This is a genomic window from Acidovorax sp. GW821-FHT10E03, assembly GCF_059415205.1.
The window spans coordinates 232,248-344,758 of sequence record NZ_JBWKMU010000003.1 but is presented as its reverse complement, the minus strand read 5'-3'; the positions used below and the strand labels follow the sequence as shown (position 1 = coordinate 344,758).

The following is a 112,511-nucleotide window of genomic DNA, read 5'->3' as shown; positions in this document are numbered from 1 at the left end:
ATCCGCGAGGCCGCCGACCACCTGCGCAAACACCTGGCCCACCAGCCGGTGATGCGCAATGCCGAGGTGCTGCCGCTGTTCGCCCGCCTGTCGCAGGCCGAGCAGGACCGCATCTTCGACGGCCACACCGGCCGCCGCCTGGTGCTGGCGACCAATGTGGCCGAGACCTCGCTCACGGTGCCGGGCATCCGCTACGTGATCGACGCAGGCACGGCGCGCGTGAAACGCTATTCTTTCCGTAGCAAAGTGGAGCAGCTGCTGGTCGAGCCCATCAGCCAGGCGGCCGCCAACCAGCGCGCGGGCCGCTGCGGCCGGGTGGCCAACGGCATCTGCATCCGCCTGTACGACGAGGCGGACTTCAACGCCCGCCCGCGCTTCACCGACCCCGAAATCTTGCGGTCATCGCTGGCCGGCGTCATCCTGCGCATGAAGTCGCTGCACCTGGGCGACGTGGTGCAGTTCCCGTTCATCGAAGCACCCTCGGGCCGCGCCATTGCAGACGGCTACCAGCTGCTGGGCGAACTCGGCGCGGTGGACGAGGCCAACGAACTCACGCCCATGGGCGTGGAGCTGTCACGCCTGCCGCTCGACCCGCGCGTGGGCCGCATGATCATCGAGGCGCGCGACCGCAAGGCGCTCGATGAGGTGCTGGTGATCGCCAGCGCGCTGAGCGTGCAGGACGTGCGCGACCGGCCCATGGAAGCCCAGCAGCAGGCCGACCAGGCGCACGCCAAGTTCGACGACGAGAAAAGCGAGTTCAGCGGCTACCTCAAGCTGTGGAAGTGGATCAACGAGGCACGGGGCGGGGCGCCCACGCTGCCTTCTGCCCGCGCGCAGAAGGCCATGGCCCACCAGCGCGCACCGTCGCAGGCCCACCTGCCCGTGGCCCAGCGGCTGGTGGCCGCGGCGGCACCCGCGCCCGCGGTGGCCAGTGCCACCGCACCGGCGCCCACCCACAAGCTGAGCAACCGCCAGTACGAGCAGTTGCTGCGCCAGAACTTCATCAGCATCCGCCGCCTGCGCGAGTGGCGCGACATCCATACGCAGCTGCTCACCGTGGTCGCCGAGCACAAGTGGCCCATCAACACGCAGCCCGCCAGCTACGAGCAGCTGCACCTGTCCATGCTCGCCGGGCTGCTGGGCAACATCGGCGCGCGCAGCGAAGAGGAAGACTGGTACCTGGGCGCGCGCGGCATCAAGTTCTACAAGCACCCGGGCGCCCACTTGAACAAGAAGCCCGGCCGCTGGATCGTGGCGGCCGAGCTGGTGGAGACCACACGCCTGTTCGGGCGGGGCATCGCCGCCATCGAGCCGCAGTGGATCGAGCAGGTAGGTGGTCACCTGCTGCGCAAGCAGCTGCTCGACCCGCACTGGGAGAAGAAGTCGGCCGAGGTCACGGCGCTCGAACGGGCCACGCTCTACGGCCTGGTGGTCTACAACGGCCGGCGCATCAACTTCGGCAAGATCGACCCGCACGCCGCGCGCGAGATCTTCATCCGCGAGGCCCTGGTGGGGGGCAACTGGGAGAGCAAGCTGCCCTTCCTGGCCGCCAACCAGAAGCTCATCGCCAAGGTGGAGGAGCTCGAACACAAGTCGCGCCGCCAGGATGTGCTGGTGGACGACGAGCTGATCTATGCCTTCTACGACCAGCAGCTGCCACCCGACGTGTGCAGCGGCCATGGCTTCGAGGCCTGGTACCGCGAGGCCTCCCGCCAGCAGCCCGATCTGCTCAAGCTCACGCGCGAAGAGCTCATGCGCCACGAGGCGGCCGGCATCACCAGCAACGCGTTTCCCAAGACCGTGCGCCTGGGCGGCGTGGACTGCGCCGCCAGCTACCTGCACGAGCCCGGCGATGCGCGCGACGGCATCACCGTGACCATCCCGCTCTTCGTGCTCAACCAGGTGAGCGACGAGCGCTGCGAATGGCTGGTGCCCGGCATGCTCAAGGACAAGATCCAGGCGCTGCTCAAAAGCCTGCCACAGCGCCCACGCAGCCGCTTCGTGCCACTGCCCGAGTCCGCTACCCGCCTGGCCGAGCTGCTGGGCACGCCCGAACGTTTTGGCACCGGCAGCCTGACCGATGTGCTGCTCAAGCAGGTGCGCGACGAGACCTCGCTCGATGTGAAGCGGGCGGACTTCAAGCTCGATATGCTCAGTCCGCACCTGTTCATGAACTTCCGCGTGGTGGACGAGCATGGCCGCCAGCTCGGCCATGGCCGCAACCTGGGCGCGCTGAAAGCGGAGTGGGGCGCCAAGGCGCGCGGGGCATTCCAGGCGCTGGCGGGACTCAAGCTCGGCGGCGCGGCGGCAGAGGGTGCGAAATCTGATTCAAATATGCCTCCAGCGCTTGATGGTAAAGCGCAAGCAGCTATTAAATCAGGAGTAAGAGGTGCCGCGCAGCCTGCCCAGCCTGCGAAACCCGCCAGCGCCACGCCGTCGGCCCCCGCAGGCCAGCGCTACACCACCTGGACGTTCGGCGAGCTGCCCGAGCTGATGGAGATCAAGAAGGCGGGCCAGACGCTGATCGGCTTCCCAGCGCTCATCGATGGCGGTGACACCGTGACCATCGAAGTGTTTGACGAGCCCGAGGTGGCAGCGGCCAAACACCGCGCGGGCCTGCGCCGCCTGTTCGCTCTGCAGATCAAGGACGCGCTCAAGTACCTGGAAAAGAACATTCCCGACCTGCAGAAGATGGCGGTGGCCTACATGCCGCTGGGTACGCAGGAAGAGCTGCGCACCCAGATCATCGACGTGGCGTTGGACCGGGCCTTTCTGCTCGACCCGCTGCCCACCGACGAGTTCGCCTTCAAGCGCCGCGTGGAGGAAGGCCGGGGCCGCCTCACGCTGATCGCCAACGAAGTGGCGCGCCTGGCCGCCACCATCCTCACCGAATACGCGGCGGCCGCCCGCAAGATCAAGGACACCAAGAACGCCCCCGAGGCCACGCAAGACGCGCAGCAGCAGCTGCAGCGCCTGGTGCCCAAGAACTTCATTGCGGCCGCCCCGTGGACACAGCTGGCGCACTATGCCCGCTACCTCAAGGCCATCACGCTGCGCCTGGATAAATACCGCGCCGACCCTGCCCGCGACGCTGCCAAGCTGGCCGAGCTGCGCCCGCAAGAGCAGCGCTACTGGCGCCTGGTGGCCGAGCGCAAGGGGCAGGTTGATGTGCGCATGCAAGAGCTGCGCTGGCTGCTGGAGGAGCTGCGCGTGAGCTTCTTCGCCCAGGAACTGCGCACGCCGCAGCCGGTGAGCGTGAAGCGGCTGGACAAGCTGTGGGCGCAGGTCAATAGCTGACGGCCGGGGCCGGTGGAGCCGGTTCCGGCGGGCACCTGCCGCCATTTCAGGTGCGAGAGCAGGGCCTCATGCCCTGAACCAGATCTTGAGGGCCACGTACATCGTGTAGCCCAGGGCGAGCACCATCCACACCACAAAAAACAGGTTGGCCCAGTACTGGCCGGAATGCTCTGCCAAGGTGTAGATCTGGCCTGCGCAGCCTTTCCCGACGCACGGAATCTTGCCCAGCACCAGGGCGCGCAGGGCCTCGAACAACAGATAACACGCCACACCGCCGATGAGCACAAAACCGACGGGCCCGACAGGCGGCTTGGTGAACTCATCGTTCTCGTCGCGCAGGCCCTTGTCGATCAGTTTCTGTCCATACCTGTACCAGGCGTATCCGACCAGGAGCATCAGGGCGTAGTAAGTGGCGGTGAGCATGCGTCAACTCGTCGTTGCTGGAAGGGAAACAATGCGGCTTCGCAAGGATGGTATCCGAGACATCCTCATTCCCCGGCGGCCCCCGCTGCGTGTCCGCTGCCCGTGCGGCGCGGCGCCTCGGCGTCACATGCGCGACCCGGCATCAGTGGCATCCCCAATGCCACGCGGGTGCAGGGCCTCTAGGCTGCGGGTTCAAAGGAACCGAATCACCCATGCGCCCTCACTACAAGTTCTGGCCCCAGCGTCTGCCCCGCTCCATCACCCTGCCGTCCACCTCGCTGTGGGACAACCTGGCCATCAGTGCCCGCCGGTATCCGGACAAGACGGCCCTGGTGTTCTTTGGTGCTTCGCTGAGCTACCGCGCCCTGCTCGAAGGCGCCGAGCGCCTGGCGGCGAAACTGGTGGCCCTGGGGGTGCAGCGTGGCGACCGCGTGGTGCTGTGCATGCAGAACTGCCCGCAACTGGTGATGGCGCACTTCGCCATCCTGCGTGCCAATGCGGTGGTGGTGCCGGTCAACCCGATGAACCGGGCGGAAGAACTCAAGCACTACATCACCGATCCCGACACCCGGGTGGCCTTCACCACGGGCGACCTGGCTCCGGAGATGGCCAAGGCAAGCAACGCGCTGCCAGCGGGCGAACGCCTGACACACCTGGTGGTGACGCAATTCACGGATGCGTTCGATGCGCAGGTGACGGGCACGGATGCGCCGCCCGAGGCCTGGCGGGAGTGGCTGGGCACGCGCCACCCGCTGCCTGCCCTGGAGGGCGGCCAGGCCCATGCCTGGACGGACGCCCTGGCCTGCGCGGAGGCCCCCCCGGAGCTGGTGGTCGGGCCAGACGACCTGGCGCTGCTGCCCTACACCAGCGGCACCACGGGCCTGCCCAAGGGCTGCATGCACCTGCACCGCAGCATCATGCACAACGCGGCGGCTGGCGCCCTGTGGGGCACGGGTTCGGTGGACAACGTGACGCTGGCCGTGGTGCCCATGTTCCACATCACCGGCATGGTGAGCGTGATGCACACCGCCATCTACTGCGCCGCCACCCTGGTCATCATGCCCCGCTGGGAGCGCGACCTGGCCGGGCGCCTCATCTCGCGCTACCAGGTCACCAACTGGACCAACATCCCCACCATGGTCATCGACCTGCTGGGCAGCCCGAACTTCGCAAGCTACGACCTCTCCAGCCTGGTCTACATTGGCGGCGGCGGCGCGGCGATGCCGCAGGCCGTGGCGCAGCGTTTGCTCGAACAGTACGGACTGCGCTACTCGGAGGGCTACGGCCTCACCGAAACGGCCGCGCCCTCGCACTCGAACCCGCCCGACCACCCCAAGCAGCAGTGCCTGGGCATCCCGTTCATGAGCACCGATGCGCGGGTGGTCGATCCCGACACGCTGCAGGAAGTGCCCGTCGGCGAACAGGGTGAGATCATCATCCATGGCCCCGAGGTGTTCGAGGGCTACTGGAAGCGCCCGGATGCCACCGCCTCGGCCTTCATCGAGTTCGAGGGCAAGCGCTTCTTCCGCTCGGGCGACCTGGGCCGCATGGACGAGGACGGCTACTTCTTCCTGACCGACCGCTTGAAGCGCATGATCAACGCGAGCGGCTTCAAGGTCTGGCCGGCGGAGGTCGAGGCGCTGATGTTCCGCCACCCCGCCATCCAGGAGGCCTGCATCATCTCCGCCAAGGACAGCTACCGGGGCGAGACCGTGAAGGCCGTGGTGGTGCTGCGCGCATCGCACAAGGACACCACCGAACAGCAGATCATCGACTGGTGCCGCGAGAACATGGCGGTGTACAAGGTGCCGCGCATCGTGCAGTTCGTGAATGCACTGCCCAAGAGCGGCAGCGGCAAGGTGATGTGGAGGCAGCTGCAGGAGCTGGAAGCGGGCTGAAAAAAATAGCCCGCACGGGGCGGGCTAAATCATTGCATCACTCGCACAGGGAGGGGCGAAACCGCCAGGGATTTGACGGTAGGTGCATCCTAGGTCCGATTCTGGCCGCCCGCCCGCCCGTGTGCGGCCCAACCGTGAAATAAGTCCGGTTTGGATGGGGCAGCGACCCTTGCCAGGGTCAGAGCCTCGAAGGCTCGGGGGCAGCGGTGATGGAGCCGCTGGCAGGCGCGGGTGGAGCTCAGATGCCCACGATCGCGGCGGCCAGCGCCACGGCGATCAGCTGGATCCCGAAGAAAATCACGACGATTGGCATGGCCATCCCCTTTGATGAAGCAAGGATGCTAGGTGTGCGTACTCCAGGCCGGAGTGCGACAACAGCGAAGGACCGCGTAGGCGGTTTCCTACGGTAAGACCGGTATGGATGGCGCGGGATTTGTTACAAAAATCCGAATGGCAACAATATCGGCAGGGGTTTACGCGGCTGCCAGCGGGGCGCCCAGCCGCGCTGGTGCTTCATTTGGGGCCCCTGGCTGCCCGGCCCGCAAGGTTGTAGCTTCGTGTATCAATCCTTGAACCCCGGGGGCTCGCGCCGCACAATGTTCCTTCATTCACGCCGGAGGCCGCCATGCCAATGGAGTATCTAAGGGAGCTGGAGCGCGATGCGCTTCCCCTGATTGAATCGGACGTGGTCAACATCGACAAGCTGCGCGTGTTGCGTGCGGCCGGTATGGTGGAAGTGCAGCTCCCGCCCGTCGATTCGCCACAGCAGAAGGCGCAGGTGCTGTACATCACCGGCCTGGGTTGCGCGACGCTCAGAGCCTATCGATCCCGCGTGAGGGCGCCCCGCCCGGAGGCGCACACCGATCTGGAGGCTTCATACGACTGATGGGCCGTGCCACGTATCCGGCCTCATGCCCGTAAACCCCGCTCGGAGTCACTGTCCTACAAATTGATGCGCCGCACCAGAAGTGCCGCGGCCGCGCTGCGTAAATACGATGGGCCATCCGTATTTACTGGCACGGCCAGGTGAAAGGCGCATATGAGCAGTTGGTACAAATTGGCACTCGGCAATGATGATCAGGCCTTTGAGCCCACGCTGCGCATTCAGCAGATGTTCATGTCGAAGTTCCTGATGTGCCCCCCGGGGTCCGGCAGGGCGCTCTTTTCCTGCTATGACAAGGAAAAGGACAATCTCTGGCTCTATTTCTCTCCCGCCGCCCAAGACATAGCCTTGCGCGTCTATGCCGAGCCCTGCGATCCGCCGACGGCCCTGGACTGCATCGGCCTTCTAGCGGGCGAGGGCGATGCCCTGGGGATCGGGGAATCCCCGCTGCTGGCAAAGGCCGCCTGACGGCGCCCAGGGCTTTGCGATCCTGCCGGCGGGGCGGCGCCCGCATCCACGTCAGTGTTGTCCTACACCTGTCTTCACGGGGTTCCGACATGCGTGTGTTCGGGCCCATGCCTCAATCACCACGGGGCCAGTGCGGCGCCCGTGCGAGGAGTTCAGCATGTTTTCTTTCGATCCCCCATCCCATCATCTAGAAGCGTGGCCAGAAGCGCCTGCCTTGCAAATGGGGCAGCCGATGGAGCGGGTTTTCCAGCGCCAGCAAACCGACGATCTCGCGCCTTGGCGGGGAGACAGCCATGGCATGGAGCGGGAATTACAGTTTGCAGACTTGGAATACCGCGAACCCCAGGCGATGGGTTGACGACGGGACTGGGTGCGCCCCGGGTGCGTGCAGCGAGAAACCATGCGGGTGTTGACACTGCACATTCGGCCCGAGGGCGCCGCGCAATACCTGGCCCGGGTGTTTGACGGAAAGGTCCTGGTCGGCACCCCCACCCTGCATGCCGAAATTGACGAGGCCATCGAGGCCTATGGCCACGCCGACGGGTTCCCCGGCGTAACCGCCTTCAACATCTGGTATGGCGGGGGCAGCGTGGGCACGGTTCCGCTCATCCAGATGCGCACCGACGCCGTGGAGCTGTCGAACCGGCTGGTGGTGTTGTCCGCCGTCCTGCGCTGAGATTCCGCCTGTCTCGATCTGGCTGCTGCACCCCACCTGCGGGCGCGGCTTGAAGCGCTCCAAAAGGACCTGGGCCTTTGCCAGCGCCTTATCCCGCGAAACAAAATGAAATAAACCGAAACTGCGTCGAGACCACTCCCGAAGCACCTGCCGGCACCATCAGGGCCATGTTCAACACCGTCCCGAAAGGACTGATCATGAAACCCTGGATCAAGAGAACGCTGGTAGGAATCTTTGGCGCATCCATCATGGTAGGTGGTCTGACGGCCTGTTCCAGTGGAGCCCACCGCCACGGGCCCATGAGCCCGGAGAAAATGGCGGAGGTGCGCGCCAAGGTGGTCGACCGGGTCAGCGGCAAGCTGGACCTGAACGATGCGCAGAAGCAAAAGCTCAATGTGCTGGCGGACAGGATGGAGGCACAGCGCACGGCCTTCCTGGGCAAGACAGCCGATCCGCGCGCGGAAGTGCAGGCCATCGTCGCGGGCGACAAGTTCGACCGTGCACGCGCGCAGAGCCTGCTGGAGGAGAAGACCCGCGCGGTACAGGCGAACAGCCCTGAAGTGATCAATGCGCTGGCGGACTTCTACGACAGCCTGAATCCGGACCAGCAGCAGAAGGTGCGCGAGCTGATGCAGCGGCGCAGGGGCTGGATGGCGCGCGGCTGAGGCAGGAGCATTTTCCATGTCACCGATGCTGGATCCCATCCACCACTTGACGCAGGAAGTGCGCATGCACGGCCCTGTGCTGCTGGCAGGCATGCCCGAGCCCCATGACGAGTTGATGTCGCTGGTATGGGGGCCGCGCTTTGACAGGGAGCATGCGCTCGGGCTCGTGGCGCGCCAGCCCGCTGCCGCCGCGCCCGCCCTGCCTGCGCTGCTCGCGGCCGCGGACGCCTTCGATGCGCTGCACCTGCCTGCGCAGCACCGCCTGCGGGAGCTCATCCGGCGGCACCGCGCATTGCTTGCTCCGCCGGTGGCCGGCAGCGGCCTGCCAATGTAAGAATCGCGCATGCACCGCATCCTGCTCATTGACGACGACGCCCAGCTGGGTCCGCCGCTTGCCATCTATTTCCAGCGTTTCGAGCTGGAGCTGGTCCATGCGCTCAAGCCCAGCGAAGGCCTGGCCCGGCTCGGGGCGGGCGGCTTTGATGCCGCCATCCTTGATGTCATGCTGCCCGAGATGGACGGCTTTGAACTGTGCCGCACCATCCGCAAGCAGGGGGACCTGCCCATCGTGATGCTCACGGCCAGGGGTGAGGTGATGGACCGCGTGGTGGGCCTGGAGCTGGGTGCCGACGACTACCTGCCCAAGCCTTTCGAGCCGCGCGAGCTGGTGGCCCGGCTGCAGACCGTGCTGCGCCGCAGCCGCGCGCCGGGGCAGGGCGGCGATTCGGGGACGCTGGAGTTTGAAGGCCTCAGCATTGATGCCGCGCGCCGCAGCGTGCTGCGACAAGGGGGCATCGTCGAGCTGACCGGCACCGAATTCGACCTGCTGCATCTGCTGGCACGCGAACCGGGCAAGGTGTTCAGCCGCGATGACATCCTGAACCAGTTGCGCGGGCACGAGGCCGAGCTGTACACCCGCGCCGTCGATATCGTGGTGAGCCGCCTGCGCAAGAAGCTGGAACCGCTCGACTGCATCAAGACCTTGCGCAACGCGGGCTACTCGCTGGCCCTGCGGCGGGCGGCGCCATGAGGTTCTGGCGGCGTTCGCGTCCTGGCGAGGGGGCCGAAGACGGGCACGATTGCCCCTGGCACCGCCGCGCGCGGCGCGCGGTCGGGTATTCGCTGCGCATCCGGCTGGTGCTAGTGTTCATGGCGCTCGCGGTGACGGTGGCCGTCACCTTCATGGGCGGAGTGCAAAAGGCGGTGTCCGTGGGCTGGCGCGAGGCGGCCAGGCCCCTGCTGATGGACTACGTGGACCGCCTCGCGGACGAGATCGGCAGCCCGCCCAGCATCGAGCGGGCGAAGGCCATCGCGAGCCGGTTGCCGGTCACGCTGCGCATTGACGGGCCGGTGGTCCACTGGGAATCCCACCCCGATCAGCCGCGCAGCGACTGGATGAGCGACAAGTTCCAGCGCGAGGAGCACTGGAACGGCCATGGCAGCGACGACCAGGGCCGCCGGCTCCTGCAGCGCACCACGGCGGACGGACACAGCATCGAGTTCGGGCTCAATGCGCTGTCCTGGGAAAAGCGCCCGCGCATTGCGTGGGGCACGCTCACGGTGCTGTTGCTGCTCACCGCGCTGGCCTATGTGTACGTGCGGCATCTGCTGCGCCCGCTCGACGACATCCGCCGGGGCGCGCAGCGGTTTGGCGAAGGCAATTTCGCCCAGGCGATCCCCGTGCGGCATGCCCACCGGCCCGACGAGCTGGGGCAACTGGCGGCCACCATCAATACCATGGGGGATGACATCCACCAGATGCTGGAGGCCAAGCGGGCCCTGCTGCTGGCCATGAGCCATGAATTGCGCAGCCCCCTGACCCGCGCCCGCCTGAACACCGAGCTGCTGCCCGAGACCGCCGACGTGCAGGCCCAGCGGCAGGCCCTGATGCGCGACCTGAGTGAAATGGCCGGACTCATCACCGACCTGCTCGAAAGCGAGCGCCTGGCTGGACGCCACGCCGCCCTGCACCGCGAGCCCGTGGACCTGGCTGCGCTGGCGCGGGAGGTGGTGGCCGAGCTCGGTGGCCGCCATGCCGGCGCGGCGGGGATCACCCTCCATGCACAGCAGGGCATGCCGCCGCTGTCGCTTGACCGCTCCCGCATGCGCCTGCTGCTGCGCAACCTGCTGGACAACAGCCTGCGCCACAGCAGCGATCCGGCCGCGCCGCCGCCCGAGTTGCATCTGCGCCTCGCGGCGCAGACGCTCGAACTGGAGGTGCGCGACCACGGACCGGGTGTTCCCCCAGAGCACCTGCCGCACCTGGCGCAGGCGTTCTACCGGCCCGACACGGCGCGGCAGCGCACCACCGGCGGCGTGGGCCTGGGCCTGTACCTGTGCCGGCTGGTGGCACAGGCGCACGGCGGCACGCTGCAGATGCGCAACGCCGGGCCCGGCCTTTCGGTCACGGTGCGCCTGCCGATCGTCGCCTGAGCTGGGTGCCCCCGCGGCCCCCCGGCCTGCCGAGGGCGCCGCACTGCACCGCGATGGTGCGTTGGCGTGGCGCGGTGTTTTTCTTCGTACGATTTCGCGAAGCGCGAAATGGATGCCAGACCGGCGTGGGCATATACCTGCCATGGATGGTTTGCTATCAATTTCTGATTTTCCCCTGCGGTCGCCGGCGTGGGGTACTTACGTTGGCCTCATTCTTGCTCAAACTGGCTACCGGCCCCTTTTGGGGACTCTTTAGCGTTTACCCTGTATATACAGGTATGCTGCGGCTGTCATCATGGCGGCTGGAATGCGGGTGCGACCCGGCCGGGATGGGCTAAGGTACTTTCTTCAAACAGGAGCAGATGATGACTCGATCGGTTGTGAAATGGACGTCGCTGGCAGCGGCAACGGCATGCGTGATGGCCCTGGCCGCCCCGGCCCAGGCGCAGGAAACCAAGATTGTGCTGGGCATGTCCGGCTGGACGGGTTTCGCGCCGCTCACCCTGGCCGACAAGGCGGGCATCTTCAAGAAGAACGGCCTGGATGTGGAGATCAAGATGATCCCGCAGAAGGACCGCCACCTGGCCCTGGCCTCCAAGTCCATCCAGTGCGCCGCCACCACCGTCGAGACGCATGTGGCCTGGAACGCCAACGGCGTGCCCATCGTGCAGATCTTCCAGATGGACAAGTCCTACGGCGCCGACGGCATCGCGGTGCGGGGCGACATCAAGGGCTTTGCCGACTTGAAGGGCAAGACCATCGGCGTGGATGCTCCCGGCACCGCCCCGTACTTCGGCCTGGCCTGGATGCTCAGCAAGAACGGCATGAGCCTCAAGGACGTGAAGACCACCACGCTGTCGCCCCAGGCGGCCGCGCAGGCCTTCGTGGCCGGCCAGAACGATGCCGCCATGACGTACGAGCCCTATCTTTCCACCGTGCGCGACAACCCTGCCGCCGGCAAGATCCTGGCCACCACGCTCGACTACCCCATGGTGATGGACACCGTCGGCTGCGACCCCACCTGGCTCAAGGCCAACGGCAAGGCCGCGCAGGCCCTGGCCAATTCGTACTTCCAGGCGCTTGACATGATCAAGGCCGACCCCACCAAGTCCAACGAGATCATGGGCGCGGCCGTCAAGCAGACGGGCGAGCAGTTCGCCAAGTCGTCGTCCTTCCTGCGCTGGCAGGACAAGGCCGCCAACCAGAAGTTCTTCGCGGGCGAACTGACCACGTTCATGAAGGATGCCACCGGCATCCTGCTGGAGGCCGGCATCATCCGCAAGGCGCCTGAAGATCTGGCCGCCACCTTCGACGCGAGCTTCATCAAGTAACAACTGAGTTTTTCCGAGCCAAAGAAGAGCGCGCCATGTCTGCAGTGCAACCCCTGTCCGTTACCGAGTCCCACGCTCCCGTGCGCCGGCGCTCGCTGGCTCCCCTGGAGCCCGTGAGCAGCCGTGCCCGCTGGATGCTGGGGCTGGCCTTCTTCGTCGTGTTCGTGGCGGTGTGGGCGTTCTTCACGCTGGGCGGCTTCGTGTCGCCCACCTTCCTGGCCAGCCCCATCACCATGGCCAAGGAAGGCTGGCTGCTGTTCACCGAATACGGCTTCATCAAGGACATCGGCATGACCATCTGGCGCGTGGTCGGTGGCTTTGTGCTGGCCGCGGTGATCGCCGTGCCCCTGGGCATCGCCATGGGCGCCTACAAGGGCATCGAGGCGTTCTTCGAGCCCTTCGTCTCGTTCTGCCGCTACCTGCCCGCGTCGGCCTTCATTCCGCTGCTCATCCTGTGGGCCGGCATTGGCGAGACGCAGAAAATCCTGGTCATCTTCATCGGCTCGGTCTTCCAGATCACGCTGATGGTGGCCGTGACCGTGGGGGGCGCCCGGCGCGACCTCGTGGAGGCCGCCTACACGCTGGGCGCCGGCCACAAGGGCATCGTGACGCGCGTGCTCATCCCGGGCGCCGCGCCCGAGATCGCCGAGACCCTGCGCCTGGTGCTGGGCTGGGCCTGGACCTACGTGATCGTGGCCGAGCTGATCGGTTCTTCGAGCGGTATCGGCCACATGATCACCGACAGCCAGTCGCTGCTCAATACCGGCCAGATCATCTTCGGCATCATCATCATCGGCCTCATCGGGCTGGTGTCCGACTTCGCCTTCAAGGCGCTCAACCACCGTCTGTTTGCCTGGAGTTTTGTGCGATGAGCCGCGTATCCATCCAAGCCGTTTCGCGCGTCTTCGAGACCGCCAAGGGCCAGCGCACGCAGGCGCTGCAGCCGGTCGACTTCGAAGTGCAGGACAACGATTTCGTCACCATCCTGGGCCCCTCGGGCTGCGGCAAGTCCACGCTGCTGCGCATCGTCGCGGGGCTGGACCACGCCACCAGCGGCCGCGTGCTGCTCGACGGCGCACCCGTGGAAGGCCCGGGCGCCGAGCGCGGCATGGTGTTCCAGAGCTACACGCTGTTCCCCTGGCTCACCATCGAGCAGAACATCCGCTTCGGCCTGCGCGAGCGCGGCATGCCTGAAGCCCAGCAGAAGGAACGCGCCGCGTACTTCATCGCCAAGGTGGGCCTGCGCGGCTTCGAGCAGCACTTTCCCAAGCAGCTGTCGGGCGGCATGCAGCAGCGCACCGCGATTGCGCGTGCGCTGGCCAACGACCCCAAGATCCTGCTGATGGACGAGCCCTTCGGCGCGCTCGACAACCAGACCCGCGTGCTCATGCAGGAGCTGCTGCTGAGCATCTGGGAGGCCGAGCGCAAGACCGTGCTTTTCGTCACCCACGACATCGACGAGGCCATCTTCATGGCCAACCGCGTGGCCGTGTTCAGCGCGCGGCCCGGCCGCATCAAGACCGAGTTGGCGGTGGACCTGCCGCACCCGCGCCATTACACGATCAAGACCAGCCCCGAGTTCATGGACCTCAAGGCGCGCCTGACGGAAGAGATCCGCGCCGAATCCATGGCGGCCGATCTGCACTGAACGCCTTCGTCCCATGAGCGCCCGTCCTTCCCGCCGTCCCGCAGCAGCTGCCCCGCGCAGCGCGCCGCTTGCCGCTCCGGCCAGGGTGGTGGCGGCCGTGGCGGCGCCCGCACAGGCGATGGCGCTGTACGAGCAGATCAAGGACCATATCTCGCGCAAGATCCAGGAAGGCATCTGGCGCGCGGGCGACCGACTGCCGTCCGAGAATGAGCTGGTCACCCAGTTCGGCATCTCGCGCATGACGGTGAACCGCGCGCTGCGCGAACTGGTGGAGCAGGGCCGCATCGTGCGCGTGGCCGGCGTGGGCAGCTTCGTGGCGGAAGACAAGCCACAGTCCACGTTGCTGCAGATCGCCAACCTCGCGAGCGAAATCCGCCAGCGGGGGCACGACTACCGCTGCGACGTGCTGGCCGTGGAGCGCATCTCGGCCACGCTCGAAGTGGCGGCAGCGCTGGACCTGCGCACGGGGGAGTCGGTGTTCCACTCGCTGTGCGTCCACCGCGAGGACGGCCTGCCCGTGCAGCTGGAAGACCGCCACGTGAATCCGCGCCAGGTGCCCCAGTTCGCCGCGCAGGACTTCACGCTGCTGCAGCCCTCCGAATACCTGGTGCGCAACGTGCCGTTCGACCAGATCGAGCACGTGGTCGATGCCGTCATGCCCACCGCTGAGCAGGCCACGCTGCTGGAGATGTCGCCGCAGGAGCCCTGCCTGCTGCTCACCCGCCGCACCTGGTCGCGCGGGATTCCCATCACCGTGGTGCGTTGTTTGCACCCCGCGACCCGCTACCGCCTGGGCAGCCGCTTTAGAGCCGACGGCAACCCGGTCGCTGGTTGAACGCTTGCCTGAAGGGCCCGATTTTTTTACGCTTGTACCTACTTGTATATACAGGATCAATGCCATGACAAAAACCACCGCTTCCTCCCTGACCCTGCACCCCGGCCGGGTCACGCTGGCTGAATTGCGCAGCATCCACGCCGCGCCCGTGCAGCTGTCGCTGGACCCGTCCGCGCGTGCCCTCATGCAGGCGTCGCTGGCCACGGTGCAGCGCATCGTGGATGAAGACCAGGTGGTCTACGGCATCAACACCGGCTTCGGCAAGCTCGCCAGCACCAAGATCGCCCACGAGCGCCTCGCCGAGCTGCAGCGCAACCTGGTGCTGTCCCACAGCGTGGGCACGGGCGATGCGCTGCCCGATCCCGTGGTGCGCCTCATCCTGGCCACCAAGGCCATCAGCCTGGCGCGTGGGCATTCGGGCATCCGTCCCGAGATCGTGGATGCGCTGCTGGCCATGGCCAACGCCAACGTGCTGCCCGTGATTCCGGCCAAGGGTTCGGTGGGCGCGTCGGGCGACCTGGCGCCGCTGGCCCACCTGGCCTGCGTGTTGATCGGCGAAGGGCAGGCCAAGGTCGATGGCACGGTGGTGTCTGGGGCCGAGGCCATGCGCTCCATCGGCCTTGCGCCGTTCGTGCTGGGCCCCAAGGAAGGGCTGGCGCTGCTCAACGGCACGCAGGTATCCACCTCGCTCGCGCTGGCGGGGCTGTTCGGCGCGGAGAGCGTTTTCGCCGCCGCGCTGGTCGCAGGCTGCCTGTCGCTCGAGGCCATCAAGGGCTCGGTCAAGCCGTTTGACGCACGCATCCACGAGGCGCGCGGCCAGGCGGGGCAGATCGCCGTGGCGGCCGCCGTGCGCGCATTGCTGGATGGCAGCGCCATCGACCCTTCGCATCCCCACTGCGGCCGCGTGCAGGACCCGTACTCCATCCGCTGCGTGCCGCAGGTGATGGGCGCGTGCCTCGATAACCTGCACCACGCCGCGCGCGTGCTGGCCATCGAGGCGAACGCCGCGTCCGACAACCCCCTGGTATTCGACAACGGTGACGTGATCTCGGGCGGCAACTTCCACGCCGAGCCCGTGGCCTTCGTGGCGGACATCATCGCGCTGGCCGTGGCCGAGATCGGGGCCATCTCCGAGCGCCGACTGTCGCTGCTGCTCGACCCCGGCCTGTCGGGCCTGCCGGCCTTCCTGATCCGCGACAGCGGCGTGAACTCGGGCTTCATGATCGCCCAGGTCACCGCCGCCGCGCTGGCGGCCGAGAACCAGTGCCTGGCCAACCCCAGCAGCGTGACCAGCCTGCCCACGTCGGCCAACCAGGAAGACCACGTTTCCATGGCCACCTACGGCGCACGCCGCCTGGGCGACATGGTGCGCAATGCGGCGGTGATGGTGGGCATCGAGGCCATGGCCGCCGCGCAGGGCATGGAGTTCGACCGCAGCCTGAAATCTTCTGTGCTCATCGAAGACCAGTTCGCTGCCATCCGCCAGCGCGTGGCCTACCTGGAGCAAGACCGCTTCCTGGCCACCGACATCGAATCCATGCGCGAATGGGCCTCGGAGACGCCATGGCCCGCGCCGCTGCTGCAGTGCCTGCCCAGCCATTCCTGATTTTTCTTTCTTTCTTTCTTTTTCGCTTTTTCGCGCCACCCATTCACAGGAGCCCACCATGAACGCCAACGACGCCATCATTGCAGCCGCTTCCAACACCGATCCCCGCCACGACGCCAGCCGCGTGATCCGCGCGCCGCGCGGCAGCCAGCTCACCTGCAAGAGCTGGCTCACCGAAGCCGCCTACCGCATGATCCAGAACAACCTGGACGCCGAAGTCGCCGAGCGCCCGCAGGACCTGGTGGTGTACGGCGGCATCGGCCGCGCCGCGCGCAACTGGGAGTGCTATGACCAGATCCTCGCCTCGCTCAAGGACCTGAACGACGACGAGACCCTGCTCATCCAGTCCGGCAAGCCGGTGGGCGTGTTCAAGACCCATGCCAACGCACCCCGCGTGCTGCTGGCCAACTCCAACCTGGTCCCCAAGTGGGCCAACTGGGAGCACTTCAGCGAGCTGGACCAGAAGGGCCTGTTCATGTACGGCCAGATGACCGCCGGCAGCTGGATCTACATCGGCACGCAAGGCATCGTGCAGGGCACGTACGAGACCTTTGCCGAAGCCGGCCGCAAGCACTATGGCGGCTCGCTCGAGGGCAAGTGGATCCTGACCGCGGGCCTGGGCGGCATGGGCGGCGCGCAGCCGCTGGCCGCCACCTTCGCGGGCGCGGTGTCGCTCAACATCGAATGCCAGCAAAGCAGCATCGACTTTCGCCTGCGCACGCGCTATGTGGACAAGCAGGCGCGTGACATCGACCACGCGATCGAACTTATTCAGCAGCACACGGCGGCCAAGGAGGCCATTTCCATCGCGCTGCTGGGCAATGCGGCCGACGTGCTGCCTGAACTGGTGAAGCGCGCCCAGGCGGGTGGGTTGAAGCCCGACCTCGTCACCGACCAGACCTCCGCCCACGACCTCGTCAACGGCTACTTGCCCGCAGGTTGGACGGTGGCCCAGTGGCGCGCCGCGCAGCAGGATGTGACGCAGCACGAGGTGCTGAAGAAGGCCGCTGCCAAGTCCTGCGCCGTGCATGTGCAGGCCATGCTCGACTTCCAGCACATGGGCATCCCGGTGGTGGACTACGGCAACAACATTCGCCAGGTGGCGTTTGACGAAGGCGTGAAGGACGCCTTCGACTTTCCCGGCTTTGTGCCCGCCTATATCCGCCCCCTGTTCTGCGAAGGCAAGGGCCCGTTCCGCTGGGTGGCGCTGTCGGGTGACCCGGAAGACATCCGCAAGACCGACGCCAAGATCAAGGAGCTGTTCCCGGAGAACAAGCACGTGCACCGCTGGCTCGACATGGCGGGCGAGCGTATCGCCTTCCAGGGCCTGCCCGCGCGCATCTGCTGGCTGGGCCTGGGCGAGCGCCACATCGCGGGCCTGGCCTTCAACGAGATGGTCAAGAGCGGCGAGCTGAAGGCGCCCATCGTGATCGGCCGCGACCACCTCGATACCGGCAGCGTGGCCAGTCCCAACCGCGAGACCGAAGGCATGAAGGATGGCACCGACGCCGTGAGCGACTGGCCGCTGCTCAACGCCTTGCTCAATACCTCGGGCGGCGCCACCTGGGTCAGCCTGCACCACGGCGGCGGCGTGGGCATGGGCTACTCGCAGCACTCGGGCATGGTCATCGTGGCCGATGGCACCGATGCGGCGGCCGAGCGCCTGGCGCGCGTGCTGGTCAATGACTGCGGCAGCGGCGTGATGCGCCATGCCGACGCAGGCTACGAACTGGCCGTGGAAACGGCGAAGAAGCAGGGCCTGAACCTGCCCATGGTGAAGTGAAACAGCGTCAGCAAGGAGGTGTGACAGGGATGTGAAAAAAGGGAACGGCATTCCCATTCGGTGGGAATGTTGGGTTTGAATGCCGCTGCAATCCTTTGATACTGAGTCCATGCCCACCCGTGGACCGACCTCCGTTGCCGCCGCCGACCGTGTTCTGCACGTGCTGGCGGTGCTGGCGCAGCATGGCCAGCCCATGTCGGCCGCCGAGCTGATGGAGGCCACGGGCCTGGCGCGCAGCACGCTGTACCGGCAACTCGCGCGGCTCAAGCTGTGGGGCTTCGTACTGGAGAGCAGCGGGCACTACGCGCCCGGGCCGCTGAGCCTGCAACTGGCCCTGGGCTTTGACATGGCGTCGCACCTGGTGCACCACGCGCGGCCGGACATGCAGGCCCTGGCCCGGCAGTCCCACGAAAGCGTGGGGCTGGTGGTGGCCGTCAACGACAGCGTGGTATGCCTGGACATGGTGGACAGCACGCAGGCCCTGCGCTGCTCGTTCGAAAAGGGGCGCAGCGTGCCGCTGCGCGCCGGCGCCTCCGCCAAGTGCCTGCTGGCCCATGTGGCCCCGGCCACGCGCAATGCCATTCTGGACCTGCACTACGGCGCGGGCACCCCCGAGCGCCAGGCGGCGCTGGCCGAGCTGGAAGGCATTGCCAAGGCGGGCTACGCCGTCAGCTCCGGCGAGGTGGATGCCGGTGTCTGGGGCGTCAGCGTGCCCGTGTTCGGCTCTCCCCGGCAGGCCGCGGGGGCCATCACCCTGATGGCCCCGATCTTGCGAGCCCAGGGGCAGGAGGCCGCGCTCACCGGCATGGCCGTCATCGCCGCCGCGCGCATCTCCCGCCAGCTCACTTCTCCCTGATTTCCCTCACCCCTCCCCAGGAGCTTTCCCCATGAACCTTCGTCGCAACCTTCTTCTGGCCAGCCTGGCCGCCGCCGCCTTTTGCACCACGGGTGCGCAGGCCCAGGACAACGTCCTGCGTGTGGGCACCGATGCCACGTTCCCGCCCATGGAGTTCGTCGAGAATGGCAAACGCACGGGCTTTGACGTCGAGCTGGTGGAAGCGATCGCCAAGGCCATGGGCAAGCAGGTCGAATGGGTGGACATCGACTTCAAGGGCCTGATTCCCGGCTTGATCTCCAAGCGCTTCGACATGGCGGTATCGGCCATCTACATCACCGACGAGCGCAAGAAGGTGGTGGACTTCACCGACTCCTACTACGCCGGCGGCCTGGTGGTGATGGTGAAGGCCGACAACAAGACCATCCACAAGCTGGCCGACCTGGACGGCAAGAAAGTCAGCGTGCAGGTGGGCACCAAGTCGGTGGCATACCTGACCGAAAAATTCCCCAAGGTGCAGCGCGTCGAGGTCGAGAAGAACCAGGAGATGTTCAACCTGGTGGACATCGGCCGGGCCGATGCCGCCGTGACCGGCAAGCCCGCCGCGTTCCAGTACGTGCGCACCCGCCCGGGCCTGCGTGTGCTCGACGAGCAGCTCACCACCGAGGAATACGGCATGGCCCTGCGCAAGGACACGCCCGAGCTGACGAAGGCCGTCAACGGCGCCATCACCAGGCTCAAGGCCGACGGTACCTATGCGGCCATCGTCAAGAAGTGGTTCAGCAACAGCGCTGCCAAGTAAGCCACGGACCGTTGCCGGACTGAACCATGGAACTCGATTTTTCTCCTGTCTGGGCCGGGCTGCCCCAGTTGCTGGCGGGCGCGCTGGTCACCGTGGAAATCACGGCCGCCTCGCTGCTGCTGGGCTGCGTCATGGGCCTGCTGGTGGGCATTGGCCGCCTGAACCCCAGGCGCCGCGTGGTCTACGCCCTGTGCACCGCCTACGTGGCCGCGATCCGCGGCACGCCGCTGCTGGTGCAGCTGTTCATCCTGTTCTTTGGCCTGCCGCAGTTCGGCATTCTCCTGCCCGCCTTTGTGTGCGGCGTGATCGGCCTGGGCATCTACTCGGGCGCCTATGTGTCCGAGGTGGTGCGCGGCGCCATCCAGTCCATCGACAAGGGGCAGATGGAGGCCGCGCGCTCCATCGGCATGTCCTCGGGCCTGGCCATGCGCACCGTGGTGCTGCCGCAGGCGGTGGTGCGCATGATTCCTCCGCTGGGCAATGAGTTCATCGCACTCATCAAGAACTCGGCGCTGGTGTCGCTGCTCACCATCCACGACCTGATGCACGAAGGGCAGAAGATCATCAGCGTGTCGTACCGTTCGCTGGAGGTGTACCTGGCGATCGCGGTGGTGTATTTCGTTCTGACCGGGGCCACCACGCTGGTGCTGCGCCGCATGGAACTGCGCCTGCGCGCCGGAGGGATGGTGCAATGAAGACAACGTCTGCAGTGACCGGCGCGAACCCGGCTTCCGAGCCCATCGTGCGCATTCGCAGCCTGCGCAAGTCGTTTGGCAGCCATGTGGTGCTCAGTGGCATCGACTTCGACGTGTTCCCATCGCAGGTGGTGGTGGTCATCGGGCCCAGCGGCTCGGGCAAGAGCACCTTCCTGCGCTGCTGCAACGGCCTGGAGCAGCCCGAGGGCGGCACGGTCGAGATCTGCGGCCGCACGCTGGTGCAGGACGGCCGCATGCTGCCCGACCATGACCTCAACGCGCTGCGCGAGGAGGTCGGCATGGTGTTCCAGTCGTTCAACCTGTTCCCGCACCTGTCGGTGCTCGACAACGTGACGCTGGGCCCACGCAAGCTGCGCGGCCTCTCGCGCAAGGAGGCCGACGAGCGTGCCCAGGCCCTGCTGGCCAAGGTGGGGCTGGCGCACAAGGCGTCGGCCATGCCCGCCAGCCTGTCCGGCGGGCAAAAGCAGCGTGTGGCCATTGCCCGTGCACTGGCCATGGAGCCGCGCGTGATGCTGTTCGACGAACCCACCTCGGCGCTCGATCCGGAGCTGGTGGGCGAGGTGCTGCAGGTCATGAAGCTGCTGGCCAGCGAAGGCATGACCATGATGGTCGTCACCCACGAGATGGACTTCGCGCGCGAGGTGGGCGACGTGGTCGTCGTCATGGACGGCGGTGGCATCATCGAGGCCGGCGCCCCCGCCACCATCTTCACCAACCCCACGCAGGAGCGCACGCGCTCCTTCCTGCAGGCCGTGCTCACCCGCGCCTGAGGCGCTGCGCGGCGCTGTGCACGGTTGCCGTCAACCCCAGAGGAGGAAACCCCGATGTCCCCGCTTTCACCCGTGATGCAGCAGCGCCTGCAAGAGCGCCTGTCCCAGGACGACATTGCCCGCTTCGACCGCGACGGCGCGCTGTGCATTAAGCAGTTGCTCACGCCCGGGGAGGTGGCGTTGCTGCGCGAAGGCATCGACGCCAACCTGGCCGCGCCCAGCCCGCGCGCCAAGGTGGCCAGCCGCCCCGACGACCCGGGCCGTTTCTTCGAGGACTTTTGCAACTGGCAGGACATCCCGCAGTTCGGCCGCTTCGTGCGCGAGACGCCGCTGGCCCTGGCCGCGCAGCGCCTCATGCGGTCGCGCACCGTGCGGCTGTACCACGACCATGTGCTGGTGAAGGAGCCCGGCACGCGTCAGCGCACTCCGTGGCATCAGGACCAGCCGTACTACAACATCGAAGGCCTGCAGAACATCAGCATGTGGATTCCGGTCGATCCGGTGTCGCGCGCGGCCACGCTTGAATTCGTGGCCGGTTCGCACAAGGGGCCCTGGCTCATGCCGCGCACCTTCATGGACAACCAGGCCAAGTGGTTCCCTGAAGGCAGCCTGCAGGACCTGCCCGATGTCGAGGCCCGCCGCGAGGCTTTCCCCATCGTCGGCTGGGAGATCGAGCCCGGCGATGTGGTGTGCTTTCACATGCTCACCCTGCACGCCGCGGGCGGGGTGGAGGGCGTGAACCGCCGGCGCGTGTTTTCGGTGCGCTTTCTGGGCGACGACATCCGCCACGCCCCCCGGCCCTGGAAGACCTCGCCCGAGTTTGCGGGCCTGACCGACGTGCTGCCCGCCGGAGCCGAGATGGACCACGCGCTGTTTCCGCTGCTGGTGGCCGAAGCGGTGCAGGCCGGGGAGGGTGCGCGATGAGCGGGGCCCCGATGGGGATGCCAGTCTTCTTTGACCTTGCCGCCACCCCCGCCACGCCCTGGAAGAATGGCGGCGGCAGCACGCAGGAACTCGCCTGCTGGCCGCCGGGAGCGGACATGAACGCCTTCGAGTGGCGGGTCAGCCTGGCCACGGTCGACCGGCCCGGCCCGTTCTCGGTCTTTCCGGGCATCGACCGCCAGATCATGCTGCTGGGAGGCGACGGCCTGCACCTGCGCGGCCCGGGCTGGGAGCACGGGCTGGACCAGCGCTGGCAGCCGTTCGCCTTCCCGGGGGACGACGCCGTGGATGGCGCCATGCTGGGCGGCACCTCGAAGGACTTCAACCTCATGCTGCGCCGGGGCGCCTGGCACGGTGCCCTGCAGGTGGCAGGCGAGGCGCGGGCGCCCGCGGGCGTGCACGCCGGCCTGTGCATGGTGCTGCAGGGTGGCTGGCGATGGGTGCCGGGAGAGCAGGGCGGCGAGCCCCGCGTGCTGCACGCAGGGCAGGGCTTCTGGTGGGTGCAGGAGGGTGCTGCCTTGCAGGGGCGCCTGGAGCCCGCCCATGGCGGCAGTGCGGCGGATGCGCCGGCGCTGGCCTGGATCGCGCTGGAGCGTGGTTCCAGAACGGAATTTTGATAAAAATGGCCTCTGGCGCTTGCTGAATAAGCGCTGGCAGCTATTGTTTGCATAGCAATTGATACCATGAACCTTCCGGCAGACAAGCAGATGCAGCAGGCGCGGCCCGGTGGCCCGGCCGGCGAGAGCGCCGAGGGCGTGTGGGTGAATCTGAAGCCCGTGGCCGGACTCGTGGCGGCCGATGTGCCCGTGCCCGAGGGCGAACCCACCTGCGTGGTGGTGCAGGACGGCCGCATGGCCTGGATCGGGCCCGAGGCGCACCTGCCGCCGGCCTTCCATCCCCTGCACCGCTGGGATGGGCAGGGCGCGCTGGCCACGCCCGGCCTCGTGGACTGCCACACCCACCTGGTCTACGGCGGCCAGCGCGCCAACGAGTTCGCGATGCGGCTGGCGGGTGCCACGTACGAAGAAGTGGCCAGGGCGGGTGGCGGCATCGTGTCGTCGGTGAAGGCCACGCGCGGGGCGTCGGAAGACGAGCTCTTTGCCCTGGCCGCTCCGCGCCTCTCGGCCCTGCTGGACGAGGGCGTGTGCGCCATCGAGATCAAGTCCGGCTATGGGCTGGCCCTCGCGCACGAGCGCAAGCAGCTGCGCGTGGCCCGCCGCCTGGGCGAGGCATTCGGCGTGACGGTGCGCACCACCTTTCTGGGCGCGCACGCGCTGCCGCCCGAATACGCAGGGCGCAGCCAGGACTACACCGACCTCGTCTGCAACGAGATGCTGCCCGCGCTGGCGGCAGAAGGCCTGGTGGATGCGGTGGATGTGTTCTGCGAACGCATCGCCTTCACGCTGGCCGAGACCGAGCAGGTGTTCCAAGCCGCGCAAAAACTGGGCATCCCGGTCAAGCTGCATGCCGAGCAGCTCTCGGACATGGGCGGCGCGGCCCTGGCCGCGCGCTACGGCGCGCTGTCGTGCGACCACATCGAACACCTGTCGCAGGACGGCATCGCCGCCATGAAGGCCGCGGGCACCGTGGCCGTGCTGCTGCCGGGTGCCTACTACACGCTGCGCGACACGCACCTGCCGCCCATTGCGCAGCTGCGCGAGGCCGGCGTGCCCATGGCGGTGTCCACCGACCACAACCCCGGCACCTCGCCCGCGCTCAGCCTGCTGCTCATGGCCAACATGGCGTGCACGCTGTTCCGCCTGACGGTGCCCGAGGCCCTGGCCGGCATCACCACGCACGCCGCGCGCGCGCTGGGCTTGCAAGATTCCCACGGCCTGATCGCATCAGGCAGGCCGGCCAATTTTGTGCTGTGGCCGCTGGGCGAGGCGGCCGAGCTGGCCTATTGGTACGGCCACAAGCCCGCTTGCACCGTCGTGCGGCAGGGGCAGGTGGTGGCCGATGGCATGGGCATCCAAACACAGCAGGGGGCCCGCCATGGCGCTTGACGCTTTACACAGCCTTTTTGCGGCCGATGCGCTGCTGCCCACCGGCTGGGCGCGCAATGTGCTGGTGCAGTGGGATGGGGCAGGGCGCATCACCGGCGTGGCCGCCGATGCTGCGGTGCCAGCAGGCACGCCGGTGGCTGCTGGCCCGGTGATCCCCGGCATGCCCAACCTGCATTCGCACGCCTTCCAGCGCGCGTTTGCCGGGCTCACCGAGTACCGGGCAGAAAGCCAGGACAGCTTCTGGAGCTGGCGCAACCTCATGTACCGCTTTGCCGCCCGCATCACGCCCGAATCGCTGGAGGCCATCGCCACCTGGCTGTATGTGGAGATGCTGGAGGCGGGCTACACCTCGGTGTGCGAGTTCCACTACGTGCACCACGACCAGCGTGGCACACCCTATGCCGACGACGCCACGCTGTCGCTGGCCCTGCTGCGCGCCGCCCGCAACGCGGGCCTGGGCATCACGCTGCTGCCGGTGCTCTACCAGACCAGCGGCTTTGGCGCCAAGCCACCACGGGCCGACCAGGCCCGGTTCATCCGCAGCACCGGCAATATGCTCTCTTTATTGGAGCGCCTGGCGCCCGCTGCACGGGTGCAGGGGGCCGTTCTGGGCCTGGCCCCGCACTCGCTGCGTGCCGTGCCGCCCGAGAGCTTGACCGCCGCCGTGCAGGGCCTCGCCGCCCTCGATCCCCACGCGCCCATCCACATCCACATCGCCGAGCAGACGCAGGAGGTGGACGACTGCATCGCCTGGAGCGGCCAGCGCCCCGTGCGGTGGCTGCTCGACCACGCCCCGGTGGACGAACGCTGGTGCCTGGTGCACGCCACCCACATGACGCCCGATGAATACGCCGGCGCCGCGCGCAGCGGCGCCGTCGCTGGCATCTGCCCCACCACCGAAGCGAACCTGGGCGACGGCATCTTCGACATGCCGCTGTGGCTGCAGCAGGGTGGGCGCTGGGGCGTGGGCTCGGACAGCCATGCCTGTGTGAATGCGGCCGAAGAGCTGTTGATGCTGGAGTACAGCCAGCGCCTGTCACGCCGGCAGCGCAATGTGCTGGCCTCCGCCGCGCAGCCCGAGGTCGCAACCGCCATGACCTTGCAGGCCGTGGCTGGCGGGGCGCAGGCTGCGGGGCGGGCCGTTGGCGGCATCGCGGTGGGCCAGCAGGCCGACATGGTGGCGCTGGACGCGCAGCATGTGGCGCTGCGCGATCTGCCTGCGCACAGCATGCTCTCGGCCCATGTGTTTGGCAGCCACCGGACCTCGGCCATCGGCAGCCTCTGGGTGGCGGGCGTGCGCCGCGTGTCCGGAGGCCGGCATGTGCTCCACGAATCGGCGGCCCGGGCCTTTGTGGCAGCCCGGTCGGCCACCATCGCGCCGGATTGAGGCTGTCTTTGTTTTATTTCTGAACCCACCATGACCGACACCGCACCATCTCCGTTTGTCTTTCACCAAGGCACCCAGCCGCTGCTGATCTCCATGCCCCACGCGGGAACCTACGTGCCGCCCGCGCTGGCCGCGCGGTTTACCGAAGAGGCCCGCCAGGTGCCCGATACCGACTGGCACATGGACCGGCTGTACGGTTTTGCGCGCGACATGGGCGCTTCCATCCTGGTGGCCACGCACTCGCGCTACGTGGTGGACCTGAACCGTCCGCCCGACGGCGCGAGCCTCTACCCCGGCCAGAGCGTCACCGGCCTGTGCCCGGTCGATACCTTTGACGACACGCCCATCTACGCCCAGGGCGACGTGCCGGGCGAAGCCGAAGTCGCCGCGCGCCGCGATGCCGTCTGGGCGCCGTACCACGCGCAACTGCGCGCCGAGCTCGATCGCATCCACGCCCTGCATGGCGTGGCCGTGCTGTGGGACGCGCATTCGATCCGCTCGGTGCTCCCGCGCTTCTTCGAAGGCAAGCTGCCGGACCTGAACCTGGGCACGGCCAACGGCGAAAGCTGCGATCCCGCACTGGCCCGGGAGCTGCTGGCCATCGCGGAGGCCGCGGGCGGCTACACGGCGGTGCTCAACGGCCGCTTCAAGGGGGGGCACATCACGCGCCACTATGGCCAGCCGGGGCAGGGCGTGCATGCCGTGCAGCTGGAGATGACGCAGTGCAGCTACATGCAGGAATCCTTGCCGTTCGACTACCTGCCCGACGTGGCGCAGCGCGTGCAGCCGCACCTCGAACGCATGCTGCGGGCCGCGCTGGCATTCGCGCACGCGCGCCAGGCTCCGCGCTGATCCACGGGTCCGCAGGGCCCCCAACGGTGCGGCGGTGTGCCCCTCTGCTCGAATTCTTGTAGCGGCATGGGCCAGGGTGGCGGGGGTTCGGTGCTAGTATGGCTGCAGCGATGGTTCGAATCGCCCGGCGGGCGCCCCCTGTTTTCACCACCCTGTGCCCGGTCAGCCAATGCGGAAGGAGCCGCACCCCCTCATGGATCCAGCGGCCTACTACTACATGCCCCTTTTCAAGCCCGGAGCCTCCGTGCAATGGGGACAGCAGCGCGAGACGGTCAGCCACGTGGTGGTGCGCCGCAACGCGATGATGATCTACCTGGTGGGGCACGATGCGCCGGTGCACCCCGATGCCCTTCGGGTGGAGCCCACGGCCTTCCACCTCACGCGCGTTCCCGACCGGTTCTGACACGGCGCCCGGCGCGCCGCCACCGCGGGCTGACGAACCTCAGCGTGCGCTGAACTGCGCCATCGCCTCGCCCAGCTGGATGGGCCGGGCGGGCGCCCACTGCGGGTTGAACTGCAACGGGCCCTGGGGAAACAGCATCACCACGGTCGAACCCAGCAGGAAGCGCCCCATTTCCTCGCCCTGCCGCAGGCTCACCTGTCCCTGGGCATAGTCCCATTGGCGCGGCGTGCCCGGACGCGGTGGATTCACCTGCCCATGCCATACCGTGGCCATGCTGCCGACGATGGTGGCCCCCACCAGCACCAGCACGAACGGCCCCTGCGCCGATTCAAAGAAGCACACCACACGCTCGTTGCGGGCAAACAGCCCGGGCACGCCGCGCGCCGTGGTGGGGTTCACCGAAAACAGGTCGCCAGGCACATGCACCATGCGCGTGAGCTCGCCCGCGCAGGGCATGTGGATGCGGTGGTAGTCGCGCGGGCTCAGGTACAGCGTGGCGAAGTGGCCGTTGTCAAACCGCGCCGCGGCGGCGGCATCGCCGCCCACCAGCGCGGTGGTGGAGTAGGTGTGGCCCTTGGCCTGGAAGATCTGGTCCTTGGCGATGGGGCCGAACTGGCTGATGGCGCCGTCCACGGGGCAGACCAGATCGGCCTGCGCCAGCGGGCGGGCACCAGGCTTCAACGCACGCGTGAAGAAGTCGTTGAACGATGCGTAGCTGGCGATGTCAGGGTTGGCCGCCTCGGCCATGTTGACGTTGTAGCGGGCCACGAATCGGCGGATCACCGAGGTCGTGAGGCCACCCAGCCGGGCCGACGCAAATTTGCCGGCCAGGGTGGTCAGGGCCTGCTTGGGCATGAGGTATTGCGGCAGGACTGCCAGGCGATCAGACACGGGTGGGGGCCCTTCAGGAGGAAAGCGGATGATTCTATCGGCGCGGGCTGCCGCCACCGGGGCTTCATACCCCCAGGTACTGCTCCAGCAGCTGCGGCTGCGCATGCAGGGCGTCGGAGCTGCCCTCGAACACCACCTGGCCCTTGACCAGGATGACGTTGCGGTCGGTGATCTGTGTGACGTGTTTCCAGTTCTTGTCCACGATCACGCTGCTGATGCCGCTGTCCTTGATGAGGCTGCAGATGCGCCAGATCTCGCGCGCGATGAGCGGCGCCAGGCCTTCCGTGGCCTCGTCGAGAATGAGCACGTCGGGGTTGGTCATGAGCGCCCGGCCGATGGTCAGCATCTGCTGCTCGCCGCCGCTGAGCTGCTGGCCGCCGTGGCCCAGGCGCTCCTTCAGGCGCGGGAAGGTCTCCAGCACGCGTTCGTAGGTCCAGTCCCGCTGGCCCCGGGTTCCCGCGCGCGCGGCCATCTGCAGGTTCTCGACCACGCTGAGGTTGCCGAAGATGCCGCGCCCCTCGGGCACGTAGGCCACGCCCAGGCGCGACACTTCGAAGGGCGGGCGGCCGGTCATGTCGCGGCCCGCGACGGCCACCGAGCCGGAGCGGGGCTTGACCAGGCCCATCAGCGACTTGAGCAGCGTGCTCTTGCCCATGCCGTTGCGGCCCATGAGGCCGATGGTCTCGCCCTGGCCGACGGTGAAGTCCACGCCGTGCAGGATGTGGCTGGGACCATAGAAGGTGTGGATGCCGCGCGCATCAATCCAGGGAGTCGCCATGTCAGTGATCCTCCCCCAGGTATGCGGCTTGCACCGTGGCATCGGCGCGCACCTCGGGGGGCGTTCCGTGGGCGATGACTTCGCCGTTGACCATCACGGTAAGGTGGTCGGCCAGCGCGAACACGGCATCCATGTCGTGCTCCACCAGCATGATGGCGTGGGCGGGCTTGAGGCGCTGCAGCAGCTCGACCATGCGTTCGGCCTCGGCCACGCCCATGCCGGCCAGGGGCTCGTCGAGCAGCAGCACCCGCGGCTCGGTGGCCAGGGTCATCGCGATTTCGAGCTGGCGCTGCTCGCCGTGGCTCATGGCGCCTGCAATCGCCATGCGCCTGTCCTTCAAGCCAGAAAGCTCGATGGCGCTTTCCAGGCGTGCGTGGGTAGCTCTGTTTTTGATAGTGTTGGCGCGCGTGTCCTGCCACCAGCGCAGCGGATTCCAGGGCTGCTGCGCATCGCGCGACTGGGCGGCCAGGCGCACGTTTTCGTGCACCGTGAGCGGCAAGAAGATGTTGGTCTTTTGGTAGCTGCGGCCCAGGCCCTGGCGCGAGATGCGCTCGGGGGCCCACCCGGTCACCTCGGTGCCGCCAAGCTGCACCATCCCGGAGGTGGGCGCCAGGTCGCCCGAGAGCAGGTTGGTCAGCGTGGACTTGCCCGCGCCGTTGGGGCCGATCACGGCATGGATGCGGCCACGCCACAGGTCCAGCGACACTCCGTTGACGGCGGCCAGGCCGCCGAACCGCTTGGTGAGCTGGCGGGCCGAGAGCAGGGTTTCATCGGCCATGGTGCGGACCCTCCTCCTGCGCCTTGGCGGCCCGGCGCTGCCCCAGCATGCCCAGCAGCCCGCGCGGCGCGGCCACCACCACCAGCACGATGAAGCTGCCCATCAGCAGCTGCCAGTGCTTGGTGATGTCCTTGAACACGTGCAGCAGGTACTCGAACGCGAAGGCGCCCACGATGGCGCCCGCGAAGTTGCCCATGCCGCCCAGGATGATCATCATGATGGCGTGGGCGCTCATGTGAAAGCCCATCAGCTCCGGGTTCACATAGCCCGTCTGCGCGCCCCACAGGTAGCCCGCCAGCCCCGCGAGCGCACCCGCCACGGTGAAGGCGGTGAGTTTGTAGCCGCGCGTGCCAAAGCCCATGGCCCGCATCCGGTGCTCGTTGATGCGGATGCCTGACAGTGCGCGGCCCAGCGGGCTCCAGAGCAGGCGGCGCAGCAGCACATAGACGATCACCACCAGCGCAAGCGTGAAGTAGTAGAAGGTCTTGCGGCCTTCCAGGTCGAACGGCAGCCAGCCGAAGATGGAGGCGTCGGGCCGGAAGTTGATGTACAGGCCATCCGAGCCGCCCAAGACCTTGTTGTCGAAGAACAGATAGAACACCATCTGCGCGAACGCCATGGTGACCATGATGAAGTAGATGCCGTGCGTGCGCACCACGAAAAAGCCGATGAACAGCGCCACCAGCCCCGCGCCGGCCACGGCCAGCGGCAGCGACCACCACAGGCTCACCGGCATGTCGGCGGGCGTGAGGAACGCTAGCGCGTAGCCCGCCACGCCAAAGTAGGCGGCATGGCCCAGCGACACCAGGCCGGTCACGCCCTGCAGCAGGTCCAGGCTCATGGCGAAGATGGCCATGATCATCATGCGCGTGACCATCTGCACGTAGAAGTCGCTGCCGACGACCGGGAACAGCAGCAGCGCAGCCAGCCCCAGTGCCAGGGCGAATTGCACGCTGCGCGGCAGCATCTCGATGTTGGCGCGGGGCGTGCTCATGCGCTGCCCCCGGGCCGCCCCGGGGCGGGCAGCGAAATACACGAAGTGATGAACGTGGGGGGCATCATTGCTTGAAAAGACCTTCAGGTTTCCACAGCAGCACGGCCGCCATCAGCATATAGACCAGCATCCCGGCCATGGAGGGCAAGAGCACCTTGCCGAACGTATCGACAAAGCCCACCAGCAGCGCCGCGATGAGTGCGCCGCGCACGGAACCGATGCCGCCGATCACCACCACCACGAAGCACATGATGAGCACCGAGGAGCCCATGTTGGGATAGACGCTGGACACCGGCGCGGCCACCATGCCCGCGACAGCGGCCAGCCCCACGCCGAGGGCGAACACGATGGCATGGATGAGCTTGATGTTCACGCCCAGCGATTCGGCCATGTCGCGGTTGAACGCGCCGGCGCGGATCTTCATGCCCAGCCGGGTCCTGGAGATCAGCAGGTACAGGGCCAGCGCCAGCGCGATGCAGACCCCGGAAATGAAGAGCCGGTACACGGGGTAGGAAAGGGTGTCGGTGAGCGGGATGGACCATTCCAGCACCGGCGGAATCGCCACGCCATGCACGTCGTCGCCCCAGAGGATGGAGCGCAGTTCCTCGAAGATGTAGATGAGGCCGAAGGTGAGCAGCACCTGGTCCAGGTGGTCGCGGTGGTAGAAGTGGCGAAACAGCAGCCACTCCAGGGCCAGGCCAAAGACCACGGCCAGCACCGTGCCGCCAAGGATGGCGAGCGTGAGGCTGCCGAAGTAGCCCGACAGCGAATAGCCCAGGTAGGCCCCCAGCATGTAGAAGCTTCCATGCGCGAGGTTCACCACGCCCATGATCCCGAAGATCAAGGTGAGGCCCGCCGCCAGCATGAACAGCAGCAGCCCGTACTGCACGCTGTTGAGCAGCTGGATCAGGAAAGTGGCGAAGTCCATGGCGTGCTGGCGCAAGGGTCAGGCGGCGCGGCGCGTGGCCAGCAGGAGCGTGCCCATCAGCGTGAACAGGCCGCCCGAGACGCGGTTGAACCAGCGCATGCGGGTGCCTGAACGCAGCACCGGTGCCAGGCGCGCCACGCCCAGGGCGCACAGCGTGAGCACCGTGAATTCAAAGGCCACAAAGGTGCTTGCCAGCACGGCGAACTGTGGCGCCCACGCCGCTGCCGGATCCAGAAACTGGGGAAAGAACGCGGTGAAGAACAGCAACGCCTTGGGGTTGCTGCCGCCCACGATCAACCCCTGGACGTAGAGCTTGCGCGCGAAGGCCGTGGCCTTGGACTGGTCGCCCTTCGCGGGCATGTGGTCGAACACCGTGGTCTGGCTGCGGAACGTCTTGATGCCAAGCCAGATCAGGTAGGCCGCGCCCGCGGCCTTGAGCACCCAGAATGCGGTTTCGGAGGCCGCCAGCAGCGCCCCCAGCCCCAGGGCGGACAGCAGCATCGTGCCCAGAACCGCTGTCACGCTGCCTGCCGCCGCGGCCAGGGCCTTGCGCGGGCCGTGCTGCAGGGAACTGGTCATGCACATGAGCATCGTCGGTCCGGGGGACAGGACCAGCAGGGCCACTGCGGCGAGGTAAAGCAGGTAGGTACTGAGCGACATGGAAAGAGGTTCGAGGAAGGTGGCCGCAAAGTCCGGGCGCACGGCAGACGGGCCTGCCTCCGGGCAGCCCCTTGGTGCATTGTGTCAAAGTCGCGGGTTGCCGCCACGGAAGGCGGGGCGCGCCTTGGGCGGGCCGTCCGCGGCGCGCGGGGGCTTCAGCCCATTCGGCATCCTGCGCCGCTGTCGGCCAGGGCCTTGGCGGCCACGCCGATCACCTTGTTTTCCTTGTTCTCCACGCGGCGCAGGTAGATGTCCTGCACCGGGTTGTGCGACTTGCTCATCGTCCACTTGCCGCGCGGGCTGTCGATGGTGGCGTTTTCCATGGCCTTGATGACGGCGGGCTTGGCAGACAGATCACCCTTCACGGCATTGGCGCCCTGCACCAGCAGCAGGCCCGTGTCGTAGCCCTGCACCGCGTAGACGTCGGGCTGGCTGCGGAACGCCTTGGCGTATTCCAGGCGGAACTGCTTGTTGCGCGGCGTGTCCAGCGAATCGCTGTAGTGCATGGTGGTGATGATGCCGTCGGCCGCAGGGCCCGCGGCGTCCAGCACGCCTTCGGTCAGGAAGCCCGACCCGTACAGCGGAATCTTGTCCTTGAGGCCTGCCGCCGCGTAGTCCCGGATGAACTTGGCGGCGCCCCCGCCGGCGAAGAAACAGGCCACGGCATCGGGCTTGAGCGCGGCGATCTCGGTCAGCAGCGCCTGGAATTCCACGTTGGGGAAGGGCAGGCCCAGCTCCTTGACGATGGTGCCGCCCGCGGCGGTGTAGCTTTGCTTGAAGCCTTCGAAGGCCTCGTCGCCAGCCGCGTACTTCCAGGTGATCCAGACGGCCTTCTTGTGGCCCTTCTCGACCATGGCCTTGCCCAGGGCCAGCGTGGGCTGGGAATTGCTGAAGGAGGTTCGGAACACGTTGGGGGCGCACAGGGCGCGCGTGGCGGCATGCACGCCCGCGTTGGGGATGAGGTTGAGCACGCCGGTGTCGCGCGCCACCTTCTGGATGCCCATCTGCACGCCCGAGTGCACGGTGCCGATCAGCACGTCCACCTTGTCGCGCTGCACCAGCTTGCTGGCGTTTTCGACGCCCTTGCTGGGCTCGGACTCATCATCCACCTTGAACCACTCAATCTCGCGCCCGCCGAGCTTGCCGCCTTGCTGGTCGATGGCCAGGCGCACGCCGTTCTCGATGGCCACCCCCAATTGGGCGAAGGTGCCCGTGTAGGGCAGCATGAAACCCACCCGTACCTTGCCGCTTTGCGCACGCACGATGGAGGGCAGCAACAGGCCCGTGGATGTGGCGCCAACGAGGGCGGCGCTGCGGCTGATGACAAGGCGGCGGGTGGTCATGGAATGGAGCTCCTTTGTTTAGGCTTAAAGCAATTTACCCCAACGTCCCCTGCAGGAAACCTATGGCTTACCCGTACCGGGGGCACAGCGATCGGGGCTTGGTGGGGCGCCCCGGGATCGCCTGGCATGAAGGCGGCAAAATAGGGGTTGTCCAGAACCTCCTTTCGAACGCCCGCGCCTCATGCCCCTCGTGACGGCGAGGGACTTCGCCCTGAAGCGGTTGCGTTGCCGCGAACCGCTGCTGCTGCTCCATGCCCCCATCCGACTCCGATCATTCCGTGTCTTCTTCTGCCGCCATGGAGGGGGCAGACGCATCTGCGTATGTCCGGACCCTGCGTTGGCTTCGCAATTTCTGGCCTGCGCCGCTGGGCATCGACGGGCGTGAACGCCTGCGCTTTATCGCCGGTGCCGTGATCGGGGTTCTCATCACGGCATTGCTCAGCCGGTGGTGGGCGGGCGATGCGGCCTCGGGCCCCTGGATGGTGGCGTCCCTGGGGGCCAGCGCCGTGCTGGTGTTCGGCATGCCGTCGAGTCCCCTTGCGCAGCCGTGGCCGGTGCTGGGCGGCAGCACGCTGTCGGCGCTGGTGGGGGCGTTGTGCTCGGCGGTGGTGCCTGACCCCGTGATATCCGGCGCCCTGGCCGTGGGACTGGCCATCGCGCTCATGGTGCCGCTGCGCTGCCTGCACCCGCCGGGCGGTGCCATGGCCCTGTATGTGGTGCTGACGGCGGGCGATGGCTTGCATCTGGCCGTGTTTCCCATTCTGTTCAATGTCGTGATCCTGCTGATCGCGGCCATGGTCTACAACGGTCTCACCGGGCGCCGGTATCCTCATCCACAGCGGGTGGCGCCCAGAACCCACGTCGCCAAAGGCGCGTTCACCGCCTCTGACGTGGACGCGGCGCTGGCCCACTACAACCAGGTGCTCGATGTCAGCCGGGCCGACCTGGAGGGCCTGCTCCATCTGGCGGGGCGTGCCGCGTTCCAGCGCACGCTGGGAGATGTGCGCTGTGCGGACATCATGTCCAAGCCTCCGTTCGCGGTGGAGGCGGGTGTCTCGCTCAAGGAGGCATGGACGTTGATGCGCAGCGAGCAGATCAAGGCGCTGCCCGTGGTCGATATGCAGCGGCAGGTCATCGGGATCGTGACCGTGGCGGATTTCATGCGGCTCGCCAACCTGGACCTGCATGAAGGCCTGGGCCAGCGCCTGCGTGCGCTGGTCATGGGCCGCAGCGGCCAGCCCACTGCGGTGGACCAGATCATGTCCCACCCGGTTCAGGTGGCCCGGACCGGGCAGCACGCCATGGACCTCGTTCCCCTGTTTTCGCAGGGGGGCCACCACCACATCCCCATCGTGGACGAAGAAGACCGCCTGGCGGGCGTCATCACCCAGACCGATCTGGTGCGGACCCTCGCCGTGGCCGTGCAGGGGCGCGCCGAAGATGGCATGTCTGCACCGCCCCGGGCGCCTCGTGCGCAGGCGGCCCTGGCCGCCCAGGCAAGGCCGTAGGCAGATTGCTGCACACCGCGGTACAATCGACAGGCTCTGCACAGCGCTCTGCCTGTCCATTGACGCCGTCTCCCCCGGCCCTCTGCCTGATCTGCGCCCCGGGTGCAGCGACTCCCACCGCCCGCAATGCACCGTGTGTCGAGCACCGTCCCACGCGGTAGCTGCCGTGGTGGATGCACGAATCAGGCGCCGATCACAGAATATTTGTTTTGAAGAGATAGAACATGGCCAAAGAAGAACTCATTGAAATGCAAGGCTCCGTGACGGAAGTCTTGCCCGACTCGCGCTTTCGCGTCACGCTGGACAACGGTCACCAACTGATCGCATACACCGGCGGAAAGATGCGCAAGCACCACATCCGCATCCTGGCGGGTGACAAGGTGTCCCTGGAAATGTCGCCCTATGACCTGACCAAGGGGCGCATCACCTTCCGCCATCTGGCCGGCCGTGGCCCTGGCCCTTCCAGCAACCGCTGATCCCCTGGGCTTGAGGTCCGCTGGTTTTCTTGCTGTTCCCGTGACCGCGCGCTGCTTCGCACGGGGTGTGATACCTGTCGGTGCCGGTCCCCATGAATTGCTTTCAGAAAAATCACAAAAAGCGGGCATCGAGCAAAAAACAGGCAAATTCCCGGGTTAGAATACGAGCTGTCGGAGCGTAGCGCAGCCTGGTAGCGCATCTGCTTTGGGAGCAGAGGGTCGCGAGTTCGAATCCCGCCGCTCCGACCAATGTTTGAAGGCCTTGCAGCACATGCTGCAGGGCCTTTTTTCTTGCCTGCTGGTTTTCCCGGTTCCTGGTTGCGGTTCCACGCGGCTGCCGCGGCGGCATCGGATTTCCGTACCATCGGGGCTCGCCGTGGCGAGCTGCCATCCGCACCCCCATCACCGCTCGCCGCCCCTTCGCCTGCAATGCAATGAACCGCGTGCCTTCCCCTTTGCCTGCTTCGTTTTCCCATTCGTCGCCGCGCTATGACAGCGTGGATGCCCTGCGCGGCCTGGCGATGGTGTGGATGACGGTTTTTCATTTTTGCTTTGACCTGAGCCATCTGGGTTTCTGGCCCCAGGATTTTCGGGGCGATCCGGTCTGGACCCTGCAGCGCACGGCGATCGTGAGCCTGTTCCTGTTCTGTGCCGGCCTGGGGCAGGCCATCGCACTTCAGCAGGGGCAGGGGTGGCGACGGTTTGGGCGGCGATGGCTGCAGATCGCCGGCTGCGCGCTGCTGGTGTCCGCGGGGTCGTTCGTGATGTTCCCGCGCAGCTTTATCTATTTTGGCGTGCTCCACGGCATGGCGGTGATGCTGCTCATCGCCCGAGGCACGGCGGGCTGGGGGCGGTGGCTGTGGCTGGCAGGGCTGGTGGCGGTGGCGCTTCCGCCGCTGGCGCAGCAGCTTCTGGCCAGCGCATGGTCCGAGGCCGCGCCGTGGTTCAACGGACGTGCCCTCAACTGGCTGGGCCTGGTTTCTCGCAAGCCGTTCACGGAGGACTACGTGCCGGTGCTGCCCTGGCTGGGCGTGCTGTGGTGGGGGCTGGCCACTGGCCAATGGGCCATGGCGGCGGGGGCGCGGGCCGGGGGGGCGCCGTTTGGGCGGCTTCCGGGGGCTTTTCAGCCCCTGGCACTGCTGGGCCGGTGGAGCCTGAGCTACTACATGCTGCACCAGCCCGTGATGATCGGACTGCTGATGGCCGTGGCCTGGATGACGACGAAGGGCTAGCTAGCGCGCGGGGAGCAGGGGGGCGCTGATGCATGCGCTGCATGCGGCATCGACAGAAACGCGGCTGTGCCACCATGAAAAAACGCGGCCTGGGCCGCGTTCGTTTCGGGCGGGCATCGCAGCAATGCGATGCGGCGGGACCCGTTACTCGACCTTGGCCTTCGCGCGCAGGTCTTCCTGGAACTTCGCCAGCTTTTGCTGTTGCAGCTGCTGTGCCACCTGGGGCTTCACTTCTTCCAGCTTGGGCAGTTCTGCCTGGCGCACATCGTCCAGGCGGATGACGTGCCAGCCGAACTGGCTCTTCACGGGGGCGTCGGTCATCTTGCCCTTTTCGAGCTTGACCAGGGCTTCGGTGAATTCACTCACATAGCTGGAAGGGTTGGCCCAATCCAGGTCGCCGCCCTTGGCACCGGACCCTGGGTCCTTGGATTGCTTCTTGGCGATGTCTTCAAACTTGGCGCCCTTCTTGATGGAAGCGATGATGGCCTTGGCATCCGATTCCTTTTCCACCAGGATGTGGCTGGCCTTGTATTCCTTGCCGCTGTTGGCCGCGACGAACTTGTCGTACTCAGCCTGGATCTCGGCATCGGTCACCGGGTTCTTCTTCTGGTAGTCGGCGAACAGTTCGCGGATCAGGATGGTCTGGCGGGCCAGATCCATTTGCGCCTTGTAGTCCGCCGAGCCTTCCAGGCCGCGCTTTTGCGCTTCCTGCATGAAGATTTCGCGGGTGATGACTTCTTCCTTGATCTGGCCTTCGATGTCCGGTGTCACGGGGCGGCCCGAGCGCTCCACTTGCTGCTTGAGTGCCTCGACGCGCTCTTTCGGCACGGCCTTGCCGTTGACGATGGCGACATTCTGGGCGGAAACGGGCAGGGCCATCGTGCCCAGCACGGCGGCGGCCACGAGGCCGGACAGGAGCTGTTTCTTCATGCGGAATCCAAAAAATGAGAGGTTGTTTGCCAGCTGAGTTCCGGCAACTGGGGACATGGGGGCCGGTTCAGAGAACTTCAATGGCAAGGGCGTGAACCCCTTGGTCAATAAATTCTTGCAGCGCATCATACACAAGGCGGTGCTGCGCGACCCGGGCCTTGCCTGTAAACAAAGGTGACGAAATGCGGACCCGGAAATGGGTGCCGAAACCAGTGCCGTTGGCCCCCGCATGTCCCGCATGGGCGGCGCTTTCGTCGAGCACTTCCAGGGCCGTGGGCGTGAGCCGGTCCGCCAGGGCCTGGTGCATCTGCTGCGCGAGTGTGGTCATGGCAGGTCGTCCTTCAGGCTGCGGGCTCATCGCCTTCGTCGCCCTTGAGGTGGGGCGCCACATAGATGCCCTGGCCCACCAGGAAGACCAGCGGGAAGGCATACCCCCAGAGCTTGAAGTCCACCCAGGCCTCGGTGCTGAAGTTGACGACGACATACGCGTTGATGGCCGACATGAACGCGCAGTACACGATCCAGGCGACGTTCAGCCGGTGCCACACACCCTCTGGCAGGGTCAGCTGGCTGCCCAGCAGCATCTTGAGGAAGTTCTTCTTCATGATCCACACCGCCACCGCGAGCGCGACGGACATGGCGCCGTACAGCACGGTGGGCTTCCACTTGATGAAGCGGTCGTCCTGCAGCACCAGCGTGAGCGTGCCGAACAGCAGGATCAGCACCAGGGTCACCTTGTGCATGGTCTGCAGGCGCCGGTCGATGGCGTAGATCAGGGCCATCTGCGCGACGGTGGCGCCCATGAGCACCGCGGTGCCCACATAGATGCCGTACAGCTTGTAGGCCCCGAAGAACAGCAGGATGGGGAAGAAGTCGATCAGGATTTTCATGGGGTCAGGGGCGGGTCTCGGGGCTCAGTCCTTGCCGGATTCGAAATCCAGCGAGGCCGAGTTCATGCAGTAGCGCAGGCCGGTGGGGGTGGGGCCATCTTCGAAGACATGGCCCAGGTGGGCCCCGCATTGTGCACACACTGTCTCGGTGCGGACCATGCCATGGCTGCGGTCCACGATCTCGGTGATCGCCCCGGGGATGGCCTCGGAGAAACTGGGCCAGCCGCAGCCGGCATCGAACTTGGTCACCGAATCGAACAATTTCGCGCCGCAGCAGATGCAGTGGTAGCTGCCATCGGCCCAGTGGGCCTCGTATTTGCCGGTGAAGGGGCGTTCGGTGGCGGCATGGCGCGTCACCTGCAGGGCGGCGGGTTCGGCGCCCTTGCCCTGCAGGATGGCTTGCCACTCGGCTTCGGTCTTCTGGACGGGGTAGGTCATGATGAACAGCTGATCTCGATGGAAGACGCCCAGTCGGGCGGGAAGGCTGCGTAGGCGTCGTGCCCGGGGTGCTCGTCGAAGGGGTGCTCCAGCAGCCGCTGAAGGGTTTGGAGTTCACTGAAGTCGCCAAGTTTCGCCGCACGGATGGCTTGCTCGCCCAGGTGGTTGCGCAAGACGAACTTGGGATTCGTTTTTAGCATCAAATCGGCCGCTGGCGCTTGCCCATCAAGCGCCAGCAGCTCTGAATAGGATAGCAACCACTGGTCCAGGGCGGCGCGGTCGGCAAACAGGTCCCGCACCGGCTCGAAATCGCGCCCGGCCACTGCATGCGACAGGCGGCGCCAGAAGATCGTGTAGTCCACACCGTTGCGGGCGAGCAGCAGCAGGATGCCGTCGATCAGTTGCCCATCGCCTTCGCTGGCGCCCGCAAGCCCCAGCTTGGCGCGCATGCGGGCCATGAATTCCTGGGGGAACACGCTCTTGTAGGACTCCAGGGCCTGCTTGGCCAGTTCCTGGTCGCCGATCAGGGGCAGCAGCGCCTGCGCCAGGCAAAACAGGTTCCAGTACGCCACGTTGGGCTGGCGGTTGTAGGCATAGCGGCCCTGGGTATCGCTGTGGTTGCACACGTGGCCGGGCACGAAGGCATCCAGAAACTGGAAAGGGCCGTAGTCGATGGTCAGGCCCAGGATGCTCATGTTGTCGGTGTTCATCACCCCGTGGCAAAACCCCACGGCCTGCCACTGCGCCATCAGCCTGGCCGTGCGCTCGCTCACGGCCTGCAGCAGCGCGGCGTAGGCATTGCCGCCGACCTCGGTGGTGCCCCGGCATTCGGGGTAGTAGCGGTCGATGACATAGTCGGCCAGGGCCCGAAGCTGTGGCTGCAGGTCGTTGGCGGCGAAGTGCTCGAAATGGCCAAAGCGCACGAAACTGGGGGCCACGCGCGTGACCACGGAGGCTGTTTCGATCTCTTCGCGGCGCACGGGCGCGGGCGAGCCGGTGATGCACAGCGCGCGCGATGTCGGAATGCCCAGGCCATGCATGGCCTCGCTGCACAGGAATTCGCGGATGCTGGAGCGCAGCACGGCCCGCCCGTCGCCCATGCGGGAGTAGGGCGTGCGCCCCGCGCCCTTGAGCTGGATTTCCAACCCGCCGGCGGTTTCCCCCAGCAGGATGGCCCGGCCGTCGCCCAGCTGGCCGGCCCAGACGCCGAACTGGTGCCCGCTGTAGACGCTTGCAAGGGGCCGCGAGCCAGCGAGCAGCACGTTGCCCGTGAAGGCCTGCAGGGCTTCGTCGCTCTCCAGCCATGCAGGGTCCAGGCCGATCAGCCGCGCCACGGCGGCGCTGGTTCCCACCCAGTGCGGCGCGGGCAGCGGGGTCGGGCGCAGTTCGGTGAAAAAGTCCGGTCCCAGGGCCGCGAAACCATGGTTCCAGGCCAGGCCGATGTCGGCGGTGGTGTCGCTGTCGGCGGGCAGGTTCATGGGGTCGATTGTCTCGCACCGGTGATGCCCCGGCCCCGGCAGGGCCATGGGTGGGGGAGGGTGGAACCCGTTGCGCCGCGCGCAGGCCGCCGCGCGGCCCGCGTGGGTTCGCCGGGTGTTCTCAGGCGCCCTGTTCGGATGCCGTGCTTTCGGGCTCCGCGTGCAGTACGTGGGCCCGGTACTGGCCGGGCGGCATGCCGAACCAGCGCTTGCACGCCCGAAACAGGTTGCTCTGGTCGGCGAACCCCAGCAGATCGGCCACCTCAGCCAGGCTGCGGCGCTCATCGCTCAGGTACTGGCCGGCCAGCTCGCGCCGCGTGTCGTCCAGCAGTTGCTGGTAGCTCACGGATTCGGCCTGCAGGCGCCGCTGCAGCGTGCGGTCGGTCAGGTGCAGGCGCGCCGCCACGTCTTCGCGGCGGGGTTCGCCCAGGTGCAGGATGCGGGCCACCTCGGTGCGCACGCGCGTGCTGGCCAGCGTCTGGCCCAGGTGGTCCAGTTCGGTCTCGACCAGTCTTTCGTGCAGGGCCCACAGGCTGGGGTTGTGGGTGGGAATGGGGGCCAGAAGGTCGGCCTCGGCCAGCAGGAAGCGGTTGGCGGGCTGGCTGAAGTGCGGCAGCAGGCCGAAGGCGGAGCGGTAGCGCGCCTCGTCCGCGGGCGGCGGGGTGATGAGTTCGACCGCCAGCGGCGTGAGCTCGCGGCGCGTCAGCCAGCCGCACAGGGTCAGCAGGGTCAGCACGGCGAACTCGACCCGCTGGCGCGGAATGGGCCGGGTGGCGCCGATGTGGCTCAGGACGAGCCAGTACCCGCGCGGCCCGCGCTCCATCTCGAAGGTGGTGGCGTCCGAGATCACCGCCATGTGCCGCTGCAGGTGCTGAAACCCAGCAAGGAGATTGGGGCCCGACGCCAGCGCATAGCCCACCAGATCCACGTTGCCGTAGCGCCCGGTCAGGTTGCGGTCGAGCCCCAGCCCCGGCTTGCCGTACTGCGCCGCGGCCAGCTCCCACAGGCGGCTCACGCGGTCTACGTCGACGCGGGTCTGGGGCAGGTGCAGCGCGGCCAGGTCGATGCCCGCCTCGGTGCACAGCTGTGCGGCCGGCAGGCCCTCGGCCGCGAACATGTCCGCGATGCCCCGCACCCAGGCGGCCGAACTGGTGCGTGGGGTCATGGGTGGTTTTTCCCCTCAGGGTTAACGCTAGGGTGGTGTTCTGAAGTCACTGTTTTGGCGAGGTTGCGATAGTGGGCCGAAGGCGAAGCATTCACACAATCGTCGCTGAGGACGGGCCCTGCCGCAAGTGTGACGCTTCGGAGAGGCCCGCCCCATTCCTGAAAACCCCAAAGGAGACAAAACATGCCCGATTTTCAGTGGTGTCTGCGGTGGAGTGCCGCCGTGCTGTCGGTGTTGGCGACAACGGCGTGTGGCGGTTCGGACGGCAAGCCCCCCGAGCTGCGGGAAACCCGCTACGGCATGGTGCGTGGCGTGGACGACAGCGCCGCCACCGGCACCTATGCCTGGAAGGGCATTCCCTTCGCGAGGCCGCCGGTGGGCGAGCTGCGCTGGCAGCCGCCGGTGGAGCCCGTGGCATGGTCGGGCGAACGCAATGCCAGCCAGTTCGGCAATGCCTGCCTGCAGATGGGCCGCATCTACGGTCCCGGCGCCAACAACCGGTTCGACGACACCATCGGCCAGACGCTCAACACGCCCGTGGGGAACGAGGATTGCCTGACGCTCAACATCTGGCGCCCGGCCACGTCGCAGGACAACCTCCCCGTGCTGCTGTTCCTGCATGGCGGCAGCGCCATCTCGGGTTACACCGCCGATCCCGTGTACGACGGCGCGGCGCTGGCCCGCGCGGCCAATGCCGTGGTGGTGACCGCCAACTACCGCCTGGACGTGCTGGGGTTCATGCAGCTGCCCCAGCTGCACGGCGGCGGCCAGCCCTATACGGGCAACTACGCCCTGCTCGACAACGTGCAGGCACTGCGCTTCATCCAGAACAACATCGCCGGTTTTGGCGGCAACGCGGGCAATGTCACGCTGATGGGGCAGTCGGCGGGCGCCATCAATGCGCTGGCGCTGCTGACGGCGCCCCAGGCTGCTGGGCTGTTCCACAAGCTCCTGCCGGTGAGCGGGGGGATTTCGCTGGCGGCGAATTTGCCGCCCGGCTCCATTCCCACGCTCAATCCTGCATCCCGGTATGCCACCCAGTCCGGCATGCTGCTGGCGCATCTGGCGCTGGCCGACGGCCTGGCGCCCGCGTTGCCCGCCGCCCAGGCACTGGTCGCGGGCTGGCCCGCCTCCCAGGTGGCCGGCTACCTGCGCGGCAAGGATGCGAGCGTGATCCTGCAGACGCTGCTCAAGAACGGGCTCACCGGGTCCGGCCCCATCCCCGACGGCGTGGTGGTGCCCGCCGATCCGATCGCCGAACTGGGAGCCGGGCGCTATCACAAGGTGCCTGTCCTGTCCGGCTACACGGCGGACGAGGGCAAGCTGTTCGCGCCGTTCCTGGCATTGCTGGGGGGCAAGCCGGGGATGAAGATTTCCGACGCGGACCGCTTCGCGATGATGCAGAAGTTCAACCCCGACGCGCCCACCACGCTCACGGCCGGCGACATCCTGGATGCCTCCTATCTGCCCGTGACGGCGCCCGGCACGGGCTACAACGCGCGCACCCGCCTGCTGGGCAGCGTGTTCATCGACCCGAGCCGCGACAACCTGCTCAACACCCTGCGCAGCCAGCAATCCGCGGTATGGAGCTACCAGTTCAACTGGGCGCAGCAGCCCGCGCCCTGGAACGACGTGTACGGCGCGGCGCATGCGTTCGACCTGCCGTTCCTGTTTGGCAACTTCGGGCCTTCGGTCTTTGCCAGGGCCACCAACAGCGCGGCCAACCAGCCAGGGCGCCTGGCGCTCTCCAAGGCCATGATGGACAGCGTGCGCGCCTTCGTGCACACGGGAGATCCGAACAACGCGACGGTGAACCAGAACTGGAAGCCGTGGCCCAGCCGGCTCCTGTTCGACGCCGACCAGAAGGCCGTGCGCCTGAGTGTGCAATAAGGTGAGGGTGCCAGTGCGATCTGCAGGGTGTCAGCGCGCCGCGGTGGCGGCGAGGTACGCGTTCAGCGCCTCGTCGTCCACGATGGCCACACGTCCGAAGTCCAGCGACACGATGCCCATGCCTTCCAGCGCGCGCAGCACCTTGTTCACCGTCTGGCGCGACAGGCCCACCAGCTGGCCCAGCTCGTCCTGCGTGAGGTTCAGCCGCCGCGTGCTGCGCCAGAACAGGCGGCTCAGGTACAGCGCGACGCGGTGCTCGGTGGACTGGGTCCGTCCGGCCTCGATGATCGTCATGGCCTGGCCCAGCCGCATGTTCAGGTGCAGCACCAGAAACTGGTTGAACGCCAGGCTGCTCTCGCGCAGCGTTGCGAACAGCGGCAGCGGCAGGCACAGCAGCGTGGTGGGGCGCAGGGCGACCACGTGGTACCGACGGGGCTCGGGCTTCATGGCCGATCCTTCGCCGAACCATTCGCCATCGGGCACGCCGATGAAGGCCGAGGAGCGCCCCTGGCTGGCGGGGCTTTGGAGCATCACCAGGCCGGACAGCACCGCGTGCCAGCCTTGCACGGCACTGCCGGCCGGCATCATCACTGCGCCCTTGTCGCCGTGCGTGGCGAATACCTCGGCGCGCAGGCGCTCCTGCAGGGCTGCGGGCACGCTGGCAAACCAGGGCTGGGCCGCGATGAACCGTGGGGCGGAGGGGGCGGAACTGAGCATGGGCGTGATTGTCACCGCCCACGCCAGGCGTTCAGGGTATTCCCTTGGCCTTTGTCAATGGGACGACAGGTGTTGGCAGGCGCGGCCGCCGCGCGCACACTGCGGCCCTGTTGCATGTGCGCCGGCCGGCCAGTCCGCTTGCCCTGGGCGACACCGCAATGAGACACGCCGCGCTACGATGACCATTCCATTCACCACAACATCCAAGGAGCACACATGCTGGGCCTGATGCAGAGCCAACCGTTGCTGATTTCGTCGTTGATCGAGTTCGCAGAGCGCCACCATGGCGATGCCGAAATCGTGTCGCGGCGGGTCGAGGGCGACATCCACCGCTACACGTACCGCGATCTGGGCGCGCGTGCACGCCGGTTGGCCAATGCGCTGGACGAGCTCAAGCTCGCGTTCAGCGACCGCGTGGCCACCCTGGCCTGGAATGGCTACCGCCACATGGAGATGTATTTCGGCGTGAGCGGCTCCGGCAGGGTGCTGCACACCGTGAACCCGCGCCTGCACCCCGACCAGATCGCCTGGATCATGAACCATGCCGAAGACCAGGTGCTGTGCTTTGACGTGACGTTCCTGCCCCTGGTGCAGGCCGTGCATGCCCGGTGCCCCACGGTGAAGAAATGGGTGGCCCTTTGCGATGCGGACAAGCTGCCCGCGGATTCCGGCATCCCCGGCCTCACGAGCTACGAAGCCTGGATCGGCGCGCAGTCGCCGGACTACGCCTGGCCCGCGTTCGACGAGAACTCGGCATCGAGCATGTGCTACACCAGCGGCACCACGGGCAACCCCAAGGCCGCGCTCTACAGCCACCGCTCGACCACGCTGCACGCCTATGCCGCCGCGCTGCCGGACGTGATGTGCCTGTCGGCCCGCGACTCGGTGCTGCCCGTGGTGCCCATGTTCCACGTCAACGCCTGGGGCATTCCGTACTCGGCCGCGCTCACGGGCTGCAAGCTGGTGTTCCCCGGCCCGGCCATGGACGGCAAGTCGATCTACGAACTCATCGAATCCGAGAAGGTCACCTACGCGGCCGGCGTACCCACCGTGTGGCAGATGATGCTGGGCCACATGAAGCCGGCCGGCCTGAAGTTCTCCACGCTCCGGCGCACCGTCATCGGCGGCTCGGCCTGCCCGCCCGCGATGATCCATGCGTTCAAGGAAGACTTCGGCGTGGAAGTCCTGCACGCCTGGGGCATGACCGAGATGAGCCCGCTGGGCACGCTGTGCACGCTCAAGAACAAGCACCTGGCCATGTCCAAGGACGACCAGATGAAGATCCTGCAGAAGCAGGGCCGCGCGATCTACGGTGTGGACATGAAGATCGTGGGCAGCGACGGCAGCGAGCTGCCCTGGGACGGCAAGACCTACGGCGACCTGCTGGTCAAGGGGCCGTGGATCGTGGACAGCTACTTCAAGGGCGAGGGCGGCCATCCGCTCATCCAGGATGCCCAGGGCCGGGGATGGTTTCCCACCGGCGACGTGGCCACCATCGATGCCGACGGCTTCATGCAGATCACCGACCGCAGCAAGGACGTGATCAAGTCCGGCGGCGAATGGATCAGCTCCATCGACATCGAGAACATCGCCATGGCGCACCCCGCGATTGCGATGGCGGCCTGCGTGGGCATGCCGCATCCCAAGTGGGATGAGCGCCCCATCGTGGCCGTGGTCAAGCGCCCCGGCACCGAGGTCACGCGCGAGGAGCTGCTGGCCTTCTACGAAGGCAAGACCGCCAAGTGGCAGATCCCCGACGACGTGGTGTTCGTCGAGGCCATTCCACTGGGCGCCACCGGCAAGATGCTCAAGACCAAATTGCGCGAGCAATTGAAGGACTACAAGCTTCCGGGCCTTTGAAGAAAGCATGACGGCGGTGGCCTCAATGCATCGCCGTCGTCGTGGCCGTCGAATCTGGCGCAGACCAGACCAGGCCAGTGCACCCGTGGAACCGGCTTTGCCGGGCCACCGGGTGCGTCCCCCTCCCGCGCAGCGAGAGAGGGTGAAGGCGCGCAGCGCCACAGGGGGTGACACCGATTCCAGTCACGTGTGCGACGCTGGTAGGGGCAATCCCTGAGCATCGCTTTGTTGCAACGCGGTACGCTGCGTTGTGTTGATTTACAAGGAGACAAGACCATGAAATTTGCTATTAAGGCTGTAGCAGCCTCGGTACTGTTGGCAAGCGCTGGCGGGGCATTCGCTCAAAAGGGCGAGACGGTGAAGATCGCCTGGCTCGACCCGCTCTCCGGCCTGATGGCGGCAGTGGGAACGAACCAGCTCAAGAGCTTCCAGTTCATCGCTGAAGAGTTCAACAAGAAGAACCCGGCGGGCGTCAAATTCGAGATCATCGGCATCGACAACAAGCTCAGCCCCCAGGAGACCACGAGCGCCCTGCGTTCGGCCATGGACCAGGGCGCACGCTACGTGGTGCAGGGCAACGGCTCCGGTCCGGCCCTTGCCATCATGGACGCACTGGAAAAGCACAACGCGCGCAATCCCGGCAAGGAAGTGCTGTTCCTGAACTACGCGGCCGTGGACCCCGACCTGACGAACAGCAAGTGCAGCTACTGGCACTTCCGTCTCGATGCAGACACCTCCATGAAGATGGAAGCGCTGACGACCTACATGAAGGACTTGCCTGAAGTCAAGAAGGTCTACCTGATCAACCAGAACTACTCGCACGGCCACCAGGTGGCGAAGTTCGCCAAGGAAATGATGCAGCGCAAGCGCCCCGACGTGCAGTTCGTCGGCGACGACCTGCACCCCCTGGCCCAGGTGCGCGACTTCTCGCCCTACATCGCCAAGATCAAGCAGTCGGGTGCCGACAGCGTGATCACCGGCAACTGGGGTTCCGACCTGGCGCTGCTGATCAAGGCGGCCAACGACGCGGGCCTGAACAACGTCAACTTCTACACCTACTACGGTTCCGTCACCGGCAGCCCCACGGCCATGGGCGCCGCCGCGGCGGGCCGCGTGTACATGGTGGCCTATGCGCACATGAACTTGCCGGGCGAGCTCAACAAGATCGTGGTGGACTACAAGAAGAAGTTCAACGACGACATGTACACCGGTGCCGTGTACCACGCGTTCACCATGCTGTCCGAAGGCTTCGCCAAGGCCAAGTCCACCGACCCGGTCAAGGTGGCCGCCGTGTTCGAAGGCATGAAGTTCAAGAGCTTCAACGGCGAGGTCGAGATGCGCAAGACCGACCACCAGCTGCAGCAGGGCCTGTTCATCTCCAAGTGGGAAAAGGCGGGCGCCAAGTTCCCGATCGACTCGGAGAACACCGGCTACACCTTCGTCCCTGTGAAGTACTACGAGCCCTATGTGGCCAGCACGCCCACGTCGTGCCAGATGAAGCGTCCGTAAATCCGGTTCCATCGCTTCGAGGCCCGACCTACTCGGGCCTTTTTTTTACCTTGCAATGAAAAATTCCAATGAATCCTGAGTTTTTCGTGATTTCCCTGCTGAACGGCGTGAGCTACGGGCTCCTGTTGTTCATGCTGAGCTCGGGCCTCACGCTGATCTTCAGCATGATGGGGGTGCTCAACTTTGCGCACACCAGCTTCTACATGCTGGGGGCTTATTTCGCGTTCACCATCTCCGGGGTGGTGGGCTTCTGGCCGGCGCTGGTGCTGGCCCCGCTCGTCGTGTTCGCGCTGGGCGCCGCCTTCGAGCGCTACTGCCTGCGCCGGGTGCACAAATTCGGGCACGTGCCCGAACTGCTGGTCACCTTCGGCCTTTCGTACCTGATTCTTGAAGTGGTGCAACTGGTGTGGGGACGCTCCACCGTGCCCTATGGCCTTCCGGAGCAACTGCAGGGACCCCTGTTCTCCCTGTATGGCACGCAGTTTCCCAAGTCGCGCTCTTTCGTGATGCTGGTGGCGTTGCTGATGCTGGTATCCGTGTGGCTGCTGCTCACGCGCACACGCATCGGCCTGGTGATCCAGGCGGCACTCAAGTACCCCGAGATGGTGGAAGCGCTGGGCCACAACGTGCCGCGCGTCTTCATGCTGGTGTTCGGCGGCGGCGCCGCGCTGGCCGGCCTGGCCGGCGTGATCGGCGGCAACACCTACGTGACCGAGCCCGCGATGGCGGCATCGGTGGGCTCCATCATCTTCGTGGTGGTGGTGGTCGGCGGCATGGGCTCGCTGGCGGGGGCCTTCCTCGCGTCGCTGCTCATCGGCCTGGTGCAGACCTTCGCCGTGGCGCTCGACTATTCGCTGATCCATGTCTTCCAGGCCGTGGGCGTGGCGGTGACCGACCAGACCTTCGGCTATCCCTTGCTCAAGCTCACGATTTCCCAGGTGGCGCCCATCCTGCCCTATCTGTTCCTCGTGCTGATCCTGATCTTCCGCCCCAAGGGCCTTCTGGGCACGCGGGAGGACTGATGCCATGAATTCCACTACGACAACCACCCCCGCTGTTTCCAGCGCCACCTCCTACTACCGGTTCAAGCCGTGGAACGTGGGCCGGTTCATGATCTGGACCCTGTTCGCGGTCATGCTCATCGTCGCGCCCATGCTGTTTCGCAGCAGCCTGGCACTGACCATGCTCTCGCAGATCGGCTACCTGATCATCATCTGCCTGTCCTACAACATCCTGCTGGGGCAGGGGGGGATGCTGAGTTTCGGCCACGCGGTGTACACCGGGCTGGGTTCGTTCATCGCCATCCACGCGATGAACATGGCGACCAAGGGCTCGGTCAACATTCCCCTGGTGTTCATCCCGCTGGTCGGCGGCCTGGCCGGAGCGTTCTTCGCCATCCTGCTCGGCTTCGTGACGACCAAGAAGTCGGGCACCACCTTCGCCATGATCACGCTGGGCATTGGCGAACTGGTCGCCTCCATGGCGCTGATGTTCCCTGAGTTCTTTGGCGGGGAGGGCGGCATTACCACCGACCGCGTGTATGGCAAGGCCTTCTTCGGCCTGAACTTCGGCTCGGGCATGCAGGTGTACTACCTGATCGCAGCCTATTGCTTCGTCTGCACCGCCGCCATGTTCGCGTTCACCGGCACGCCGCTGGGCCGCATCCTGAACGCCGTGCGCGACAACCCCGAGCGCGTGGAGTTCATCGGCTACAACACGCAGCGCGTGCGCTACTTCGCGTTCATCATCGCGGGCTTCTTCGCGGGCATTGGCGGGGGGCTGGCCACCATCAACTTCGAGATCATCACGGGCGCCGACAGCCTGAGCGTGATCCGCTCCGGCGGCTACCTGCTGTTCACGTTCCTGGGCGGTGCCACCTTCTTCTTCGGGCCCATCATCGGCGCGGTGCTGCTGGTGCTGGCGTCGGTGCTGCTGTCCGAGCTGTCCAAGGCCTGGCTGCTGTACCTGGGCCTCGTGTTCCTGTTCATGGTGATGTATGCGCCCGGCGGCATCGCCAGCCTGATCATGATGAACCTGCGGCTGGCCAAGTACGGCAAGCTGCGCCCGCTCTGGAGCTCCTACCTGGCCCTGGCCGGCACGGCGCTGGTGGGCGTGATGGGTGCGGCCTGCATGATCGAGATGACCTACCACCTGCAGCTCAACGCAGCGCTGGGGCCTGAGCTGACGTTCCTGGGCGCGACACTCAATGCCAAGGGCTTCACGAGCTGGTTCGGCGCCATTTTCGTGATGGTCACGGGCTTTGGACTCTTTGAACTCTGCCGTCGCCAGTTCGTGCGCCAGTGGAGCACGATCCAGGAAGAGATCGAACATGAAATCAAGCGTGGGGAGGCGCTGTAAACATGGCGGCTGACAACGCAACCAATACCTATGCGCTCGAACTGCGCGACCTGCGCAAGAGCTTTGGCAAGACGGAAATCATCCGTGGCGCGAACCTGGCGGTCGCTCCGGGCGAACGCGTGGCCATCATCGGCCCCAACGGCGCGGGCAAGTCCACGCTGTTCAACCTCATCAGCGGGCGCTTCGCACCCACCAGTGGGGACGTGATCCTCAACGGCCAGCGCATCAACGGCCTGGCACCGTACGAGATCAACCGCAAGGGGCTGTCGCGCAGCTTCCAGATCACGAACATCTTTCCCAAGCTCTCGGTGTTCGAGAACCTGCGCTGCGGCGTGCTGTGGAGCATGGGCTACCGCTACACCTTCCTGCGTTTCCTGTCGAACCTGCACGACGCCAACGAGCGCGCCAAGCAGCTCATGGAGATGATCAAGCTCGACAAGAAACGCGACACGCTGGCCATGAACCTCACGTATGCCGAGCAGCGCGCTCTCGAGATCGGCATCACCATCGCGGGCGGCGCCAACGTGATCCTGCTGGACGAACCCACGGCCGGCATGAGCAAGAGCGAGACCACGCGCTTCATCCACCTGATCAAGGAGGTGACCGAGGGCCGCACCCTGCTCACGGTGGAGCACGACATGGGCGTGGTCTTCGGCCTGGCCGACAAAATCGCCGTGGTGGTGTATGGCGAGGTGATCGCTTTCGATACACCCGAGAAGGTGCGCGCGAATGCGCGCGTGCAGGAGGCCTACCTGGGATCGGCCGTGGCCGACGAGCAGGGCGCGGGACACTGACTTATGCTGAAAATAGACAATCTCCACGCCTACTACGGCAAGAGCCATGTGCTGCATGGCGTGAGCTTCGACGTGCAGCCCGGCGAGATCGTGGCGCTGCTCGGGCGCAACGGCTCGGGCCGCTCCACCACCGCCAAGGCCATCATGGGACTGGTGGACTGGGAGGGCACGCTGCAGTTCAAGGGCCAGGACCTCAATGGCAAGAAGGCCTATGAGATCGCCCACCTGGGCCTGGGCTACGTGCCCGAGAGCCGGGACGTGTTCCCCAACCTCACCGTGCACCAGAACCTGCTGCTCGGCCAGAAGGGCAACGGCAAGGGCAGCCGCTGGTCGTTCGACGACATGTACGAGATGTTCCCGCGCCTCAAGGAGCGCCAGCACACCGAGGCGGGGGTGATGTCCGGCGGCGAGCAGCAGATGCTCACGCTGTGCCGCACGCTCATGGGCGACCCGGACCTGATCATCATCGACGAGCCGACCGAGGGCCTGGCGCCCAAGATCGTCGAGCTGGTGGGCCAGTACCTGCAGACCATCAAGGCGCGCGGCATCTCGGTGCTGCTGATCGAGCAGAAGCTGACCATCGCCATGAAGATCTCGGACCGCGCGCTGGTGATGGGGCATGGCTCCATCGTCTTCCAGGGCACGCCGGACAGCCTGCGGGCCGACAACTACATCCGCAAGGAATGGCTGGAGGTATGAAGGCCCCCCTGAGTCGCTTCGCGCCATCCCCCCACGGAGGGGACGCTCCCAGCGCGGCGGGGCGGCCCTTGCGCGGGAGCGCTGGCCTTGGCCGCGTCCGATTCAAAGGCCATGAGCCCTGCTACAGCCTGTGATTGGCCGAGAGAGGCGCCTGGACTGACCTGGCGCCTCTTTTTTTGCCCGAAGAGACGGGTTGGCGGCCAGGAGCCATGTCCCCACCGGGACAAATTGACACGCCAGCGCCGCGCGAAGTCTCTACAATAAAAACGCACGATCGTTCTTTTTCACTCTCCAAGGAACAACAGCACCATGACCGCTGAATACAAAGTCCACGGCTCCGTTGCCGTGATCACCATGGCCAATCCCCCCGTCAACGGACTCGGTCTGGCGACCCGCCAGGGCATCGTGGACGGCCTCGGCCGTGCCAATGCCGATGCAGCGGTCACTTCCATCGTCATCACCGGCGCTGGCGGGGCCTTCTCCGGGGGGGCCGACATCAAGGAGTTCGGCACCGACAAGTCGCTGCAGGAGCCCAACCTGCTGTCGGTGATCGCCGCCATCGAGAACTCGGCCAAGCCCGTCGTCGCCGCCATGCACACGGTCGCCATGGGCGGTGGCCTGGAGCTGGCTCTGGGTTGCCACTACCGCATTGCCGCGCCTGGCTGCGCCATCGCGCTGCCGGAAGTCAAGCTGGGCCTGATCCCCGGCGCGGGTGGCACGCAGCGCCTGCCGCGCGTGATCGGCGTGGAGGCGGCGCTCAACATGATCGTGAGCGGCGAGCCCGTCAAGAGCGAAATGATTGGTGGCGTGCCAGGCCAGAAGCTGTTCGACAAGATGGCCGCGTCCGCCGAGTCCCTGGCGCAGGAAGCCCTGGCCTTCGCCCAGAGCGTGGCTGACGCCCGTCCGCTGCCCCTGGTGCGCAATTTCCCCTGCAAGCATCCCGAAGGCGACGCGTACTTCCAGTTCGCGCGCAACATGGTCAAGGGCATGGCCAAGAACTTCCCGGCGCCCGCCAAGTGCGTGGACGCGGTCGAAGCCGCCACGAAGAAGAAGTTTGCCGAAGGCATGCTGGTCGAGCGCGAGATCTTCATCAACCTGATGTGGACGGCCGAGTCGCGCGCGCTGCGCCACCTGTTCATGGCCGAGCGTGCGGCCAGCAAGATTCCCGACGTGCCGTCCGACACCCCCAAGCGCGACATCAAGCTGGTGGGCGTGATCGGCGCGGGCACCATGGGCGGCGGCATCTCCATGAATTTCCTGAACGCGGGCGTCCCCGTCAAGATCCTGGAGATGAAGCAGGAAGCCCTGGACCGTGGCGTGGCCACTATCAAGAAGAACTACGAAGCCCAGGTCAAGAAGGGCAAGCTCAAGCAGGACAAGTACGAGCAGCGCATGGCCCTGCTGAGCACCACGCTGAGCTACGACGACTTGAAGGACTGCGACCTCATCATCGAGGCCGTGTTCGAAGAGATGGGCGTGAAGGAAGCCGTGTTCAAGCAGCTCGACGCCGTGGCCAAGCCCGGTGCCATCCTGGCCTCCAACACCTCCACGCTCGACGTGGACAAGATCGCCGCCTTCACCCAGCGCCCGCAGGACGTGGTGGGCATGCACTTCTTCAGCCCCGCCAACGTGATGAAGCTGCTGGAAGTGGTGCGCGGCAAGCAAACCGCCAAGGATGTGCTGGCCACCGTGATGGCCATCGGCAAGAAGATCAAGAAGACTTCCGTGGTCTCGGGCGTGTGCGATGGTTTCATCGGCAACCGCATGATCGAGCAGTACAGCCGCCAGGCAGGATTTCTGCTGGACGAAGGCTGCACTCCGCAGCAGGTGGACAAGGCGGTCGAGAAGTTCGGCTTTGCCATGGGTCCGTTCCGCATGGGCGACCTGGCCGGCAACGACATCGGCTGGGCCATCCGCAAGCGCCGCGCCGTGGAGCGCGCCGACATGAAGTACAGCCGCACGGCTGACAAACTCTGCGAGCTGGGCCGCTTTGGCCAGAAGACAGGCGCGGGCTGGTACGACTACCAGGCCGGCAAGCGCGATGCGATCCCGAGCGACCTGGTCAACAAGATGATCGAAGACCACCGCAAGGAACTGGGCATCACGCCGCGCAAGATTTCGGACGAAGAGATCGTGCAGCGCCTGGTGTTCGCCCTGGTCAACGAAGGCGCGCACATCCTGGAAGACGGCATTGCCAGCAAGTCGGGCGACATCGACATGGTGTACCTCACGGGCTACGGCTTCCCCATCCACCGTGGCGGCCCCATGCACTACGCCAGCGAAGTGGGCCTGTTCAACGTGGTGCAGGCCATGGACCGCTTTGCCAAGAACCCCAACGACGATGCGGCGTTCTGGAAGCCCGCCCCGCTGCTGGCCAAACTCGCCGCAGAAGGCAAGGCGTTCAACTGACATCGATGCGAAGCCGCACCGCGTGCGCAGGCCGCAGGCCGCCACGGGTGCGTTCCACCCCCTGAAAGGATTTCCCCATGACCTCCGCAGTGATTGTTTCCACCGCCCGCACCCCGCTCGCCAAGAGCTGGAAGGGTTCCTTCAACATGACCCACGGCGCCACGCTGGGCGGCCATGCCGTGCAGCACGCCGTGGCGCGCGCCGGCATCGACGGCGCCGATGTCGATGACGTCATCATGGGCTGCGCCACGCCCGAAGGCGCCACCGGCAGCAACATCGCCCGCCAGATCGCGCTCAAGGCCGGCCTGCCCATCACGAGCTCGGGCGTGACGGTGAACCGTTTCTGCTCCTCCGGGCTGCAGACCATCGCCCTGGCCGCCCAGCGCATCATCGCGGGCGAAGCCGACGTGTTCGTGGCCGGCGGCGTGGAGAGCATCTCCTGCGTGCAGCAGGAGATGAACCTGCACATGATCCAGGACCTGGCCCTGGCCAAGCAGAAGCCCGAGATCTACTGGAGCATGCTGCAGACCGCCGAGCAGGTGGCCAAGCGCTACAACATCGGCCGTGAAGCCATGGACGAATACGGTGCCGCCAGCCAGCAAAAGGCCTGCGCGGCGCAGGCCGCCGGCCTCTTCGACGCCGAGATCGCCCCCATCACCGTCACTGCCGGCGTGGCCGACAAGACACTGGGCCTGATCACCAGGCAGGTCACGGTGAGCAAGGACGAAGGCACGCGTGAAGGCACCACTGTCGAGGCGATCCAGGGCCTGCGCTCGGCGCTGCCCGGCGGCCTGATCTCGGCCGGCAATGCCAGCCAGTTTTCCGACGGCGCGGGCGCCTGCGTGGTGACCAGCGAGGAGTACGCCAGCAAGAAGGGTCTGAAACCCCTGGGCCGCTTCCTGGGCTTCGCGGTGGCGGGCTGCGAACCCGACGAGATGGGCATCGGCCCGGTCTTCGCCGTGCCCAAGGTGCTCAAGAAGCTGGGTCTCACGGTCAACGACATCGACCTGTGGGAGCTCAACGAAGCCTTCGCGGTGCAGGTGATCTATTGCCGCGACAAGCTGGGCATTCCGGCGGACCGCCTGAACGTGAACGGGGGGGCCATTGCCGTGGGCCATCCCTACGGCGTGTCGGGCCAGCGCCTCACGGGCCATGCGCTCATCGAAGGCAAGCGCCGCGCCGCCAAGCGCGTGTGCGTGACGATGTGCATTGGCGGCGGCATGGGTGCCGCAGGCGTGTTCGAGGTGTTCTGAGGCATGGCCTCGGACCGCCCCACCGACATGCGGTCCGGGATGGCCTCGCCCGAGGCCTTCCTGGCGCTGGGCCGGCAGGTGCTGGCCAACCAGCCCTTCAGCGTGCTGCTGGGGGCGGAGCTGGCGGCGCTGGCGCCGGGCCGGTGCGAGCTGTCCCTGGCGCTCACGCCGCAGCTGCTCCAGCAGCATGGTTTTGCGCACGGCGGGGTGGTGAGCTATCTCGCGGACAACGCGCTCACCTATGCCGGCGGAACGGCCATGCAGGTGCCGGTGGTCACGTCCGAGTTCAAGATCAACTACCTGCGGCCCGCGGTGGGCGAACGCCTGCTGGCCCGTGCCGAGGCGGTGCACCATGGCAAGAGCCAGGCTGTATGCCGCTGCGAGGTGTTTGCGGTCCGGGGCGGGCAGGAAAAGCTCTGCGCCGTGGCGCAGGGCACGATTGCGGCATTGCCCGCTGCGGCGGGGCAGGGCGTGCCGGGCGAAGGGGCCGCGGCGGGCGAAGACTGACGGGATGAAGGGGCGGACTACAAATTGTTTCTTTGTCGGGGCGTGACGTGGAGGTCCGGTGCCGGCTGCACGGGCAGAATCCCCGCGGCCACCGGTGTGCTGGTGGCCCTGGCCTCCGTCCTCCACCCCAACCCGGTACCTTCCATGCGTTGCCTGCTTCCTTCCGCCCCCCTTCTTGTCGCCCTGTCGGCCCTGGCCGTGGCATGTGGCGCCCACGCCCAGAGCTTCAAGCTCCAGCTGCCGCTGGAGTCCGATCCTGACGTGGTGCTGCAGGACATCGTGCTCGACGCGCGGCAGACGCGTGTGACGCTGCTGGTGAAAAACACCACCGACGAGGCGTTTGAGGCCTGCGCGCAGCCCACCGGCTCGGCCGATGCGTTCACGCTCAAGGACCTGGGCAGCGGCGCCGTGCTGCAGCAGCAGGCGATCAGCGGCCTGACGTTCTGCAATGTGAAGATGGACGTGGTGAAGCCCGGCCGCACCAAGATCCTCAAGATCACCTTCCCGCCGCTCCCCGCGGGTGCATCGCGCCTGCAGCTGGGCGAGGCCAGTTGCCAGCCCAGGCCCGATTCGGACATGGACTACTGGTGTTTCAAGAATATTGTGCTGCCCGCACGCTGAGCCCCTGAACGCAGGGGCCGGACCGGGCATTGCACGCAGTGACAAGGAGACCTTATGACCCTGCGTTCCACCCTCGACTTCCTGCTGTACGACTGGCTTGATGCCAAGGCCCTCACGGCCCGCACGCGTTTTTCCGACCATTCGCGCGACACCTTCGACGCGGTGCTCGACACCTGCGAGCGCATCGCGCGCGAGAAGTACGCGCCCTTCAACCGCACGGTGGACATCGAGGAGCCTCATTTCGACGGCGAGAAGGTCACGCTGCCCCAGTGCACGCACGATGCGCAGAAGGCCTACGCGGCCTCGGGCATGCTCAGTGCCGCGCAGGACTACGACATTGGCGGCATGCAGCTGCCCTACACGGTGGAGGCCGCGGCCAACAGCTTCTTCGCCGTGGCGTCGATCAGCATGGGCTCGGGCCTGCTCACGGTGGGCAATGCCAACCTGTTGATGGTGCATGGCACCGAGGCGCAGAAAACCGTGTTCGCGCTCAACGAATTCTCGGGCCGCTTCTCGGGCACCATGTGCCTGTCGGAGCCGCAGGCGGGTTCGTCGCTCAGCGACGTGGCCACGCGCGCCGTGCCCGATGGCGAGGGCTTCGAGAGCGACCCGCTGGGCCCGCGCTACCGCTTGAAGGGCAACAAGATGTGGATCTCGGCCGGCGAGCACGAGCTCACCGAGAACATCATCCATCTGGTGCTGGCCAAGATCCCCGGGCCCGACGGCAAGCTCGTGCCCGGCACCAAGGGCATTTCGCTCTTCATCGTGCCCAAGAAACTGGTGGACACCGACGGCAAGCTCACCGGCGTGCGCAACGACGTGGCGCTGGCGGGCCTGAACCACAAGCTCGGCTGGCGCGGCACGACCAACACGCTGCTCAACTTCGGCGAGGGCAAGTACCCGGTCGATGGCGAGGCCGGCGCCGTGGGCTACCTGGTAGGCCAGCCCGGCAAGGGCCTGCACTGCATGTTCCACATGATGAACGAGGCGCGCATCGGCATCGGCATGGCCGCGACCATGCTGGGCCTGGCGGGCTACTACGCGAGCCTCGACTACGCGAAGAACCGCCCCCAGGGCCGTCCGGTGCAGGGACCCAAGGATGGCGCCGCTGCCGTGGTGAAGGACGTGGCTCAGCCGCAGGTGCGCATCATCGAGCACGCCGACGTCAAGCGCATGCTGCTGGCGCAAAAGTCCTACGGCGAGGGCGCACTGGCGCTCAACCTGTTCTGCGCGCGCCTGGTGGACGAGCAGGCCACGGGCGATTCGGCCGCCGCCGACGAGGCGCGCCTGCTGCTGGAGGTGCTGACTCCCATCGCCAAGAGCTGGCCCAGCGAGTGGTGCCTGGAGGCCAACAGCCTGGCCATCCAGATCCACGGCGGCTATGGCTATACGCGCGATTTCCCGGTGGAGCAGTACTGGCGCGACAACCGCCTGAACATGATCCACGAGGGCACGCACGGCATCCAGGCCATGGACCTGCTGGGCCGCAAGGTGCTGATGGAGGGCGGGCGTGGCCTGCAACTGCTGGCCGGGCGTATCAATGCCACCATCGAACGCGCGATCCAGGTGCCCGCGCTGGCCGCGCATGCCAACGCGCTGGGCGCGGCGCTGCAGCAGGTGGGCGCCGCCACCAAGGCCGCATGGGCCACGGGCCAGCCCGCCGACGCGCTGGCCAATGCCGTGCCCTACATGCAGGCCTTTGGCCACATGGTGCTGGCCTGGGTGTGGCTGGACGTGGCGCTGGTCACGCTGGCCGCCGATGCACAGTTGGCCCGGCCGGCCAGCGTGGGCCGCATGGGCGCGATGCGCTTTTTCTTCCACTACGAGCTGCCCAAGATCGGTGCCTGGCTGCAGGTGGTGAGCGCGCGCGATGCGACCTGCGCCGCCTTTCCCGAAGAGGCATTCTGATGGTGGCACCCCGAACGCTGCAACGCCTGCACAAGCTCATCTGGACACTCATCTACGGCGGCCTGCTCACGCTGGTGCTGGGCATCGCCACGGGGCGCACCGATGGTGCGCTGGGCTGGAGCCTGGTGGTGGGCGGCGCCCTGGTGGCCGTGGTGGGCGTGGCGCTGATCGCGGTGCGCGCGCGCCTGAAGGCGGGCTGACCCCGCCGGCCGACGCGGTGGCGACACAATGGCCCCGCGTTGCGCCGCACAATCATTGACTGATTTCCCCTGCCGGAGCAGCGCGGCGCGTGGCGCCTCCGTTCCGGGCAGACGACCCATCCAGAGCAACCCAAGGAGACAACCCATGACCCGCACCATCCAACAATTGTTTGACCTGACTGGCAAGACCGCGCTCGTCACCGGCGGCTCGCGCGGCCTGGGCCTGCAGCTGGCCTATGCGCTGGGCGAGGCCGGCGCCAAGATCGTGCTGAGTTCGCGCAAGGCGTCCGACCTGGAAGAAGCCGCCGCCGACCTGCAGTCCGCCGGCATCGACGCCCGCTGGATCGCCGCCGACTGCGCCAACGAGGCCGACATCCGCCGCCTGGCCGACGAGACGCTGGAGCGCCTGGGCCACGTGGACATCCTCGTGAACAACGCGGGCGCCGCCTGGGGCGCACCGGCCGAGGACCATCCCGTGGAGGCCTGGGACAAGGTGATGAACCTCAACGTGCGCGGCTATTTCATCCTCTCCCAGCACATCGCCAAGCACAGCATGATCGGCCGCCGCGGCGGCAGCATCATCAATGTGGCATCCATCGCCGGCCTGGGCGGCAACCCCAAGGGCATGAATACCATTGCCTATAACACCTCCAAGGGCGCGGTGATCAACTTCACCCGTGCGCTGGCGGCAGAATGGGGCGCCTACAACATCCGCGTCAATGCCATCTGCCCAGGCTTCTTCCCGAGCAAGATGACGGTGGGGACCCTGAAGGCCATGGGCGAGGAAGCACTGGCGGCGCATGCTCCCCTGGGCCGCCTGGGCGACGATGAGGATTTGAAGGGCCTGTGTGCGCTGTATGCGTCCGATGCCGGCAAGCACATCACGGGCCAGTGGCTTGCGGTCGATGGCGGCGTGAGCATCGTCACGGGCGGCTAGTTGGAGTACAACCCCCCGAGGCGCTTCGCGCCTTCCCCCTTCTCTCGGCTTCGCCGGGAAGGGGAACACCGCCAGCGCGGCGGGGCGGCCCTTGCGCGGCGGTCGCTGGCTGGGGCCGCGCCAGTTTTTGAGTTTGTGTACTGAGGAAATGCCGTGAAAAGTTTTGGTGTCGAAATCCCCTTTGTCAGCCACCTTGGCTTCACCCTGCACCGCATGGAAAAGGGCGAATCCGAACTGCGCTACGAAGCCAGGCCCGAGCACCTGAACTCCTTCGACGTGACCCACGGCGGCGCGTCGATGACGCTGCTGGACGTGACCATGGCCACGGCCGCGCGCAGCGAGACGCCCGACATGGGGGTGGTCACCATCGAGATGAAGACCAGCTTCATGCAGCCCGCCCGCGGCCCGCTGGTGGCCAAGGGGCGGCTCATCCACCGCACCGCCACCATGGCGTTCACCGAAGGCACGGTGTACGACGCGCAAGGCAAGGTGTGCAGCCACGCCACCGGCACCTTCAAGTACGTGAAGCGCCTGCCGGTGGACAGCCGCACCGCGAATGGCCTCAAGGTGATTTCCACCGACTGAGTCCGCTCGGAATTTGGGTAAAAATGGCCACTGGCGCTTGATGGATAAGCGCTGGCAGCTATCAAAATAGTAGCAAATTTTCAAGAAGTTTCCCATGCCACGCAACCAACAGATCGTTCTCGACAACCGCCCCCAGGGCGAGGCCGTGGCCAGCAACTTCAAGCTGGTGGCGGTGGACACGCCTGCGCTGCAGGACGGCCAGGTGCTGGTGCGCCACCACTACCTGAGCCTGGACCCCTACATGCGCGGCCGCATGAACGAGAGCAAGAGCTATGCGGCGTCCCAGGGCCTGGGCGAGGTCATGATCGGCGGCACCGTGGGCGAGGTGGCCGAGAGCCGCCACCCCAAGTACGCCGTGGGCGACAAGGTGGTGGGCATGGGCGGCTGGCAGGAGTACAGCGTGGTGGACGGCAATGCCGTGGGCGCGCTGCGCAAGGTGGACACCACCCATGTGCCGCTGTCGCACTACCTGGGCGCCGTGGGCATGCCCGGCGTGACGGCGTGGTACGGCCTGGTGAAGATCATCGCCCCCAAGGAAGGCGACACCGTGGTGGTGAGCGCCGCCACCGGCGCCGTGGGCAGCGCCTTCGCCGCGCTGGCCAAGGCGCGCGGCTGCCGCGCGGTGGGCATTGCCGGCGGTGCCGACAAGTGCCGCTATGCGGTCGAGGAACTGGGCTTCGACGCCTGCATCGACTACAAGGAACACAGCGATGTGAAGGCCCTGTCCAAGGCCTTGAAGGAAGCCTGCCCGAACGGCATCGACGGCTACTTCGAGAACGTGGGCGGCTGGATCATGGACGCCGTGATGCTGCGCATGAACGCCTTCAGCCGCGTGGCGCTGTGCGGCATGATCGCCGGCTATGACGGCCAGCCCCTGCCCATGGCCAACCCCGCGCTGATGCTGATCAACCGCATGAAGATCGAGGGCTTCATCGTGAGCGAACACATGGAAGTGTGGCCCGAGGCGCTCAAGGAGCTGGGCACCCTGGTGGGCACCGGCAAGCTGCGCCCGCGCGAGACGGTGGCGCAGGGCATTGCCGCCGCGCCCGAGGCCTTCCTGGGCCTGCTCAAGGGCAAGAACTTCGGCAAGCAACTGGTGAAGCTGATCTGATGACGCTCCGTTGGGTCTGGGCCCGCTTCGATGACCTGGGCGTGCACGCGCTGCATGACGCCCTGGCCCTGCGCTGCAGGGTCTTCATCCTGGAGCAGGGCCCGTACCAGGACCCGGACGGCGCGGACAAGCAATCGTGGCACCTGCTGGGCTATGGCGAGGCCGGTGCGCTGCAGGCCTGCCTGCGCGTGGTGGACCCGGGCGTGAACTACCCCGAGCCGTCCATCGGCCGCGTGGTCACGGCCCGGGAGGCGCGCGGCAACGGCACGGGCCGGGCGCTGATGCTGGAAGGCATCGCCCGTTGCAGCGGTGCGTGGCCCGGCCAGTCCATCCGCATCAGTGCGCAGGCCCACCTGCACCGCTTTTACGGCAGCCTGGGCTTCGCGGCCGTGTCGGACGAATACCTCGAAGACGATATCCCCCATATCGAAATGTTGTGGAGCCCATCATGACCACTGCCGCTGCCCGCCCCGCCAGCACCCATGAGGTGTTCAACCAGAGCACCCCCTGGGCCGACGTCAATCTCTTCACCACCAACCGTCCCTTGCAGGATGCGCTGCGCCTGCACAGCCCGGCGCTGCCGCTGGAAGGCCTGACCGCGCTGGGCGCCGAGATGGGCTCCGCCGAGATGCAGGCCCATGCCCGCCTGGCCAACACCTGCCAGCCCCAGCTGCGCACGCACGACCGTTTCGGCCACCGCACCGATGTGGTGGAGTTCCACCCCAGCTACCACGCGCTCATCGGCGCGGCGCTGCGCCACGGGCTGCACGCCACGCCCTGGTCGCGCAAGGATGCGGCGGGCGCGCCGGTGCCGCATGCCCACATCGAGCGCGCGGCGGGCTTCATGCTGTTCACCGAGGCCGAGCCCTCGGTGCTGTGCCCGGTCTCCATGAGCTACGCCGTCACGCCCGCGCTGCGCGGCAACCCCGCCGTGTGGGCCGACTGGAGCGCGGGCCTGGCCAGCACGCGGTACGACCCGCGCCTGGCCCTGTTCTCGCAAAAAACCGCGCTCACCATGGGCATGGGCATGACCGAGAAGCAGGGCGGCTCGGACGTGCGCGCCAACACCACGCAGGCGGTGCCTGATGGCGAGGACGCCTGGGGCCCGCGCTACCGCATCACCGGGCACAAATGGTTCTTCTCGGCGCCCATGTGTGATGCCTTCCTGATCCTGGCGCAGGCGCCCGGCGGGCTCACCTGCTTCTTCCTGCCGCGCGTGCTGCCCGGTGAAGGGGAGGGGTCCGTCAACACCATCCGCATCCAGCGCCTGAAGGACAAGCTGGGCAACCACGCCAACGCGAGTTCCGAGGTCGAGTTCATCGATGCGCTGGCCTGGCGCGTGGGCGAGGAGGGGCGTGGCGTGGCCCAGATCCTGGAGATGGGCACCATGACGCGCCTGGACTGCGCCCTGGGCACCAGCGGCCTCATGCGCCAGGCGCTGAGCATCGCGCTGCACCACACGCGCCAGCGCTCGGCCTTTGGCAAGAAGCTCATCGACCAGCCGCTCATGCGCAATGTGCTGGCCGATCTTGCTCTTGAAAGTGAAGCGGCTACCGCACTATCCATAAGGCTTGCCAGCGCTTTTGATCAAAAAGACAGCAGCGGACACGAGGCCGTGATGGCCCGCCTGCTCACGCCCGTGGCCAAGTTCTGGGTGTGCAAGCGCGGCAGCGCGTTCGCCCAGGAGGCCATGGAGTGCCTGGGCGGCAACGGCTATGTGGAGGAGGGCGGCGAAGGCACCATGGCCCGCATCTACCGCGAGATGCCGCTCAACTCCATCTGGGAAGGCGCGGGCAACATCATGGCGCTCGATCTGCTGCGCGCCGTGCGCCGCGCCGACACGGCGGCGGCCCTGGCGGACGAGCTGGCCCCGGCACGCGGCGCCCACCCGGCACTCGACCGCATGGCCAGCGCGCTGCCGCTGCGCGTGGACGCGATGACCACCGAGGCCGAGGCCCGGCGCCTGGCGCAGGACGTGGCCCTGGCCGTGCAGGCCGCGCTGCTGTACAGGAGCGCGCCGGCCAGCGTGTTCGGCGCCTTCTGCGATGCGCGCCTGGGCGGCGACTGGGGCTACAGTTTCGGCACGCTGGGCGCGGGCGTGGATTTCGACGCCCTGCTGGACCGCGCGCTGCCTGCATGAGCGGCACCCCCACCACCACAGCCTTGCCGGAGAGCCCCCGATGACCACCTCCCTGATCCTGCACCACTACCCCTCGTCCCCTTTCTCGGAAAAGATCCGGCTGGCGCTGGGCTACAAGCAACTGGCCTGGAAGTCGGTGATCATCCCCAGCATCGCGCCCAAGCCCGATGTGGTGGCGCTCACGGGCGGCTACCGCAAGACGCCGTTCCTGCAGATCGGTGCCGACATCTACTGCGACTCGGCCCTGGTTTGCGACGTGCTCGAGCACGTGCAGCCGGAGCCCGTGCTCTACCCGCCACACCTCAAGGGCGTGGCGCGGGTCTTCGCCCAGTGGGCCGACACCACGCTGTTCTGGGCCGCCATGGCCTACAACCTGCAGCCCAAGGGCGCATCGGCCATGTTCGCCAACCTGCCGCCGGCCGCGGCCCAGGCCTTTGGCGAAGACCGCCGCGAGATGAGCGCCGGCATGCAGCGCCTGCGCCCGGCCGATGCCACGGCGGCCTACCGCTCCTACCTGCGCCGCATCGCGCACATGGCCGAGGAGCATGACTTCCTGTTCGGCGCCGAGCCCTGCCTGGCCGACTTTGCCGCCTACCATCCGCTGTGGTTCACGCGCCAGTGCGTGCCGGTGATGGCCGACATCTTTGCCGCCACGCCCGCGTTGCTCGAATGGATGGACCGCGTGGCGGCCCTGGGCCATGGCCGCATGGAAAAGCTGAGCGCCGAGGACGCCATCACCGTGGCGGCGGGGCTGGACCCGCTGCCCCTGGCGGACGACGTGTTCCAGGACGAGCACGGCATCCCGCTCGGCAGCCCGGTGACGATCGCCGCCGAGAGCTTCGGCACCGAACCCACGGAGGGCGAACTGATCGCCGCCACGCGCACGCGCTACACCCTGCGCCGCACCGACCCGCGTGCGGGCACGGTGCACGTGCACTTCCCCCGGATTGGCTACACATTGCGAAAGGCCGAAGCCATCAAATGATCGACGATTTCAAAGGCAAGACAGCCGTTCTCACCGGCGCGGGTTCGGGCTTCGGCCTGGAATGCGCGCGCATCGGCGCGCGCCTCCACATGAACCTGGTGTTGGTGGATGTGCAGCAGGACGCGCTCGACGCGGCCGCCGCCGAGGCGCAGGCCGCCGGTGTCCAGGTGCTGGCGCGCAAGGTGGACGTGTCCGACGCAACGCAGATGGAGCAGCTGGCGGCGGACGTGGAGCAGCGCTTTGGCGCGCCGCACCTGGTGTTCAACAACGCCGGCGTGGGCGCGGGCGGCCTGGTGTGGGAAAACACCGCCAAGGACTGGGAGTGGGTGCTGGGCGTGAACCTCTGGGGCGTGATCCACGGCGTGCGCCTGTTCACCCCCATGATGCTCGCCGCCGCGAAGAAAGACCCGGCCTGGCGCGGCCACATCGTCAACACGGCCAGCATGGCCGGCCTGGTCGATGCCCCCAACATGGGCATCTACAACGTCAGCAAGCACGCGGTGGTGAGCCTGTCCGAAACGCTGTACCAGGACCTGGCCCTCGTCACCGACCAGATCAGCGCCAGCGTGTTGTGCCCGTACTTCGTGCCCACCGGCATCGCCCAGAGCCACCGCAACCGCCCAGGCGAGCTGCAGGCCGGCAAGCCCACGCGCAGCCAGCTCATCGGCCAGGCCATGAGCGACAAGGCCGTGGGCAGCGGCAAGGTGACGGCGGCCGAGGTGGCGCAGAAAGTGTTCGACGCGGCCTCGCAGGGCCAGTTCTACATCTACAGCCACCCCAAGGCGCTGGCTTCCGTACAGACGCGCATGGAGGACGTGCTGCAGGGCCGCAACCCCACCGACCCCTTCGCGGGCAAGCCCGAGATCGGCGCCCAGCTCAAGGCCGCCCTGCGTGCTGACTGAAAAACGCGGGCCTGCGGCAGCCCAGGGCTTCGCGCTGTTTTCGACGGCGGTGGGGCACTGTGGCCTGGCCTGGAATGGCCCCTTGCTGGTCGGTGTGCAGTTGCCCGAGGACGAGGGCGAGGCGCACACGCGTGCGCGCATGCAGCGGCGCTTTCCGGGTGCGCCTGAATCGCCCATGCCACCCGAAGTGGCCGCCTGGGCGGCCCGCGTGGTGGCCTTGCTCGCGGGCGCGTACGACGACCTGCTCGACGTGCCCTTGGCCACCGAGGGCGTGCCGCCCTTCAATGCCCGTGTCTACGAGCTGGCCCGGCGCATACCGCCCGGCAAGACCATGACCTATGGCGAAATGGCCGCCGCCCTGGGCGAGCCCGGCGCCGCGCGCGCCGTGGGGCAGGCGCTGGGCCACAACCCCTTCGCGCCCGTGGTGCCCTGCCACCGCATCCTCGCGGCGGGCGGCAAGACCGGCGGCTTCTCGGCCGGTGGGGGGGCCGCCACCAAGATGCGCATGCTGGAGATCGAGGGCGCGTTTGCCCATGAGACCCTGGCGCTCTTCGCGCCACGGGACTGAGCCCGGCCTCAGGGCCTACCCGCGTTTTCTGAACAGGGCCGAGCCGCTGCTGGCCATGGCGAGTTCTTGCGTGGTGGCCAGCAGAGCGGGGCCCAGGGCCAGCATGCGCTCCTCGGTCAGGCGCACCAGAGGCCCCGCGATGGTGACCACGCCGATCACCGCGCCGTTGTGGCTGCTGCGGACGGGCGCGGCCATGGCGGTCATGGCGGGGGCGAACACTTCCACGATCATGCTGAAGCCGCGCTCGCGCGCCGCCTGCAGGTAGGCCAGCAGCGCCTTCACGGTGGTGGGCGCGTTGGGGCCGTAGTCCTCGGGCTTGCCAAAGCCACGCCTGGCGACCAGCGCCAGGGCTTCCTCGTCGGTCATCGTGGACAGCCACGCGTGGCCGGCCGAGCTGCACGACAGGTTCACCGACAGGCCCATGTCCGGGTCGTAGCGCAGACCGCGCATCGCGCCCTGCGCCTTGGCCACGAAGGTCAGTTCGTCGCCATCCACCACCGCGAGGCGCACCAGCTCGCCCGATTCGGCGGCCAGCCGGTCCAGCAGCGGCTGCGCAATGTCCACGATGCCGCTGGCGCTCAGGAACCCGAGGCCCAGCGACACCAGCTTGATCGTCAGCATGTAGTTGCCCTGGTTGTGTTCCTGGCGCACATAGCCGCAGCGGACCAGCTCGGCCAGTAGCCGGTGCGTGGCGCTCAGCGGCATGTCCAGTTCGGACGCGAGGTTCGACAGCGCCTTGCCTTCGGGGTGGGGCGCGAGGTGTTCCAGGACTTTGAAGCTGCGCTCGAGGATGCTGCTCATGGGCAATGGCTTTCGAAGATTTGTGCGGACGCACGCTGGGAGCGTCGGCACCGGTTCGGCAGCAATGTACCAAAAATTGGTAAAGGGTTTCTACTATGGAAACACTTTCCACTTTTTTCTACGATGCGTCCCAAGTGCTGCGGCGGCGACTTCGGTCGTGCCTTGGCAAGCCTTGGTCCCTTTTTGATGGAGATCCCCCGTGAAGAAAACTGCCTGCCTGCTGGCCACCGCCGGCCTGTCCTTTTTGCTGGCCCAGCCTGCCGCTGCGCAGCAAGAGCGCGTGATCCGCTTCGGCCACCTGAACAATGCGGACCATCCGGTGAGCTTTGGCGTCAAGCGCTTTGCCGAACTGCTGGCGGCCAAGAGCGGCGGCAAGCTCAAGGTGCAGGAGTACCCCGCCTCGCAGCTGGGCAACGAGATGCAGCAGCAGTCGGCCCTGCAAGGCGGCGTGCAGCAGATGTCGGCACCGGCCACCACCTCGCTGGCCGGCATCGTCAAGGAATTCGGGCTGGTGGACTTTCCGTTCGCCGTAGCCAATTTTGCGCAGGCCGATGCCCTGCTCGACGGCCCGCTGGGCCAGGCGTTGATCGCCAAGTTGCCTGAAAAGGGCCTGGTGGCCCTGGGCTATTGGGACCTGGGTTTCCGCAACGTGACCAACAGCAAGCGCGCCATCACCAAGGCCGACGACTTCGACGGCCTCAAGCTGCGCGTGATCCCCAACCCGGTGTTCCTTGAGACCTTCAAGGCCTTCAAGGCCAACCCCGTGCCCATGCCGTTCGCCGAGCTGTACGGCGCGCTGGAAGCCAAGGCGGTGGACGGCCAGGAGAACCCGTACGCGGTGATCCTGTCGAACAAGATGTTCGAGGTGCAGAAGTACGTGAGCGCCACCAACCACGTGTACGCCGCCAACATCGTGCTCGTGAGCAAGAAGTTCTGGGACCAGCTTTCGCCCGCCGAGCAGAAGATGATGAACGACGCCGCCAACGAGGCGCGCGGCTACCAGCGCCAGGTGAGCCGCGCCGCAGCGCAGCGCTCGGTGGGTGACCTGCAGGCCAAGGGCATGGCCTACAACGAGATCGCGCCGGCCGAGCTGGCGCGCATGCAGCAGATCGCCAAGCCGGTGATCGAGAAGTTCGCCGCGACTTACGACCCGGCCATCGTCAAGCTCTACAACGACGAACTGGCCCGCATCCGCAAATGAGCCATCCGGCCCGAAACCCCATGAAAATCCTTGTCCTCCACGGCCCCAACCTCAACCTGTTCGGGCGCCGCGAACCCCATATCTACGGCACCACCACGCTGGCGCAGATCAACGAACGTCTGCAGAAGCTCGCCGCCGAGCTCGGCGTGGAACTCGGCATCCTGCAGTCCAACCACGAAGGCGCGCTGATCGACTTCCTGCACGAGCACATCGACGCGGCGCAGGGCGCGCTGGTGAACCCTGCCGGCCTCACCCAGCACGGCGTGCCGCTGCACGACGCGATCAAGGCCATGCCCTTCCCGGTGATCGAGGTGCACATGTCCAACATTGCCGCGCGCGAGGCCTGGCGCGCGCACTCCATCATCTCGCCGGCCGTCAAGGCCACGGTGCAGGGCTTCGGCCCGCATTCCTACCTGGCGGCGCTGCGCTCGCTGGTGGAAAGCCTGCGCGAAGCCTCCCAGCCCGCCTGAGCGCCGTTCCGCCAGGATTCACTGCGCTGCGCGTTGCGCGCAACGGACAAAACTGGCGCAGCCCAAACCAGGGCCCCCGTGCAAGGGCCGCCCCGCCGCACTGGGGGCGTCCCCCTCCCGACTCGCGCAGCGAGACGAGAGAGGGGGAAGGCGCGAAGCGCCTCAGGGGGTGTTTTTAGGACATACAACATGAATAGATGGATGGACCGCGCCTGCCGCGGCCTGGAGGCGGTGATCGCCGCCCTGCTGGCGCTGATGGTGGTGCTGGTGTTCGGCAACGTGGTGCTGCGCTACGGCTTCAATTCGGGCATCACCGTGTCGGAAGAAGTGTCGCGCTGGCTCTTCATCTGGATGACCTTCCTCGGTGCCATCGTCGCGCTGCGCGAGCATGGCCACCTGGGGGTGGACATGGTGGTGCAGCGCCTGCCCGCGCTGGGCAAGAAGATCTGCCTGGCCCTGGGCCATGGGGTGATGCTCTACATCGTCTGGCTGCTGTTCCAGGGCAGTCTGGCGCAGGCGCGCATCAACTGGGACGTGACGGCGCCGACCACGGGCGCGTCCATGGCCACCGTCTACGGCGCGGGCCTGGTGTTCGCCGTCTGCGCGGCGCTGATCCTGGCCATCGACCTCTACAAGCTGCTCAGCGGCCAGATCGCCGACGAGGACCTGGTGATGGTGCAGGAGTCGGAAGAGGCGGTGCAGCTGCAGCAGATCCTGGGCGCGGCAGGCACCACCGATGCGCCGCACGGCAAGGAGGCCGCGCGATGACCATCTTCGTCTTTGTCGGATCGCTGCTGCTGGCCATGGCCATGGGCATCCCGATCGCGTTCTCGCTGCTGGCCAGCGGCGTGGCGCTGATGTGGCACCTGGACCTGTTCGACGCGCAGATCCTGGCGCAGAACCTGATCGGTGGGGCCGACAGCTTTCCGCTGCTGGCCGTGCCCTTCTTCATGCTGGCGGGCGAGATCATGAACGTGGGCGGCCTGTCGCGCCGCATCGTGGACTTCGCGCTGGCGCTGGTGGGCCATGTGAAGGGCGGGCTGGGCTATGTGACCATCATGGCGGGCTGCCTGCTGTCGGCCCTGTCGGGTTCGGCCGTGGCCGATGCGGCGGCGCTCACGGCGCTGCTGCTGCCCATGATGGTCAAGGCCGGGCACGACAAGTCGCGTGCCGGCGGGCTGATCGCGGCCACCGGTGTCATCGGCCCGGTGATCCCGCCCAGCATCGGGCTGGTGATCTTCGGGGTGGCGGCCAATGTGTCGATCTCCAAGCTGTTCCTCGCGGCCATCGTGCCGGGCATCCTGATCGGTGCCGCGCTGTGGCTGACCTGGGCCTTCCTGGTGCGGCGCGAGAAGATCGTGCCGCCACCGCGCAAGTCCGCCGCGGAGATCCTCACGGCCCTGCGCAAGGCGCTCTGGGCGCTGATGCTGCCGGTGATCATCCTCGTCGGCCTGCGCATGGGGGTGTTCACGCCCACCGAGGCAGCCGTGGTGGCGGCGGTGTACGCGCTCTTCGTCTCGGCCGTCATCTACCGCGAGATCACCTGGCGCGACCTCTACGGCATCTTCGTGGCCGCCGCCAAGACCAGCGCCATCGTGATGTTCCTCATCGCCGCGGCCATGGTGAGCGCGTGGCTCATCACCGTGGCCGACCTGCCGTCCAAGGTGGTGGGGTTGCTGCAGCCCTTCATGGACAACAAGATCCTGCTCATGGCGGCCATCATGGTGCTGGTGATGGCCGTGGGTACCGCCATGGACATGACGCCCACCATCCTGATCCTCACGCCCGTGCTGATGCCGGTGGTCAACGCGGCAGGGATCGACCCGGTCTACTTCGGCGTGATGTTCATCATCAACAACTCCATCGGCCTCGTCACCCCGCCCGTGGGCACGGTGCTCAACGTGGTGGCCGGGGTGGGCAGGATGTCGATGGACGATGTGACCAAGGGGGTCGTCCCGTTCATGGTCGCGGAGTTCGCCATCATGTTCCTCATGGTGGTCTTTCCCTGGCTGGTGACCTGGCCCGCGAAGTGGTTCCACGGCTGAAGCGGGGCGTGGAGGATGCAGGGTAGTTCCGTGTTTTCGCGGGGACAGGGCGGGTGTTACATTCAAAACATGCCTGCTGGCGCGGGCCGCGCGCGGCGGCGCATCCCCCCAGCACCCGACAAGGACCCACCGCATGTCACCGGAACGCGAGCGACTGACCCGCATGCTCTTCGATGAGTACATCGAGATGTATGCCGCGCGCGATGCCCGGCTGCTGGCGCGCTTCAGCGAGAATTTCAGCGGCTTCGCGGGCAGCAGCGACCAGTTGGTCAAGACCCGTGCCGGATGGATCGAGGTAACGCAGCAGGATTTCGCGCAGGTCCCAGCGCGCATCGGCATCGAGATGGTGGAGCTTTTCGTGCAGGACCTGGGGGCCGACCTGCTTGCCGCCACCGCCTTCTTCCACATCCACCTGCCTATTCCCGACGCGCTGTTTGCCCGCGAGACTGCGCGCAAGGTGGTGCTGTTCCGGCGCGAGGGCGGCCAGGAGGCGGGAGGCGACTGGAAGATCGCGCACGTGAGCGTCTCCATCCCGTTCGGCAAGGCCCGTGGCAGCGAGGTGTACCCCATCGAGGAGCTGCGCCAGCGCAACCGCGAACTCGAGGCGCTGGTGCAGGAGCGCACCCAGGCCCTGGCGCAGGCCAATCAGCGCCTGGAGCTGCTGAGCAATACCGACGGTCTCACGGGCATCGCCAACCGCCGGCACTTCGACGATGCCCTGGCGCGTGAATGGGCACGCGCGCAGCGGGCCCGCACGCCGCTGGCCCTCATCATGCTGGACGTGGATGTGTTCAAGCACTTCAACGACCACTATGGCCACCTCGCGGGCGATGCCTGCCTGCAGGCGCTGGCCCTCACGCTGGCGCAGACGGGCGCGCGGCGCGAGGGCGAGCTGGCAGCGCGTTTTGGCGGCGAGGAGTTCGTGGTGCTGCTGCCCGGCTCCGACCTGCAGGCCGCGGCCGATGTGGCGCGCCACATCCAGGAGGCGATCCATCAGCTGGCGCTGCCGCACGAAGGGGCGCCGCTGGGCATCGTCACCGTGAGCTTCGGGGTGGCCAGCGTACAGCCGCAGCGCGACGAGTTGCCCGAGATGCTGGTGCGCCTGGCCGACCGCGCCATGTACCGCGCCAAGCAGGGCGGGCGCAACCGGATCGAACTGGCCGACGGGGCGGGCTGACAGGCAGCGCGCGCGGGCCCGGCGCCTTGCGTCGCAACCGGGGGGCGGCCCCGCTGTTGCGGGTTTTTGCAGGGTTAACCCGCAGGCTTGCACCAAACTGGTGACAATGGCCTGCTATGCATGCTTCCCGTTTCTTCAAGATGGCCCTGATCCTGGGCCTGCTGTCGGCCATCGGCCCCTTTGCCATCGACATGTACCTGCCGGCGCTGCCCGAGATCGGCGCGAGCCTGGGCGCGGAGGTGGGCGCCGTGCAGTGGAGCCTGACGGCGTTCTTCATTTCGCTGGGCGTTGGCCAGCTGTTCTATGGTCCGGTGTCGGACATGGTGGGCCGCAAGCCGCCGCTGTACGTGGGTCTGCTGCTCTTCACGCTGGCGAGCGTGGGCTGTGCGCTCGCCACCGACATCCAGACCCTGGTGGTCCTGCGTTTCGTGCAGGGGCTGGGCGCCGCTGCCGGCATGGCGATTCCCCGCGCCGTGGTGCGCGACCTGCACACCGGCACCGAGGCCGCGCGCCTCATGTCGCTGCTGATGCTGGTGTTCAGCATTTCCCCGCTGCTGGCGCCGTTGGCGGGCAGTGGCGTCATTGCGCTGACGGGGTGGCGCGGGGTGTTCTGGGCCGTGGCGGTGGCGGCGGTCGCCGGCCTCCTGCTGGTATCCCGGGGGCTGCGCGAAACGCGGCCGGCAGCCGAGCGCCTCGAAAGCAGCCTGGCGGGCGCGCTCTCGGGCTACTGGCTCCTCCTGCGCGACGGGCACTACCTCGGCCTCGTGTTCATCGGGGGCTGCTCGATGGCGGGGTTCTTTGTCTACCTTGCGGGCTCGCCCTTCGTGCTGATCAACCACTACGGCCTCACGCCCGTGCAGTACAGCCTGGCGTTCTCGGTGAATGCCGCCGCATTCTTTGCCGCCGCGCAGTTCACCGCCCGGCTGGGGCGCCGCTTTGGACTGGTGCCCACTGTCAAGGTGGCGGTCACCGGTGCGGGCGCCGTGATGGTGGCCATGCTGGCTTACTACCTGGCTGGCGGCGACCGGCTGGAAGTGCTGCTGGGCCTGTATTTCGTCGCCAGCGGCCTGATGGGCCTGGTGATTCCCACCACCTCGGTGCTCGCCCTGGAGGAGCACGGCGCCATCGCGGGTACCGCCTCGGCGCTGCTGGGCACGCTGCAGATGCTGATCGGCGCTGCCGCCATGGGCGTGGTCGGTGTGTTCGCCAATGGCAAGCCGCTGCCCATGGTGGTGGGCATGGCCAGCGGCGCGCTCCTGGGCCTGGTGCTGACCTGGGTCACGCTGGGCGGCGAGCGCGCGGCACGGCCGCTGGCCAAGGGCAACGCGCCGTAGCCCGATTGCTATTGAATTGATAGCTTTCTGCGCTTGTGCATCCAGCGCAGGCGGCCTTTTTCGTTCAAACCGCGTGATGCGGGCGAGCCCTGTGGATCACTTCGGTCCGGCATGGCGCCGTGGGGTGGCGCGCGGGCCCAGGGCATGGATCAGCGCAGGCACCTGCGCCGACAGTTCGCGCGCCAGGTAGCCCAGCGTGCCCTGGTCCCGCGCCAGCGCGCTGCCCGCGCGTGCATGCAGGAGCACGCCCCAGGCCGTGGCATGCAGCGGCGGCGCGCCGCGCGCGGCCAGGCCGCCGATGAGGCCCGCCAGCGTATCGCCCGAGCCCGACGTGGCCAGCCCCGGGGTACCGCCCGCAAACCGCAACGAACAGCCGTCGGGCTGCGCGATGCAGGTGGTGCTGCCCTTGAGCGCCACGCAGGCGCCCCAGCGTTGCGCGCCCGCCCGGGCGGCGGCCAGCGGGTCGGCCAGCACGGCGTCCTTGGATGCACCGGTCAGGTGGGCCATCTCCCCGGCGTGGGGCGTCATGACGACGGGCTGGTCGAACGCCGCGCCGACTGCGGCCGACATGGCGTAGGCGTCCAGCACCACCGTGCTGCGGCGAAACAGCGGCAGCATCGTGCGCACGAAGGCCACGCTGCGGGCTTCATCCAGCATGCCGGGGCCCAGCACCACGGCGCTCACCTGGTCGGACAGGGGCCCGAGCCGGTCACAATCGCGCGCGGCAAAACCCCCGGCCCGCGTCTCGGCAAGCCCCATCACGCGCGCCTCGGGGATGGCCAGTGCCAGGCCCTGCGCCACGCGCTCCGGTGCGGCCACGGTGAGTTTACCGGCCCCCGCACGCAGGGCGGCGATGGCCGCCAGCAGCGCCGCGCCGGGCATTTCATGGCTGCCCGCGACCACCAGCACGTGCCCGCGCGCTTCCTTGTCCGCATCGTCGCCGGGATGGGGCAGGGGCCAGCGCCGAAGCAGTGCCTCGGTCAGGGCTCTGGGCCGGGGCCAGGTAGGGTTGCGGGGCATGGCGTGCCGTCAGGGCTTGGGGGCGGTGGCGGCGTCGGGCTCCCGCGTCACCGGTGTCCGCGCGTCGCGCAGCGGGGCAAGGAAGTTGGCCTGGATCAACTGCATGGCCTCGTCGGTGCGCCCCTCGTGCGCCCCATGGGCGCGGTAGATCGTCACCGCGCAGTTGGGCACGTCGCCCTGGCGGTCGATCTCCAGGATCTGCTGCTCGTCCATCTGCTCGATGAGGTAGCGCATGCAGTTGACGATGACCTGGTGCGCGACTACCAGCACCCGTTGCCCCGCGTATTCGCGCGTGACCATCTCCTGCAGGCTGCGCAGCCGCAGGATCACGTCGCACCAGCTTTCACCGCCGGGCGGCCTGAAGTAGAACTTTCCCACGTGGGTGCGTTGCTCATGCAGCTGGGCGTGCTGCTGCTGGATGCCGAACTTGGTAAGCCGGTCCAGGATGCCGAACTCCTTTTCCCGCAGCCGCTCGTCCAGCCGCAGGGTGACATGCTCCAGACGGCTGTACCGCGCCACCAGACGGGCGGTCTGCAGCGCGCGCACGTAGGGCGAGCACAGGATGACCTGCGGCTGCCCATCCACGGGCTGGCGTCCAAACCATTCCCCCAGCGCCACCGATTGCGCGGTTCCCAGGTCCGACAGCGGCACATCGATGTCCCGCCATGCGAGGTCGATGGTCTGAAGCCCCGCCGCCTCGGCCGCGTCGCGCGCGACATTGCCGGCGCTTTGTCCATGCCGCACCACCCACAGCCGCGCGGGCCAGCGTGTTTCCATGGCCTCGGGCTACCGAGGGGCGCGAAGGCGGGCCCTGCCCACGGCGCCAGCCGCCGGGGCCTTTTCCGCCGCCCGTGCCAGCTTGCCGGCCACCCCGTCGCGCCCCGATGCGGCGCGCGCGATGAGGGCGCTGCCCAGGGCCCGGCCGGCTGCGCGGCGCACCAGGCCACGGCTGCGGCTGGCGCCGCGCAGCACCAGCAGGCCCGCACCCAGCACCAGCCAGTGCTCGCCCGGAAAACCGGCACGTTCGGCGTCCCATTGGCGCACGCCGCGGAGTTTTTGAAGAAGGTTCATGTGACGGGCCCTGACGTTGACAGCATGCCGCCATCGTCGCGCAGGGTACGGCCGCCCGGTGTCAGCGCACGGTTTTGGCGCGGGTGCTCCGCGTCCTACACCACGGGTCCGGGCGCTGCGGCGGGCGCCGGGCCGCCAAGCTGGGCCGCCACGCATTCGGCCAGCGCCTGCACGGTGCGCGGCGCGCAGCCTTCCGCATGGTTGCTGATGGCCACGAAGGCGTTGTGCCCCCGCCCGGTGACGCCCGCGATCAGGCTCGCCAGCGCGGCCCGCGTGCCAGGGTCGGGGTGGTGGAGCCGGTCATAGGGCGCATAGTTCTTTTCCGCGTCTTCATAGCCATAGGGGCCGTGGATGGGGTGGAGATTCCAGCGGCACACCAGCGGACCGGGCCAGAGCGCGCGCAGCATGGGCAGCTGTTCCTGCAGCGGCGGCATCTTTGCGTGCAGGCCCAGGCAGTAGGTGGCCCCGGCCTCGCGCAGCACCGCCGCGAAGCGCGGGGTGAGCCATTGGGGATCGCGCACCTCCACGGCCATCACGCCGTCCGGCGCGGTGGGGTGCAACGCAGGCTGCGCGCACAGCATGGCGCGCAGGCGCTCCAGCAGCTCGTGCATGCGGTCCAGCTGCGCCAGGGGCAGGGGGCTGATCTGGAACACCAGCGCCCCCAGCTTGTGCCCCAGCCCTTGCAGCGCGGGTTCCACGAATTCACTGAGGGCGAGTTCGGGGCTGAGGAAAGCCGGATTGGGCTGGCGCCCCCGCCCGTCCTCGCTGCGCACGAGGGCATCGGTCACCAGGCTGGGCGCCTTCACCACGAAGCGGAAGTCATCGGGCACCTGCGAGGCATAGCGCTCGTACTGGCTCACCGTGAGCGGCCGGTAGAAGCTGCGGTCGATGCTCACCGTGCGCAGCAGCGGGTGCTGAGCGTAGACCGCCAGCCCCTGCTTGGAGAGCATGGACTCGGAATGCTCGCCTTCCCACACCAGTCCCTTCCATCCAGGGTATGTCCATGACGACGTGCCCAGCCGCAGCTGGCCGGGGAGGGCGGCGGCCAGGGCGCGCAGACCATCGTGCCCGGGGGCCGGATGCACCCCGGTGCGGCGCGGCCTGGCCGCCGCGGGCTCATCTGCATCGGCCGCGCCGCCAGCGGCGGCGGCCTTGTCGGTGGGAGGGGGCGGCACCGGCGGGCCGCCGAAAAGGTCGTCTTGCATGTGAGGGACGCGGATGGTGTGGCGGGCGCGAGCCGGAATGGGGTGCCGCAGAGGAAGGTCACAGGCCCGCGAACAGTCCGCCTTCGTTCAGCAGTTCGTAGGTGATTTCCGGGTGCTGGTCCATGCTCTTGCGGATCGCGGCGGGAATCGCCTGGCGGGTCTTGCGGCACAGGCCGGGCTGCTCCAGCACCAGGATCGCAATGCCCCGCAGGCTGCGCACCTCATGGGGGCTGGGGGTGATGGAAAGGCGCACGCCCAGCTGGTCTTCCATGCGGCCCAGCAGGCGGCGCAGGTCGCTCAGGCTGGTGAGGTTTTCCAGCCGCTCAAGCAGTTTTTTTTCCTCATTGCGCGTGAGGCGCAGGATGCGGACATCCCCGCCCGGCGCCTCCAGCAGTGCATCCCGGCCGCACACGCAGGTGCCGGGAGGGCATTCGGTGCGGATGGGGAAGGCAAGAGGGGCGGCGTCCATGCGTGTGCTTGGGGTGGCTTGGTGGCCCGGCACATTCTAAGAGCGGCGGTGCGAGCGTTCGCGGCGTGGTACTTCTTCGGGCCGTTGCTGTGCCCGCACCGGGTGGAGCCTCGCCCTTTGCCGGTGTCCGCTTTCGGTGATGGCCGTGCCCTGCCGCGCCTGCGCGCCCGGGGGACGCTACCGCTCCAGCGCTTGCGCACCGTTGCCAGAAACGACCGGCGCGCCTCGAGGGCGCGCCGGTCTGTTCAATGTCGATGCATCAGCCTCTCGTGAGAGAGACCCGGGTCAGCGAAGGTTGCCCCGCTTGCGCTGTAGCCACACCCCGCCCATCAGGGCCAAGCCCAGCAGCATCATTCCGTACTCGCTCAGGGTGGGGATGTTGCTGACCACCGCGCCGCCACGGGTGAGGGTGTAAGACTCGCCGGTAGTGAAGTTTCCATTGCCAGCACCCGCGCCACCGAGGAGCAAGCTTGCGGGTGCCGGACCGACGATGGAATCGTTGTCCGCGACATCCAGTCTCAAGGTGCCACTGCCGGTTCCTGTATTGACAGTGACGGTGTAAACGGCTCCTGAGCCGCTGACGCCCGTCACTGAAGCGCCTGCAATGGTTCCAGTCGACGTCAACACGAAATCCGAAGCATCCACCCCGGTGACCGACTGGTTGAAAGTGACGGTGTAGTTGACGGATGCCGCCGTGGTGGGATCGGGATCAGCCCGCGCAATGGATTGCACGTTTACCGCACAGTTGGAGTCCGTGCAGCCTGCTATTTCAAACATGGTGCCGCCTTCTGGCAGGCCTTCGATGATGACACCCAGCTTGTAGGCACCCGTCTGCTGAATGCCCATCAGGAAGCGCAGATCAAGGGTCGCACCCGCGGCCAAGGGTGTGCCAAGGGTCACGGTGCCAGACGACAGCGTCGAATTGAAGCCACCGCCGTTCGGCTGGGAAGGAGGCTGCTCCAGCGTCGTGCCTTGGACCGTGACGTTGCTGGTGCCGGATCCGCACGGTGCGCGGTCCACAGTGACCACGACCGCCGTGGATGTGCGGGGGCGCAGGTCTGCGATGCCGGAGGGCGCGGGGAAGGTCGTCAGGTCAATGATCTTGTAACGCAACCGTGTCAAGTTGCTGCCGCTGGTGTTTGTGAGGGTACGTCGGATGTCCAGGGTTCCGAAGGTGGAGTTGTTGGCAGGGTCGCTGGTGAAGTCTCTCACCGTATTGGGGGGTGAAGAGGGCGCCACGCAAGGATCCAGCAGGGCTGGGCTTGCGATGCTGCCAATCACGGGGCTGGACAGATTGGCTGGCGACGGCGCGCCCAGCCGCTGGCCACCACCAGCTGAGGTCCCATTGGTGTCTACAAAATAGAAATCGGTGGCATTGTTGTTCGTATCCAGCGCCACCCCGGCGGTCAGGCACCCGTTGAAGGACGTGATGGAGCCTTGTTTTCCGCAGATATCGCGGGTCCAGGCGTAGTCGATTGAGAACGGCGTGAGGGCCGGGTAGCCTGCGCCTTCCTTGTACAGCGTATTGGCTTCCGACGTGGAGCCCACGGCGTCAAGGCGGTTTGGCAGGGTGAAGTCCACAGCGACGCTGGTGTTGAACAGCGCGATACCTGCATTGTCGGGAATGTCGGTGGTGTATGTGGCGTCGCCGGTGGCCGTGGTGCCATTGCCCGCTGGATAGGCAGCCAGCGAGTAGCCGACACTATTCACGCACAGGTAGTAGCCAAAGCCAGGAATCACCGTGCCGTTGGGAACAACGCAGCGTGCCACGCCATCCGAGGCCGCGACGGCAAAGCCCGTGCCGCCGCCCGCCACTGTCAGCGGCGAGGCGGTTTCGTTGTAGAGCTTGATGAATTCATCGTTGGCACCGTTGGGGCCGCGGACCCGGAACTCTCCGATGATCAGCGCGGAGGCCTGCGGGGCAGCCACGCACAGCAAGATGAATGCAACCGCGCTGAAGCGTCGGTGCAGGAGATCCAGAAATGCCCGTACCAGGTATTGAAATCCCATAGTGCCTCCGAAAACGCCTTCGGCGTGGTTGCTGTTTGTTACCAATTGACAATTGGTGCCTAATTTTTCGCTGGCGAACAGGATTTAACGGAACTTTCTCAAATCTTCCCTGTAGGACGGCACCGCCTCCCGGTCACACGGTATGCCAGCCACATGGCGACAGGAGCAAATGCAGCCTTCATCCCCTTCGGGAGCAGGGGCGCGGGTCGAGTGTGCTCACAGAATTCTCGGTGCATTGTTTTCACGTTTCCATGCGCTGTGGGGTGGGGGACGTGGGCCCTCCAGTAACGCGCGGGGCGCCTGGTAGCCCGGAGAAGTTTGCTGGCGCCTGTCACCCAAAGTCCCTGTGGCAAACTCGCGCGCTTCGCGTTTTGTTTGATTGAGTCTCAGAGAGTTCGCCCACCCATGCAGCAGATCGTCCGGCAGTTGGCCGCAGAAATCAAAGTCAGTGAATCCCAGGTGCGCGCAGCGGTGGAGCTGCTCGATGGCGGCGCCACGGTGCCGTTCATCGCGCGCTACCGCAAGGAAGTGACCGGCGGGCTGGACGACATCCAGCTGCGCGAACTCGAAGCGCGCCTGTCGTACCTGCGCGAACTGGAAGACCGCCGCGCCGCCGTGCTCAAGAGCATCGACGAGCAGGGCAAGCTGACCGATGCCCTGCGCCTGGCCATTGCACAGGCGCCCACCAAGCAGGAGCTGGAAGACCTCTACCTGCCCTTCAAGCAAAAGCGCCGCACCAAGGGCCAGATGGCCCGCGAGTTCGGCATCGAACCGCTGGCGGACAAGCTGTTTGCCGACCCCACGCTGGACCCGGCGACCGAGGCCGCGGCCTTCACGCGGCCGCCCGAAGTGCTGGACGACGGCAAGACGGGCGCCGATTTCTCGACCGTGCCGGCCGTGCTGGACGGTGTGCGCGACATCCTGTCCGAACGCTGGGCCGAAGACGCCGTACTGGTGCAGAACCTGCGCGAATGGCTCTGGGCCGAGGGCTTGCTGCGCAGCAAGAAGGTGGAGGGCAAGAACGAGAACGATCCCGAGGTCTCCAAGTTTCGCGACTATTTCGAATACGACGAACCCATTGGCCGCGTGCCGTCGCACCGCGCGCTGGCCGTGTTCCGTGGCCGGGGGCTGGAGATCCTGGAAGCCAAGCTGGTGCTGCCCGTGGAGCCCGAGCCCGGCAAGCCCAGCCTGGCCGAAGGCAAGATCGCCCTGCACCTGGGCTGGAGCCATGCAGGCCGCCCGGCCGACGACCTGATCCGCAAGAGCGTGGCCTGGACATGGCGCGTGAAACTGAGCCTCTCGACCGAGCGCGACCTGTTCGCCCGCCTGCGGGACGACGCCGAGAAGGTCGCCATCAAGGTGTTTGCCGACAACCTGCGCGACCTGCTGCTGGCGGCGCCTGCAGGCCCGCGCGTGGTGATGGGGCTGGACCCCGGCATCCGCACCGGCGTGAAGGTGGCCGTGGTCGATGCCACGGGCAAGCTGGTCGAGACCGCCACCGTCTACCCGCACGAGCCGCGCCGCGACTGGGAAGGTTCTTTGCACACCCTGGCCAAGCTGGCCGAGAAGCACGGCGTGAACCTGATCGCCATCGGCAACGGCACGGCCAGCCGCGAGACCGACAAGCTGGCGGCCGACCTGATCAAGCTGGCCGCCAAGGCCGAGCGCGCCATCGAGAAGGTGGTGGTGAGCGAAGCCGGTGCCTCGGTCTACTCCGCCAGCGAATACGCCTCGCAGGAGATGCCCGACGTGGACGTGAGCCTGCGTGGCGCCGCCAGCATTGCGCGCCGCCTGCAGGACCCGCTGGCCGAACTGGTGAAGATCGACCCCAAGAGCATCGGCGTGGGCCAGTACCAGCATGACGTGAACCAGAGCGAGCTGGCCCGTACCCTGGGCACCGTGGTCGAGGACTGCGTGAACTCCGTGGGCGTGGACCTGAACACGGCCAGCGTGCCCTTGCTCAGCCGCGTCTCGGGCCTGTCGGCCAGCGTGGCCAAGGCGGTGGTGCGCTGGCGCGAGGCCAACGGTGCGTTCAAGAGCCGCAAGCAGCTCATGGACGTGGCCGGCCTGGGCGCCAAGACCTTCGAGCAGAGCGCGGGCTTCTTGCGCATCCGCGGCGGCGACAACCCGCTGGACATGACGGGGGTGCACCCCGAGACCTACCCCGTGGTCGAGCAGATCATGGAAAAGACCGGCAAGCCCGTGGCCGAGATCATGGGCCGCGCGGACATGCTCAAGACCTTGAAGCCCGAGCTCTTCGCCAACGAGAAGTTCGGCGTGATCACGGTCAAGGACATCCTGGGCGAACTCGAAAAGCCCGGTCGCGACCCGCGCCCGGACTTCAAGGTGGCGCGCTTCAACGACGGCGTGGAAGACATCAAGGACCTCAAGGAGGGCATGATCCTGGAGGGCACGGTGAGCAACGTGGCGCAGTTCGGTGCCTTCATCGACCTGGGGGTGCACCAGGATGGCCTGGTGCACGTGAGCCAGCTGGCGCACAAGTTCGTGAACGATGCGCGCGAAGTGGTCAAGACCGGCGACATCGTCAAGGTCAAGGTCATGGAGGTGGACGTGGAGCGCAAGCGCATCGGCCTGTCGATGAAGCTCGATGCCGCGCCGCCGCGCCAGGGCGGGGAGCGGGGCGCGCCCCGCGACAACCGGTTCGAGGGCGCTGGCCGGGGCTACGCGCAGCCGCAGCGCCGTGCCCCCGAGCCCGCGCAGCAGTCGGCCATGGCGTCGGCATTCGCCAAGTTGCAACAGGCGAAGGGCCGTTGACGGATTGGGGGGTGATGGGGGCCATAATCGCCAGCAATCGAAACTCTGGCGCCTGACCCCATGGAGTTGAACGCATTGCTGGCACAACCAGTGGCTCTGCCCAGCCTTCCGCGTGCGGTGGCGCTGCTGATGAGCGAACTGGCCCATGAAGAGCCCAGCCTGCGGCGCCTGAACCAGCTCTTTGGCACGGACCCGGCGCTGGCCGGGCGGCTGCTGGAGCTGGCCAATTCCCCCACCTTCCAGTTGCCGCGCCAGATCGCGGGCATCCCGGAGGCCCTGGCGCTGCTGGGCACGGCCCAGGTGCGCTCGCTGGTCAATTCGGCACCGCTGGGCACCACCTCCCGCTCGGTGCCCGGAGTGAACATGCAGCAGTTCTGGCGCTACAGCCTCAACACGGCCAAGCTGGCGCGGTCGCTGGCGGGTATCGCACAGCAGGACCAGATCGCCGCATACACCGCGGGCTTGCTGCACGCGCTGGGCGAGCTGGTCATTCACCTGGCCGACCCGGAAAAGGCGCAGTCGGTCAACACGCTGGTGGCGCCATTCGATCTGCGGCGCGGCAAGATCGAGCAGCGCATCTTCGGCTACTGTTATGGCCATGTGACGGCCGGGCTGGCGCGCCGCTGGCAGCTTCCCGAGGTGGTGGTCGATGCGCTGCAGCACCAGAGCGTGCCGTTCGACAACAACGCCTACGAGCCCCTGGCGGGAGTGATCCACCTGGCCTCCTGGCGCGCGCGGGCCCGCGAGGCGGAGCTGGGCGAGAAGGAGATGGCCGTATCGTTCCCCGGCGAGGTCGGCCTGACCCTGGGGCTGGACATCGACATGGTGCTGCAGCAGGACCCCATCGACTGGACGGCACGGCCCGAGGCCGCCGACTACGTGGTCTGACGGCGGTTTGCGAACCGGGATGCTTGCGCCCGGCCCGGGCACCTTGCGCGACATGCCGGGGCGCGGTGCTTTGCGACAATGCCGTCCATGAAAGCCCTGCGCATCCATGCCGGCCCTCGCGCCCGGCAGCACCTTGAAAACCACGGCCTGCGGCCGGGCGACGTGGGCGTGATCCCCGCGGCGGCCGGTGGCCCCAAGGGGCTCATCCTGGGGCCCCTGGACCGCTTCATCTTCGGCGAATGGCTGGCCCAGTCGCGCCAGCCGGTGGACCTGGTGGGCGCGTCGATCGGCGCCTGGCGCATGGCCACGGCCTGCCTGCAGCAGCCGGTGGCGGCCTTCGAGCGGCTGGAGCACGACTACATCCACCAGGACTACGACCTGCCGCCCGGCAAGAAGCGCCCGTCGGCGGCCCACGTGAGCGAGCGGTTTGGCCAGAACCTGCAGGCGTTCTATGGCGGGCGTATCGACGAGGTGCTGAACCACCCGCGCTACCGCCTGCACATCGTCACCTCGCGGGGGCGGCACCTGCTGGGGCGCGAGCACCGCGTGGCCACGCCGCTGGGCTATCTGGGCGCCTTTCTGACGAACACGGTGCACCGCAAGGCGATGGGGGCGTGGCTGGAACGGGTGGTGTTCTCCTCGTCCGATGCGTCCGGTACCTTCGCCGAGGGGGCGGGGGCTGCGTGTGCTGCATTGCCCTTTGGCACCTCGGACTACCGCACGCGGCAGGTGCTGCTCGGCAACGGCAACTTCATGCAGGCGCTGCAGGCCAGCTGCTCGATCCCGTTTGTGCTGCAGGCGGTGCACAACATTCCGGGTGCGCCCCGTGGGGCGTATTGGGACGGGGGCATCACCGATTACCACCTGCACCTGGCCTATGGCAGGCAAAAGCAGAATGCTATTGAATTAATAGCTGATAGCGCTTTTCCATCCAGCGCTGGAGGCCAAAAAGACTTGAATTCTGACCCCGCTGCCTCGCCCGGCCTGGTGCTGTACCCGCATTTCCAGCACCGCGTGGTGCCCGGCTGGCTGGACAAGGGACTCAAGTGGCGCCACCGCTCCACGCCTGCGCTGGACAACATGGTGGTGCTGTCGCCCAGCCCCGACTGGGTGCGCAGCTTGCCCAACGCCAAGCTGCCCGACCGCAACGACTTCACGCACTACGGCGCCGACAGCGCCGCGCGCGCCAAGGCCTGGCTGGCGGCCACGCGGGCCAGCCAGCAGCTGGTGGACGAGTGGCAGGCGTGGCTGGCGCGGCCGGACATGAACGCCGTGCACCCGCTGTAGGGGCCGCTCAGGTCGCTGCAGGCCGCCGTGCCGCATCCTGCACGGCCCGGGCCGCGTGGCGGGCCGTGTGTTGCCGTGCCCAGGTCAGTACCTCGTGCGCGGGCATGGGCCGGGCGATGCCAAAGCCCTGGGCACGCTCGCAGCCCAGCTCCAGCAGCCGTGCGGCCTGCTCGGCGGTCTCCACCCCTTCCGCGACCACGTGCCGCTGAAAGGCCGTGGCGAGCGCGACGATGGCTCCCACGAGCGTGAGGTCGTCGCCGTCTTCCAGGATGCCGCGCACGAACGACTGGTCGATCTTGATGGTCTCGGCCGGCAGGCGCTTGAGGTAGGACAGCGAGGAGAAGCCGGTGCCGAAGTCGTCCAGGGCGAAGCGCACGCCCAGCAGCTGGCAGTTCTGCATCATCTGGCGCATGTACTGCATGTCCTGCAGGGCCGCGGATTCCAGGATTTCCAGTTCCAGGCGGGTGGGCGAGACCTCCGGGCAGGTGTGCAGGATGTCCTTGAGCCGCTCAACGAAGTTGGGCCGGTGGAAGTGCGGCGCGGAGATGTTCACGCTCACCTCCCACTGCATGCCGGCATCGGTCCATTGCCGCATCTGCGCCAGGGCCTGGCGCAGCACCCATTCGCCCAGTTCCACCTCCAGCTCTGCGTCCTCGATCAGCGGCAGCACATGCTGCGGGCCCAGCAGGCCGTGGTCGGGATGCTGCCAGCGCAGCAGGGCCTCCAGCCCCAGGATCTCGCCGGTGCGCAGGTGCACCTTGGGCTGGTAGTGCAGCACCAGCTCGCCCCCGTGCAGGGCCTGGGCCACGCGCGTCTGGCGGGTGTGCTGCGTCTGCACGGCATGGTCCAGCTGCACGTCGAACACGTGCATCTGGTTGCGGCCGAAGCCCTTGGCCTGGCACATGGCCTGGTCGGCGTGGCGCAGTAGGGTGTCGGGGTTGGCGTCGTCCTGCGGGAACACGGCCACGCCCACGCTCACGGTGGTGTGCAGCACGCGGTCGTCGATGGCGTAGGGGGCGGCCAGCTGCTGCATGAGCACGCCCACGCGGGCCTCGATGGCGGGCACGTCCGGCAGCTCGCCCAGCAGCAGCACGAACTCGTCGCCCCCCATGCGCGCCACCGCGTCCTGGGGCGTGATGAACGCGCCCAGGCGCCGCGCGGTTTCCTTGAGCAGCCGGTCGCCCACGCGGTTGCCGTGGGTGTCGTTCACGGCCTGGAAATGGTCCAGGTCGAGCATGCACACGGCCAGCAGCAGGCCTTTCTGTCGGGCGACGAAGATCGCGTGCGTGAGGCGCTCGGCCAGCGCCGTCCGGTTGTACAGGCCTGTGAGCGCATCGTGGCGGGCATGCCACGAGATCTGGTGGCGCAGGTTGCGCGTCTCGGTCACGTCGCGGAACACCAGCACGCAGCCCACGGCCGTGCCGTCGCCCTTGCGGATCGCCGACGCGGTGTACTCGATGGCGTAGCGCTCGCCGGAGCGGTGGATCAGCACCTCGTGCGCGACCTGGTGGAGGGCGCCCGGCACGGTCTCGCGCTCCGCGGCCGAGCTGGCATTGCGGCTCGCGAGCTCCTGGTACAGCCGGAACACGTCGTCCAGCTGACGGCCCAGGGCCTGGTCCGCCGTGAAGCCGGTCATGAGCTGCGCGGCTTCGTTGATGGTCTCGATGCAGCCGGCCAGGTCGGTGGTGATCACGCCGTCGCCGATGGAGGCGAGCGTGACCTCGGCACGCTCCTTCTCGGCGCGCAGGGCCTCCTGCGCGCGCTTGCGTTCGGTCACGTCGACTAGCGTGCCGATGGTGCCGGCCAGTGTGCCCCGCGTGGTGGTGAACGGGGCTTCGTAGTACGCCATGTCCCGGGGCGGCTGGTGGTTGGCGGGGTGGATGCGGATCTCGTTGTCCTGCGCCTGCGCGATCTGCGCGGAGCGCGCGGGCGCCAGCTCTTCGGGGTACGCCGGGGGGGATGCGGGGGCCGTGCCCGCGCTGGCGGGCGTGTGAAAGAGCCGTTGCCAGGCCCGGTTGACTTCCAGGTAGGAGCCATTGGCGTCCCGCACGAAGACGGGCAGGGGCAGCGCGTCGATCAGCTGGCGCGTGAAATGCAGCTGCTCGCTTTGCAGGTGCTGGGTTTCGCGCAGCGACAGCACGAGCGACTGGACCTTGCCGGCCATGTCGTTGAAGGTGGCCGCCATGGCGCGTGATTCGAGCGTGCCGGTCACGTCCATGCGCGTGTCCAGATGGCCGTGGCGGAACGCGTCCGTGGCTTCGGCCAGCCGCCGCAGCATGCGCGCATTGGCCCGCAGCAGCAGCGTGAGCAGGAACAGGATCGTGAAGATATTGAGCGCCGAGATGCGCAGCTGTACCACGACGGTGCTCCAGATCTGGCCCACGAGGGGCGCGGATTGCAGCGTCACCGTCAGCCGCCCGGTCTGGCCGCCGGGCACGGCCTGCCCGAACTGCTGCGTGGGCGGCGCGATGCGCACCCATTCGGCGAACCATCCCGGGGCCGATGCGCGCAGGGGCGGCGCCTGGACATCGATGACGGGCCCGTCGCCCACCTGCCACTTCACCGACTGGACGCCCGGCCCGAAGCGGGCGACCCCTTCATGCAAAAGCGTGGCCTGGGCTTCGTGCTCCGAGGGGGGCAGGGCTGCCACCCCGGGCAGCAGCGCATCGCCCGCCCGGCGCAGCTCGGTGGCGGCATGGCGGCGGACTTCGTCGGTTTCCGCGGCCACCAGGTAGTGGTAGCGCACGGCGCTGACCAGCAGGATGATCAGGACAATCGGAACGTACAGCCGGGGATAGGTGCCCCGCAGGAGCCAGGTACTGAGATTTCCGGTGCGCATCGGTCGTGGCCCTCCCCCCAAAACCCCAGGGTAATGAATTGTTAATTAATTGTTGACCGACCGGAGTCTAGCGTGTGGGCAGGGGGTGTGCGGCACCCAGGGTAGCGCAATCCCGCCGGGCTTCGCCAGGGGGAAGGCTGGGGGTGCGTTGCGGGCGCGCGGGCACGGCGAAGGAGGGCCGCCGCCCGCTGGCCGCGCGCCGCGCCAGCGGGGCAGGCGCGGCGGGGGGGCTGGTGAAAAGCCGGGGGGACGGGAGCTGGCCCTACAGCGACTGGCTCAGGATCTCGCGGTACTCCTCGGGCGTGGCGATGCGGGGGTTGGTCTTGTGGCAATGGTCGGCCAGCGCGCCCCTGATGATGTCGTCGAACATGCCTTCGGTCACGCCCATGGCGGCAAGGCCCGTGGGCAGGCCCAGGCGGGCGTTCATGTCGCGGATGGCCTCGGGGATGTCGCCCGCCGCGCCCAGCCCCATGGCGTGGGCCATGCGCTCCAGGCGTTTTTCGTTGCGCACCGATTCGGCGCCGGCATTGAACCGGACCACGGCGGGCAGGAACATGGCGTTGAGCGTGCCATGGTGCAGGCGCGGGTTCACGCCACCCAGGCTGTGGCTGAGCGAGTGCACGGCGCCCAGTCCCTTCTGGAAGGCCATGGCGCCCTGCATGCTCGCGCTCATCATGTGCAGGCGCGCCTCGCGGTCGCTGCCGTTGCGCGTGGCCGGCTCGATGTGGGCCCAGCCACGCGTGAGGCCGTCCAGGGCAATGCCGTCGGCCGGCGGGTTGAAGGCGGCCGACATGAAGGTTTCCATGCAGTGGGCGATCGCGTCCATGCCCGTGGCGGCGGTCAGCATGGGCGGCAGGCCCAGCGTGAGCTCGGGGTCGCAGATGGCGGTCTTGGGCACCAGGTTCCACGAGTGGAACCCGAGCTTGCGGTGGTCGTCCACGATGATGATGGCGCCGCGCGCCACCTCGCTGCCGGTGCCGCTGGTGGTGGGCACCGCGATCAGCGGCGCGGCGCGCTCGGTGATGCGGGGCGAGCCGCCCTCGATGGTGGCGTAGTGCGTGAGCGGCCCGTCGTGCGTGGCGGCGATCGCGATGCCCTTGGCGCAGTCGATGGCCGAGCCGCCGCCCACGGCGATCAGGCCGTCGCAGCCCTCGGCCTGGTAGATCGCCACGGCGGCGCGCACGGCGGCCTCGGTGGGGTTGGAGGGCGTCTGGTCGAACACCGCCACGGTCATGCCAGGCAGGGCGTCCAGCGCCTTTTGCAGGACACCAGCGGCCTTCACGCCGGGGTCCGTCACGAGCAGGGGGCGTGTGATGCCGACGCGCTCGCATTCCTGCCGCAGCAGCTTGACCGCGCCGAACTCGAACTGGATCTGGGTGACGTAGTAGATGAAAGCCATGGTGAAGGTGGAAGTTACGTTTACGATTGCTGCAAAGACTCTACAACCCGGAGGCACCGATGACCACGAAGCAAACCCTCATTCCGCTCGCACTGGCCGGTGCATTCGTCGCGTTTGCGACATCCGCGCAGGCCGGCTGCCTGACCGATGCCCAGGCCGCCGAGCTGGTGGCCCACTACACCGCGAAGACCCCGGCCGCCAACCCCGAGGACCTGTCGGACGCCGATGGCGCCTGCACCCGCGCCAAGGTCAACCAGTTGCTGGCGCAGCGTCTGGGCAAGGTCGTGGGCTACAAGGCCGGCCTTACCAATCCCGCGGTGCAAAAGCGCTTCAACACCGACAAGCCCGTGTGGGGCAAGCTCTATGAAGGCATGGTCCTGCCCAGTGGCGCCACCGTGGACGCGGCCTTCGGCGCCCGGCCGCTGTACGAAGCCGACATGCTGGTGCGGGTGAAGAGCACCGCCATCAACCATGCCAGGACGCCGATGGAGGTGCTGGAGGCGGTGGACCAGGTCATCCCTTTCATCGAACTGCCAGACCTCATGGTGCAGGCGCCGCCCAAGCTCAATGGCGCCGGCGTGACGGCCATCAACGTGGGTGCGCGGCTGGGCGTGGCGGGCGCGCCGCTGCCCGTGCCGGCCTACCGGGCCGAGCGCTTCGCGATGCTGCAGGCCCTGGCCGACATGAATGTGTCGCTGGCCGACGGCGCGGGTGCGCGCCTGGGCGGCGGCAAGGGCAGCGACATCCTGGACCATCCCCTCAATGCCGTGGTGTGGCTCGCGGGCGCCCTCGCACAGGAGGGGCTGGCGATGCAGCCGGGCGACCTGATCAGCCTGGGTTCGTTCTCGCCGCTGCTGCCGCCCAAGGCGGGCCTGGCGGTGACAGCGACCTACGACGGCCTGCCGGGCGCCGCGCCCGTGCGCGTGACCTTCAAGTAACAACAAACAAACAATCGACCCGCGGGCTGCCCGCCTGCGCGGCCTTCCTCCTGTTGCCGAGATCCTGACCGTTGGCCGACCTGCACATCCACCACACCCGCCTGACCCCCCAGATGCGCAGCGTGCTTGAGCGCATGGCGCGCGCGGGGCACCCCCCGCTGCACACCCGCTCGCCCCAGGACGCACGCACGGCCTACCAGGCGGGCGCCGATGTGCTGGAGGTGCCCAAGGCGGCCCTGGCGCGGGTGGAGGACCTGCACATCCCCGCGCGCGACGGCCATGCGCTGCCCGCGCGGCTGTACGCACCGACCACGGAAGCGGGCCTGCCGGTGCTGCTGTACACCCACGGCGGCGGCTTCACCATCGGCAACATCGCCACGCACGACATCCTGTGCCGCGAGCTGGCGCGCCTGGGCCGCTGCATGGTGGTGTCGCTCGACTACCGGCTCGCGCCCGAGCACCGGTTTCCCACCGCGAGCAACGATGCCTGGGATGCGCTTGCATGGCTTGCTGCCCATGCCCGCGAACTGGGCGCCGACCCGGCGCGCATGGCCGTGGGCGGAGACAGCGCGGGCGGAACACTGGCCGCCGTGAACGCCATCCTGGCGCGCGACGCGGGCCTGCCGCTGGCACTGCAGCTGCTGTTCTACCCGGGCTGCGCGGCCCACCAGGACACGCCCTCGCATGCCACGTTCGCGCGCGGCCTGGTGCTGGAAGAGCCTGCCATCAGCTGGTTCTTTGGCAACTATGTGCGCAGCCGCGCCGAGCGCGAGGACTGGCGCTTCGCCCCGCTGCACGCCCCCGACGTGGACGGCGTGGCCCCCGCCTGGATCGGCCTGGCCGAATGCGACCCGCTGGTGGACGAGGGCGTGGACTATGCGGACAAGCTGCGGCTCGCCGGCGTGCCCGTGGACCTGGAGATCTACCGCGGGGTGACCCATGAATTCATCAAGATGGGCCGTGCCATTCCCGAGGCGCGCACCGCCCATGCCGATGCGGCCCGGGCGCTGCGCCAGGCGTTCTTTCAAACCACGGAGTGAATCTATCCATGCAACGCAGTGACTTCCGCTGTTTTCACCGCCTGCGCGTGCGCTGGGCCGAGGTGGACATGCAAAAAATCGTGTTCAACGCACACTACCTCATGTACATCGACACGGCGATGTCCGACTACTGGCGGGCGCTGGCGCTGCCGTATGAAGCGGGCATGCTGGCCCTGGACGGCGAGATGTACGTGAAGAAGGCCACGCTGGAATACCATGCGTCGGCGCGTCTGGACGATACGCTGGACGTGGGCCTGCGCTGCGCCAGGGTGGGCAATTCGTCCAGCCTGTTCCAGGCGGGCATCTTCAGCGGCGACCAGCTGCTCGTCTCGGGCGAGCTGGTCTATGTGTTCGCCGACCCGGCCACGCAGACTTCGCGCCCGGTGCCTGACAGCCTGCGCTCCATCTTCGAGGGCTTCGAGGCCGGCGCCGCGATGGCCGAGGTCAAGACCGGCGACTGGAACACGCTGGGCCGCGATGCCGGGCGCCTGCGCACCGCGGTCTTCGTGCGCGAGCAGGGCATTCCCGCGGACATCGAGGCCGATGCCCTGGACGCCAGCGCGCGCCACGCCGTGCTCTACAACCGCCTGGGCATGCCCGTGGCCACGGGGCGGCTGCTGCAGGAGGCGGCCGGCGTGGGCCGTATCGGGCGCATGGCGGTGGACCGCTCCGTGCGCGGCGCGCAGTGGGGCCAGCAATTGCTGGAAGCCTTGGTGGCCGCCGCGCGGGCCCGTGGCGACGGCGAGGTGCGCCTGCACGCCCAGCGCAGCGCGGAAGGCTTCTACCGCCGCGCGGGGTTCGCCGTGGTGGGCGAGCCCTGGGAAGAGGCGGGCATCGCCCACATCGCGATGGCGCGGCGCTGGTAGATTCTGCTATCAAAAAGAAAGCGCCTCGCGCTTTCCTGCAAACGGCCCTGGGGGGATTCGTATCTGGATCCGCCCTGCATCAAGCGCGGGATGCTCCTGAATGCATAGCGGCGTGGCCTGATCCCGCAGCGGCCCGGTCCTGCCCGCGGGCGTCAGATGTCCGCGAGCAGCTCGTACGGCAGGGGCGCCAGTGCCAGCGGCACGCCCTGCACGTTGCCCACCTGCAGGGCACCACCCTGCGCGGCGGCGATCTGCAGCGACACGAGGGCGTCGGTGCCGCCACCGGGTGCCGGGGCGGCCTGCACGACGGTACCGCAAGGCTGTTCCAGGTCCGGCACGGCGAACACTTCGGCCCCCACCGCCACATCGGCCGGGGCGTGGGCAATGTAGGTGCGGCGCTTGAGCGTGCCCCGGAACTGGCTGCGCGCCACCACCTCCTGCCCGGGGTAGCAGCCCTTCTTGAAGTTCACGCCGCCCACGGACTCGTAGTTGAGCATCTGGGGCACGAAGGCCTCGACAACCGGGGTGGTCAGCGTTGCCACGCCGCTGCGCACTTCACTCCAGAGCCACAGGGCGGGTTCCATCGCGGGACCGGCGGGCGCGGGTTCTCCCGCGGGGGCCACCCAGAGCGCGCGCGGCCGGCCGTCGGCGGGATACAGGTGGACCACCGAGGCGGCACCCACGTCGGCCTTGGTCCAGGCGGGCTGGCCGCCGCCGGGCACCACATCGCCCGCCAGGCCGTACAGGGCGAAGTCGGCGGTGGCGTCGGTCAGCCTGGCCTTGGAGCGCAGCACGAACATCGACAGGCGCTTGAGCGTGGGCGGCAGCAGGTCGCGGCTGCAGACCAGCAGGATCTCGCTGGCGCTGCGCTTGAAGCCGATGAAGGTGGCCTGCATGCGGCCCTTGGCGGACAGGAACGCTGCCAGGCGGGCCTGGTCCATGCCCAGCAGGGCGAAATCCTGGGTGAGCTGGCCGTGCAGGAACTTGGCGGCGTCTTCGCCTTCCACGCGAATCACGCCCAGGTGGGACAGGGGGGCTATGCCGTTCAAGGGGGTAGTCATCGCTGAATTATGATGCCCGGTTCTACACACACATTCATCAGGGTTGTGCGACGTCTATTGGCTTTGATTGCGTTGGTTCTGATCGCCTCGGGCGGTGCGGCCTTCTGGTGGCTGCACCAGCCGTTGGTGACGGGCAGCGAACCCCTGGAGCTGGCCATCGAGCCCGGCACCACGCCGCGGGGCATTGCGCGCGACGTGGTGGCGGCAGGGGCGCGGGTCGATGCGCGCATGCTCTACGCATGGTTCCGCTTCTCGGGCCAGGACCGCGCCATCAAGGCCGGCAACTATGAAATCCCGCCCGGAACCACCCCACGGGGCCTGCTGCAGAAACTGGTGCGCGGCGAGGAAACCCTGCGCGCGCTGACCCTGGTGGAGGGCTGGAACTGGCGCCAGGTGCGCCAGGCCCTCGCCAGGGAAGACCAGCTCAAGCCCGACGCGGCGAACCTGAGCGACGAGGCGCTGATGGCCCAGCTGGGCCGCCCGGGCGTGCCTCCCGAGGGGCGGTTCTTTCCGGACACCTACGCCTATGCCAAGGGCTCCAGCGACATCGCTCTGCTGCGCCGGGCGCTGCACGCCATGGACCGCCGCCTGGAGGCCGCCTGGGCCCAGCGCGCGGCCGACACGCCGCTCAAGTCGGCCGATGAAGCATTGATACTGGCCAGCATCGTCGAGAAGGAAACCGGCCGTCCGGGCGACCGCGCCCAGATTGCCGGGGTTTTTGCCAACCGCCTGCGCGCCGGGATGCTGCTGCAGACCGACCCCACCGTCATCTACGGCCTGGGCGAGCGGTTCGACGGCAACCTGCGCCGGCGCGATTTGCTGGCCGACACGCCGTGGAACACCTACACCCGGGCCGGACTGCCTCCCACGCCCATCGCCATGCCCGGCAAGGCCGCCCTGCTCGCGGCGGTGCAGCCCGAGCCCACGCGTGCGCTGTACTTCGTGGCCAAGGGCGACGGCACCAGCCATTTCAGTGCCTCGCTGGAAGAGCACAACCGTGCGGTCAACCGCTACCAGCGCGGCCAGTAGCGCATGCGGCCTGGTGCGCGGGCGGCCGCGGCGCCCCGAGCCATGCGCCCCTGCAGATTCAACCCAAGGCTTTCATGTCACGACCCGGTCTTTTCATTACCTTTGAAGGCATCGACGGCGCGGGCAAGTCCTCGCACATCGAGGGCCTGGCGGCGGCTTTCCGTGCGCAGGGCCGCGCGGTCACCGTGAGCCGCGAGCCCGGTGGCACGCCGCTGGCCGAAAAACTGCGCGAGATGGTCCTCAACGACCCGATGGACCCGCTCACCGAATCGCTGCTCATCTTCGCCGCGCGCCGGGACCACCTGCGCAATGTGATCGAGCCCGCCCTCGCGCGTGGCGACGTGGTGCTGTGCGACCGTTTCACCGATGCCACCTTCGCCTACCAGGGGGCCGGCCGGGGTTTCGATCTTGGCGTGCTATCGATATTGGAGCGGCTTGCGCAGACGGGTCTTTCGCCAGAGGCCGATCTGATGCGTGAGCCCGATCTGACCGTGTGGTTCGATCTGGCGCCGGAAGTGGCTGCCCAGCGCCTGGCCGGCGCCCGCGTGCCCGACCGTTTCGAGGCCCAGCCGGCCGAGTTCTTCCGCCGGGTGGCCCAGGGCTATGCCGACCGCGCGGCCGCCGCACCCCAGCGGTTTGCACGGCTGGACGCCGCGCAGGACCGCCACCGCGTGTGGCAGCAGCTCACCAGCGTCTTTGTGCGCAAGGGCTGGCTGGCCATCATGGTGGCCACCCAGGGAGGGGCGGCATGAGCGAATCCGCCAACGCCCCTGCGACGGCCCTCGCGCCCTGGATCGCCGCACAGCGTGCCAGCCTGCTGGCCCAGCGCGGGCATGCCTGGCTGCTGCAGGGCCCGTCGGGCATGGGCCAGTACGCGCTGGGCATGGAGCTGGTGCGCGCCTGGCTGTGCGATGCACCGACCGCGCAGGGTGCCTGCGGCCAGTGCGGCAGCTGCCATGCGGTCAACGTGCGCACCCATGCCGACCTGTGCGTGCTGATGCCCGAGGTGCAGATGATGGCGCTGGGCTGGCCCCTGTCGGAGAAGGCCCAGGCGGACATCGACGACAAGAAGCGCAAGCCCAGCCGCGAGATCCGCGTGGAAGCGATGCGCGACGCGGTGGAGTTCTCGCAGCGCACCTCGGCCCGTGGCCGGGGCAAGGCCGTGCTGGTGTATCCCGCCGAGCAGATGAACCACATCACGGCCAATGCCTTGCTCAAGACCCTGGAGGAGCCGCCGGGGGATGTGCGCTTCGTCCTGGCCAGCGAGGCCGCGCACCAGTTGCTGCCCACCATCCGCAGCCGCTGCCTGGGCCACACGATGGTCTGGCCCGCCGAGGACCAGATGCTGCAGTGGCTGCAAGGGCAGGGCGTTGCCGGCGCCGCCGCGACGGCGTTCCTGCGCGCCGCCGGCGGGCGGCCCGACGATGCGCTGGCGCTGGCCCAGTCGGGGCGCAGCCCGCAGGCCTGGTCCGCGCTGCCCCAGGCCGTCGCCAAGGGGGATGTGACCGTGCTCGGGGACTGGGCGCCTGCGCAGGCCATCGATGCGCTGCAAAAGCTCTGCCATGACCTGCTGGCGGCGAGCGTGGGCGCCGCTCCGCGCTACTTCGCGCCGGCGGACCTCCCGAAGGCACTGCCGCCGCTGGGCGCGCTGACACGCTGGTCGCGCGCGCTGGCCAAGGCCGCACGCACGGCGGACCATCCTTTCAATGCCGGCCTCATGCTGGAGGCGCTTGTCGCCCAGGCGCGAAACACCCTACACTCCAAGCACTGAGCCGTACCCACCCATCCATGAGCAGTCCATCCACCGCCCCCCGCCCCAGCGTCATGCAGCTGGCCATCAAGGAAAAGGCGGCCCTGTACGCGGCCTACATTCCCTTTTTCGCCGAAGGGGGCATTTTTGTCCCCACCCAGCGGGACTACAAGCTGGGCGATGATGTCTATGTGCTGCTGACGCTGCCGGACGACACGCAGCGCTACCCGGTGGCCGGTCGCGTGGCCTGGGTCACCCCGGCGCGGGCTGCGGGCAACCGCACGCAGGGCGTGGGCATCCAGTTTCCCAAGGACGAGAAGTCGCGCCAGCTCAAGGCCAAGATCGAGGAACTGCTCGGCACGGCGCTGGGGTCCGACCGGCCGACACAGACCATCTGAGCCGGCACCCGCCCACCGTGCCGACCCGTGCCAGGCGGGTCGGCATTTTTGTTTGCTGGCTGCGGCGGGCGGGCGGGGCTGCCGCCCACCCCGGAGGCTGCGATGGCCACCGGTGGCCCGCGTGGTGCGCAAACACGATTATTTTGAAACCGCATGTTCACTGATTCGCACTGTCATCTCAATTTTCCCGAACTGGCGAGCCAGCTGCCCGCCATCCGCCAGGCCATGGCCGACGCGCGGGTGGACCGGGCCTTGTGCATCTGCACCACCCTGGAAGAGTTCGAGGGCGTGCATGCCCTGGCCATGGCGCACGACAACTTCTGGAGCACGGTGGGCGTGCACCCGGACAACGAAGGCATCGCAGAGCCCACGGTGCAGGACCTGCTGGAGCGCGCCGCCTTGCCGCGCGTGGTGGCCATTGGCGAGACGGGGCTCGACTACTACGGCATGGAGGACCGCAAGGGAGGGCGCAGCATCGCCGACCTGGAGTGGCAGCGCGAGCGCTTTCGCAACCACATCCGCGCGGCGCGGGCGTGCGGCAAGCCGCTGGTCATCCACACCCGCAGCGCGTCGGACGACACGCTCTCCATCTTGCGCGAGGAGGGGGAGGACGGCCTCGGCAACCGCGCGGGCGGCGTGTTCCACTGCTTCACCGAATCGATGCAGGTGGCGCGCGCGGCGCTCGATCTGGGCTACTACATCTCCTTTTCGGGCATCGTCACATTCAAGAGCGCCCAGGAACTGCGCGACGTGGTGGCCTTCGTGCCGCTGGACCGCACCCTGATCGAAACCGACAGCCCCTACCTCGCGCCCGTGCCATACCGTGGCAAGACCAACAACCCGTCGTATGTACCCTACGTGGCCAGGCAGGTGGCCGAAACCAAGGGGCTGGCGCTCGAGGCGGTGGCCGAGGCCACGAGCCGCAACTTCGACGCCTTGTTCAAGGGAGTGACCGAATGATCCACCATCGCCGCAACGTGTTGGCGACCCTGGTGCTGGGGCTGGCTGCTCCCGCTATCTGGGCAGGAGCCTACGAGGATTTTTTTGTCGCCATCCTGCGCGATGACGGTGGCGCCATCACCGCGCTGCTGCGCAGGGGGGTCGACCCTGATACGCGCGACCCGAAAGGCCAGGTGGGCCTCACCATCGCCTTGCAAAACGGCGCTTCCAAGGCCTTCTTTGCACTGCTGGCCGCACGGCAGGTGAATGTGGATGCACGGAACGCACAGGACGAGAGCCCCTTGATGATGGCCGCGCTCAAGGGCAACGTGGAGGCCGTGAAGGCGCTTCTTGCACGCGATGCGGATGTGAACAAGACGGGCTGGACGCCCCTGCACTACGCGGCGTCCGCCGGCTCGCCCCAGCATGCGACGATCATCGCGCTGCTGCTGGAAAACCATGCGTACATCGATGCCGCTTCGCCCAACGGCACGACCCCCCTCATGATGGCGGCGCACTACGGCTCCATCGAGTCCGTGCAGCTTTTGCTGGACGAGGGCGCCGACCCCACGCTCAAGAACCAGCTGGGCCTGACCGCCACGGACTTCGCCATGCGCGTGAGCCGCACCGATTCTGCGGAACGGATTGCCGCTGCCATACGCAAGCGCCAGCCCAACCGGGGCAGGTGGTAGGGCTCCTGCGAGGGTTTCCCGCGCGGGGTGGCGCGGGTTCAGTGGAGTGCGGCGGTTTCGCCCGAGGGCGGCCGCGCCTGCAGGCGCGCGTACAGCCCGCCCCGCGCCATCAGTTCGCCATGGGTTCCTTGCTCGGCAATGCGTCCACGCTCCATGACGATGACCCGGTCCGCATGTTCGATGGTGGACAGGCGGTGGGCAATGACCAGCGTGGTGCGCCCCTGCATCAGGCGCTGGAGGGCGTCCTGCACCAGCCGTTCCGATTCGGTGTCCAGCGCCGAGGTGGCCTCGTCCAGGATCAGGATGGGGGCATCCTTGTACAGCGCCCGGGCAATCGCCAGCCGCTGCCGCTGCCCGCCTGACAATTGGGTGGCGTTGTGGCCCACCACGGTGTGGATGCCCCGTGGAAGCGCCGCCACGTGTTCCGCCAGGTTCGCGGCTGCCAGGCATTCCTGCACGCGCAGGTCGTCCACCTCGCGCCCCAGCGCCACGTTGGCGGCGATGGTGTCGTTGAACATCACCACGTCCTGGCTCACCATCGCGAACTGCGACCGCAGCGATCCCAGGTCCCACTCGGGCAGGGGGCGGCCATCCACCAGGATGTCGCCCGACGCGGGCATCACGAACCGTGGCAGCAGGTTGACCAGCGTCGTCTTTCCGGCGCCGGAGGGGCCGACCAGGGCGACGATTTCACCGGGCTCCACGCGCAGGCTGACCTGGTCCAGTGCCGGGGCATGGTCGGGGCCGTACGACACCGTCACCCGGGACAGCTCCAGCGCGCCCCGCACGCGGTCCGTGCGGTACTGGCCGCCTGTTTCGGCGCCGGTGTCGCCCAGCAGCGCGAGTCCCCGTTCAAGGGCCGCCACCCCCCGGGTGATCGGGCTGGCGACATCGGCCAGGCGGCGGATGGGAGCTATGAGCATCAGCATGGCCGTGATGAACGACACGAAGCCGCCCACCGTGACGTCCTTCGCGTCCACCGCGCCACGGCTTTGCCACAGGGCGATGCAGATCACCACGGAGAGCGCCGCGGCGGCCAGCAACTGCGTGAGCGGTGTCATGGCCGCGGACGCAATCGTCGACTTGATGGCCAGGCGGCGCAGGCTCTGGCTCAGCCCGGCGAAGCGCCCGGCCTGGCCGGCCTGCGCGCCGTGCAGCCGCACCATGCGGTGCGCCAGCACGTTTTCCTCCACCACGTAGGCCAGCTCGTCGGTCGCCTGCTGGCTGCTTTTTGTCAGGTGGTAGAGGCGCCGGGAAAGTGTCTTCATGATCCAGGCCACGCCCGGCACCACCACCGCCACGATCAGCGTGAGCTGCCAATTGAGGTACAGCAGGTAGGCCAGCAGCGCCACCAGCGTGAACCCGTCACGCGATACGCCCAGCAGTGCCTGCACGAGCAAGGTTGCGCCGGTCTGCACTTCGTACACCACGGTGTTGGACAAGGTGCTGGCAGACTGCCGCGAGAACAGGCCCATTTCCGCCGCCAGGACCCTGTCGAACAGCGATTGCCGCAGCGTCAGCATGCCCTCGTTGGCTATGCGTGCCAGCGCGTACTGGCCGACGAACTGCGCGACGCCGCGCACGAAGAAAACGCCCAGGATGGCCAGGGGCACCATCCACAGCTGCAGGGTTCCCTGGGTGAAGCCGCGGTCCAGCAAAGGCTGCAGCAGCGCGGGAATCAGGGGCTCGGTCACGGCGCCCACGAGGGTGGCGACAACGGCAAGGCTCCAGGCCATCCGCTGGTTGCCGAAGTAGACCGATAGCCGCTGAAGGCGCTTGGTCAGGCTTGCGGCAGGAGGAGGAGGGGGGGGGGCGGGCGTGGCGCCCGGGCCTGAATCTGTGGCTTGCATGTGGCCCGGATTCTACGGTCGCGGGCTGTCCGGGCCTGCACGCTCCTTTGAGCAGTGCCCATTGATCGGATGCGGGCCGGCGCGGCAGGAAAAAGCCAGCGCCCGAAGGCCATGCGCACGGTTGGCTCGAAATCAAGGCCGATGGCCCTGGTGGCCGCACAGTTTGTCACAGGGGTTTTCCCGCTGTGTGTAACATTCGGGTTTGCCCTTCGGCATTTGTTCGGCTACCGCTGGATGCCAATGACCACAGATCGAATCTCTACACACCCATCTCCTGCGGCTTTGCCGCATCCCTTGCGCCGCCAGGTACTGGCCGCGCTCATTGCCACTCCCGCCCTGCCAGCACTGGCGCAATTTCGCGTCGAGGTGACGGGCGTTGGCCTGACCCAGCTGCCCATTGCGATCGCTCCGTTCCGGGGCGAGGCGCAGGCGCCCCAGAAGATGTCGTCCATTGTCCAGGCCGACCTGGAGCGCAGTGGCCAGTTCCGTGCGGTGGATGCGTCGGGCGCGGTGCTGGACGAAACCGCGCGCCCCGATGTGGCCCTGTGGCGCCAGAAAAGCGCGGATTCCCTGGCAACCGGCAGCATCACGCGCCTGGCGGATGGCCGCTTCGACATCCGCTTTCGCCTTTGGGATGTGGTGAAGGGGCAGGACCTGGGCGGGCAGAGCTTTGTGGTCACGCAGGGCGATCTGCGCCTGGTGGCCCACCGCATCGCCGATTTCATCTATGAAAAGCTGACGGGTGAACGCGGAATTTTCTCGACCCGCATTGCCTACGTCACCAAGACCGGCCCCCGCTACAGCCTGTGGGTGGCGGACGCCGACGGCGAGAATGCGCAGTCGGCCCTGTCGAGCCCCGAGCCCATCATCTCGCCCGCGTGGTCACCCAATGGCGGCCAGCTCGCCTACGTCTCGTTCGAATCACGCAAACCCGTTGTCTACGTGCACGACGTGGCCTCCGGCCGCAGGCGCCTGATCGCCAATTTCCGGGGCTCCAACAGCGCGCCCGCCTGGGCTCCGGACGGACGCTCCCTGGCCGTGACGCTGAGCCGTGATGGCGGCTCCCAGCTCTACACCATCGACGCCAATGGCGGCGAACCGCGCCGCCTCATGCAGAGCTCGGGCATCGATACCGAACCCGTGTTCTCCGGCGACGGCCGCAGCATCTACTTCGTGAGCGACCGGGGTGGCGCACCGCAGATCTACAAGGTCCCTGCCTCTGGCGGCAATGCGGAGCGTGTCACTTTCACGGGCAGCTACAACATTTCCCCCAGCATCAGCCCGGATGGCCGCTGGCTGGCCTATATTTCCCGCGTTGGCGGGGCTTTCAAGCTGCACGTCATGGACCTGTCCTCCGGCACCGTGAATGCAGTCACGGACACCACGGCGGACGAGAACCCCAGTTTTGCTCCCAATAGCCGCCTCATCGTCTATGCCACCCAGCAGCAAGGGCGCGAAGCGCTCATGACGACCACGCTGGACGGCAAGATCAAGGCCCGGCTCGCGGGGCAGGCGGGAGATATCCGCGAGCCCGACTGGGGCCCATTTCAAAAGCAATGAACTTATCCGCACTTTCAGTTACCAAGCTTTCAGGAGAATTTTGGATGATCAAACGCATTACCCTTGCCCTTACCGTTGTCGCATTGATGGCCGGATGCAGTTCCGGCGTGAAGCTGGATGACGTGCCTGTCGAAGACAAGAACGCCACGTCCACCATGGGCACCAACAGTGGGGCCAACTCCGGCAACACTGCCCAGAGCGGCGTGGCCGGCGTGGACCTTGGCCAGTCGGGCCGCGATGCGGCCGGCCCCGTGGGTGTGAGCCGCATCGTCTATTTCGACTACGACAGCTACGTGATCAAGCCTGAATTCCAGTCCCTGATCGAAGCGCATTCCCGCTTCATCAAGTCTGGCAACGGCCGCAAGGTCATGATCGAAGGCCATACCGACGACCGTGGTGGCCGCGAGTACAACCTGGCCCTGGGCCAGAAGCGCGCCGAAGCCGTGCGCCGTTCGCTCGCGCTGCTGGGTGTGCCAGACAACCAGATGGAAGCCGTGAGCTTTGGCAAGGAAAAGCCCGCCGCCCAAGGCAATAGCGAAGACGTGCACGCACAGAATCGCCGGGCAGAACTGTCCTATCGTTGATGCGTACGTTGTCTTTTCCTGTGCCCTACCTGTTCAAGGCACTGGCGGCCGGGGCGCTGTCGGCGGCCTTGCTGCCCGCGGCGCATGCAGCCCTTTTTGAGGACGACGAGGCCCGCCGCGCCATCATCGAAATGCGCCAGCGTGTTGACGGGCTGCAAATGTCCCAGCAACGCGCAGCCGAAGAAATGCGCAGGCTTGGCGAAGAGAACGGCCAGCTCCGGCGCAGCCTGCTTGATCTGCAGGGGCAGATCGAGACGCTGCGCATGGAGCAGTCCAAGCTTCGGGGCCAGAACGAGCAGTTGCTGCGGGATGCTGCGGACCTGCAGCGGCGCCAGAAGGACATTGCCCAGGGAGTGGATGAGCGCCTGAAGCAGTTTGAGCCGGTGAAGGTGACGGTGGACGGCCAGGAGTTCCAGGCCGACCCCGCCGAAAAGAAGGACTTCGAAGCGGCCCTGTCCGTGTTCCGTTCGGGCAAGTTTTCCGATGCGAGTTCGGCATTTGCGGCGTTTGTGCGGCAGTACCCGCGCAGTGGCTTCGTGCCTTCCGCCCGCTTCTGGCTGGGGAACGCCCAATATGCCACCCGCGAGTACAAGGAGGCCATCAACAACTTCAAGCTGATGCTGGCTGATGCCCCCTCCCATGCCCGTGCGCCGGAAGCGGCCCTGTCTATCGCCAACTGCCAGATCGAACTCAAGGACACGCGGGCCGCGCGCAAGACGCTGGAAGATCTTCTGCGCGCCTACCCGCAATCTGAAGCTGCGATGGCGGCCAAAGAACGCCTTTCCCGCTTGAAGTGATGCCCGGCGCACCGTCTGTTCAAGCGGCGCCGTACCCCATTGTCGTGCCTGAGTCCGCCGCCCCGGATCGCCGTTTCGGCGGACTGGAGCGGCTGTACGGCGTGCAGGGCGCCGCCCGGATCCGCCAGGCACACATCGCGGTGGTGGGGATTGGTGGCGTAGGCTCATGGGCCGCCGAGGCCTTGGCCCGCAGCGGGGTCGGGCAGATCACCCTGATCGATCTCGACCATGTGTCCGAGTCAAATATCAACCGCCAGATTCATGCGCTCACCGGGACCATTGGACAAGCCAAGGTTCTGGCGATGCGGGACCGGATCGCACAGATTCACCCGGAGTGCACGGTCCATTGCATCGAGGACTTCGTGGAGCCGGAAAACTGGCCTGGGTTGCTTCCCCTGCCCGTTGATGCGGTGATCGATGCCTGCGATCAGGTCAAGGCCAAGACGGCCATTGCGGCATGGGCCCAGGCCAGCGGGGTGCTGCACATCACCGTGGGTGCGGCGGGTGGCAAGCGGCATGCGCACAAGGTGGATGTGGACGACCTCGCGCGGACGACCCACGATCCTTTGCTGGCGCAACTGCGCTATCGCATGCGCAAGCACCACCGCGCCGCGCGCGAAGGCAAGAAGATCGGCGTGGACTGTGTCTTCAGCCGAGAGGCTGTGGCTCCGCCGGATGCGTCATGCCAAATCGATGGGGATGGCTCCCTGAATTGCCATGGGTATGGTTCGGTCGTCGCCGTGACGGCCACCTTCGGCCAGTGTGCCGCGGGCTGGGTGCTGGACAAACTTGCCGCAACTTCCAGGAAGGCCGTAAAAACAACGCTATAATCCAAGGCTTTGCAGCCATCGACCACGATTGCTGCAACAGGTCGGGACGTTAGCTCAGTTGGTAGAGCAGCGGACTTTTAATCCGTTGGTCACAAGTTCGAATCTTGTACGTCCTACCACCCGATTTCTTGTGTGATATGAAAAGCCTGCTATTGAATAAATAGCAGGCTTTTTTGTTTTGGGTTCAGGAATAGCCTCAGATGGGCTCATCACTACCCAAAAAAGGTAGCGTGCTACCCGGCGCCCCGGTAGGGTCCCCGTACCATGGCAAGCATTCAAGAAAGACCGGGTGGCGAATGCGGCTGTCAGCGGTCATCAGGATCGCGGCCCGAACCCTTTCAGCTACACCACTGCGGGTCGGACCGAGAAAGGTCTGCCGGCGGAAGTGGCTTGGCGCTGCGTGCCGCCATGGCAGCTCCCTATAGGTAGCAAGTGAATTCAACCGTCCGATACACTTGAACACATATGTATTCATATGGAGGAGCGGAGATGAACTTGCGCAGTGCCTGCGTCGGCTTGGCGTTCTTGGCCGCGGCGAACGCGGCCCAAGCCATTTACACGATCAACATCGATCAGGTGGGCGCGGATGTTGTGATGACAGGCTCCGGCTCGCTCAATACGAGTTCAATGTCTGCGTTGACAACCATCGGGTTGTGCGCTGCAGGACACGGGTTGATCCACAACAACGCTATCTGCATCGGGACGGAAACGACTGCCGACATGTTCAGCGGTGTGCTATTCCCAAGCTTGACTGGCGTAGCCTCCACACCACAAGCCGGCACTGGTTCCATGGGGCCTGGCGTCTACATTCTCGGTGCCGATCTTTATTTGCCCGAGAACTACATCTCTGAGGCTTCCATCTCGAACTCAACGACGTTCGCGGGGACAACCCTCGCGGGAGCGGGGCTGACCGTCGGAACCCGAACGCTCTTCCTGCCCTCGGGCGACGAGATCATCATCAACATCGGGCTGGCTCCGCCGCCAGTTGTCCCCGCCGCCAACATTCCTACCTTGAGTGAGTACGCCTTGATGGCCATGGCGTCAATGATGGCCATGCTGGGCGTCGCAGCAGTGAGACGCAGGCGGGGCTGAAGGCTGCCCGGGCTTTCCAGCAGGAACCCCGATCAGCGGCAGCGCCACTGCCGGGCCCCAGCTATGCACACAGGACCCGAAGTTGACGTGTCGGTTGACTTTTGACGTTGGCGGGTGCACGCCATCTGGCAGTTTCAGGCTGCTTGCTGCTGCCAATCAACCAACGTCCGCCCCAGGTCTTTTGGGTGGCCACGAGGACCGCAGCGTGTTCCTGGATCGCTGCGGGCCAGCTTCCGCACATCGACAACAGCCACGGCATCGCGCCGCGGGGGAACCTCCAGGCGGCGTGCACAGCGCTAGGCCACACGGCCATTCTTGAAGACCGTGCGTTCGGTTTCGCGCGGCTGGCTGCCGTCGGGCTGGCTTGCCATGCGCACCACGGGGCCCTGCAGAAAGCCTGCCACCAGTTGGCCTTCGCGCCATTGGCGCATGTCGGCATCGAGGCTCAGCATTTCGACCAGGCGCCCCGTGCCCTGGGGGGCCAGGTCGTTTCCCTGCGCGTCCAGGCAGCGCAGGTAGCGCGTGGCGCCATCATGGCCCTCGATGCTTTCGGTGTTGAGTGCGCCGCTGGGCCAGTAGCGCAAGTGATGTTCGCCCTTGTCTTGGCGCCTGCAGCGCAGCAGTGGTGCGCCGCAGGGGTAGAAGTGCTCGCTGCACAACTCCTCTCCGTACCAGTACAACTGCGTGCTTTCGCGCTGGCCCTGGGCGTCGAAAGCCTCATGCAGGCCATGGTGGCCCAGGCCCAGTGCCAGCCGGTCGCTGCGCACGGACTGCAGGGCGCCACTCATGAAGTGCTCGCCGCTGGTCCAACTGTTGCTGGCCTGGCTGGGGTAGTGGATCCAGTGGCGACCGCGCTCATTGCCAAAGCCCTGTGTCTCGCACTGCAGCAGCGTGCGGTCGGGCGAGAACCAGACCACGTCGCAACCGCAGTCCTGATTCTCGAAGACGTTGGGGCCGATGGGAAAGCCATCCACGAAGCGCAGGCGGTGCGCACCGTCTGCAAGCGTCACATGCTCGACACCGCTGCCACGCAACCCGGGCACGGCCGCCAGGGAGAAATAGCGGTGTGGGTCGCGCACGATGTCCTGCTCCAGCCGCTGGCGGACGGCGTAGTGCAGGGCGAAGAATTCGGTGGCGATGGCTGCAAGGCGCTCCCCGTGCGGGGCGAGCAGGTCCTGGTAGGCGTCCCAGGCATCTTTATCACCGCCTTCTTCTCCCTCATCATCATCATCATCATCATCATCATCATTTTCTTGATCCGGATACGCCTGCGCGACCATATTCCAGATCGCGTGCGCTTCCTCGATCAGCGGCAGCACGGACGCATAGACGGGATTGGCCGCGATGATGCCCGGCACCGCGCTTGCATCGTCCAGATGCGCGGCCACGTTGTCGAAGTACTGATCCACGCCGCCATTGGAGACCTGCGCGTCGAACAGGTCGAAGTAGTACACCGCCCGCGCCAGTGGCGCGAAGCCGTCAGGTCCGGATGCGTGCAGCGCATCGACGATGGCACGGCTGAAGTACGGGGCGCAGCGCAGCAGCGCGGGCCAGTCGGCAAGGGGCAGTCGTGGGCTCATTCCATGTCCTTGTGCTGTTTCAGGAAGGTCTCGCAGACCTCGGGTCGGTTCAGCCACCGGGCCGATTGGTCCTCCATCGCTTCGGCATCATCGGAGCCGGGCGAGGTGATGAACAGCACCGAAGCGTTGGCCCCCTGGCGGTGCCGGCCCAAGAAGCCCTCGTTGTCCAGCCGCTTCAATGCCTCGATCAGGGCGTGAGGCTCCTGGGCCTTGACGGTGTCGGATGAAGCCACGTCACCGGAGCCATGGCCCTGTCCATGGTCTTCATTCTTTATGATCCCGTATTGATAGCTGCTTGCGCTTTGTGGACGGGCGCTGGTGGCTATTTTCATTTACGTCACCTGTACGAAGAAAAGGCCGCTGCAGTCGGTGCTCTCGTTGGCCTGCGTGGGCAGGTACAGGTAGCCTACCCCGTCGGCCAGGTAAAACAGGTTGCGCAGCGGCGCGGGCAGGTTGCCGCCGTCGATCTGCAATGCGAAGGCCAGGCCGCCGAGTTCCAGGTCTTCGTTTTGCAGCCATTGCGGCGCACCGCCGATGAAGGACCGCGCGTCCCCGCCGGCCTGCACGTGGATGCCGTGCGGGGGCAGTTCCAGCGCGCTCTGCACCAATGTGCCGGCCTTGTGCACCAGCACTTGCGTGGTGCCCCGGCGCAGCAGTGCCAGTTCGGTCGGGTCGCCGTGGTAGGTGATCTCGTCGAGGAAGTACGTGCCCGGCGCGTAGGTGGTGAAGACCGAGGCGATGCGGCCCGCGCCGATGTCAATGCCCGCATGCTCGGCCAGGAATGCCGCGGGCAGCGATGCGGCGAGCACCAGCGGCCGGCCCGAGGGGCCGTGCGGCCAGTGGGCCACGCCGCCGATCAGCGCGCCGCCGCCCAGGCGGGGCGCCAAGGGGTGAACGCCGTCAGGGGTGATGGTGAGGGGTGTCGGCATGATTTTGCTTCACTTGTGATGGCTGGTCCCCGCAGGACTTTAAGGTCCCAGACATCCGGGTGATTGCAAAGAACATTCAGTAACACTACCTTAAGGTGCGCTTAATCGGGTTGACTCAAACTTCGAGCAAGTTGCCAATCCGCTGCGCATTGGCTACGCGCTGCACATGTGTCCATACAAGGCTTGCTCCATGATGAACATGAAAATATCGACCCGCCTGTACGGAGCGTTTGCTCTATTGGTATTCCTCCTGCTGGGACTCGCAGCGGCGGCTGCCCTGCAGCTGTCAACCCTCAACGCAGCGACGGTTGAAATCGCCAACGACTGGTTGCCCAGCGTACGCGTGGTCAACGAGATGGATTCCCAGATTCTCAGGTTGCGCATGACGATCATGAGCCATGTGCAAGCCTCTGACCCTGCAGCCATGGAGGCCATCGACAAGCAACTGGCATCGGATCGCACAAAGCTCAATCAGATGCGCGCCAGGTATGAAAAGTTGATCAGTAGCGCGCAGGAGCGCAAAGTGTATGAACTGTTTTCTGAGCAGCGAAAGGCAGTTCTTGAAGTTGATGACCGGGTCCTTGCCCTATCGCGGAAACATGAAAACGACCAAGCCCGCGCCCTTCTGGAGGGGGAGTCCAAGAAGCTCTTTGAAGCCTCCACGGAGACACTCGACAACCTGGTCAAGATCAATAGCAGCGGCGCCGAGGCGTCGCGCATGGAGTCGGAGAAAACCTACTCAAACGCACGTGCCACGTTGCTGGCGGTTGCTGTACTTGCTATCGCGGTGGCGATTGGCGCTGCGCTGTGGCTGGTGAGGTCCATCACCGGGCCTTTGGCGCAGGCTGTGAATTTCGCGGAGCACGTCGCAGGGGGAGACCTGACCACGACCATTCAGATCAAGACAACCGACGAAACAGGCCAACTTCTGGCGGCATTGCAGCGGATGCAGCAAAGTTTGGTGAAAACCGTGGGCATGGTCCGTCAGAACTCTGAAAACGTGTCTACCGCGTCGTCGGAGATCGCCCAGGGCAACAACGATCTGAGCGCACGCACAGAGCAGCAGGCCAGCGCGCTGGAGGAGACTGCTGCCTCCATGGAGGAACTCAACTCCACGGTCCGGCAGAACGCGGACAACGCGAGGCAGGCGAATCAATTGGCCATGAGCGCATCCACGGTAGCCGTCCATGGGGGCAACGTGGTGGGGCAGGTGGTAGAGACGATGAAAGACATTAACGACAGCAGCAAGAGAATTGCGGACATCATCAGCGTGATCGATGGCATAGCGTTCCAAACCAACATCCTGGCGCTGAATGCGGCTGTCGAGGCAGCGAGAGCGGGAGAACAAGGCCGTGGATTCGCTGTGGTAGCTACGGAAGTGCGCAACCTCGCGCAGCGCAGCGCGGAGGCTGCCAAGGAAATCAAGATACTGATTGGTGAAAGCGTTTCACGGGTTGGCCAGGGCGCCACACTGGTTGACCAGGCCGGCACAACGATGACCGAAGTGGTCAGCGCCATCAAGCGCGTGACGGACCTCATGGGAGAGATCAGCGCCGCCAGCGAGGAACAGAGTCAAGGCGTGGCGCAGGTGGGAGAAGCGGTGATGCAGATGGACCAGGCCACCCAACAGAATGCGGCGCTGGTCGAAGAGATGGCGGCAGCGGCGAGCAGCTTGAACAATCAAGCGTCAGAGTTGGTCAATGCGGTAGCGTTTTTCAAATTGTCAGGCGCAGATGGAGCCGTCGTGCGCAGCCGCAAAACCGAGGCGTTCCCAGAACAACGATCTACCGTTGCCGCTCGTCTAAGGTAGCTCGCCGAGGAGGGGACCGCCTTGGTCGATGGCCAGGCGCGGGCTGCGGGCATCCTCCACGACGGCTTTCAGCGATGCCATCCCGCGCGCCCGCAACTGTCCTCTCCGGGCCCTCCAGGGGCATATCCAAGATTGCCTACCTCCTCGGCTCAACCACCGGGAACATCGTCTCGAAGCTGTCGAACATTGCCAGCAGCTCGCCAAGCTTGGCGCGGTCACCCTCGACCTTGATCTGCCCGGTCTGCACCGCTTCGGGGAAGGTGGTCTGCCTGAGCGTAATTGCGTCCAGCGTGGCACGGCTCAGGGTGAGGGTTGTGTCTGCATTGCGGGCTTGGCCACTGGCATGGGTGAGCGCCGAGTTCTCCAGCGTCAGCGCGAACTGCTGCTTGGAATCGGTGAAGTTCCAGTTGATCACCATCTTCTTGCCTTCGGCCTTGGCCGCATCAAGGCGCACAGCCAGGTAGTCGAAGTACAGCTCGTTGCTCACCGCCTTGAGCGTGTCGGGGGTGCTGCTGCCGCGCGCAGGGATCTTCGGTACTCCGCCGCGCAGTTCCATCGCACCCGCCAGGTAGGCGTTGCGCCAGGTGCTGGCCTCGGACTGATAGCCCAACTGCTCCAGGGCGTCGGCGCCCAATTGGCGCGCCGCGCTGTTGTCCGGATCGGCAAACACCAGCTGATTCATCACGCTGGCCACCCAGCGGTACTCGCCTTTCTTGAAGTCATCGCGGGCACGGGCCAGCACGGCATCAGCGCCACCCATGTATTCGATCGTCTTTTTCGCATGGGGCACGGGTGGTAGCGGGTCCAGGTTGGCCGGATTGGCGTCGTACCAGCCCAGGTACTTCTGATAGACCGCCTTGGCGTTGTGGCGCAGTGTGCCGTAGTAGCCGCGTGCCGACCATTCACGCTCCAGGCTGGCGGGCATGCGCAATTGCTCGGCGATGTCTTGCGGCCCCAGGCCGTGGTTGAGCAGGCGCAGCGTCTGGTCGTTGATGAATTTGTACATGTCGCGCTGCTTCTTCAGCAGGTCGGCGACACGCTCGCGCCCCGTCACCGGCCAGTGGTGCTGCGTGATCATCACGTCGGTCTTGTCGCCGAAATCCAGGCGTGCGCGATCAATGTATTTGGCCCACAGGTTGCCGTCGCGCACCTCTGCGCCGCGGATGGTGTAGAGGTTGTGCATCGTGTGCGCCACATCCTCTGCCATGTTGAGCACGCGCTGTTGCGGCAGGTGGATCAGCATCTCTGCTGGAGCCTCTGAACCCGGCACCAGCTGGAACACGAAGGCCAGGCCGTCGATGGTGCGCTCCTCCGTGGTTTTTTCGATAGTGCTGGTAGGTGCGATCAGGGTGGTGGTGCCGCTGGCCAGACGTTTGCCCAGGCCGGCGTCGACCTGGCCGCGCGGGCCCGAGGGCAGCAACACGCCGAACTGGTAGTGCGCACGGCGGCTCATCGCGGTGCCGGCCAGGATGTTCTCGGCCACGGCCGACTCCATGAAGCCCGACGGCGCGATCACTTGTACCTTGCCGGCCGCGACATCGGCCTCGCTGACCACGCCCTTGACGCCACCGAAGTGGTCGGAGTGGCCGTGGGTGTAGATGACGGTGCCCACTGGTTTCCTGGGTCGGTGCTGGTAGTAAAGATCGAGCGCTGCGCGGGCGGTCTCCACGGAAAGCAGCGGGTCGATCACGATCAGGCTGGTGTCGCCTTCAACAATCGTCATGTTCGCGAGGTCAAAGCCGCGCACCTGATAGACCTTGTCGACCACCTTGAAAAGGCCGTGGATGAGATTGAGCTGGGCCTGGCGCCAAAGGCTCGGGTTGACGCTGTCAGCCGGCGCGTCGACCTTCAGGAAGTCGTAGGGCTTCAGGTTCCAGACCGGGCGCGCGCCGGTACCCGGCACCAGCGCATCGGGCACCGTTCCGATGAAGCCGCGCATCGCATCCTCGAAATCCTGGCGATCGGCGAAAGGCAGCGCCTTCGCCATCTCTGCATTGGCCTTCAGCGTGGCGGGCTCGGGCGCCTTGGGTGCGGTCTGCGCCAGGACCGGCGCGGTGGCCAGCATGCAGGCCCAGGCGGCGAAGGCAATGGGAAGGAGGGAAGAACGGGGCATGGTTGTCTGCTTATGTGAATGAGGAACAAGCGAGCGACCCATTCTCGAGAGCATTCAAATCGTTGGCAAATGCAAAATACGTGCTGGCATTTAAAGAAAAACGCAAAATGCAACTACGACAGCTCGAGCACCTTGTTGCCCTCGCCGACCACGGCAGCTTCGGCCGTGCCGCGCTGGCGGTGCATTTGTCACAGCCCGCGCTTTCGCGCAGCATCGACACCCTCGAGGACAGTCTGCAGGCGCGCCTGGTCGACCGCGCCTACGGCACCGTGCGCTTCACGCAAGCTGGAGAGCTGGTGCTCGCGCGCGCCCGCGAATTGATCGCCGATGCGCAGCAGATCCGGCGCGATGTGCTGCAGCTCGAAGAGCTCGCAATCGGCCGCCTCGCGGTCGGGCTGGGCCCGTTCGCGGCTGGCACGCTGGGCCGTGCGGCGTTGTCGCTGATGACGCAGCGTTATCCGCAGCTGACGATGCAGGTGGAAGTGGCGCATGCGAATTCGCTGTGTGAACGGCTGTACAACCGACAGCTGGACCTGTTCGTGGCCGACACACGAGACCTGAAGAAGCAGCCTGGCCTGAAGATCGCGCGTCTGCCCAACCAGCCGGTCTCGTTCTTCGTGCGGCCCAAACATCCGCTGAGCCAGCTCAAGCAGGTCACGCTGGCGCAGGCCATGCAATATCCCATGGCCGGTCCGCACCTTCCTGCCGAAGTGGCCATTCAATTCCATCGGCAGTCTCCTCGGGCTGACCGGGCTGTCTTCAACGTGGCCTGCGACGACGAAGGCACACTGCAGCACCTTGCCCTGACCGCGGATGCGGTGATCCTCGCACCGCATGCCGCGGCACTCAAAGCGAATACCGACACTCTCGTGCAGTTGCGGATCGTGGGCTTCACGGACATGCAAACGCACTACAGCCTGGTGACGCTTGTGGGGCGCACGCCTTCGGCCGCGGCCAGCGCCTACATCGGCGTCCTGGCCGAATTGCTCGGGCCTGCAAGGTAGCGTGCACACAGGCCGCGGCGCCGGCAGATTGGTCAAGTGCGTTTTTGCTGCACGCCCAGCCGCACCGGCTGGGAAGAATGGACCTTGGCACCGTACCCGCTGCGCGGGGACTGGGCGAACGATAGTGGCCAGCTTGCGATGTTTTCTTACAAAGCACTGGTTCACATAGCGTTGACAATTTTTCCTCCACACGCCACCGGAGGTTGGTCATGCCATTTGAGTACCTGCAAGAACTCGCCGCTTGCGAGCTTCCATTGACTGTCCACGACCCTGCCTGCATTGACAAACTCAGGGTACTTCGGGCGGCCGATCTTGTCGCGGTGCTGGTGTCCAATGATGAAAGCCCGGTGCCATTTGCACGGGTGCTCTCGCTCACGGACAAGGGGCGAACGATGCTGGCCCAGGGCGAGGCGCGTGAAATCCTGTGACCGGGTATGGGGTGGGCAGCTCTGTGCCCGCGGTTTGGACCTCTCCGTGCGACCCCCTGCGACAAGGGCCCCGACGATGTCGGCCGATGGAAACCCCGCCAGGCGGCGATGGCCTGGTCACGCAGGCCGTCGCCCTGGCTCTTCAGGCAAGCCCCATGTCATTCTGTGGACGCTGATCCTGTCGTGCTGGGGGAGAAGAGATCCCAACTGGCGATGAACAGGGCGGCGATGACAGGGCCGATCACGAAGCCTGTCAGGCCAAAAAGCGCCATGCCGCCCAGGGTCGAAATGAGCACGACGTAGTCGGGCATCTTGGTGTCCTTGCCCACCAGAATCGGCCGAAGGACGTTGTCCACCAGGCCGATGACCCCGATGCCGAACGCGGTCAGCACCACCCCTTGCCATACAGCGCCGGTGGCCAGGAAGTAGATCGCCACGGGCACCCAGATCAGTCCTGCGCCCACGGCGGGCAGCAGCGACAGGAATGCCATCGAAACGCCCCACAGCACGGGTCCCTGGATGCCCAGGATCCAGAAGATCAATCCGCCCAAGGCGCCCTGCGACGCGGCCACGACGATGTTGCCCTTGACCGTTGCGCGGATCACGGTGGTGAATTTGCTGACCAGCTGCCGCTTGTGCGTGTCATCCAGCGGTGTGGCCTGGCCGATGCGCAGCGCGAGGCTTGATCCATCGCGCAGCAGGAAAAACAGCAGGTACAGCATGATGCCGAAGCTCACCAGGAACTGCAGCGTGTTCTGCCCGATGCTCAATGCTTGCGCGGCCACGAACTGGCTCGCCTGGACGGCGACCGACGAGAACTTCTGTTGCAGTTCGCCAACGGTTGTGAGGTTCAGCCGGTCCAGCAGGTTGGCCGCCCAGGCGGGCAGGGCGGCGATCACCTGTTGCAGATAGAGCCCGAAATTGAGCTGGCCGGAGCGCATCCGCTCATAGATCACCGTGGCCTCTTGCACCAGCGACACCGTGATGGCGGTCATGGGCAGGATGACCACGATGAGGCACAGCCCCAGGGTGCACAGTGCGGCGAGATTGCGCCGCCTGGGCATGCGCCGCAGCAGCTTGCGGTGCAGGGGGGCAAAGAGAATCGCCAGGATGACACCCCAGAAGACGGCCCCGTGAAACTGCCACAGGATCGCCCCGAAGGCAATGGTGACAAGGGCCAGCAACAACAAGAAGGCCTTGTTCTGGGAGGTGGGTGGTGTCATGTTGGTGCGTGGCAATGGGATACCCGGAATGTACGCGAGCGCGGGCTGCCGCTGCTGGCCGGCCCGCTCGTGAAAACCTTTCCCGTTGGGCGGCAGGCTGTTCGGTGGCACAATGGCGCCCGTACCAAGGCCCTTCCCCAGCCACAGTCGCATCCGCCAATCGGTTCAGCCGTGTCGCGGAAGGTTTCTCAACCAGCTAATGCTTTCCCAAGGAAAGCGGAGGTCAGCGGAATATGAGCGATACGACGTCCGTCTATCAAGCCTACCAAGGCAACACCTACCTCTTCGGCGGCAATGCGCCCTATGTCGAAGAGATGTATGAGAACTACCTCGCCAATCCAGGCAGCGTGCCAGACAACTGGCGCGAATACTTTGACGCACTGCAAAACGTGCCCGCGGTGGACGGCAGCAATGCCAAGGACGTTCCCCATCTCCCCGTGGTCAATGCCTTTGCCGAGCGCGCAAAGCAGGGTGGAACCAAGGTCGTCGTCGCCACCGGCGCGGATTCGGAACTGGGCCGCAAGCGCACCGCCGTCCAGCAGCTGATCGCCGCTTACCGCAACGTGGGCCAGCGCTGGGCCGATCTGGACCCCCTGAAGCGCACCGAGCGCCCCGCCATCCCCGAGCTCGAACCCTCCTTCTATGGTTTCAGCGATTCCGACCAGGAAGTCGTGTTCAACACCAGCAACACGTTCTTCGGCAAGGAGTCGATGCCGCTGCGTGAGCTGATCAACGCCCTGCGTGAAACCTACTGCAGCTCCATCGGTGCCGAGTACATGTACGCCACCGACCAGAACCAGAAGCGCTGGTGGCAGGAAAAGCTCGAAACCATCCGCAGCAAGCCCAGCTTTGGCGCGGACAAGAAAAAGCACATCCTCGACCGCCTGACCGCGGCCGAAGGCCTGG

General features: G+C 66.9%; 108 protein-coding genes and 2 tRNA genes (2 of these 110 cut by a window edge). 79 read left to right on the top strand and 31 right to left on the bottom strand.

Annotation, left to right across the window (positions count from 1 at the left end; all coding sequences use genetic code 11):
- On the top strand, positions 1-3,297 hold the 3' portion of the coding sequence (gene hrpA / locus AC07OD_RS07400; protein ID WP_494595871.1) for an ATP-dependent RNA helicase HrpA. It extends 786 nt beyond the left edge of the window; only the last 3,297 of its 4,083 coding nucleotides appear in the window; its start codon lies off the left edge, out of view; it ends in the stop codon at positions 3,295-3,297.
- Positions 3,298-3,363: 66 nt separating this feature from the next.
- On the opposite strand, the gene AC07OD_RS07395 is transcribed toward hrpA, so the two are convergent.
- Positions 3,364-3,720 carry a hypothetical protein gene (locus tag AC07OD_RS07395; RefSeq protein WP_494595869.1) on the bottom strand — a complete coding sequence of 119 codons (357 nt, stop codon included), beginning with the start codon at positions 3,718-3,720 and terminating at the stop codon, positions 3,364-3,366.
- A gap of 212 nt (positions 3,721-3,932) precedes the next feature.
- On the opposite strand from AC07OD_RS07395, the gene AC07OD_RS07390 reads away from it, so the two are divergent.
- The 25 genes from AC07OD_RS07390 to AC07OD_RS07270 all read left to right on the top strand — a co-directional run bounded on the left by AC07OD_RS07390 (position 3,933) and on the right by AC07OD_RS07270 (position 26,659).
- Positions 3,933-5,618, top strand: coding sequence for a long-chain fatty acid--CoA ligase (locus AC07OD_RS07390; protein ID WP_494595867.1), 1,686 nt, complete (start codon positions 3,933-3,935; stop codon positions 5,616-5,618).
- Positions 5,619-6,243: 625 nt separating this feature from the next.
- A complete protein-coding gene (locus tag AC07OD_RS07385) occupies positions 6,244-6,504 on the top strand; it encodes a hypothetical protein (RefSeq protein WP_218294721.1) in 261 nt (86 codons plus the stop codon).
- A 153-nt stretch (positions 6,505-6,657) separates the two neighbouring features.
- A complete protein-coding gene (locus AC07OD_RS07380) occupies positions 6,658-6,969 on the top strand; it encodes a hypothetical protein (protein WP_218294722.1) in 312 nt (103 codons plus the stop codon).
- Positions 6,970-7,126: 157 nt separating this feature from the next.
- Entirely contained in the window at positions 7,127-7,327 is a 201-nt protein-coding gene (locus tag AC07OD_RS07375) for a hypothetical protein (protein WP_218294723.1), read from the top strand.
- 42 nt (positions 7,328-7,369) lie between these two features.
- The gene (locus AC07OD_RS07370) at positions 7,370-7,645 is read left to right on the top strand and encodes a hypothetical protein (protein WP_369642651.1); all 276 of its coding nucleotides are present in this window, start codon (positions 7,370-7,372) and stop codon (positions 7,643-7,645) included.
- Between the two features lie 197 nt (positions 7,646-7,842).
- Positions 7,843-8,310: a Spy/CpxP family protein refolding chaperone gene (locus AC07OD_RS07365; RefSeq protein WP_218294725.1), complete on the top strand. Its 468-nt coding sequence runs from the start codon at positions 7,843-7,845 to the stop codon at positions 8,308-8,310.
- 16 nt (positions 8,311-8,326) lie between these two features.
- Entirely contained in the window at positions 8,327-8,644 is a 318-nt protein-coding gene (locus AC07OD_RS07360) for a hypothetical protein (protein ID WP_218294726.1), read from the top strand.
- Positions 8,645-8,653: 9 nt separating this feature from the next.
- Positions 8,654-9,340, top strand: a complete 687-nt coding sequence (locus tag AC07OD_RS07355) for a response regulator transcription factor (protein WP_218341080.1) — start codon at positions 8,654-8,656, stop codon at positions 9,338-9,340.
- Positions 9,337-10,743 (top strand): sensor histidine kinase, encoded by a 1,407-nt coding sequence (locus AC07OD_RS07350; RefSeq protein WP_218294728.1) that lies wholly within the window; start codon positions 9,337-9,339, stop codon positions 10,741-10,743. Before AC07OD_RS07355 ends, AC07OD_RS07350 begins: the two co-directional genes overlap by 4 nt.
- A gap of 365 nt (positions 10,744-11,108) precedes the next feature.
- A complete protein-coding gene (locus AC07OD_RS07345) occupies positions 11,109-12,074 on the top strand; it encodes an ABC transporter substrate-binding protein (protein ID WP_218294729.1) in 966 nt (321 codons plus the stop codon).
- Between the two features lie 35 nt (positions 12,075-12,109).
- Complete coding sequence (locus AC07OD_RS07340) at positions 12,110-12,946, top strand: ABC transporter permease (protein ID WP_492245387.1); 837 nt, start codon at positions 12,110-12,112, stop codon at positions 12,944-12,946.
- Positions 12,943-13,722, top strand: a complete 780-nt coding sequence (locus AC07OD_RS07335; protein ID WP_218294731.1) for an ABC transporter ATP-binding protein — start codon at positions 12,943-12,945, stop codon at positions 13,720-13,722. The genes AC07OD_RS07340 and AC07OD_RS07335 overlap by 4 nt, the downstream gene beginning before the upstream one ends.
- A gap of 13 nt (positions 13,723-13,735) precedes the next feature.
- Positions 13,736-14,557: a histidine utilization transcriptional repressor HutC gene (gene hutC, locus AC07OD_RS07330; RefSeq protein ID WP_218341083.1), complete on the top strand. Its 822-nt coding sequence runs from the start codon at positions 13,736-13,738 to the stop codon at positions 14,555-14,557.
- 64 nt (positions 14,558-14,621) lie between these two features.
- The gene (gene hutH, locus AC07OD_RS07325) at positions 14,622-16,163 is read left to right on the top strand and encodes a histidine ammonia-lyase (protein ID WP_494595861.1); all 1,542 of its coding nucleotides are present in this window, start codon (positions 14,622-14,624) and stop codon (positions 16,161-16,163) included.
- A 58-nt stretch (positions 16,164-16,221) separates the two neighbouring features.
- On the top strand, positions 16,222-17,946 hold the full coding sequence (gene hutU / locus AC07OD_RS07320) for a urocanate hydratase (RefSeq protein WP_494595859.1): 1,725 nt from the start codon (positions 16,222-16,224) through the stop codon (positions 17,944-17,946).
- A 109-nt stretch (positions 17,947-18,055) separates the two neighbouring features.
- Positions 18,056-18,802: an IclR family transcriptional regulator gene (locus AC07OD_RS07315; RefSeq protein ID WP_369642648.1), complete on the top strand. Its 747-nt coding sequence runs from the start codon at positions 18,056-18,058 to the stop codon at positions 18,800-18,802.
- Positions 18,803-18,833: 31 nt separating this feature from the next.
- A complete protein-coding gene (locus AC07OD_RS07310; protein WP_218341087.1) occupies positions 18,834-19,583 on the top strand; it encodes a transporter substrate-binding domain-containing protein in 750 nt (249 codons plus the stop codon).
- Between the two features lie 26 nt (positions 19,584-19,609).
- The gene (locus tag AC07OD_RS07305; RefSeq protein ID WP_494595856.1) at positions 19,610-20,278 is read left to right on the top strand and encodes an amino acid ABC transporter permease; all 669 of its coding nucleotides are present in this window, start codon (positions 19,610-19,612) and stop codon (positions 20,276-20,278) included.
- Entirely contained in the window at positions 20,275-21,069 is a 795-nt protein-coding gene (locus tag AC07OD_RS07300) for an amino acid ABC transporter ATP-binding protein (protein WP_255591477.1), read from the top strand. The genes AC07OD_RS07305 and AC07OD_RS07300 overlap by 4 nt, the downstream gene beginning before the upstream one ends.
- Positions 21,070-21,123: 54 nt before the next feature.
- A complete protein-coding gene (locus tag AC07OD_RS07295; protein WP_369642647.1) occupies positions 21,124-21,993 on the top strand; it encodes a phytanoyl-CoA dioxygenase family protein in 870 nt (289 codons plus the stop codon).
- 17 nt (positions 21,994-22,010) lie between these two features.
- A complete protein-coding gene (locus tag AC07OD_RS07290) occupies positions 22,011-22,628 on the top strand; it encodes a HutD/Ves family protein (protein WP_369642646.1) in 618 nt (205 codons plus the stop codon).
- Between the two features lie 90 nt (positions 22,629-22,718).
- Positions 22,719-24,017, top strand: a complete 1,299-nt coding sequence (gene hutI / locus AC07OD_RS07285; RefSeq protein WP_494596046.1) for an imidazolonepropionase — start codon at positions 22,719-22,721, stop codon at positions 24,015-24,017.
- Positions 24,007-25,404, top strand: coding sequence for a formimidoylglutamate deiminase (locus tag AC07OD_RS07280; RefSeq protein ID WP_494595854.1), 1,398 nt, complete (start codon positions 24,007-24,009; stop codon positions 25,402-25,404). The genes hutI and AC07OD_RS07280 overlap by 11 nt, the downstream gene beginning before the upstream one ends.
- 30 nt (positions 25,405-25,434) lie before the next feature.
- Complete coding sequence (gene hutG, locus AC07OD_RS07275) at positions 25,435-26,256, top strand: N-formylglutamate deformylase (RefSeq protein ID WP_494595852.1); 822 nt, start codon at positions 25,435-25,437, stop codon at positions 26,254-26,256.
- A gap of 193 nt (positions 26,257-26,449) precedes the next feature.
- Positions 26,450-26,659 (top strand): hypothetical protein, encoded by a 210-nt coding sequence (locus tag AC07OD_RS07270; RefSeq protein WP_218294742.1) that lies wholly within the window; start codon positions 26,450-26,452, stop codon positions 26,657-26,659.
- A gap of 39 nt (positions 26,660-26,698) precedes the next feature.
- Here AC07OD_RS07270 and asd read toward each other — a convergent pair whose 3' ends face one another.
- From asd to AC07OD_RS07235, 7 genes are all read right to left on the bottom strand, one after another.
- A complete protein-coding gene (gene asd / locus AC07OD_RS07265) occupies positions 26,699-27,550 on the bottom strand; it encodes an archaetidylserine decarboxylase (protein WP_494595850.1) in 852 nt (283 codons plus the stop codon).
- A 64-nt stretch (positions 27,551-27,614) separates the two neighbouring features.
- On the bottom strand, positions 27,615-28,328 hold the full coding sequence (locus tag AC07OD_RS07260; protein WP_494595848.1) for an ABC transporter ATP-binding protein: 714 nt from the start codon (positions 28,326-28,328) through the stop codon (positions 27,615-27,617).
- A gap of 1 nt (position 28,329) precedes the next feature.
- Positions 28,330-29,106: an ABC transporter ATP-binding protein gene (locus tag AC07OD_RS07255; protein ID WP_218341094.1), complete on the bottom strand. Its 777-nt coding sequence runs from the start codon at positions 29,104-29,106 to the stop codon at positions 28,330-28,332.
- On the bottom strand, positions 29,096-30,100 hold the full coding sequence (locus AC07OD_RS07250) for a branched-chain amino acid ABC transporter permease (protein WP_494595846.1): 1,005 nt from the start codon (positions 30,098-30,100) through the stop codon (positions 29,096-29,098). The genes AC07OD_RS07255 and AC07OD_RS07250 overlap by 11 nt, the downstream gene beginning before the upstream one ends.
- Before the next feature lie 64 nt (positions 30,101-30,164).
- Positions 30,165-31,028: a branched-chain amino acid ABC transporter permease gene (locus tag AC07OD_RS07245; RefSeq protein ID WP_218294747.1), complete on the bottom strand. Its 864-nt coding sequence runs from the start codon at positions 31,026-31,028 to the stop codon at positions 30,165-30,167.
- 18 nt (positions 31,029-31,046) lie between these two features.
- Positions 31,047-31,688: a LysE family translocator gene (locus tag AC07OD_RS07240; protein ID WP_218294748.1), complete on the bottom strand. Its 642-nt coding sequence runs from the start codon at positions 31,686-31,688 to the stop codon at positions 31,047-31,049.
- A 155-nt stretch (positions 31,689-31,843) separates the two neighbouring features.
- Positions 31,844-33,031: an ABC transporter substrate-binding protein gene (locus AC07OD_RS07235; protein WP_494595843.1), complete on the bottom strand. Its 1,188-nt coding sequence runs from the start codon at positions 33,029-33,031 to the stop codon at positions 31,844-31,846.
- Between the two features lie 251 nt (positions 33,032-33,282).
- Between AC07OD_RS07235 and AC07OD_RS07230 the strand changes: the two genes are divergently transcribed.
- The 4 genes from AC07OD_RS07230 to AC07OD_RS07215 all read left to right on the top strand — a co-directional run bounded on the left by AC07OD_RS07230 (position 33,283) and on the right by AC07OD_RS07215 (position 36,247).
- The gene (locus AC07OD_RS07230; RefSeq protein WP_492253351.1) at positions 33,283-34,539 is read left to right on the top strand and encodes an HPP family protein; all 1,257 of its coding nucleotides are present in this window, start codon (positions 33,283-33,285) and stop codon (positions 34,537-34,539) included.
- A 224-nt stretch (positions 34,540-34,763) separates the two neighbouring features.
- Positions 34,764-35,015: a translation initiation factor IF-1 gene (gene infA / locus AC07OD_RS07225; protein WP_218294751.1), complete on the top strand. Its 252-nt coding sequence runs from the start codon at positions 34,764-34,766 to the stop codon at positions 35,013-35,015.
- Between the two features lie 172 nt (positions 35,016-35,187).
- Positions 35,188-35,264: transfer RNA gene (locus AC07OD_RS07220), tRNA-Pro, on the top strand.
- A 185-nt stretch (positions 35,265-35,449) separates the two neighbouring features.
- Positions 35,450-36,247, top strand: coding sequence for an acetyltransferase domain-containing protein (locus AC07OD_RS07215; RefSeq protein WP_492253350.1), 798 nt, complete (start codon positions 35,450-35,452; stop codon positions 36,245-36,247).
- A 144-nt stretch (positions 36,248-36,391) separates the two neighbouring features.
- Here the strand turns inward: AC07OD_RS07215 and AC07OD_RS07210 are convergent, their stop codons facing one another.
- From AC07OD_RS07210 to AC07OD_RS07185, 6 genes are all read right to left on the bottom strand, one after another.
- Positions 36,392-37,177, bottom strand: coding sequence for a foldase protein PrsA (locus AC07OD_RS07210; protein WP_218294753.1), 786 nt, complete (start codon positions 37,175-37,177; stop codon positions 36,392-36,394).
- 67 nt (positions 37,178-37,244) lie between these two features.
- Positions 37,245-37,505, bottom strand: a complete 261-nt coding sequence (locus AC07OD_RS07205) for a BolA family protein (RefSeq protein WP_218294754.1) — start codon at positions 37,503-37,505, stop codon at positions 37,245-37,247.
- Positions 37,506-37,518: 13 nt separating this feature from the next.
- Positions 37,519-38,067 carry a septation protein A gene (locus tag AC07OD_RS07200; RefSeq protein WP_218294755.1) on the bottom strand — a complete coding sequence of 183 codons (549 nt, stop codon included), beginning with the start codon at positions 38,065-38,067 and terminating at the stop codon, positions 37,519-37,521.
- 24 nt (positions 38,068-38,091) lie between these two features.
- Positions 38,092-38,505: a peptide-methionine (R)-S-oxide reductase MsrB gene (gene msrB, locus AC07OD_RS07195; protein ID WP_218294756.1), complete on the bottom strand. Its 414-nt coding sequence runs from the start codon at positions 38,503-38,505 to the stop codon at positions 38,092-38,094.
- The gene (locus AC07OD_RS07190) at positions 38,502-39,983 is read right to left on the bottom strand and encodes a protein adenylyltransferase SelO (protein ID WP_218294757.1); all 1,482 of its coding nucleotides are present in this window, start codon (positions 39,981-39,983) and stop codon (positions 38,502-38,504) included. Before AC07OD_RS07190 ends, msrB begins: the two co-directional genes overlap by 4 nt.
- 121 nt (positions 39,984-40,104) lie before the next feature.
- Complete coding sequence (locus AC07OD_RS07185) at positions 40,105-41,148, bottom strand: AraC family transcriptional regulator (RefSeq protein ID WP_218294758.1); 1,044 nt, start codon at positions 41,146-41,148, stop codon at positions 40,105-40,107.
- Between the two features lie 183 nt (positions 41,149-41,331).
- On the opposite strand from AC07OD_RS07185, the gene AC07OD_RS07180 reads away from it, so the two are divergent.
- On the top strand, positions 41,332-43,038 hold the full coding sequence (locus AC07OD_RS07180; protein ID WP_218294759.1) for a carboxylesterase/lipase family protein: 1,707 nt from the start codon (positions 41,332-41,334) through the stop codon (positions 43,036-43,038).
- Positions 43,039-43,068: 30 nt separating this feature from the next.
- Here AC07OD_RS07180 and AC07OD_RS07175 read toward each other — a convergent pair whose 3' ends face one another.
- Positions 43,069-43,755, bottom strand: a complete 687-nt coding sequence (locus AC07OD_RS07175) for a Crp/Fnr family transcriptional regulator (RefSeq protein WP_218341101.1) — start codon at positions 43,753-43,755, stop codon at positions 43,069-43,071.
- Positions 43,756-43,971: 216 nt separating this feature from the next.
- Here AC07OD_RS07175 and AC07OD_RS07170 point away from each other — a divergent pair, with 216 nt between their 5' ends.
- From AC07OD_RS07170 to AC07OD_RS07075, 20 genes are all read left to right on the top strand, one after another.
- Positions 43,972-45,615, top strand: coding sequence for a 3-(methylthio)propionyl-CoA ligase (locus AC07OD_RS07170; protein WP_369642638.1), 1,644 nt, complete (start codon positions 43,972-43,974; stop codon positions 45,613-45,615).
- 276 nt (positions 45,616-45,891) lie between these two features.
- The gene (locus AC07OD_RS07165) at positions 45,892-47,124 is read left to right on the top strand and encodes a branched-chain amino acid ABC transporter substrate-binding protein (protein ID WP_218294762.1); all 1,233 of its coding nucleotides are present in this window, start codon (positions 45,892-45,894) and stop codon (positions 47,122-47,124) included.
- A 68-nt stretch (positions 47,125-47,192) separates the two neighbouring features.
- Complete coding sequence (locus tag AC07OD_RS07160) at positions 47,193-48,146, top strand: branched-chain amino acid ABC transporter permease (protein WP_218294763.1); 954 nt, start codon at positions 47,193-47,195, stop codon at positions 48,144-48,146.
- A gap of 4 nt (positions 48,147-48,150) precedes the next feature.
- Positions 48,151-49,482: a branched-chain amino acid ABC transporter permease gene (locus AC07OD_RS07155; protein WP_218294764.1), complete on the top strand. Its 1,332-nt coding sequence runs from the start codon at positions 48,151-48,153 to the stop codon at positions 49,480-49,482.
- A gap of 2 nt (positions 49,483-49,484) precedes the next feature.
- Complete coding sequence (locus AC07OD_RS07150) at positions 49,485-50,276, top strand: ABC transporter ATP-binding protein (protein ID WP_218294765.1); 792 nt, start codon at positions 49,485-49,487, stop codon at positions 50,274-50,276.
- A gap of 3 nt (positions 50,277-50,279) precedes the next feature.
- Positions 50,280-50,975: an ABC transporter ATP-binding protein gene (locus tag AC07OD_RS07145; protein WP_218294766.1), complete on the top strand. Its 696-nt coding sequence runs from the start codon at positions 50,280-50,282 to the stop codon at positions 50,973-50,975.
- Positions 50,976-51,284: 309 nt separating this feature from the next.
- Complete coding sequence (locus AC07OD_RS07140) at positions 51,285-53,384, top strand: 3-hydroxyacyl-CoA dehydrogenase NAD-binding domain-containing protein (RefSeq protein ID WP_492245372.1); 2,100 nt, start codon at positions 51,285-51,287, stop codon at positions 53,382-53,384.
- 77 nt (positions 53,385-53,461) lie between these two features.
- Entirely contained in the window at positions 53,462-54,637 is a 1,176-nt protein-coding gene (locus tag AC07OD_RS07135) for an acetyl-CoA C-acyltransferase (protein ID WP_218294768.1), read from the top strand.
- Between the two features lie 3 nt (positions 54,638-54,640).
- Positions 54,641-55,144 (top strand): PaaI family thioesterase, encoded by a 504-nt coding sequence (locus AC07OD_RS07130; protein ID WP_492253345.1) that lies wholly within the window; start codon positions 54,641-54,643, stop codon positions 55,142-55,144.
- Between the two features lie 144 nt (positions 55,145-55,288).
- Positions 55,289-55,765 (top strand): hypothetical protein, encoded by a 477-nt coding sequence (locus AC07OD_RS07125; protein WP_218341104.1) that lies wholly within the window; start codon positions 55,289-55,291, stop codon positions 55,763-55,765.
- A 54-nt stretch (positions 55,766-55,819) separates the two neighbouring features.
- Entirely contained in the window at positions 55,820-57,673 is a 1,854-nt protein-coding gene (locus AC07OD_RS07120) for an acyl-CoA dehydrogenase (RefSeq protein ID WP_218294770.1), read from the top strand.
- Positions 57,673-57,873, top strand: a complete 201-nt coding sequence (locus tag AC07OD_RS07115) for a hypothetical protein (RefSeq protein WP_218294771.1) — start codon at positions 57,673-57,675, stop codon at positions 57,871-57,873. Before AC07OD_RS07120 ends, AC07OD_RS07115 begins: the two co-directional genes overlap by 1 nt.
- Before the next feature lie 145 nt (positions 57,874-58,018).
- Positions 58,019-58,810, top strand: coding sequence for an SDR family oxidoreductase (locus AC07OD_RS07110; protein WP_494595837.1), 792 nt, complete (start codon positions 58,019-58,021; stop codon positions 58,808-58,810).
- Between the two features lie 153 nt (positions 58,811-58,963).
- On the top strand, positions 58,964-59,395 hold the full coding sequence (locus tag AC07OD_RS07105) for a PaaI family thioesterase (protein WP_218294773.1): 432 nt from the start codon (positions 58,964-58,966) through the stop codon (positions 59,393-59,395).
- A gap of 94 nt (positions 59,396-59,489) precedes the next feature.
- Entirely contained in the window at positions 59,490-60,506 is a 1,017-nt protein-coding gene (locus tag AC07OD_RS07100) for an NADP-dependent oxidoreductase (RefSeq protein WP_218294774.1), read from the top strand.
- Positions 60,506-60,958, top strand: a complete 453-nt coding sequence (locus AC07OD_RS07095) for a GNAT family N-acetyltransferase (protein WP_494595834.1) — start codon at positions 60,506-60,508, stop codon at positions 60,956-60,958. Before AC07OD_RS07100 ends, AC07OD_RS07095 begins: the two co-directional genes overlap by 1 nt.
- The gene (locus AC07OD_RS07090) at positions 60,955-62,646 is read left to right on the top strand and encodes an isovaleryl-CoA dehydrogenase (protein ID WP_492804962.1); all 1,692 of its coding nucleotides are present in this window, start codon (positions 60,955-60,957) and stop codon (positions 62,644-62,646) included. The genes AC07OD_RS07095 and AC07OD_RS07090 overlap by 4 nt, the downstream gene beginning before the upstream one ends.
- Positions 62,647-62,686: 40 nt before the next feature.
- On the top strand, positions 62,687-63,631 hold the full coding sequence (locus AC07OD_RS07085; RefSeq protein ID WP_369642631.1) for a glutathione S-transferase family protein: 945 nt from the start codon (positions 62,687-62,689) through the stop codon (positions 63,629-63,631).
- The gene (locus AC07OD_RS07080; RefSeq protein ID WP_492253340.1) at positions 63,628-64,533 is read left to right on the top strand and encodes an SDR family oxidoreductase; all 906 of its coding nucleotides are present in this window, start codon (positions 63,628-63,630) and stop codon (positions 64,531-64,533) included. The genes AC07OD_RS07085 and AC07OD_RS07080 overlap by 4 nt, the downstream gene beginning before the upstream one ends.
- Positions 64,523-65,101: a methylated-DNA--[protein]-cysteine S-methyltransferase gene (locus AC07OD_RS07075; protein WP_494595831.1), complete on the top strand. Its 579-nt coding sequence runs from the start codon at positions 64,523-64,525 to the stop codon at positions 65,099-65,101. The genes AC07OD_RS07080 and AC07OD_RS07075 overlap by 11 nt, the downstream gene beginning before the upstream one ends.
- Before the next feature lie 15 nt (positions 65,102-65,116).
- Here the strand turns inward: AC07OD_RS07075 and AC07OD_RS07070 are convergent, their stop codons facing one another.
- Positions 65,117-65,902, bottom strand: a complete 786-nt coding sequence (locus tag AC07OD_RS07070; protein WP_494595829.1) for an IclR family transcriptional regulator — start codon at positions 65,900-65,902, stop codon at positions 65,117-65,119.
- Positions 65,903-66,101: 199 nt separating this feature from the next.
- Here AC07OD_RS07070 and AC07OD_RS07065 point away from each other — a divergent pair, with 199 nt between their 5' ends.
- From AC07OD_RS07065 to AC07OD_RS07040, 6 genes are all read left to right on the top strand, one after another.
- Positions 66,102-67,103, top strand: a complete 1,002-nt coding sequence (locus tag AC07OD_RS07065) for a TRAP transporter substrate-binding protein (RefSeq protein WP_494595827.1) — start codon at positions 66,102-66,104, stop codon at positions 67,101-67,103.
- Positions 67,104-67,123: 20 nt separating this feature from the next.
- On the top strand, positions 67,124-67,573 hold the full coding sequence (locus AC07OD_RS07060; protein WP_218294782.1) for a type II 3-dehydroquinate dehydratase: 450 nt from the start codon (positions 67,124-67,126) through the stop codon (positions 67,571-67,573).
- Between the two features lie 189 nt (positions 67,574-67,762).
- Entirely contained in the window at positions 67,763-68,341 is a 579-nt protein-coding gene (locus tag AC07OD_RS07055; protein ID WP_494595826.1) for a TRAP transporter small permease, read from the top strand.
- Positions 68,338-69,618, top strand: coding sequence for a TRAP transporter large permease (locus AC07OD_RS07050; protein WP_494595824.1), 1,281 nt, complete (start codon positions 68,338-68,340; stop codon positions 69,616-69,618). The genes AC07OD_RS07055 and AC07OD_RS07050 overlap by 4 nt, the downstream gene beginning before the upstream one ends.
- 133 nt (positions 69,619-69,751) lie before the next feature.
- Positions 69,752-70,795 carry a diguanylate cyclase gene (locus AC07OD_RS07045; protein WP_492245363.1) on the top strand — a complete coding sequence of 348 codons (1,044 nt, stop codon included), beginning with the start codon at positions 69,752-69,754 and terminating at the stop codon, positions 70,793-70,795.
- 116 nt (positions 70,796-70,911) lie between these two features.
- Entirely contained in the window at positions 70,912-72,129 is a 1,218-nt protein-coding gene (locus AC07OD_RS07040; RefSeq protein WP_218294786.1) for a multidrug effflux MFS transporter, read from the top strand.
- A 96-nt stretch (positions 72,130-72,225) separates the two neighbouring features.
- On the opposite strand, the gene AC07OD_RS07035 is transcribed toward AC07OD_RS07040, so the two are convergent.
- The 6 genes from AC07OD_RS07035 to AC07OD_RS07010 all read right to left on the bottom strand — a co-directional run bounded on the left by AC07OD_RS07035 (position 72,226) and on the right by AC07OD_RS07010 (position 77,904).
- A complete protein-coding gene (locus AC07OD_RS07035; RefSeq protein ID WP_218341115.1) occupies positions 72,226-73,149 on the bottom strand; it encodes an NAD(P)H-hydrate dehydratase in 924 nt (307 codons plus the stop codon).
- 9 nt (positions 73,150-73,158) lie between these two features.
- The gene (locus tag AC07OD_RS07030) at positions 73,159-73,926 is read right to left on the bottom strand and encodes a histidine phosphatase family protein (RefSeq protein WP_218341116.1); all 768 of its coding nucleotides are present in this window, start codon (positions 73,924-73,926) and stop codon (positions 73,159-73,161) included.
- 9 nt (positions 73,927-73,935) lie between these two features.
- Positions 73,936-74,220 (bottom strand): hypothetical protein, encoded by a 285-nt coding sequence (locus AC07OD_RS07025; protein WP_218294788.1) that lies wholly within the window; start codon positions 74,218-74,220, stop codon positions 73,936-73,938.
- 95 nt (positions 74,221-74,315) lie between these two features.
- Entirely contained in the window at positions 74,316-75,425 is a 1,110-nt protein-coding gene (locus tag AC07OD_RS07020; protein ID WP_494595821.1) for a DUF72 domain-containing protein, read from the bottom strand.
- Positions 75,426-75,483: 58 nt separating this feature from the next.
- Positions 75,484-75,894 carry a hypothetical protein gene (locus AC07OD_RS07015; RefSeq protein ID WP_218294790.1) on the bottom strand — a complete coding sequence of 137 codons (411 nt, stop codon included), beginning with the start codon at positions 75,892-75,894 and terminating at the stop codon, positions 75,484-75,486.
- Positions 75,895-76,179: 285 nt separating this feature from the next.
- Complete coding sequence (locus tag AC07OD_RS07010) at positions 76,180-77,904, bottom strand: IPTL-CTERM sorting domain-containing protein (protein ID WP_218294791.1); 1,725 nt, start codon at positions 77,902-77,904, stop codon at positions 76,180-76,182.
- Between the two features lie 405 nt (positions 77,905-78,309).
- Here AC07OD_RS07010 and AC07OD_RS07005 point away from each other — a divergent pair, with 405 nt between their 5' ends.
- From AC07OD_RS07005 to AC07OD_RS06995, 3 genes are all read left to right on the top strand, one after another.
- The gene (locus AC07OD_RS07005) at positions 78,310-80,679 is read left to right on the top strand and encodes a Tex family protein (protein ID WP_494595818.1); all 2,370 of its coding nucleotides are present in this window, start codon (positions 78,310-78,312) and stop codon (positions 80,677-80,679) included.
- 60 nt (positions 80,680-80,739) lie between these two features.
- On the top strand, positions 80,740-81,567 hold the full coding sequence (locus AC07OD_RS07000) for an HDOD domain-containing protein (protein WP_218294793.1): 828 nt from the start codon (positions 80,740-80,742) through the stop codon (positions 81,565-81,567).
- Positions 81,568-81,654: 87 nt separating this feature from the next.
- Positions 81,655-82,854: a patatin-like phospholipase domain-containing protein gene (locus tag AC07OD_RS06995; protein ID WP_494595815.1), complete on the top strand. Its 1,200-nt coding sequence runs from the start codon at positions 81,655-81,657 to the stop codon at positions 82,852-82,854.
- A 7-nt stretch (positions 82,855-82,861) separates the two neighbouring features.
- Here the strand turns inward: AC07OD_RS06995 and AC07OD_RS06990 are convergent, their stop codons facing one another.
- Positions 82,862-85,693, bottom strand: a complete 2,832-nt coding sequence (locus AC07OD_RS06990) for an EAL domain-containing protein (protein ID WP_494595813.1) — start codon at positions 85,691-85,693, stop codon at positions 82,862-82,864.
- Positions 85,694-85,955: 262 nt separating this feature from the next.
- On the bottom strand, positions 85,956-87,092 hold the full coding sequence (gene gbd / locus AC07OD_RS06985) for a 4-hydroxybutyrate dehydrogenase (RefSeq protein WP_218294796.1): 1,137 nt from the start codon (positions 87,090-87,092) through the stop codon (positions 85,956-85,958).
- Positions 87,093-87,151: 59 nt separating this feature from the next.
- On the opposite strand from gbd, the gene AC07OD_RS06980 reads away from it, so the two are divergent.
- The 3 genes from AC07OD_RS06980 (at position 87,152) to AC07OD_RS06970 (ending at position 89,936) form a co-directional block, all read left to right on the top strand.
- A complete protein-coding gene (locus AC07OD_RS06980; RefSeq protein ID WP_369642617.1) occupies positions 87,152-88,030 on the top strand; it encodes a 2-keto-4-pentenoate hydratase in 879 nt (292 codons plus the stop codon).
- A 71-nt stretch (positions 88,031-88,101) separates the two neighbouring features.
- A complete protein-coding gene (locus AC07OD_RS06975; protein ID WP_494595811.1) occupies positions 88,102-89,070 on the top strand; it encodes an alpha/beta hydrolase in 969 nt (322 codons plus the stop codon).
- An 8-nt stretch (positions 89,071-89,078) separates the two neighbouring features.
- Entirely contained in the window at positions 89,079-89,936 is an 858-nt protein-coding gene (locus tag AC07OD_RS06970) for a YbgC/FadM family acyl-CoA thioesterase (protein WP_218294799.1), read from the top strand.
- A 152-nt stretch (positions 89,937-90,088) separates the two neighbouring features.
- Here the strand turns inward: AC07OD_RS06970 and ygfZ are convergent, their stop codons facing one another.
- Positions 90,089-90,997 carry a CAF17-like 4Fe-4S cluster assembly/insertion protein YgfZ gene (ygfZ, locus tag AC07OD_RS06965; protein WP_218294800.1) on the bottom strand — a complete coding sequence of 303 codons (909 nt, stop codon included), beginning with the start codon at positions 90,995-90,997 and terminating at the stop codon, positions 90,089-90,091.
- A gap of 45 nt (positions 90,998-91,042) precedes the next feature.
- Here ygfZ and mltG point away from each other — a divergent pair, with 45 nt between their 5' ends.
- The 6 genes from mltG (at position 91,043) to AC07OD_RS06935 (ending at position 95,805) form a co-directional block, all read left to right on the top strand.
- Positions 91,043-92,026, top strand: coding sequence for an endolytic transglycosylase MltG (mltG, locus tag AC07OD_RS06960; RefSeq protein ID WP_370627848.1), 984 nt, complete (start codon positions 91,043-91,045; stop codon positions 92,024-92,026).
- A 74-nt stretch (positions 92,027-92,100) separates the two neighbouring features.
- Positions 92,101-92,778 (top strand): dTMP kinase, encoded by a 678-nt coding sequence (tmk, locus tag AC07OD_RS06955; protein WP_218294802.1) that lies wholly within the window; start codon positions 92,101-92,103, stop codon positions 92,776-92,778.
- The gene (locus AC07OD_RS06950; protein ID WP_494595807.1) at positions 92,775-93,797 is read left to right on the top strand and encodes a DNA polymerase III delta subunit-related protein; all 1,023 of its coding nucleotides are present in this window, start codon (positions 92,775-92,777) and stop codon (positions 93,795-93,797) included. The genes tmk and AC07OD_RS06950 overlap by 4 nt, the downstream gene beginning before the upstream one ends.
- Positions 93,798-93,814: 17 nt before the next feature.
- Positions 93,815-94,174, top strand: coding sequence for a PilZ domain-containing protein (locus tag AC07OD_RS06945; protein ID WP_015013859.1), 360 nt, complete (start codon positions 93,815-93,817; stop codon positions 94,172-94,174).
- A 153-nt stretch (positions 94,175-94,327) separates the two neighbouring features.
- The gene (locus AC07OD_RS06940; protein ID WP_492253328.1) at positions 94,328-95,134 is read left to right on the top strand and encodes a TatD family hydrolase; all 807 of its coding nucleotides are present in this window, start codon (positions 94,328-94,330) and stop codon (positions 95,132-95,134) included.
- A complete protein-coding gene (locus AC07OD_RS06935; RefSeq protein ID WP_494595804.1) occupies positions 95,131-95,805 on the top strand; it encodes an ankyrin repeat domain-containing protein in 675 nt (224 codons plus the stop codon). The genes AC07OD_RS06940 and AC07OD_RS06935 overlap by 4 nt, the downstream gene beginning before the upstream one ends.
- A 38-nt stretch (positions 95,806-95,843) precedes the next feature.
- On the opposite strand, the gene msbA is transcribed toward AC07OD_RS06935, so the two are convergent.
- Positions 95,844-97,655: a lipid A export permease/ATP-binding protein MsbA gene (gene msbA, locus AC07OD_RS06930; protein ID WP_494595802.1), complete on the bottom strand. Its 1,812-nt coding sequence runs from the start codon at positions 97,653-97,655 to the stop codon at positions 95,844-95,846.
- A 240-nt stretch (positions 97,656-97,895) separates the two neighbouring features.
- Here msbA and tolB point away from each other — a divergent pair, with 240 nt between their 5' ends.
- The 6 genes from tolB to AC07OD_RS06900 all read left to right on the top strand — a co-directional run bounded on the left by tolB (position 97,896) and on the right by AC07OD_RS06900 (position 102,518).
- Complete coding sequence (gene tolB / locus AC07OD_RS06925; RefSeq protein WP_218294807.1) at positions 97,896-99,215, top strand: Tol-Pal system beta propeller repeat protein TolB; 1,320 nt, start codon at positions 97,896-97,898, stop codon at positions 99,213-99,215.
- 44 nt (positions 99,216-99,259) lie between these two features.
- Positions 99,260-99,799 (top strand): peptidoglycan-associated lipoprotein Pal, encoded by a 540-nt coding sequence (pal, locus tag AC07OD_RS06920; RefSeq protein ID WP_218294808.1) that lies wholly within the window; start codon positions 99,260-99,262, stop codon positions 99,797-99,799.
- Positions 99,799-100,596, top strand: a complete 798-nt coding sequence (gene ybgF, locus AC07OD_RS06915) for a tol-pal system protein YbgF (RefSeq protein WP_218294809.1) — start codon at positions 99,799-99,801, stop codon at positions 100,594-100,596. Before pal ends, ybgF begins: the two co-directional genes overlap by 1 nt.
- Complete coding sequence (locus AC07OD_RS06910) at positions 100,596-101,426, top strand: tRNA threonylcarbamoyladenosine dehydratase (protein ID WP_218294810.1); 831 nt, start codon at positions 100,596-100,598, stop codon at positions 101,424-101,426. Before ybgF ends, AC07OD_RS06910 begins: the two co-directional genes overlap by 1 nt.
- A gap of 43 nt (positions 101,427-101,469) precedes the next feature.
- A tRNA-Lys gene (locus AC07OD_RS06905) sits at positions 101,470-101,545 on the top strand.
- Between the two features lie 370 nt (positions 101,546-101,915).
- Complete coding sequence (locus AC07OD_RS06900; RefSeq protein WP_218294811.1) at positions 101,916-102,518, top strand: IPTL-CTERM sorting domain-containing protein; 603 nt, start codon at positions 101,916-101,918, stop codon at positions 102,516-102,518.
- A gap of 296 nt (positions 102,519-102,814) precedes the next feature.
- On the opposite strand, the gene AC07OD_RS06895 is transcribed toward AC07OD_RS06900, so the two are convergent.
- The 3 genes from AC07OD_RS06895 to AC07OD_RS06885 are packed head-to-tail and all read right to left on the bottom strand — an operon-like array spanning position 102,815 to position 105,027.
- On the bottom strand, positions 102,815-104,098 hold the full coding sequence (locus AC07OD_RS06895; RefSeq protein WP_494595798.1) for a DMP19 family protein: 1,284 nt from the start codon (positions 104,096-104,098) through the stop codon (positions 102,815-102,817).
- Positions 104,095-104,430, bottom strand: coding sequence for a hypothetical protein (locus AC07OD_RS06890; RefSeq protein WP_494595796.1), 336 nt, complete (start codon positions 104,428-104,430; stop codon positions 104,095-104,097). Before AC07OD_RS06890 ends, AC07OD_RS06895 begins: the two co-directional genes overlap by 4 nt.
- On the bottom strand, positions 104,431-105,027 hold the full coding sequence (locus tag AC07OD_RS06885; RefSeq protein WP_494595795.1) for a hypothetical protein: 597 nt from the start codon (positions 105,025-105,027) through the stop codon (positions 104,431-104,433).
- 190 nt (positions 105,028-105,217) lie between these two features.
- Between AC07OD_RS06885 and AC07OD_RS06880 the strand changes: the two genes are divergently transcribed.
- Positions 105,218-106,837, top strand: a complete 1,620-nt coding sequence (locus tag AC07OD_RS06880; protein ID WP_494595793.1) for a methyl-accepting chemotaxis protein — start codon at positions 105,218-105,220, stop codon at positions 106,835-106,837.
- Between the two features lie 136 nt (positions 106,838-106,973).
- Here AC07OD_RS06880 and AC07OD_RS06875 read toward each other — a convergent pair whose 3' ends face one another.
- Positions 106,974-108,950, bottom strand: a complete 1,977-nt coding sequence (locus AC07OD_RS06875; RefSeq protein ID WP_494595791.1) for an alkyl/aryl-sulfatase — start codon at positions 108,948-108,950, stop codon at positions 106,974-106,976.
- A gap of 14 nt (positions 108,951-108,964) precedes the next feature.
- Here AC07OD_RS06875 and AC07OD_RS06870 point away from each other — a divergent pair, with 14 nt between their 5' ends.
- Both AC07OD_RS06870 and AC07OD_RS06865 read left to right on the top strand, forming a co-directional pair.
- Positions 108,965-109,954, top strand: coding sequence for a LysR family transcriptional regulator (locus AC07OD_RS06870; protein WP_494595789.1), 990 nt, complete (start codon positions 108,965-108,967; stop codon positions 109,952-109,954).
- Between the two features lie 209 nt (positions 109,955-110,163).
- A complete protein-coding gene (locus AC07OD_RS06865) occupies positions 110,164-110,382 on the top strand; it encodes a hypothetical protein (protein ID WP_218294817.1) in 219 nt (72 codons plus the stop codon).
- A gap of 158 nt (positions 110,383-110,540) precedes the next feature.
- On the opposite strand, the gene AC07OD_RS06860 is transcribed toward AC07OD_RS06865, so the two are convergent.
- Positions 110,541-111,605 (bottom strand): AI-2E family transporter, encoded by a 1,065-nt coding sequence (locus AC07OD_RS06860; RefSeq protein WP_494595787.1) that lies wholly within the window; start codon positions 111,603-111,605, stop codon positions 110,541-110,543.
- Positions 111,606-111,838: 233 nt separating this feature from the next.
- Between AC07OD_RS06860 and AC07OD_RS06855 the strand changes: the two genes are divergently transcribed.
- A protein-coding gene (locus AC07OD_RS06855; RefSeq protein WP_218294819.1) for a 2-oxoglutarate dehydrogenase E1 component crosses the window boundary here: on the top strand, positions 111,839-112,511 show its start. Its footprint extends 2,207 nt past the window's final position; the window shows 673 of its 2,880 coding nt (coding positions 1-673); its start codon is at positions 111,839-111,841; its stop codon lies off the right edge, out of view.

Bases quoted from the DNA above. Each gene is read 5' to 3' on its own strand.
- AC07OD_RS07395 (WP_494595869.1), bottom strand. From the start codon at position 3,720: ATGCTCACCGCCACTTACTACGCCCTGATGCTCCTGGTCGGATACGCC.
- AC07OD_RS07390 (WP_494595867.1), top strand. From the start codon at position 3,933: ATGCGCCCTCACTACAAGTTCTGGCCCCAGCGTCTGCCCCGCTCCATC.
- AC07OD_RS07385 (WP_218294721.1), top strand. From the start codon at position 6,244: ATGCCAATGGAGTATCTAAGGGAGCTGGAGCGCGATGCGCTTCCCCTG.
- AC07OD_RS07380 (WP_218294722.1), top strand. From the start codon at position 6,658: ATGAGCAGTTGGTACAAATTGGCACTCGGCAATGATGATCAGGCCTTT.
- AC07OD_RS07375 (WP_218294723.1), top strand. From the start codon at position 7,127: ATGTTTTCTTTCGATCCCCCATCCCATCATCTAGAAGCGTGGCCAGAA.
- AC07OD_RS07370 (WP_369642651.1), top strand. From the start codon at position 7,370: ATGCGGGTGTTGACACTGCACATTCGGCCCGAGGGCGCCGCGCAATAC.
- AC07OD_RS07365 (WP_218294725.1), top strand. From the start codon at position 7,843: ATGAAACCCTGGATCAAGAGAACGCTGGTAGGAATCTTTGGCGCATCC.
- AC07OD_RS07360 (WP_218294726.1), top strand. From the start codon at position 8,327: ATGTCACCGATGCTGGATCCCATCCACCACTTGACGCAGGAAGTGCGC.
- AC07OD_RS07355 (WP_218341080.1), top strand. From the start codon at position 8,654: ATGCACCGCATCCTGCTCATTGACGACGACGCCCAGCTGGGTCCGCCG.
- AC07OD_RS07350 (WP_218294728.1), top strand. From the start codon at position 9,337: ATGAGGTTCTGGCGGCGTTCGCGTCCTGGCGAGGGGGCCGAAGACGGG.
- AC07OD_RS07345 (WP_218294729.1), top strand. From the start codon at position 11,109: ATGACTCGATCGGTTGTGAAATGGACGTCGCTGGCAGCGGCAACGGCA.
- AC07OD_RS07340 (WP_492245387.1), top strand. From the start codon at position 12,110: ATGTCTGCAGTGCAACCCCTGTCCGTTACCGAGTCCCACGCTCCCGTG.
- AC07OD_RS07335 (WP_218294731.1), top strand. From the start codon at position 12,943: ATGAGCCGCGTATCCATCCAAGCCGTTTCGCGCGTCTTCGAGACCGCC.
- hutC (WP_218341083.1), top strand. From the start codon at position 13,736: ATGAGCGCCCGTCCTTCCCGCCGTCCCGCAGCAGCTGCCCCGCGCAGC.
- hutH (WP_494595861.1), top strand. From the start codon at position 14,622: ATGACAAAAACCACCGCTTCCTCCCTGACCCTGCACCCCGGCCGGGTC.
- hutU (WP_494595859.1), top strand. From the start codon at position 16,222: ATGAACGCCAACGACGCCATCATTGCAGCCGCTTCCAACACCGATCCC.
- AC07OD_RS07315 (WP_369642648.1), top strand. From the start codon at position 18,056: ATGCCCACCCGTGGACCGACCTCCGTTGCCGCCGCCGACCGTGTTCTG.
- AC07OD_RS07310 (WP_218341087.1), top strand. From the start codon at position 18,834: ATGAACCTTCGTCGCAACCTTCTTCTGGCCAGCCTGGCCGCCGCCGCC.
- AC07OD_RS07305 (WP_494595856.1), top strand. From the start codon at position 19,610: ATGGAACTCGATTTTTCTCCTGTCTGGGCCGGGCTGCCCCAGTTGCTG.
- AC07OD_RS07300 (WP_255591477.1), top strand. From the start codon at position 20,275: ATGAAGACAACGTCTGCAGTGACCGGCGCGAACCCGGCTTCCGAGCCC.
- AC07OD_RS07295 (WP_369642647.1), top strand. From the start codon at position 21,124: ATGTCCCCGCTTTCACCCGTGATGCAGCAGCGCCTGCAAGAGCGCCTG.
- AC07OD_RS07290 (WP_369642646.1), top strand. From the start codon at position 22,011: ATGCCAGTCTTCTTTGACCTTGCCGCCACCCCCGCCACGCCCTGGAAG.
- hutI (WP_494596046.1), top strand. From the start codon at position 22,719: ATGCAGCAGGCGCGGCCCGGTGGCCCGGCCGGCGAGAGCGCCGAGGGC.
- AC07OD_RS07280 (WP_494595854.1), top strand. From the start codon at position 24,007: ATGGCGCTTGACGCTTTACACAGCCTTTTTGCGGCCGATGCGCTGCTG.
- hutG (WP_494595852.1), top strand. From the start codon at position 25,435: ATGACCGACACCGCACCATCTCCGTTTGTCTTTCACCAAGGCACCCAG.
- AC07OD_RS07270 (WP_218294742.1), top strand. From the start codon at position 26,450: ATGGATCCAGCGGCCTACTACTACATGCCCCTTTTCAAGCCCGGAGCC.
- AC07OD_RS07260 (WP_494595848.1), bottom strand. From the start codon at position 28,328: ATGGCGACTCCCTGGATTGATGCGCGCGGCATCCACACCTTCTATGGT.
- AC07OD_RS07255 (WP_218341094.1), bottom strand. From the start codon at position 29,106: ATGGCCGATGAAACCCTGCTCTCGGCCCGCCAGCTCACCAAGCGGTTC.
- AC07OD_RS07250 (WP_494595846.1), bottom strand. From the start codon at position 30,100: ATGAGCACGCCCCGCGCCAACATCGAGATGCTGCCGCGCAGCGTGCAA.
- AC07OD_RS07245 (WP_218294747.1), bottom strand. From the start codon at position 31,028: ATGGACTTCGCCACTTTCCTGATCCAGCTGCTCAACAGCGTGCAGTAC.
- AC07OD_RS07240 (WP_218294748.1), bottom strand. From the start codon at position 31,688: ATGTCGCTCAGTACCTACCTGCTTTACCTCGCCGCAGTGGCCCTGCTG.
- AC07OD_RS07235 (WP_494595843.1), bottom strand. From the start codon at position 33,031: ATGACCACCCGCCGCCTTGTCATCAGCCGCAGCGCCGCCCTCGTTGGC.
- AC07OD_RS07230 (WP_492253351.1), top strand. From the start codon at position 33,283: ATGCCCCCATCCGACTCCGATCATTCCGTGTCTTCTTCTGCCGCCATG.
- infA (WP_218294751.1), top strand. From the start codon at position 34,764: ATGGCCAAAGAAGAACTCATTGAAATGCAAGGCTCCGTGACGGAAGTC.
- AC07OD_RS07215 (WP_492253350.1), top strand. From the start codon at position 35,450: ATGAACCGCGTGCCTTCCCCTTTGCCTGCTTCGTTTTCCCATTCGTCG.
- AC07OD_RS07210 (WP_218294753.1), bottom strand. From the start codon at position 37,177: ATGAAGAAACAGCTCCTGTCCGGCCTCGTGGCCGCCGCCGTGCTGGGC.
- AC07OD_RS07205 (WP_218294754.1), bottom strand. From the start codon at position 37,505: ATGACCACACTCGCGCAGCAGATGCACCAGGCCCTGGCGGACCGGCTC.
- AC07OD_RS07200 (WP_218294755.1), bottom strand. From the start codon at position 38,067: ATGAAAATCCTGATCGACTTCTTCCCCATCCTGCTGTTCTTCGGGGCC.
- msrB (WP_218294756.1), bottom strand. From the start codon at position 38,505: ATGACCTACCCCGTCCAGAAGACCGAAGCCGAGTGGCAAGCCATCCTG.
- AC07OD_RS07190 (WP_218294757.1), bottom strand. From the start codon at position 39,983: ATGAACCTGCCCGCCGACAGCGACACCACCGCCGACATCGGCCTGGCC.
- AC07OD_RS07185 (WP_218294758.1), bottom strand. From the start codon at position 41,148: ATGACCCCACGCACCAGTTCGGCCGCCTGGGTGCGGGGCATCGCGGAC.
- AC07OD_RS07180 (WP_218294759.1), top strand. From the start codon at position 41,332: ATGCCCGATTTTCAGTGGTGTCTGCGGTGGAGTGCCGCCGTGCTGTCG.
- AC07OD_RS07175 (WP_218341101.1), bottom strand. From the start codon at position 43,755: ATGCTCAGTTCCGCCCCCTCCGCCCCACGGTTCATCGCGGCCCAGCCC.
- AC07OD_RS07170 (WP_369642638.1), top strand. From the start codon at position 43,972: ATGCTGGGCCTGATGCAGAGCCAACCGTTGCTGATTTCGTCGTTGATC.
- AC07OD_RS07165 (WP_218294762.1), top strand. From the start codon at position 45,892: ATGAAATTTGCTATTAAGGCTGTAGCAGCCTCGGTACTGTTGGCAAGC.
- AC07OD_RS07160 (WP_218294763.1), top strand. From the start codon at position 47,193: ATGAATCCTGAGTTTTTCGTGATTTCCCTGCTGAACGGCGTGAGCTAC.
- AC07OD_RS07155 (WP_218294764.1), top strand. From the start codon at position 48,151: ATGAATTCCACTACGACAACCACCCCCGCTGTTTCCAGCGCCACCTCC.
- AC07OD_RS07150 (WP_218294765.1), top strand. From the start codon at position 49,485: ATGGCGGCTGACAACGCAACCAATACCTATGCGCTCGAACTGCGCGAC.
- AC07OD_RS07145 (WP_218294766.1), top strand. From the start codon at position 50,280: ATGCTGAAAATAGACAATCTCCACGCCTACTACGGCAAGAGCCATGTG.
- AC07OD_RS07140 (WP_492245372.1), top strand. From the start codon at position 51,285: ATGACCGCTGAATACAAAGTCCACGGCTCCGTTGCCGTGATCACCATG.
- AC07OD_RS07135 (WP_218294768.1), top strand. From the start codon at position 53,462: ATGACCTCCGCAGTGATTGTTTCCACCGCCCGCACCCCGCTCGCCAAG.
- AC07OD_RS07130 (WP_492253345.1), top strand. From the start codon at position 54,641: ATGGCCTCGGACCGCCCCACCGACATGCGGTCCGGGATGGCCTCGCCC.
- AC07OD_RS07125 (WP_218341104.1), top strand. From the start codon at position 55,289: ATGCGTTGCCTGCTTCCTTCCGCCCCCCTTCTTGTCGCCCTGTCGGCC.
- AC07OD_RS07120 (WP_218294770.1), top strand. From the start codon at position 55,820: ATGACCCTGCGTTCCACCCTCGACTTCCTGCTGTACGACTGGCTTGAT.
- AC07OD_RS07115 (WP_218294771.1), top strand. From the start codon at position 57,673: ATGGTGGCACCCCGAACGCTGCAACGCCTGCACAAGCTCATCTGGACA.
- AC07OD_RS07110 (WP_494595837.1), top strand. From the start codon at position 58,019: ATGACCCGCACCATCCAACAATTGTTTGACCTGACTGGCAAGACCGCG.
- AC07OD_RS07100 (WP_218294774.1), top strand. From the start codon at position 59,490: ATGCCACGCAACCAACAGATCGTTCTCGACAACCGCCCCCAGGGCGAG.
- AC07OD_RS07095 (WP_494595834.1), top strand. From the start codon at position 60,506: ATGACGCTCCGTTGGGTCTGGGCCCGCTTCGATGACCTGGGCGTGCAC.
- AC07OD_RS07090 (WP_492804962.1), top strand. From the start codon at position 60,955: ATGACCACTGCCGCTGCCCGCCCCGCCAGCACCCATGAGGTGTTCAAC.
- AC07OD_RS07085 (WP_369642631.1), top strand. From the start codon at position 62,687: ATGACCACCTCCCTGATCCTGCACCACTACCCCTCGTCCCCTTTCTCG.
- AC07OD_RS07080 (WP_492253340.1), top strand. From the start codon at position 63,628: ATGATCGACGATTTCAAAGGCAAGACAGCCGTTCTCACCGGCGCGGGT.
- AC07OD_RS07070 (WP_494595829.1), bottom strand. From the start codon at position 65,902: ATGAGCAGCATCCTCGAGCGCAGCTTCAAAGTCCTGGAACACCTCGCG.
- AC07OD_RS07060 (WP_218294782.1), top strand. From the start codon at position 67,124: ATGAAAATCCTTGTCCTCCACGGCCCCAACCTCAACCTGTTCGGGCGC.
- AC07OD_RS07055 (WP_494595826.1), top strand. From the start codon at position 67,763: ATGAATAGATGGATGGACCGCGCCTGCCGCGGCCTGGAGGCGGTGATC.
- AC07OD_RS07050 (WP_494595824.1), top strand. From the start codon at position 68,338: ATGACCATCTTCGTCTTTGTCGGATCGCTGCTGCTGGCCATGGCCATG.
- AC07OD_RS07045 (WP_492245363.1), top strand. From the start codon at position 69,752: ATGTCACCGGAACGCGAGCGACTGACCCGCATGCTCTTCGATGAGTAC.
- AC07OD_RS07040 (WP_218294786.1), top strand. From the start codon at position 70,912: ATGCATGCTTCCCGTTTCTTCAAGATGGCCCTGATCCTGGGCCTGCTG.
- AC07OD_RS07035 (WP_218341115.1), bottom strand. From the start codon at position 73,149: ATGCCCCGCAACCCTACCTGGCCCCGGCCCAGAGCCCTGACCGAGGCA.
- AC07OD_RS07030 (WP_218341116.1), bottom strand. From the start codon at position 73,926: ATGGAAACACGCTGGCCCGCGCGGCTGTGGGTGGTGCGGCATGGACAA.
- AC07OD_RS07025 (WP_218294788.1), bottom strand. From the start codon at position 74,220: ATGAACCTTCTTCAAAAACTCCGCGGCGTGCGCCAATGGGACGCCGAA.
- AC07OD_RS07020 (WP_494595821.1), bottom strand. From the start codon at position 75,425: ATGCAAGACGACCTTTTCGGCGGCCCGCCGGTGCCGCCCCCTCCCACC.
- AC07OD_RS07015 (WP_218294790.1), bottom strand. From the start codon at position 75,894: ATGGACGCCGCCCCTCTTGCCTTCCCCATCCGCACCGAATGCCCTCCC.
- AC07OD_RS07010 (WP_218294791.1), bottom strand. From the start codon at position 77,904: ATGGGATTTCAATACCTGGTACGGGCATTTCTGGATCTCCTGCACCGA.
- AC07OD_RS07005 (WP_494595818.1), top strand. From the start codon at position 78,310: ATGCAGCAGATCGTCCGGCAGTTGGCCGCAGAAATCAAAGTCAGTGAA.
- AC07OD_RS07000 (WP_218294793.1), top strand. From the start codon at position 80,740: ATGGAGTTGAACGCATTGCTGGCACAACCAGTGGCTCTGCCCAGCCTT.
- AC07OD_RS06995 (WP_494595815.1), top strand. From the start codon at position 81,655: ATGAAAGCCCTGCGCATCCATGCCGGCCCTCGCGCCCGGCAGCACCTT.
- AC07OD_RS06990 (WP_494595813.1), bottom strand. From the start codon at position 85,693: ATGCGCACCGGAAATCTCAGTACCTGGCTCCTGCGGGGCACCTATCCC.
- gbd (WP_218294796.1), bottom strand. From the start codon at position 87,092: ATGGCTTTCATCTACTACGTCACCCAGATCCAGTTCGAGTTCGGCGCG.
- AC07OD_RS06980 (WP_369642617.1), top strand. From the start codon at position 87,152: ATGACCACGAAGCAAACCCTCATTCCGCTCGCACTGGCCGGTGCATTC.
- AC07OD_RS06970 (WP_218294799.1), top strand. From the start codon at position 89,079: ATGCAACGCAGTGACTTCCGCTGTTTTCACCGCCTGCGCGTGCGCTGG.
- ygfZ (WP_218294800.1), bottom strand. From the start codon at position 90,997: ATGACTACCCCCTTGAACGGCATAGCCCCCCTGTCCCACCTGGGCGTG.
- tmk (WP_218294802.1), top strand. From the start codon at position 92,101: ATGTCACGACCCGGTCTTTTCATTACCTTTGAAGGCATCGACGGCGCG.
- AC07OD_RS06950 (WP_494595807.1), top strand. From the start codon at position 92,775: ATGAGCGAATCCGCCAACGCCCCTGCGACGGCCCTCGCGCCCTGGATC.
- AC07OD_RS06945 (WP_015013859.1), top strand. From the start codon at position 93,815: ATGAGCAGTCCATCCACCGCCCCCCGCCCCAGCGTCATGCAGCTGGCC.
- AC07OD_RS06940 (WP_492253328.1), top strand. From the start codon at position 94,328: ATGTTCACTGATTCGCACTGTCATCTCAATTTTCCCGAACTGGCGAGC.
- AC07OD_RS06935 (WP_494595804.1), top strand. From the start codon at position 95,131: ATGATCCACCATCGCCGCAACGTGTTGGCGACCCTGGTGCTGGGGCTG.
- msbA (WP_494595802.1), bottom strand. From the start codon at position 97,655: ATGCAAGCCACAGATTCAGGCCCGGGCGCCACGCCCGCCCCCCCCCCT.
- tolB (WP_218294807.1), top strand. From the start codon at position 97,896: ATGACCACAGATCGAATCTCTACACACCCATCTCCTGCGGCTTTGCCG.
- pal (WP_218294808.1), top strand. From the start codon at position 99,260: ATGATCAAACGCATTACCCTTGCCCTTACCGTTGTCGCATTGATGGCC.
- ybgF (WP_218294809.1), top strand. From the start codon at position 99,799: ATGCGTACGTTGTCTTTTCCTGTGCCCTACCTGTTCAAGGCACTGGCG.
- AC07OD_RS06910 (WP_218294810.1), top strand. From the start codon at position 100,596: ATGCCCGGCGCACCGTCTGTTCAAGCGGCGCCGTACCCCATTGTCGTG.
- AC07OD_RS06900 (WP_218294811.1), top strand. From the start codon at position 101,916: ATGAACTTGCGCAGTGCCTGCGTCGGCTTGGCGTTCTTGGCCGCGGCG.
- AC07OD_RS06895 (WP_494595798.1), bottom strand. From the start codon at position 104,098: ATGAGCCCACGACTGCCCCTTGCCGACTGGCCCGCGCTGCTGCGCTGC.
- AC07OD_RS06890 (WP_494595796.1), bottom strand. From the start codon at position 104,430: ATGAAAATAGCCACCAGCGCCCGTCCACAAAGCGCAAGCAGCTATCAA.
- AC07OD_RS06885 (WP_494595795.1), bottom strand. From the start codon at position 105,027: ATGCCGACACCCCTCACCATCACCCCTGACGGCGTTCACCCCTTGGCG.
- AC07OD_RS06880 (WP_494595793.1), top strand. From the start codon at position 105,218: ATGATGAACATGAAAATATCGACCCGCCTGTACGGAGCGTTTGCTCTA.
- AC07OD_RS06875 (WP_494595791.1), bottom strand. From the start codon at position 108,950: ATGCCCCGTTCTTCCCTCCTTCCCATTGCCTTCGCCGCCTGGGCCTGC.
- AC07OD_RS06865 (WP_218294817.1), top strand. From the start codon at position 110,164: ATGCCATTTGAGTACCTGCAAGAACTCGCCGCTTGCGAGCTTCCATTG.
- AC07OD_RS06860 (WP_494595787.1), bottom strand. From the start codon at position 111,605: ATGACACCACCCACCTCCCAGAACAAGGCCTTCTTGTTGTTGCTGGCC.